Here is an 84,024-nt window from a genome sequence, read left to right as displayed (position 1 = left end):
CAATCTCAACTGTCCCTTGGTCACTCGGCACAGACGCCGAGTCAATACGTAATGTATCACCATCGATGTCAGTATCGCTTGGCAAGACATCAATCGTGACAGCGGTATCTTCTTGTGTTGTTGCCGTGTCATCTTTTGCCACTGGCGCATCGTTCACTGGCGTGACATCGACGTTCACCGTGGTGGACTCACTGACCCCACCCGACGTAACGATGTACGTGAAGCTGTCTGTACCATGGTAGTTGTCGTTCGGCGTGTAGGTCACGCTGCCGTCCGGGTTGACCGAGACCGTGCCGTTGGCTGGACCGTTATTGCTATCCAGCGACACCACTTTGTCGTCGCCTTCGAACGTGTCGTTATCTAAAACCTTAATGATGGTTGGCGTGTCTTCCACAACCGTCGCTTTATCTGCCACGATGTCCGCCACTGGCGCTACCGTGAAGTTCACCGTTTGGCTAACGCTTTCACCGCTTGGGTCGGTAGCCGTAAACGTCAACGCTTCTGAGCCGTTCCAGTCTGCGGTTGGAGTGAACGTAGCAATCCCATTGACGATCGCCACTTGAATGTTGCTGTTGCCAGAAACGCTGAAGCTCAGATCGCCATCCACGTTATCCACATCGCTGAAAGCGGTATTTAGATCGATGCTGTATGGCGTAAAGTCTTCCGCCAAGGCTTGGTCTGCAATGCTGCTTTCAACCACAGGCGCGTCGTTTACGGCATTTACGGTGACATTGACCGTCGCTTGGTCAGTCAGTGCACCATCGGTGATGGTGTAAGTGATTTCGGCGTCACCATGGAAGTTCTCAGCCGGTGTGAAGACCAGTTTGCCATCAATAATTTCGACTTTACCTTGGTCACTCGGCACAGACGCCGAGTCAATACGTAATGTATCACCATCGATGTCAGTATCGTTTGGCAGGACATCAATCGTTACAGCGGTATCTTCTTGTGTTGTTGCCGCGTCATCGTTTGCCACGGGCGCATCGTTCACTGGCGTCACATCGACGTTCACCGTGGTGAATTCCGATACCCCACCGGACGTAACGATGTAGGTAAAGCTGTCTGTACCGTGGTAGTTGTCGTTTGGCGTGTAAGTGACGCTGCCATCTGGGTTGACCGAGACCGTGCCGTTCGCTGGACCGTTATTGGTATCCAGCGACACCACTTTATCGTCGCCTTCAAACGTATCGTTATCTAAGACCTTGATGATGGTTGGCGTGTCTTCCATGACCGTTGCTTTATCTGCCACGATGTCCGCCACAGGCGCCACTGTGAAGTTCACCGTTTGGCTAACGCTCTCGCCGCTTGGATCGGTAGCCGTAAAGGTTAGGATTTCTGAGCCGTTCCAGTCAGCGGTTGGAGTGAACGTAGCAATGCCATTGACGATCGCCACTTGAATGTTGCTGTTGCCAGAGACACTGAAGCTCAGCTCGCCATCCACGTTATCCACATCACTGAAGGCGGTATTTAGATCGATGCTGTATGGCGTAAAGTCTTCCGCCAAGGTTTGGTCTGCAATGTTGCTCTCAACCACAGGCGTGTCGTTCACCGCATTCACGGTGACATTGACCGTCGCTTGGTCAGTCAGCGCACCATCGGTCACGGTGTAAGTGATTTCGGCGTCGCCATGGAAGTTCTCGGCCGGTGTGAACACCAGTTTGCCATCAACAATCTCAACTGTCCCTTGTGCTTCAGGTACAGACGCTGATTGGATAGACAGCGTATCACCATCAATATCGGTGTCGTTTGGCAGGACATCAATCGTTACAGCGGTATCTTCTTGTGTTGTTGCCGCGTCATCGTTTGCCACGGGCGCATCGTTCACTGGCGTCACATCGACGTTCACCGTGGTGGACTCCGATACCCCACCCGATGTAACGATGTAGGTGAAGCTGTCTGCCCCGTGGTAGTTGTCGTTTGGCGTGTAAGTGACGCTGCCATCAGGATTGACCGAGACCGTGCCGTTAGCTGGACCGTTATTTGTATCGATCGACACCACTTTGTCGTCGCCTTCGAACGTGTCGTTACCTAAAACCTTAATGATGGTCGGCGTGTCTTCCACAACCGTCGCTTTATCTGCCACGATGTCCGCCACAGGCGCTACTGTGAAGTTCACCGTTTGGCTAACGCTTTCACCGCTTGGATCAGTAGCCGTAAACGCTAGGGTTTCTGAGCCGTTCCAGTCCGCGGTTGGAGTGAACGTAGCAATACCATTGACGATCGCCACTTGAATGTTGCTATTACCAGAGACGCTAAACGTTAACTCACCATCCACATTATCCACATCGCTGAAAGCGGTATTTAGATCGATGCTGTATGGCGTAAAGTCTTCCGCCAAGGCTTGGTCTGCAATGCTGCTTTCAACCACAGGCGTGTCGTTCACCGCATTCACGGTGACGTTGACCGTCGCTTGGTCGGTCAGTGCACCATCGGTCACGGTGTAAGTAATTTCAGCATCGCCATGGAAGTTCTCAGCCGGTGTGAAGACCAGTTTGCCATCAACAATCTCGACTGTGCCTTGCGCTTCAGGTACGGACGCCGATTCAATCGACAGCGTATCGCCATCAATATCGGTATCGTTTGGCAGGACATCAATCGTTACTGAGCTATCTTCCTCTGTAATTGTTGTATCATTAGAGGCAATAGGCGCATCGTTAACTGAGTTTACTGTTACCGAAACTTGAGCTTCATCCTCTAACTCACCATCTGAGATGGTGTAGCTAATCGTTGCATTACCGTTGAAATTTTCAGCCGGAGTGAAAACAAGCTTACCATCGATAATCTCAACGATACCTTGCTCTTCTGGTACAGAAGCAGAGGTAATGATTAAATCATCACCTTCAATATCACTGTCGTTAGCGAGCACATCAATTACAACCTGGGAATCCTCGTCAGTTTGAATCGCATCATTAGTTGCTATTGGCGCGTCATTAACAGGCGTAATATCTAAGTTAGCAGTGCCATTAATAACACCGCCATCGTTATCAATAATGTCATAGGAGAATGACACTTCAGTGTCATCGTCAGCCTCTGGAATGTAAGTCCAAGATCCATCGCTGTTATCAATTAAGGTGCCATTCCCACTCTCAATAGTGACGTTTGTAATGACAAGAGTATCGGCATCATCAATATTGACGTTCGATAGTAATTCTTCAGTAGTTATCGTGATTGGATCGCTATCTTCCTCAACAGCGCTTAATGTCACTGGAGAATTAGTAAGTGGCTTACTTGAGCCATCCCCACTTGTCTCGATACCTGTTGTGAAGAAGTCATTTAAGGTCAACGCTTGAGTTTCAGATAAGCCGAGGGATTCTAAGCCAATAGTTTCAAAGTTTGTTGAGGCTAGCACTTCAGTACCATCTCGTACAATCGTGGCACTATTTTGCAAACTGGAGCCACTATTTTCACCCGCTGCAGGTGCGAGTTCTTCATCAATAGCAGAAGGGTCTTGACCTTGCTCAATAGCACTAATAATCTGTGCTACATCGTCTGAAATATCTTTTAAACCTTGCTCTTGAGCAAGCTGAATTTTCAGGTCTTGAGGCGCAGCATCTGTCATTGCCACTATCACTTCACCTGGTAGAGGCTGCTGTCCTTCTGCAAGGACTCTCAGCTGCCCATCCAAACCTATTACGACGACTTGATTACCGAGTGGCACTAATGCTGTACGATCCATATAAACCTTAACCCTAAATAACTGTCAAGTTTTTGACTAACAATACTAATTTGCTATATATTGCCCGAATATATAGTGCAATAACAGCAATTTGATGCTCAATAAAGTAATTATGTGTCATACATCAATAAGAATCCAGATGCATAAGTGTTTTATTTTATTAAAATCTGGACACACGTTCCTAGCTATTACCTTCATCTTTAATTTGAGATCTTAATTCAAGTTTCAGGCAGATTTAGTAGGTTGATTTATCAAAATTGAAACAAATGAACAGCGAATCAACAGGTTACTTCATCGCATATTAATGTTATTGTGCGCTAAATTATTGACGCCCTTATAAGTATTCCACTTATAAGCCCTATCACCTCGAGAATTTTTACTATTATCTAGGAGAATCACAGTGAAGTGGACTCGTGCCAACGCCTTTTGTATTGGTATGTTCACCGCTAGTCATGCTTTTGGGCAAACGCTAGAGCAAGCGGTTGAAAACACATTAAAAACCAATCCTGACATCAAAAGTGCGTTCAATGAATTCGTTAGCAAGCAGTATGTGAATGAAGCATCTGGTGGTGCTTACCTCCCATCCGTAGACTTAGATGCCGGTATCGGTTACGAAGGAATCAAACCTGCAGAGTCAGGGCGAGATTCAACCGATCTAACAAGAAAAGAAGCCACCGTGACACTAACCCAGCTAATATGGGATGGTTCAGCGACACTTAATGATATGGATCGAACAGCAGCTGATGCTGAATCGGTCCGTTATCAACTTCTAGCTGATGCCCAAGACACCGCTCTAGAGGTCGCGAAAGTTTATTTAGACTCAGTAAAAGCTTATGAAATTCTTACACTTTCCGAGAATAACTTGAAAGTGCATAAGAAGATCTATGAAGACATTAAAAAGCGAGTTAACTCAGGTATCGGTTCTACAGCAGACCTAACCCAGGTAGAGGCTCGTTTAGCAAAGGCTCATGGTAACTTGGTGGCAGCTCAGAACAACTTATATGACAGCCACACCACCTTTACACGCCTTGTCGGACAGTCACCACAAGGATTGATTTTCCCAAGAGCGGACCAAAACTTTATTCCCTACACCATCGATGAAGCGATTGACTTGGCATTCGAGTCACACCCAGTAATCAAAATCTCGGTAGCTGATGTGGACTCTGCAAAGTTCCAATACAAGCAATCTAAGGGAGCTTACTACCCAACGATATCGGTAGAAGCGGCTCAAACATGGCGTGATGATGCAAGCGGTATTGAAGGAAGCAGCGAAGAGACAACAGCGATGTTGCGCATGCGTTACAGCCTCTTTAACGGTGGTAGTGACGTAGCCAACGCTGAAAGTTTTGCCTACCAACTAAATAAAGCAAAAGACTTAAGAGAACGTGCATACCGCCAAGTCGAAGAAGGTCTTCGTCTATCTTGGAGTGCGTTAGATTTAACACTTCAACAAAAAGAGTTCCTAGCGGATCACGTAGATTCTGCCTCTGAAACTGTCATCGCCTACGAAAAGCAGTATCGCATTGGAAAACGCACTCTGCTGGACTTGTTAAATACTGAAAACGAACTTTTCGAAGCGAGAAAGAACTACTTGGATGCTCGATACTCAGAGCAGTACGCCAAGTACCGCGTTATGAACGCGACTGGCCAATTGTTAAATGCCTTGCGTGTCGATGTACCTACAGAATGGAATGAAAAGGTGGAGTACTGATCATGAAACCAGTGAAGATTCTATTTGCATTGGGTATGCTCGCCATCACTCAACACGTTGTTGCTGAAGACGAATATGAGTATCGTCCTGTACCAAATGCAGAACAAATAGCAGATTTGCAAGATGACGATAACGATGGTGTCATCAATGCTCGAGATATGTGCCCAGGTACACCTGAAGGCTCAGAGGTCGACAACGACGGTTGTGGAGAATACATTAAAGCATCAGATAACATGCAAGTGCGGATACTTTTTGCTAACGACTCTGATGAGATCAATCCAGTCTTCAGAAGACAAGTCCGAGAGCTTTCCGACTTTTTAAAAGAGTACCCTACTACTTCGATAGAGCTGCACGGCTATGCTAGTAAAGTTGGTGGTTCAAAGCATAACCAAGATCTTTCTGAAAGACGAGCACGCAATGTCCGTGAAGCCCTACTAAGCTACGACATCGAACCGAGTAGAGTCCGCATTGTTGGTTTTGGTGACACTCACTTAGCACAGCAAGGGACCGATGAAGTCAGCCATGCTTTAAATCGTCGAGTAACCGCATCAGTCGTTGGTTACAAAGGCGAGATAAAAAGAGAGTGGACAATATTCACAACTCTTCCAGAAAGGTAAAGTACCTGTTTTTGTTTGCTCTGCAAGCACAAAGCAAACAAAAACGAGTGAATACTTAACCTCAGAAAAGGAGCTTCGGCTCCTTTATTTTTACTCATTTCGACAACCGTATTATGCTTTAGGAATCGGCACTTTAGTGTTACTCTAGCCACGTCATAACAACGAGAGTTTTGAAATGAGCAAACTTACATCAGATATCCAAGCGAACCTTGACCTTTTTGTTGCAGAAACGAAAGAAAACCAATTGGTTTGGGGTTTACGCAATGAAGAAGGTTGGCTATCTTGCGATTCAACTGAATTCGAAAACAGCGAAGTCATGCCTTTCTGGTCTTCTAAAGAAGATGCAGAAGCACATAATGTTGAAGAATGGGCAGATTTTACTGTACTAGAAATCCCATTAGATATCTTTGTTGAAGATTGGCTTTTGACTCTTGCTGAAGATGGTGTTCTTGTTGGAACTAACTGGAACGATCAGTTAGAAGGCAAAGAAATGGAGCCTCAAGATCTAGCAAAGCTTTACATTGATTAAAGATTTCTGACCTCAACTTTATGTTGAGGTCTTTCTTTTTATGCCTCTTCTTTCAATATCTCGACCAAGTGCATAGTTTCACTACTCTTTTTCTTAGTACACCCAACTTAATCACAACGCTGATGCGTTAAAAGCGCTATGATAACTCAACTTTAAAGGCACCTTAAATTAAAGGCTCGTTTAAACATGCGCGTGCTCTATCCCTTGCTTGCGTCACTTTTGCTCACTCCAGTATATGCAAGCGACACTCAAGATATTGAACCAAACCAAAATATCACACAGTGGCACTCTGTCTACCAAACCACACTACGAAGCAACCCTGAGTCGGCATTGAGCATGCTTCAAGATCGCTACCATACAGCGAAATCGGACAGCGAAAAGCTCTACGTAAGTGGATTGATTTATGAATATATGTCAAACATAAATCAGCCTTACTACGGCAGCAGTCAAGTCTTAGACAACCATTTTTCTCAATTAGAATCAGAATATATTCTTGCCTTAAATGAACGTAAGCATGGTAGTTACGAGGCCTCAGTAGATAGCTTTTCTTCTTTGCGACAGACAATGAAGAAAATATCCGATTCCGAAGGCAAGGCTCTGATGAACTATCAACTTTGTTATACGCTGAATCAACAAGGTCGTTATCACAAAGCAAACTTTTATTGCTCATCCATAGAGAGCCACTTAAATCATAAGCATCAAGAAAACTTCCCTGTTGATCTTGCTTTGCGCGTGGTAGCAAATAACTACAATTACCGTGGTGACTATGAAAAAGCCTTAAGTTTGTATCGACAGTTGATGGCCAACATGTCGACGCAAAGCGATCCTTCAGGGATTTACAATGACGTCGGCAATTTACTTGCAGAGCTGGGGCAATTTGAACAATCAGAGCAATATCTCATTCAAGCCTTACTGGTTCGCCAAGATGAAGGGACACCTCTTGAAGTTGCGCAAGTCGAACATAGTCTAGGAGCGATGTACAGAAAATCCAAAGAACTCGATAAGTCCATCAGCCACTACAAAAATGCATTAACGATTCTCGAACAACTTCATTACCCATACGGGCAAGGGTTGACCTATTTAGGGTTATCTGCTGCTTTGGCCGATTCTGGGCAATTGGATACCGCGGTAGATTACATTGGAAGAGCATTAAACATTGCCCAAACTTATGAGAATACGCACCTTGAAACAGAGGGTCATTTGGCTGCTGGATTGGCATATTCAAAGAACCATACACCCGAAAAATCGATTGAACACGGTACAATTGCGTTAAGATTAGCGGTAAAAAACGCTAGGCCCTTATTGCAAGCGCAAGCCCAATTACTCCTCTCAAAAGCATACCAAGCTCAAAATGATTACAAAAAGGCGCTGGAGCATCACAAGGCCTACTCGACGATTGAACTAACGAACCGAGACGCGAGTAATATCAAGGCGTTAGAGGCACTAGATCTCACTAAAAAAGAGTATGAATATGATCTACAAGTCGCGCAGTTGAACAACGAAACTCTTCTAAGTCAGTACCAGTTTGAAAAACTCACAGACCAACAACGCACTTATAATTTTGTTGTTTTCTGTTTATTGATTCTCCTCGCTCTGGCATTGATGGTTCAGCGACAAACACGCTTAAAAGCCAAAATAGACAGCTTAACGTGTGCATTAAACAGAGCGGCAATTATAGAGACGATTAAAAGCCACACCTCCAAAGCGGAAGGAGACTTCCGCTACGTTCTAGCATTAATCGATCTAGATGACTTTAAGGCGATTAATGATCAGTATGGTCATCCGACTGGCGACTTAGTACTACAACAGGTATGCAAAGCGCTTAAAGCTAAACTTAATAAGGGAGAGTACTTGGGTCGTTTAGGTGGAGAAGAGTTTATCTTGCTATTGAAAAACGTCGATGAGATTGACGTTCCCTTTAGAATACAAAGTCTGCATAAAACAATTTCAGAAAAGAGTGTACATTCGCTTAATAACCATCAATTGAATATATCTGCGAGTCTGGCCTATCTATCAACCTCAATGCCACTCACCAACTTTGATGAGCTCTATTCGATATTAGACCAAGCGTTATACAATGCTAAGAAGCAAGGAAAAAACTCCCTTGTGGATGCATACAACGAGCCGATCAGTTTAAGTGCTGAGTATATTCTCTAATAAAACCAAACCACCAGCGTAGTGGTTTGTTATAGGTGGAAGCATCAGTAAGCCATTCAGATGCAACACCATCATCAAGGAGTCTTTGTGCCCAAGGCAAGAAAAAACATTCAGTCTCTAGAGCGAGGTTTTCTAATCCTCGAGTTGCTCTCGATGAGTGAGTCTCCCCTATCATTACAGACGATCAGTAATGCGATCCAGTTAAATAAGACGACTGTTCACGGGTTACTTGCGACTCTACACTCTCTTGGATATGTATCCAAACACAACCATAGCTACAGCCTAGGGTTTAGATGCTATGAACTGTCTAAGCCGATTGAACAAAAAAACGAAGCTATCCGACAACATTTTGTTCCATTGCTGAAAAAAATGGCCCAAATGACTAACAACACTGCTTACCTCGCTGTACAAAGTGGCGCTAAAGAGTACTTGTATATCGATGCTATAGAGCAGGATAACCCTCTTACTATCCGTAGCCCGAGAGGGAAACGAGAAGGACTCACAACATCTGCGATCGGCAAGGTTTTTCTTAGTTTTGATGATGAGCTTCGCCGAACATTGCGCCTTGAAAGCCAAATATCCCCCACGTTAGAAACTGAACTTAATCAGGTTGTATTATCAGGTTACGCACTCGATTTAGAAGAGGCAGAGCCAAACCTCAATTGCTTAGCGATCCCCCTTTACTTGGATGGTAAGGTCGTTGCTGTTGCAGGTGTCAGCGGTGCTGCCTCCGAACTGACGGTCACTAGGCTAAAACACTTTGCCAGCATCTTTCTCAAACTTTAAGATTTGACAATGTCGAATCCTAGGCCATTTTTATACTGTTTTGATTACATGCTTATACGTCGCCTCTAATATGGTCGTTGTTCAACTCAACAACGTAGGAGAAGCGATGTCTACTGTATTAATCACTGGCGCTAACCGTGGCTTAGGCTTGCAATTTGTCCGCCACTACCTTGGAAAAGGTTGGCAAGTTATCGCAACTTGTCGTTCACCAGAAAATGCTAAGCAGCTCAATGAACTAGTAACCCAATCTAATCAACTTCAACTGATGGCTCTAGACGTCACTAACCAACAAGATATCGATCAGTTAGCCACTCGATTAGCGGATCGTCCGCTCGATTATTTAATTCTGAATGCAGGTGTATTAGGCGAAGAGTGTGCAACGCTTGGCGAAATGACCCAGAAAAAATGGCTAGAAGTACTAAACATAAATACCGTCGCACCTGCCCTGCTAATTCAAGCCCTACAAGACAACGTTGCGAAAAGTCAGCACAAAACCATCGTGGGAATCTCAACCCGAGTTGCGAGTTTAAGCGATAACAGTTCAGGTAACATGTACAGTTATCGAGCATCTAAAGCAGCGCTTAATCAGGTTCTAGTATCAGCAGCACGCAATCTCGAATCGCAAGGAGTAAAAACTGTCGCAGTTCATCCCGGCTGGGTAAAAACCGATATGGGCGGTGAGGACGCAACCTTTTCTGCCGAGGAAAGTGTTGCAGGCATTGTTTCGGTCGCAGAACAGCTAACACTTGAGCAATCCGGAAGCTTCCGCGTATTTGATGGCTCTACAATCGAATGGTAACTGTTCTCTAAATGACGTCTCCCGGCCAAATTGAAGGCCGGGAGAATACAGTAAACTAATAGGCCAAAAAGATAAAAGCTCGCACTATCGTCAGACAAGCGAGCCGTTATCGTCTATGGTGTTGTACTACCGTCAAACGCTGAGGAAGTCAGCGATTGCAGAGGTGTCATTTAGGCAATGATTTCCTGTGAAACTCACTCAATCATCCCACTCAGGCGCTAGCCCTTCAGGGTTTACTTCGCGGCCATTTCTTTCCAACGCATCTATCTTTGCAATCGCCTCTTCACTCAGATTAAGTTCAAGTGCTTTCAGGTTACTTGCTAAATTCTCTCGTTTAGTTGAAGACGGGATCACCGCGTAACCTTTTGACAAAGCCCAAGCAAGCGCGACTTGAGCTGGCGTGGCCTGATAGTCCTCAGCAATACCTGCAATAGTTGGGTCCCCAAGTACTTTCCCATATGCCAAGGTCATGTAAGACGTTACCTGAATATCGTTTTCCTGCATGAAGCTGACCAACTTACGATTTTGCAAATAAGGGCTAAGCTCGATTTGGTTAGTAACAATATTCTCTTTACCGACCACTTCTATCGCTTGTTGCAACAAGTCAATATTAAAGTTGGATACGCCAATATTACGGGTTAACCCTTGCGATTTAGCTTCAAGTAATGAAGCCATGTATTCGTTCAAGTTATTGTTATTGCCAGGCCAGTGGATCAAGGTCAAATCCACATAATCTGTATTTAGCTTTTCTAAGCTCTCTTTTAGACTTGGAATGAGTTGTTCCGTGTTCATGTTATCAACCCAGATCTTGGTCGTAATGAATAGCTCATCACGTGCAATACCGGACTGTGTCAATACTTCACCGATTTCTGCCTCATTACCGTAAATCTGTGCAGTATCAATTACGCGGTAACCCACTTCTAACGCATTACGGACTGAATCCTTAACTACTTCACCCTCTAAACGAAACGTGCCGACGCCAAATGATGGTACTTTCATCTAAATCTCCTGAATTATCGATTTTATAGTTGATTCGAAGCAAAACTTTACGCCGCAAGAAACTTTCCGTAAAGTTAACAATACTCAAATCTAATTTGAAATATATTCAACAATGAAAGCTACTCTAGATGAAATGCGCACCTTTATGGCCGTGGTCGATACGGGTTCAATCAGCTCTGCGGCTGAACTGTTATCGATGACCGTCTCGGCGGTGAGTCGATCGGTATCTCGGCTAGAAGCCAAACTCGAAACGACTTTGTTAAATCGCACAACCCGTAAGTTAGATGTTACTAACGAAGGAACGATATATCTCGATAAAGTCAGACATATTGTAGAAGCAGTAGAGAATGCCGAAGCACAACTGAAAAGCCAGAAATATAAGCCCTCTGGCCTCCTACGAATAAACGCAGCTACCCCCTTCTTACTGCACGTACTAACGCCGCACATTGCTAAATATCAGAGCTTGTATCCGGAAGTCGAAATCGATCTCAATTCCAATGAGGAAAATATTAGCCTTTTGGGAACAAAAACCGATATTGCTTTTCGTATCGGTGAGCTACAAAACTCAACCATGCGCGCGATATTTCTTGGTAAAAGTCGGATTCGAATAGTCGCGAGTCCAGAGTATTTAAGACAACATGGTACTCCAACCTCAATAGATCAGTTACTCAATCACAAGCTACTTGGATTCAACAAGCCGGAGTATCTTAAGGAATGGCCGATCATGGATGATAAGAACAAACTTCTGCGTATTATGAGTAGCCTAAGATCTGATAATGGCGAGACGCTAAGATGTTTAGCCTTACATGGTGCGGGGATAGCTTGCCTGTCTGACTTTATGACCTACTCTGACCGACAAGCTGGTCGCTTAGTGGGCGTGCTTAGTGAACACACGCATAATGTCGAACAGCCCGTTCATGCGGTGTATTACAAAAATGCCAGTACCTCACGCCGGATCAGCTCTTTTATTGACTTCATCAAGCAAGAAATCAAGGTAGAGAACCACCAGTTCCTTTAAAGACCACCGCTGTTTGTGGCAAAACACTTTTGTCTTTTTGCCGCTTTTTCTCACAACAAAAATCTCATAGTGTCCTGAATATCAGGGAGGCACCTTGCCTCCTAGTACTCACAGTAATAGTCAGGCTTCATAATGCATAAAGATTTAAGTAACAGATTCACCATCGGGGTTGAGCTCCCCCTAGATAATGACTGGACCCAAGAAGGCCAGAAAAAACGCCTGCTCCAACGAAAACCGTTCGGCGTACCAGACATGAGTGTACATAAACAGCGTATTATGTTAGCCGATAAGTTAGGCTTTAACGTAGCGTGGGTGAGAGATGTCCCGTTGTACGACCCTAACTTTGGAGACGCGGCACAAATTTATGAACCGTTCAGTTATCTTGGCTATCTCTCTGCGTGCACCGACAACATTCTACTAGGGACAGCAGCGATAGTATTACCGTTAAGACAACCTTGGCTAGTGAAAAAAGCCGCTGCGACCATCAACGAGTTAAGTGGTGACCGCCTGATACTCGGTGTGGCTAGTGGAGACCGTCCTAGTGAATATCCCGTTTTTAACGCCAACTTTGACAGCCGTGGCTCAGCTTTTCGAGAAAGTGTAGAGATTTTGAAAGATACGCAAAATGATAAGCTGGGTAACGATCTACAGTTATTACCCGAGTTTGCTGATATTCCTATCTATGTCGCAGGGTTAGCGCAGCAAAGTCCACAATGGATAGGAGAAAACCTAGACGGCTGGCTCGCCTACCCAGGCACACCTGATGATCATGAACACCGCGTTGCACTTTGGCGCTCCGTAGCGGGAAACAAACCCTACGCCAGCTTTATTCATCTTGATTTAGTCGATAACCCAAATGCACCAGTCGTTCGGCATCATTTTGGTATCCAGGCCGGAGTCAATGGCTTGAGCGATGAGCTAGAAAAAATGCAAGAAGCAGGAGTCAATCACATCGGGTTGCATTTCCGTCGTAATAGCCAACCAATTGATAAATCAATGGAACAGATCGCTCAGTACGTGTTGCCACGCTTTAACTAAGAGCAAATAAAAATATGTGCCACCTTACTAAGGGGTGGCACGCTAGGCTTGGCAGTTGGAAAAACAAAAGCTGCAATAACGACAAAACTCTTTTGTTAAAACAACAATAATAGTGTTATTTTAAAGTAAGTCTTGGTTGAATAAAGTCGATGAACGCGGAAATACGCTTAGAGACTGAAGAAGATTTGTAGAACACAGCATTGACCTGTTCTCGTCCAGTATTTGTGATTTTTTCCGATTCAAACAATGCCACTAACCGTCCAGAATCAAGATCATCTTTCACCATAAAGCCAGATAAACATGCAATGCCGTTCCCTGCCAGCACTAACTGTCTAACCGTTTCACCACTGCTGGATAGGATATCAGGCTCTATCATCTCAAACCCTCGTAATGGCCACTGATTTAACACTTTAGCGCCAGAAAAACCGATCAAGTTATGACTGCGCAAATCGCTCACCGCTTCAGGGAAACCTCGTTTAGATAAATAACCAGGCGTGGCAACGATAAATAGTGGGCTTGTTCCTAAAGGTTTAGCATGCAGTGTTGAATCCGATAATCGTCCAATACGTATCGCCACATCGGTTCTTTTTTCCAATAGATCCACAAAACCCTCATTAGAGGTAAGATCGAGTTGAATATCAGGATAAGCCTCTTTAAATGGCTGAATTAACGGCACGAGTTGATGTAAAACAAATGGGCTAGCGGCATCAACTCTTAAGCGCCCCTTGGGTAATTCACCTCGTGTAATGATCTCTTCTTCAGCTTGCTGTATTTGTAGTAAACCTAAGCGAACCGCTTCAACAAACTGATGCCCTTCCTCAGTAACTTCGACTCTGCGCGTCGTGCGATTCAGCAACGTTACCCCCAACTGTGATTCAACTTTACTAACCGCACGAGATACCCTAGCGACTTGAATACCTAGTGCATCAGCAGCGGAAGAAAATCCGCCACTATCCACAACTGCCATCAGAATCTCTAATTCATCTGATCGGGTTAACATTTCACCCCCTTTCTTAACTGCGCATTTCCATCATTTATAGCAAAAGTATTTTGTAATAAACACCATTTTTCGCAACGAATAACTCTTTAATAATACACGACATGGAAACGGGCTATTCGTTTATCCATTCATATTCAATGATTATAAGAGAGAGTTGTTATGCCTTTAGCTTTACTTGCATTGACGCTGAGCGCCTTTGCTATTGGAACCACGGAGTTTGTAATTGTCGGTCTGATACCGACTATGGCCTCCGACCTCAACGTATCATTACCTTCAGCGGGTCTTTTAGTTAGCCTGTACGCACTTGGTGTTGCGGTTGGTGCTCCCGTTTTAACAGCGCTGACTGGTAACTGGAAAAGAAAGTACGTTCTGCTTTCTGTTATGGCACTGTTTGTTCTTGGCAATCTGTTAGCCTGGCAAGCACCTGGATACAACACACTAGTTACAGCAAGGATACTGACCGGGCTTGCACACGGTGTGTTCTTTTCGATCGGCTCGACTATCGCCACTGGCCTAGTGTCAAAAGAAAAAGCCGCTAGCGCAATTGCTATTATGTTTACCGGTCTCACCGTAGCTCTAGTGACGGGCGTGCCACTTGGCACCTGGATTGGCCAGACATTTGGTTGGCAGGCAACCTTCCTAATCGTCGCGATCCTTGGAATCATCGCACTGATAGGAAGCGCTCTGCTAGTGCCGAGTAATCTGAAACAACCACCAGCAACCAAGCTGTCATCGCAAGTAAAAGTCTTGACTCAACCTCGTCTACTTTTGGTGTACGCAATCACCGCGCTCGGTTACGGTGGTACGTTCACAGCCTTCACTTACTTGGCTCCTATTTTGGAAGAAGTTTCGGGGTTTGGCTCTAGCGCTATCAGCCTAATTATGTTGGTTTATGGTGTATCAGTCGCATTCGGCAACATCTGGGGCGGAAAGATGGCCGACTCTATGGGGCCAATCAAAGCTCTGACAGCGATTTTCTCGGGCCTAATTGTGGTATTGCTCGTGTTTAGTGTCACAGCATTTAATCCAATTTCTGCAGTAGTGACCATTCTTGTCTGGGGTGCCTTTGCCTTTGGTAACGTTCCAGGACTTCAAGTTTATGTTGTCAAACTAGCAGAGAAATATTCACCTGATGCAGTCGACGTCGCTTCCGGTCTCAACATTGCTGCATTTAACGTAGGTATTGCACTGGGTTCTTGGGGCGGTGGCCTTATCGTGGCCAATGCTGGGCTGATGCACACACCTTGGATTGGCGCGATCGTAGTATTAGGTGCTCTACTACTAACCCGTTTCAGCGGAATGCTAGACAAGCGTGGAGAGCAGCACGCAACGGCACACTGATTCACGTTCCGAATCTATAAAAATCACTTAAATTAGCCCGGCATTACGTCGGGCTTTCAATACAGAGTTTAAATACACCATTGACTGAGGTAGAAAGTTTATTCTACCCTTGGGTAAAACAAACGTTCTACCTGGTATGTCAAATAGTGAAAGAAAAAATCGCAGCAAGCCTAGAAAAAGCATTTAGTCAGTATGGCTTCGCCGAGCCGAGCGTACCCCAACTCAAAAACGCCTGCGAAGTCAGCCTGAGAACCCTGTACAAATACTACCCCTCCAAGGAAGCGATGATTGTTGCAGCTCTCGAGCATCGCCATCAAAGGTATTTGAGTTTTTTGCTCGAAGACGCCCCTGCCAATGGAACACCGGCTGTATTACACCTATTCACTCGCCTCGAGGATTGGATGAAGGAGTTTGCACCGAATGGCTGCATGTCCATCAATGCATTAGCAGCCTATCCAGAAAATCTATCGATTAATCAAGCAGTAAAACAACACAAATTGGCGGTCCGTCAGCTTATGGGCCAACTAAGTCAGCGAGAAGACCTCGCAACCACACTCTTCTTGTTACATGAAGGTCTATCCAACGCATGGCCGGTTCTCGGTCACGCTGCCTTTGCATCCGCTGAACACACTCTGCTAGAACTAATGAAGGAGAACAATCAATGACCACAATCCCGAAAGTCATGAAAGGCGTCCAACTTATCGGTCATGGTGGGCCAGATATGCTTCGTTACCGCGATGATCTACCTGTGCCAGTCCCCTCGCCTGATGATGTATTGATCCAAGTTGCCGCCGCCGGAGTCAATAACACCGACATCAATACCCGAACAGCATGGTATTCTAAAAACGACGCCAATAGCATGGATGCAAGTTGGTCAGGAGACGCGCTATCTCTCCCTCGAATCCAAGGTGCCGATGTATGCGGTACCATCGTCGCTGTTGGTGAGAATATCTGCCCATCACGAGTCGGCCAGCGCGTGCTCATCGAACCATGTATTACGCGCTTCAACAGTCAAGCACTTAGCTCGCCTTGGTACTTCGGTTCAGAATGTGATGGTGGCTTCGCTCAGTTCACTGTTGTTGACAGTAAACATGCATATGCAGTGAAGAGTAGTTTATCGGATATCGACTTGGCCTCCTTCCCTTGTTCTTATTCAACTGCCGAGAACATGCTTGTCCGCTCTAATGTCACAGCGAGCGATACCGTACTGATTTCAGGGGCATCCGGCGGTGTTGGCTCTGCCGCAATCCAACTGGCGAAGGCGCGTGGAGCATACGTCATTGCTATCGCCAGCCCAGAAAAGAAAGAACAGATCACGGCATTAGGAGCAAACCAAGTTATCCCTCGCGATGCAAATTTGCCGGCGACTCTCGGAGAAAACAGCGTTGACGTAGTGATTGATCTGGTCGCAGGAGAGCAGTGGCCACAATTTCTTCAGGTACTAAAACCAGGATCAAGATACGCTGTTTCCGGCGCCATAGGCGGCCCAATTGTCGAGCTGGATGTAAGAACTCTTTACCTTAAAGACCTAGCGTTATTTGGTTGTACCGTTTTGGCACCAGAAGTATTCGGTAACTTGGTTCGCTATATCGAACAGAACGCAATTCGTCCCTTAGTCGCGGAGTCATTTCCCTTAAACCAGATAGGTCAAGCGCAAGAAGTATTTTCACGCAAACAACATACTGGGAAACTGGTTTTGGAAATCACATAGCTTTTCGATTAACAGCGGCCTATATAAGTCGTTGTAATTTTAGAATACTTTAAGCGCTCGACAAAATGTTAAGTAATTAGGAGAACGCTACGGTTGGCTTAGCTTGTGACCCCTTTTCATCACGCTAAGCCAGCTTGTAAAAATATGTGGTGTTTGCTTCTGAGTTATAAATGTTTAATACCAACAGTATCTTACTTCTGGCGTTCATGAACAGAACCGAGATCTGAACGACTTCGGTGTTAAACCTACGATCCTATTAAATATTTTCCTGAACGCGCTCACATCTTGGTAACCCACTCTAAATGATATTGCGTCAAATGTTAGGGTTGTCGACTCAAGTAAATCACAAGCTTTTTGTACTCTTAAGCTTTGTATATATTGGTTAACATTGAAACCTGTCACCTTTTTAAAGCGTCGCTGCAATGTCCTTTCTGTTAAACAACTCAACTCTGCAAGCTCTTTATTGCTCAGTTTTCCTTGATAATGATCGTTTATATAGTGCTGTAGTTGAACAATTACCTCATCACCATGTTGGAAGTTTGGGGTAAACTGTTGATAAAAGCGTTGCTCTCTCGGACCAGTATCAATAACCAACATTTTTCCTAACAGGCGCATTACTGCCGGTGACGCAAATAAGGAAACCAACTCCAAACCTAAATCCACCCATGACATCATACCCCCAGCCGTAATGATCGTTCCTTCGTTAATAAGGATGGCTTCTTGTCTTACGTGGATATCGGGAAACTGACTCGCTAATGAAGGAGCCAAGCCCCAGTGTGTCGTACAAGACTTATTGGTCAACAACTGGGTTTGAGCAAGAATAAAAGTACCAGCGCAGGCGGAGGCTAAAATCGCACCTTTACTATATTGGACTTTTAACCAGTCGAGTAGCTCTGGCTCTGGTTCTAAGTAATATTGACCAGTGCCGCTAGGCGGAATCATTACCGCTGTTTTCACATCGAAGTGCGTGTTTGACCAGTGATCCAATATCTCTACTTCAAAGTGTACATCAACGCCCAATTTAGCCGCCGCACGGTTTGCCATCTCGAAGAGTTCGCTTAAACCATATACGGAGGCTTGCGAGCTATCTGGGTAATTAACGAGTGCTATTTTCATTTTCAATTATCTTCAAGTGTCGCTTTTTGACTCTTTTGTGTCATTTTAGACTCTAAAGAAGGTAGCTAAAAGTCTTTATATTATTCTTACCGCAATGATCCTCAATAAAAGGAAAAGAAAATGACTCAAAAAGCCCTACTTGTAATTGATTTGCAAAACGACTATTTCCCAGAAGGAAAGTTTCCTTTATGGAATACAGAATCGACTTTAGACAATGTTAAGAGAGCAATAACTAAAGCCAATGAGCAAAACATTCCTGTGATTCATATTCAGCATATTGCCGACCCTGCCATGGGTATTGCCCCATTCTTCAATGAAGGCAGCGACGGTGCCAATATTCACCCAGAAGTTCTTGCTTTAGCGCCGAATTCCGAAATCGTGGTAAAGCACTTCGCAGATAGCTTTGAAGGAACACGTTTAGAAGAAGTATTGGCAAGCAAAAATGTAACGGAGTTACTTGTATGCGGAATGATGACACAAAACTGCGTGACACATACTGCTATCTCAAAATCTGCGGACAAGTATGATGTTTCGATCTTAATGGATAGCTGTACCACGGTCGATGAAATGATTCACAACATTGCACTTCACGCTGTCTCAACGAGAGTTCCCCTCGTAACTATTGAAGATAAGCTGTAATACACGTAAAACCTTTCGCTCACACAATGCGGGCGAAAGGTCACACATATATGCACTTTCATTGATATTTGCTTACTTTGTGTTAAACATTGGTTTCCAAATAGTTACAAGGAAACGTTTATGAAATGGATAGTCGTATTGTTTATTAGCTTATTTTCAGTTTTCAGCCATGCGAAAGAGTGGAAACAAATTCGCTTCACTGTTGAAGGGGCTTACCCCCCATTTAGCTGGACGACAAAAGAGGGAAAGCTAGAAGGGTTTGAAGTCGACCTCGCTAACGCGTTATGCAAAGAGTTAGAAGTAAAGTGCGTTATCTCAAAAATGGATTGGGATGGCATCATCCCTTCTCTCCTTAGTCGCAAGAACGATGCGATTATTGCTGCAATGACAATCACAGAAGAACGAGAAAAGAAAGTCGATTTCACCGTCCCTTATGCAAAAGTACCGACTCGTTTTGTAATGAAAAATGATAGAGAAATCAACATGGATGACGGCAGCCTAAATCGTTTATCTATTGGAGTTCAAAGAGCCACAATTGGTGATAAGTACCTTTCTGCCTTGTATCCAGATATTGATATTCGTCGTTATGGTACGTTCGATGAGGCATTTACCGATCTACTCAATGGACGGTTAGATGCTGTATTTGGCGGCTCAATCGGTTTAAGTGCTGGTTTTCTTGAAACTGCACAAGGTGAAGGCTATCACTTTACTGGACCAGCGTTTACAGAGGAAAAGTGGTTCGGCCGTGGCATTGGCGTAGCAGTGAGAAAACAAGACAAAGAATTAAAAGCATTACTCGATAGCGGAATACAAAAATTGATCCAGAGCGGTAAGCATAAAACCATCGCCAGCAAATATTTCTCCTATAGTATTTACGAGTAACCTCGCTATTTTTTATAGCCTGCGCGGTATAGGAAACTTCCCTTTCCCTATATGGCGACAAAAACAGAGCCCTCGAGCAGTCGCCCGAGGGTTATTTTTATAAAAAAACCCACGTATATAAGTAACCCGCTCCCATGGCCATCGTTAAGATAACGATTAGGAAGGCAGCGATCATTTGGTTCTTAAAAATTGATTTCAACAAAATCACTTCTGTAAGACTTGCGCCAGCACTACCAATAATAAGCGCCATAACAGATCCAAGAGCCATACCTTTTTGTACTAGTGCCGCGCTAAGTGGAATGACCGCCTCTGCACGGATGTACAATGGAATACCAATGATTGCTGCGACCGGAATCGCGTACCACTTCGCTTCACCAGCGAACTCCGCAATGAACTCCGTCGGGATGAAGCCATAGATAAATGAACCAATCGCAATGCCCATCATGAGATAAGGGAACACTTGCTTAAAGTCTTTCCAAGTTGATTGCCAAATACGTACCCAGCGGCTAGGCTCTTTCTCTTCCACGACTGTCGCTGTTGCACTACCGTCTGATGAACAGCAGGACACTTCCACTTTAGGTTCAGGTTTTGGTGCATCACCACAGCAAGATGTTTTCGCCGCAACTGGCGTAGGTTCATTGCAGGCGCTGGTACCACAGATTGGTGCTGGTCTCACTTCTTCTTTTTTCTTGCTTGAATCGCCACAAGAAGTACCGCACGAAGAAGAACCTACCGCTTGATATGCTTCTGGTTTGACGTAACGTTCAAACCCTAGTTTTTCAAGTACATAGCCTGCTACCACTGATACTGACATCGCGATAGCAAAGTAAAATACCGCAACTTTCCAACCAAAAGTCACCACAAACAAGCCAATAATCACTGGGTTAAGCAACGGGCTTGCAAATAGGAACACCATCATAGGTCCAAAACCTGCTCTTGCACGCAACAAGCCTTTTAAGAAAGGAATGGTCGAACACGAACAGAAAGGCGTAATCGAACCTAGCAACGCAGCAATGAAGTAACCTTTACCCTTTTTCGAGCTGAGAATAGATTGAATTTTTTCTGGCGTTAGAAAATCTTGCAACACACCGACAATGTAGCTAATTGCCAGAAATAAGATGATAAGTTCGGTTGCTAGAAACGCAAACATATCCAGCGCTTCTTTAGCCATAATTATAATTTCTGTATTCACATTTACTCTCCTCGTCATTTTTCGCTAACAAGCTTACCTGATAGATAAGCCTTTATTTCGATATTTCTGGAATTATAGAATCACAAAACAAAAGATCAACAAAATATTTCCATAAAAATGGAATAATAAAACTAGTCATTACTTATCATAAAGTTACATGTCATTAGCTATGCAGACTGGTTGTCGATGATAATTTCAGAGCATCTCGAATCCTTTTTATCAAACATAACCTAAAATTATCAAAATAAGAAAAAACGATAATTATTACAGTACTACCCTCTGAGTTAGTATGACTTTCGACCATTCTTAATAATGAGGAAAACCTATGAGAGCGATAACTTACCAACGAGATAACGATACTTTCTCTTTATCCGAATTACCTACACCAAAACTAGAAACCCAATTTGATGTATTGGTTAAAGTTAACGCTGTTGGTTTGAACCCTGTCGATGCAAAAATTCATTATTGGTCAGACATGGTCACTAACATGGGTAACAATTTTGTTGGCGGGTTAGACGTATCAGGAGAAATAGTCTCTGTAGGCGATGCGGTCGTTGATTGGAAGGTTGGCGATAAAGTGTTGTATCACGGAAACATGAGACGCCATCACGGTGGATTCGCTGAATTTGCTATCCATGATTCAAGAACGCTCATAAAGCACCCTCAGGTTCCGGTTGAAGTGGCAGCATCTACACCTTGCGCAGCCTGGACCGCATATCGCGCTTTGGTAGACAAGCTCGATATTTCAAATCGAAGCAGCATTTTTATCGCCGGAGGTGCTGGCGGCGTTGGAAGCTTTGCTATTCAGTTAGCAAAGACATTTGGTGTTGAACAGATCATTGCTACTAGTTCAGAAGCTAATCACGCATATTTGTCCTCGTTAGGAGCAACCCATATGATTGATTATCATCATGAAGATGTAGTTCAGCGAGTAATGGACATTACCGGAAATCATGGCGTTGAGGTTGCACTCGATTGTGTAGGCGGTGATAACGACCGAATTGCAGCCTCGGTGTTAACCTTTGAGGGAGAAATGGTGGAGCTCGTCAAGACTGTCGACCCTTCTCAATATCCAGATGCCTTCTTAAAAGGCTTGGGCTTCCACCAAATAAGTTTGGGCTCTGGTCATGTCTTTGGCGAGAGAGGGTTTGCAAGTATCGTTAATGCCGGAAAGGAAGTGTCTGAGCTATTAGAAAATGGAGAATTGGAAGTACCGAAACTGAAGATCATCGGCTTAGAAGATGTAGGTAACGCACTCTTGGACATGCGAAATCAGAGAACAGTTGGAAAGATTGTCGTTAATCTGAACCAAAAATAATTAATAAAAATCTCGAGGCAAACTGGCAAGGTAATGAATGAGCAAGTTAAAGCATCTTGTTACTTTGCCAGATATGAAAGGCCTTTATTTTATCTATAACGATGAATAAAAAACAAAATCTCTTGTCATGCTTCCCTGCGCTTCACCAAAATTAGGCGTTTTCGAGAGTGTCTCTCCAAGTCGCTAGCAATTTAATATGACGTGGTTCAATCCCACAGCAACCACCAATAATGCTTGCTCCCTGCACATGCCACTTTTTAGCATACTCAAGATATTCAGTCGGAGAGAAATGACGAACTTCCTGAATGGTCTCGTTGGCTTGGTGCGCTTGCTTTATCGGAGCAAAGCTATTTGCGAAAACACCTATCGTCAATTCTCTACCTGACTCACTCAACACTGCTTGTGTATCAATGATCGCTTGCTCGACAACTTCAGGAATAGAGCAATTGAAAAAGATACCTGAAACATTTGTTTTCAACAGCGTATTGACCGCGGCTTTGAGAGATTCCCCTGAGCGAAGGCGAGGCAAAGAGTTAGGCTCATCCATTAAGGTGAAAGCAAGATAATTGGGCTTATCTGTTTTGGCTAAAATTATTGATAGAACTTCAACTTCAGCGAGGCTAGACACGGTCTCAGCTAACCAAATATCAACATATTGATCTTGAGCTTCAAATAACTCAGAAGCCACTTCCAGTGCCCTTTTCGGCTCGAATAATTCAGGCCTGTAAGACCCCATGACAGGAGGAAGAGACCCCGCAACGAGCACTCTATCGTTAGAGCTGGTGACTACATCTCTGGCAATTTTGGCTGCAGATTTTGCTAACTCAATCCCTCGCTTCGCATAGAGTTCCTCTCCTAAGTGAAATGGAACACATGCATAACTGTTAACAGTGATAATCTCAGCGCCAGCGTCTATGAAATTCTCATGGGCCATTTTTACATATTGTGGTGATTCAATTAGCGCTTGTGCACTCCAAAGCGGCTGAGAAAAAGGGGCGCCAATACGTTTTAACTCTCGCCCCATGCCACCATCTAAAATTGTTACTTTCTTCATTTAGACATCCATACCGCCAAACATCCATAAGCTCTATTCAAACACAATTTTTATCAATTCAAAATGAAATTGTTATGTTTAAAGTGAACAAAACTTAATGGCTGATTAAACACTCTAGTATTTACCAGACCTTTCATTCGGACCAAGATAATGTTATCGCCATTAACTTCGAGTAAAAAGCCCATTATCTATGTCTCTCGGCGAGGCGAGCGTTACGAGCCACAATAGTGCATGAAGTGATTGAGGGACTCGCCCTCAATCAAATTTTCTTTTTATTATAAGACTTTAGATAAAAACTTCTGCAATCTAGGGTTGGTGGGGTTATCAAAAAATCGCTCAGGAGAGTCAGAAACCAAAAGCTCACCATCTTCCATAAACAACACCCTATCAGCGACCTCTTTTGCGAAACCCATTTCATGAGTAACCACGACCATCGTCATTCCGTCCTTGGCCAAATCTTTCATCACATCAAGAACTTCTCCAACCATTTCAGGATCTAGTGCTGATGTGGGTTCATCAAACAACATAATGTTGGGCTTCATTGCTAACGCACGAGCGATTGCGACGCGCTGCTGCTGCCCACCTGATAAATGATTAGGATAATTATCCATTCTCTCCGACAGACCGACTTTATAAAGCAAATCTTTTGCTTCTTTCTTCACCGATTCAGGGTCACGTTTAGAAACCTTTAAAGGTGCCAACATGACATTCTCTATCGCCGTTTTATGTGGAAAAAGGTTGAAGCCTTGAAATACCATGCCCACATCAGCGCGTAGTTTATTGATATCCGTAGATTTGTGGTACATATCGATACCATCTACGATTATAGACCCACTATTTATTGTCTCTAATTGATTAATCGTCCGTAAGAATGTTGACTTACCAGAACCTGACGGTCCTACGATGACAATCACTTCCCCTTTTTCTACATTTACCGATACGTCCCTGAGCGCATGGCAGCCATTAGGGTAAATTTTATTAATTGTTTTTGCTGAAATAATGTATTCCATTAATGACTCCACCATTAATCACTTGCTGCCAATTTCTTTTCTAACGTTTGTATTGCCCAAGATAAGGTACTAGTTAGAAGCAAATAAAGGGCCGCAACGGTAAACCAAACTTCAAATGGGGCAAAACTACCACTTACGACTTCCCTGCCCGCTTTTGTCAGATCAGTAATCGAGATCACGGAGACGAGTGAGGAATCTTTTATCAGGTTGATAAACTGCCCGGCTAAGGGAGGTAATGTCTGCTTAAACGCTTGAGGTAAAATGACATAAATCATCGCTTTGGGATAATTCATTCCTAGTGAACGCGCCGCTTCCATTTGTCCTCTTGGGATTGACTGGATTCCTGACCGCACAATTTCTGCGACATAAGCAGCGGTAAACACGGAGAGCGCTATCACTCCCGCAGTAAAACGCTCAAGGTCAAGCACAGTACCAATAAAGAAGTAAACGATAAAAATCTGTACTAAAAGAGGCGTTCCACGAATAACCTCGACATACACAAGCGCCAGCTTTTTTAATGCCGGATTGCTGGATATACGCATTAGTCCGACAACTAAGCCCAACGCTAGAGCAATGATAAGTGACCAGAGTGAGATTTTAATGGTCGTCACAACACCATCTAAAATTGGGCCAGAGCGCCACTCTTTTATAGTTGCTAAGGTATCTCCTTCAAAAATAAGATCACCTTCATAGACGTCCACAGACTTATATTGGCTTAGTTCAAGAACAATATCACCATGAATACTCTCCAGAGCCAGTTGGTTATTCTCGTCGAGAATGATGTTCCCATCGACAGGCGCGGTAATGGATGAAGCAGCGTTAGTGGCAATATAAGGAAGGACACGCTCCCAATTCCAGCTGTAATCGATTCGCTTACCTGACAGATAGACAAGACCGCAAATTGATAGCAAAACAAGAACAAAAACAGCGTTCCACAATAGGGATTTAAAGTTATTTTGCATGTGATTCCGAGAATGACTTTGATTAAAGTTGGTTGGGTATTTGAATAAAGAAAAGCGTTAGCTTCACAGCGCGAACCGTTTGGTTGGCGATGAACCGAGCCAGAAGCTAGCCGCTCCTCTACAATAACAAAATGATTACTTAACTTGCTTTAACCATTTATCGTCGTTAAACCACTTATCGTAAATGCGATCGTAAGTTCCATCGCCCTTAATTTGACGTAAATAGTTGTTTAAGAAGTTAAGCGTATCTGGATTTCCTTGCGGCACAGCCCAACCCAAAGGCTCGTAAGTAAACGGTTTAGCCAAGTGCATTAACTGCCCTTTGTTTTCCGCCACATAAATAGAGTTGTAAGGAAAGTCATAAACAAACGCATCTACCTTTCCGTTGGCAACCTCAAGTACCGCTTCAGACTGAGTTTCGTATAGATTTATCTTAGCTTTCGGAAGGTATCGTTTTACCGCTTGCTCACCCGTTGTCCCAAGCTTAGTTGCAACAACATATTCTGGACTATTGAGATCTCGGTAACTAGACACTTTACCTTCATGTTTGAGATCTACGAGAATGGATTGGCCAATAACCACATAGGGATCAGCGAAATTCACCTGAGTATTTCGCATAGGTGTGATCGTCATCCCGCCCATAATCATGTGACACTTACCAGTCAACAGTGTTGGGATAATGCCATCCCATGAAGTGTTTACCGGCACAAACTTAACATCCATGGCACGCGCCATTTGTTTACCCAAATCGATATCAAACCCGATGTACTGCCCATTTTTTGCTGTCATTTCAAAAGGCATATACCCAGAATCAAAGCAGACTTTTAGCTCCCCTGTACTTTTGATGTCGTCTAAAATTGGGTCTGCATTAACCGTCGTCGAAACAGCTAACCCCAGTGCAGCAAAACACAATAACTTTTTCATGGATATTCCTTTATCATTTGTTGTAAAGTTTTTTTATACACGACAATAGAATAAAAAACCACAAATAATGACTTTTTAATCACTGGAATTTGTAGAATCGTCACTAAGACGGAAGATCTGAATGAAAATCTATACCAAGGCATTGCAATTGAATTGCATGCATTAAGTGATTAAGTTGTAGGCAGGTCACTATAACGACAACAAACATACGCTTTGACTGAATAGTCAGCGTTTCCGAAAGTGGTTTAATTATTAACGAAACCATACAGATATTCGCTTTTTCACATTGACCGTAATGTCAAAAGTGCTTGAGTTTTATTGTTGACAATTCTTCCATAGTCAATGGTCACAAATGTGATGTACAGCACATTTCTATAATGGCACTATCACCTTTGTCGAGAGATATTAACAAGGATTCGTTGGACATCTTGACTTTGTAATACAAATAAAAAGGTGACTATATGAAAAAACTAATGACGCTCTCATCACTATTATTATTCAGTTTATCTGCTACTGCTGGTATTCATGTCGAACACTCTACAAACAAAGTTGTTCTCAATGACTTTACGACAAAAGATGCCGCTTATAGCTCTGCGTTTGATCTTGTCGATGAATACCAAACGCTATCAAAACATGAACTTAGAAATCGTCTAAACATCATTGGAAGCGGTTTCCCTCGTGATATTGCAATCGATGATAGTAAGGTGAGAGTTGAAGAATACGCACTTAACCGTGATGAAGTTAAATATCGTGCAATCATAAACTTCGATTATCACTTCAGAACAAGTGACGGCGGTAAAAACTAAAAAATCATCTGCACCTTTACTTTCTTAGAGCCCTTCCTATTTTAAGAAAGTAAAGGTGTCTAATCACATTGAAACGACGGCTTTTCATAAATCGCTCTCTCCTTACATAAACAGTATCAATCCCTACCTCTATCGTTTACATAAAAATAATTTTTCCAATCTTCATTGAGATACATTTCGTCGTTTGGCGCTTTATCATTCACTTGGTTCGCCATATGGATTCCACATCACTTAAATGAAAAAGACCCTTGAAATTGAGTTCACTTTTTTATGAAGATTAACTCAACCTAAGATTGACAATTGTCGTTATATTTTTCTCGTTTATAGCAATATATAAAAAACTCTTTTTGTTTTAATTAACCATAAGACGTAAAAATAAAAAAAGGCAACAAGATACTTCTTGTTGCCAAAGAAAAAATCATCATTCAAAAAATATGAAAATGAAAACTAGCAGTGGACTAGCTAACAAAACCATTATATTCAAAACACTTAAACAAGTAACGATCAATATAATCCATTATATATGGATGAAAATCAGCACTTATGAAATTACACCGATAAATAAAAAAGCCTGAAAATAGTTTCAGGCTTTTTATATTTATTAATTTTTTAGAATGAATATCTCGCAGCTATTGCAAGAATATCGTCTTCATTGTCTACATCTGTAATTCTGTATTCTGCTAGTGCTTTAAAATTAGAAGTCAAATCGTACTCTGCACCTAGTGAGTAGTAATCGACGACGTCTTCATCATCACGCTCTAGATTGTTATAGCCAACAAGTGCCCAAAGCTTATCTGTTATTTCATAAGTGGCAACTGCTTCAATACCGGTGTAATCAATATTACTTTCAGAACCATCTTTAGCCCAGTTTTCACCATCACTGTATAAAACAGAGGCATAAAACTTGTCGTATTCAAATGCAATAGCACCCGTTAGCAGCTCTGCATCTTCTGCACCCGATTGCCCTTCACCTTCGTTGTAACCAAGCGCAACTTTGAAGCCATATGGCAACTTGTAGTCCGCCGCCGCACCATAAGAGGCTGCATCTGTTGACACTTCATCGTTTTCAGCCTGATAGCTAACATGAATATTCAAACCTTCGTAGCTTGTCGTTAGCTTAAATACTGAATCGGAGCGACCGGTACCATATAGATCCGCACTTACGCCAGCAGCTTCATTACCAAACTCCGGGAAAATATCCGTGTAGTCAGATACTAAAGTGACCGCACCGTATTGACGTCCATAACTTACTGTTCCGTAATCTGCACCAACTCCTACATAGCCTTTTCGGATATCAAATTCATCATCTTCAATCCCATCAGCATCTCTGCGATTAGACTTAAATTCCAACTCATATAAGCCGAATGCATAAAGATCTTCATTTATTTTAGACTCACCTGCAAGTCCTACACGAATGTAGCTATTATCTCCGTCTGCATTTTTATCATCAGAGAAATAATACATCCCTTGCGCTCGGCCATGAATATTTAATACTGATTCTTGATCTTCATAAACTACGGCTGAATTTGCAGCACTTGCAGAAAAAAGTGCAGCGATTGCGATCGACGTTCTTGTCATTTTCATTTAATTACCACTACTTGTGTTGTTTGAATCGAGTGAAATTATGAACAGTGGCAATTATTTTTAAAGTGCAAATTCAACCATATTCTATGGATAAATATAAACAAGCCCTCAATCTAAAACATTATGTCCTAGTACTCATATTAGTTGAGATAATCCATCCAAACAGGAGGCGTCCCTATTATTTTTTGAACAGTATCAATGAACAGTTTGGCTAATGGTTGTTGATTTCGGTGAGTATACATTGCATATATTTCCCCTATCGCGGGAAGATTATAATCAGGAAGCAACTGTACAAGATCTTGTTTACTCAAACTCTCCTGAAGAAAGAACTGCCCTATTAAAGCATACCCTAGATCAGATTTTACGGCATCGAGCATTAACTCAGTTTCATTCACGAAGTACTGCCCATTGATATTATACGTTCTAACGTCGCTTGATGACTGGCTTGGCGCTATACGTAGCTTATCTGCCTTAAAGTTAGCATTAGAGTATATTACTGCTGGCATTTTTATAAGCTCTTCTGGAGAGCTCGGGGTTCCATACTTGTCAATAAAACTCTTCGATGCAACCAGTGCCATATTATTGCTTGCCAACTTACGTACTATCATGTTGGACTCTCGGATTGGTCCGATACGAAACACAACATCAAAACCTTCGTGGATAACATCGACTCGATTATCATCGAGCAGCAGCTCTACAGTAATGTTTGGGTACTGTTTTATAAACTCTTTAACTGCCTGATTTAAGTATGCTCTGCCAAAGAAAGTGGAGCTTGATATTTTCAGATTACCTTTCGGTTCATCCTGAAATGTAGCAGCAATACTACGAGTTTCAGTTAGAACCTCTCTTACTTTCTTAGCTTGCGCCACCATCTCAACACCAGCATTGGTCAGGGATAGCGAACGCGTGGAACGGTTTAACAGCCGTAAGCCCAATTCATCCTCTAGCTTTTTGATCTGTTTTGACAAAGCTGAACGATCTATATGATTTCTGTCAGCAGCCTTAGCAAAAGTTCCGTATTCAGAGACATCCAGTAGTAATTCAAGTTGGCTTGCGAGATCCACTGCACAATTCCTTATTTAGTTTTTATTCTTTATGTGATGGGAAATGGATTTTACAAAATTAATTTCAATTTTTTATGGTTCAAATTGCATCAGTGAATTGCAAATAATGCACGAATTAAAAAAGCTTTAATTTTCGTCGCTATCTTTAGCTTCTGTTTAGTTATTCCTATCTATTATGGCTTATTACATTGAACAATACTCCACGTCTTTAAAACCCTAAACTGACCTTTTTCAAACCAAAAAGTGAGCATTTTGACCAATATTTAATCGTGCATTTTTATCACTACTCTATGTTCGCTGAGGGCCTATTTACCCATAGGTACAATGAATACAATGCCGTTCCTTTTAGTATGAACAGAATCATTTAGGGCGCGACAAATGTTAAAGAAAGTTTTCGGCATTGGCCTTTTATCCGTTTTAGCTGCTTGTGCAGACGAAGAGATAACCAAACAACCTAATACTCCCTTACCTACGATAGACGTCTCCAAAGTCATCTATGAGCCCGTTCAATCGTGGTTCACCTTTACAACAAGGCTTCAAGCACCAGAGAAAGTTTCTTTAATGCCACGCGTTTCCGGAGTTATTGAAACGGTAGAGTTCAAAGACGGACAGAGTGTCAACAAAGGCGACTTACTCGTCACTCTTGATGATCGAACCTTCAAAGCTCAGGTCTCACGACTTGAAGCGCAAGTTAAGAGTGCTCGAGCTGCGCTAGAGCAAGCAGCAAACGAACAAAAGAGAGCCGCTCAACTGGTTAAGCGAAAAGCCATCTCAGCGGAACAAGCAGAGGCCCGAGATACCGCAGTAAAGCAACGCTCTGCAGAACTAATGGCCTTGCGTGCTCAGTTAGAATCCGCAAAGTTAGATCTTGAGTTTACGAAGATATATGCCCCTATTAGCGGCACTATTTCAAGAGCATTCATTACTAAAGGAAACAATGTAAACGCAAATCAAAGCGTTATATCAAACATTGTCTCTAACGATCAGGTATATGCATACTTTGATGTCGATGAGCGAACTTGGAACCGTTACTTCTCGACAATCAATGCCGACTCTAACTTACCTACTCGTCTTGAACTATCTGGACAAAATGGGCAGGTGTTTTTTGGACGCGTTGACTTTGTCGACAACTCCATCAACGAAAACACCGGTACTTTGCAGGTTCGAGCGGTATTCGATGCAACAAAATCAAACTTAAAAGTGGGATCGTTTGGCCGAGTTCAGATATCAACAACCAAACCAGTTGAACGAGTTCTCGTTCCAGAGCGTTCTATTGGCACAGATCTAGAAAACCGCTTTGTATTAACACTCAATGAAGAGAATACGTTGCAATACAGCATCGTAACCTTAGGCGAACGTTACGGAACATTTCGTGCTATCGAGAATGGCTTGAACGCCGACTCAATTATTGCGGTAAATGGCCCAGCAAAAGTTGGCCCAAATAGCAAAGTCAAACCAAAAAATGTCACGCTAGATATTAGCAATACTTCATTGATTATGGCTTCAAACTCAACATCGTTGCCAAACAAACGTTTAGCTCAAGACTAAGAAGACAACCGAATGAAATTTGCACACTTTTTTATTCAAAGACCCATATTTGCCTCTATGTTATCGCTATTGATATTAATAGTAGGCGCAATTTCACTTTTGCAGTTGCCTGTGAGTGAATATCCAGAGGTTGTCCCTCCTACAGTCGTAGTTACAGCAAACTATCCTGGTGCGAACCCAAAAGTAATCGCAGAAACAGTTGCTACGCCTCTGGAGCAAGAAATTAATGGTACAGAAAACATGTTATATATGTTTTCACAGGCAACCAGTGACGGCAGAATGACATTGACCGTAACCTTTGCTTTAGGTACGGACTTGGACAAAGCTCAGGTTCAAATTCAAAATCGCGTCACTACAGCTTTGCCCCGGTTACCAGAAGCCGTCCAACGGTTAGGAGTTGTTGCCGAAAAAGCCTCTCCTGATCTCACCATGGTTGTGCATATATATTCTCCAGATTCTAGCCGTGAAGTCAGTTATTTAGCTAACTACGCTAATTTAAACTTGAAAGATGAGATAGCTCGGCTCGGAGGCGTTGGTGATGTGCGCCTTTTCGGTGGTGACGAGTACTCAATGCGCTTGTGGTTAAATCCAGATGAGCTCGCTTCTAGAAATCTAACCGTAATGGACGTTGTCTCCGCCGTCCGATCTCAAAACCAACAGGTGGCAGCAGGCTCATTAGGTGCGCAACCAGCCGCTAATGAAAACCAATTCCAAGTTTTGTTGAACGTAAAAGGCCGCTTGGAGAATATTGATGAATTCAACGACATTGTAGTAAAAGTTGACGAAACAGGGGCTTTGACACGTCTTAAAGACGTTGCACGCGTAGAGCTAGGTCAAAACTCTTATGCACTGCGCGCCTTGTTAAATGGTAAACCAGCGGTGGCGATGCCCGTATTCCAGCGCCCTGGTGCTAATGCTATTGAGCTATCTAATCAGGTTCGTTCAACCATGGACCGTTTACAAACAGCCTTTCCAGCTGGAGTTTCATATGAAATAGCCTACGACCCGACCGTCTTTGTTCGTGGTTCGATAGACGCGGTGGTTCATACTCTGCTAGAGGCAATTGTACTTGTTGTTGTCGTAGTCATTTTGTTTTTGCAAACATGGCGCGCGTCTATCATCCCTATCATTGCGGTGCCTGTTTCATTAATCGGTACGTTCGCTGTAATGCAAATGCTCGGAGTATCGATTAACACACTTTCGTTGTTTGGACTTGTTCTCGCCATAGGTATCGTCGTCGATGACGCCATTGTCGTCGTCGAAAACGTGGAACGGAACATCCATAATGGTCTTGCACCACTAGAAGCAACGAAACAAGCAATGACCGAAGTTACCGGGCCAATTATTGCAATTGCATTAGTGTTATGTGCGGTGTTTATCCCGACAACCTTTATTACAGGGTTATCCGGTCAGTTTTATAAGCAGTTCGCACTAACAATTACGATCTCGACGATTATTTCAGCAATTAACTCGTTGACGTTATCGCCTGCTTTATCAGCACTGCTATTACAAGATAAGAACGCAAAACCCGATCGGCTAACCAAACTCTTGGATGCGGTTTTTGGTAAGTATGTTTTTGCGCCATTCAATAGAATTTTTGAGTATAGCTCGAACCAATATCAAGCTCTGGTCAAGAAGCTGATTCGTTTTAGCCTTGTTGTTGTGGTGGTATACATTGCGTTACTCGGGGGAACGGTTTCTCTATTCAAAGCGGTTCCTGGAGGATTCATTCCTCAACAAGATAAGCAGTATTTAGTTGCGATCGCCCAACTTCCAGATGCAGCAAGTTTAGATAGAACAGAGTCCGTTATTAAAGAAATGGAAAACCTCGCGCTGGCAACACCTGGCGTAGCACAAACCATTTCTTTCCCAGGCTTATCGGTCAATGGTTTTACTAACAGTCCGAATAGTGGCATCGTTTTTGTTACGCTTGAGGACTTCGATAAACGAAATGATCCAACTCTCGGAGCAAATGCGATTGTTGCATCTTTGAATAAGAGCTTTTCAATCATTGATGAAGCCTTCGTTGCGATTTTTCCACCACCACCAATCCAAGGACTTGGCTCAACTGGCGGCTTTAAGCTTCAAATCGAAGACCGTGCGAACAAGGGGTTTGATGAGCTATTCAAGCAATTGAACTTGGTAATAAGTGAGGCATCAACAAGACCCGAGCTGATGGGATTATATTCTACATTTCGCATACAAGTGCCGCAGATGGACATCCAAATAGATCGTGAACAAGCGATGCTGCAAGGTGTTCCTCTAGAGCAGGTTTTTGATGCGCTTCAAGTTTATTTAGGATCATTATACGTCAATGACTTCAATATGTTTGGTAGAACATACAAAGTGAATGCCCAGGCAGACATGAACTATCGTCTCGAACCTGACCAAATACTTAATTACAAAGTAAGAAATGCTGCCGGAAAAATGGTTCCTCTCGGCGCTGTACTGGAGATCATACCCACGATTGGGCCTGACCGCGTGATGCACTATAACGGCTACCCTAGTGCAGAACTAAACGGCAGTCCTGCTTTTGGTTACAGCTCTGACCAAGCCCAAACGGCTATTGAGGAAGTACTGGATCAAAACCTAGCAGAGGGAATGGTTTATGAATGGACTGATGTAACCTACCAGCAGATTTTGGCTGGTAACACGATGGTGTATATATTCCCACTTGTTGTTTTGTTAGTTTTCATGGTGCTAGCTTCGCAGTACGAGAGTTTAAAACTGCCATTCGCTATCATTTTGATCGTTCCTATGACCATTTTTTCTGCACTAGCAGGTGTTTGGTTCATTGGTGGTGACAACAATATATTCACGCAAATTGCTTTGATTGTCCTTGTGGCTCTAGCGTGTAAAAATGCCATCTTGATGGTGGAGTTCGCTAAAGAACTTAAAGACAATGGCCAAGATACCTTATCAGCGATTTTGGAAGCATGTCGTTTACGTCTTCGACCGATTCTAATGACATCAATTGCATTTACCGCTGGTGTTATTCCATTAATGATTGGTACAGGGGCCGGAGCGGAAATGCGACAAGCAATGGGTATTGCCGTATTCTCGGGTATGGTAGGCGTAACGGTATTTGGATTACTACTCACACCTGTTTTTTACATGTTAGTGAGTCGAAACAAAAAACGTCAAACACTATAACCATAATATAAATACTCATTTATATTCATACTAAAGGGAGCTATTGCTCCCTTTTCTTTTGGTTATTAAGTATATTAATAATTTCTAGACAGAGCAGCAGTTATACATGAAACTAATACGCTAATATCTAACCTGGATAAACATTGTGGATTTAGCAAATAAACTACACCTGCTTTTAGAAGTCTCTAAAGCTGGATCTTTTGCAAAAGCAGCAGATGGGATGAATATCGACCGCTCTGTTTTATCTAAACACATCAAGCAGTTAGAAGAGCACTTAGGCGTTAGGCTATTAAACAGAACAACTCGCTCTCTTTCATTAACACAAGTCGGCAAGCAAATAGTTGAAAAAGCAGACCAAATATCTCAACTCCTTGATGATACTCAACAAATAGCGGAGAACTTTCAGACTGAGCCTTCAGGGAAAGTACGAATTTCAAGCTCAACATTATTTGGAAAACTCTATCTACAACCTTCGATAGAGAAGTTTTTACATAAGTACCCAAAAGCAAGTGTTGAACTAATGCTAGATGATCTTCATGTAGACGTGATTAGAAGTAATTTTGATATTGCTTTTCGAATCGGACCTATGAGGGATTCATCAATGGTAGCAAGAAAATTAGCAAAAAATACGACTGCAATCATTGCTTCTCGAAATTTAATTGAAAAACATGGTAACCCAGAAACGCCTGATGAGTTAGTTAAGCTACCTTTTATTATTTATTCAAATGGTAATTTTATTGTCGATAAGCTTAAATTCTACGACAAAGCAAACTCAGATGGTTTAGATACATACCCAATATCAGGGTCATACATGGTAAATGAAGCTGAGCTAATAATTGAAAGCGTAAAGTCAGGTCTGGGCGCAGCACTTATAGGTCAATTTATGCTCCCTAACAACCTAGAGTCTTCTAATTTAGTTCAACTTTTACCAGAATATGAAACTCAAGATTTTGGTGATATTTATGCCATGTACTCACACCGTCAGCAATCACCATTGGTTAGGGCATTCATTGATATCGTTCAAGAAGAAATTGGCATACCACCAATATGGGAAAAGCATTTCAATAAAAGCTAGGTGATTCTATTTAACCAAAATTAACAGATAATAAAACATCAAATAAAATCAATAATTTAAAACAGGAAAATTTAAGATTCATAGAAGTTTAATGTTAGGTGAATTAAGTTCCATTCTAAATGGCGCTTAATTCACTAAATATAAAACATTCTTGATTTATAATACTAACAAATCCATCACCTATACAAGTTACGATGTATATTAAAGAAAAACACACCTCGGTCACTAGTTTGTTAGTATATAAAATATCTTATCTTATTTTTTTGGTTATTTACACGTTAGCAACGATTTATTTTAGCGTACAAATGGACAAAAGCACATCGGAGAACTCTCTTATAGAAATGAATCAAATAGCATTTGTGCTTTTTTCATCGTTAATGTGTTTGTATAAATCTAAGGAATATCTTGAACTCAAACACATATTAGTAATAATGTCTTCATTTTTTATGGTTATATTCGTTAGAGAAATGGACTACCACATAGAGCAGTATTTCCCTCACGGTTCATGGAAGTATCCTGCTTGGATTATAATAGTCTCGGTCTGTTATTTTTGTTTTAATAACATAGTTAACATAAAAAATGAGGTAAAACTTTTCATTTCTCATTCTAGCTTCACGACATTAACGATTGGCTTTTTTATTGTTTTCTTATTCTCACGCTTTGCAGGGTATGGTGATTTTTGGGTCGAGTTCATGGGGAACTCATACAATAGAGACGTGAAAAACTTGGTCGAAGAAAGCTTAGAGTTACTAGGTTACGCGATACTTTTAAACGGTGTTTTACTTATTAAAGTAGAAAACCACTAAGTATAAACAAAAGTTCAGAGCTTGTAGTTCAAGATTTGAACTTTTTTTTGGTTAAAAAAAAGCAGCAAATATAATTTGCTGCAAATGATGAAAAAAACAATATGCGTAAGTTAACTTCCTAGCAATGGATGCGTTAACGAGTTAATAATAACGAACCGTAACAATTAAGTCTCGTTGAAAATAATCCATAAAGAATGGCATTTATTACACTGTTAATTATGTAACCTTATCTAATCTAGTTATCACACGCCGTCGTTTTTATATCTTATCTCTTTCTGTCAATAAATAGCTCTTCACATCAGATCTTATCTATCATCCAAAATTAGTCGACTGTAAAATAAAACACCAAAAATCAATTAATTAGAATCAACCACTTAAAAAATAAAAAGGAGTAAAAACGAAACTATGTCAGATAGAACATATTAAAGATCACCGACTCTGAGTAGAAAACCGTTCATACTCCTTACGCATACAATCAATAAAGACTTCCATCGCCGGCGTCACACACTTCCCAGCATGATAAGCGCAGAGTGGCTTGATCATCTGTGAAAATTCGGTGAACTCAAGCTCTTGTAAACTGCCCTCTTGCAACTCTTTTTCAACCGTAAAACGAGGTAAATAAGAGATACCAATATTACTCTCAACGCAGTTTTTGATCGTATTAATACTGCTAAGTTCGATCATGTTGTCGATGCTAATATCACGCTCCTGAATAATGCTCTCAAACATCTGTCGAAAAAGGCACTTAGGGCCATTGCTTATAAACCCTAAATCAATATGTTGCTCTCTCTTCTTTAAATCTAGCCCTTTTAAAAGCGGTGAAGCAACCAATACCAGTGGCTCCTGCTCAAACTCGTGGACCTTGAGCGTATCGTCATTACCTACTCGATAAAACACACCTAAATCAGCTTTATCCGCTATCAACTCATCTCGAATCTGATAGCAATTTTGTGATTGCAGAGAGAGTCGGACATTAGGCGCTCTGATCCTGAACTCTTTTAAAACATTAGCCATCTTATAAGCAAGTTGAGTCTCAGCAACCAGCACTTTCAATTCACCGGTCGGCTCCGAGTTTTCTTGCTGTGCTGTTCCCTCAATATTTTCCATCACTCGCGACAGTTCATAGACGTAAGGCAGTATCTTTTCTCCTGCTTGAGTCAAAACCATCTTACGCCCTATTTTTTCGAAAAGCTGCAGAGACAGATCTTGTTCCAACTGCTTGATTTGAAAGGTGACGGTTGATTGCGTGCAATAAAGCTTCTGTGACGCTTTAAGAAACGATCCTTCTTCAACAATAGCTTTAAAAGTAAGAAAGCGTTTTAGATTCATGACTAGACTCCACAACCAACAGTTCAATAAATTAAAAGTCTAAGTTTTAATTTATTCAATTTTTTAATCAATTGTAGCGAAGTATAGTGCAGTAAAAACAGGAGAGATAGAGATGACCGCCATCTACACCGCATTTTTTACTTACGTAATCATTACTTCAATTACACCAGGGCCAAACAACATTTTATCGCTCAGCATCGCGACGCAATATGGACTAAAACGCTCAACAAAAGTGATTTCGGGGATGTTTTGTGGCTATGTTGTTTTGATGCTACTTTGTGGCGCTTTCACGTATAACATGATCAGCCTCTTGCCCGTGATTACACCTTGGCTAACATGGATTGGAGCAGCTTATATTGTTTGGTTGGCTTGGGGGCTTGCTACGAGTGAGATCAAAACTTCATCGGATAATTCTAAAGGTATCAGTTTCTTAACAGGTTTCGGTTTGCAGTTCGTTAATGTGAAAATCATTCTTTATGGAATTACCTCTATTTCTACGTTCGTACTGCCCCACACTCAGAATATCTACTGGATCTTAGCGACTAGCCTCATTCTTGCTTTGATCGCACTTCTTAGCAACGTAGTTTGGGCCGTTGCAGGAAAGCTACTTCAATCGCAATTCCAGAGATATGGCAAAGTCATCAATATGAGCTTAGCAGCAGCTCTGATCTATTGTGCGACACAGTTATTTACTTAAGTATATAGTTGATCATCAAGAACAATATTGCTCTTCAACTTAGACGACTACGTTTATGTGAAGAGCAAATTCTGCTCTACAAATCGCTGCGGTTTCTCGTGCCCTTACTCGCTCCTCCCGCTCCTTCATACGGCAGTTTTTGAAGAAGTAGATTCAACGTCACTTAATCAACCTAAAGATACGAAATTTTTTTAGTTATACAGACACGGCCTTGGCGACCTCGGTAATAACTAAGCATTACTTAGTATACACAAATCAGAAAAACTAAGATAATCTTAGTCATCCAAGTCCTTCGTATGAACTTTAAGTGTTGTTTAATAACCCACTCCCAGCCCGCCTTAAGCATGCGCGTAAACAAGCGAATCTGTCCCAAAAAGCACTGGGCATCCGTATCGGCATGGATGATAGTTCTGCAAGTGCAAGGATGAATCAATACGAAAGGGAGCGCCATACTCCAGACGTAAAAACGCTCAAACTTATCGCAGATGAGCTAAACGTGCCTCTAAACTATTTTTTTTGTGAAGATGAAATCACCGCTGAACTTGCGGTGAATCTCCACAAGCTGTCAAATGATGACAAGCAAAGAGTGCTTGAGAGCACAGCCCAGCTGATTGCAGACGCAATCGCCACGAAGTCGAGTACGTAATTGGGATTAAACGCCTAAGAATACGTATCAATACCAAAGAATCAAAGAGCATAACTAAGGGTTCAACATGGCTACAACAAAAGCACTTGTGGTTTTTTCCGGTGGGCAGGACTCTACGACCTGCTTAATCGATGCATTAAATACATATGATGAAGTTCATGCTATAACGTTTGATTATGGCCAGCGTCATTCAGATGAAATAGATATCGCTATCGAATTAGGTAAGCAACTTAACATCAAAAGCCACAAAGTCCTGGATGTAAAATCAATTAATGAGTTAGCGATTAGCTCGCTGACAAGAGACAACATTCCGGTATCTAATGACTTAAGCGACGCTAACGTACCCAATACATTCGTTCCAGGGAGAAACATTCTCTTTCTTACTTACGCATGTATCCATGCTTACCAGCTTGGCATTCAAGACATCATTACGGGAGTCTGCGAAACAGACTTTAGTGGTTACCCTGACTGCCGAGACAACTTTATTCGCTCTCTAAATCTCTCTTGCAATTTAGGTATGGATAAAGCCTTCAATATCAAGACTCCTTTAATGTGGCTTACTAAAGCCGAGACCTGGGCTTTAGCTGATAAGCACAATATGTTGGAGTTTGTCCAAAACAATACTTTAACATGTTACAACGGAATCGTTGGTACAGGCTGTGGTGAATGCCCAGCGTGCCTACTGCGACAAAGCGGCTTAGAAGAATACTTAGCGAGCAAATAGTCTTTGTTAGCGGTAATAGCGGTGGGTAAAACCTTTTGCGTTAGCTTCTAAACGTTTTATCTCATCGTGAAACTCCAGCCAACAGAGCTTCATTTTGATGCCGCCAGATTGGTGGCATCAATTAAATGCGAAACGATTGTCGAACCAAAGATAGCACCACACCACACCACACCACAGCAGCCAACACTTCTTAGCTTTTACAACGCTATAAATTGTTTAGATATATCGACAATGTTTCGATAGCAAAGCTACCAACGGCATTACTCGCGAAACCGGAATTAGATAGAAAAGCTACCTCGAATGATGACGAGTCTCTCGTCTAAGCAATACTCAAATATTTATGAGTTTGAACAGACAAACGCCAATTGCGGGCAATGCACGTATCAATACACAATTGCGTAGCACGAGGCTTCTGGCTAATTGGTTGTAGTGCAATGATAGTCTCAGCCGCTACGTTCGCATTTGCTAAAAGATCATCAAGGTGGTCGATGTCTTTCTGGGTGCCGACTGGATGCTTAATCTCATTTGCCCGCTCTAACGCGCTATTAAGCACTGGTAATTTACCTTTCATTGCCACTTTTGGTGACACTGTCACCCACGTATTTTCTGAAGTAATCACTTCTGATGTGCCACTGGTTTCAATTTGGCATTGGCACCCCATATCTTCAAACGCCTTTGTTAAAGGGCGCAGATCATAAATACAAGGCTCTCCACCAGTAATCACGATATGCTTAGCATTAAAGCCTTGCTGTTGATATTGCTCTACGACGTTCTCGGCAGATGCAACACACCACGTCGGAGAGTCTTCCGTTTTCACAAGAATATCGCCTATTTGACGTTGATCATTCTCATCTGCATACCACGTTTGTTTGGTATCGCACCATGAGCAACCAACCGGACACTCTTGAAGCCGAACAAAAACAGCAGGGACTCCAGTGAAAACCCCTTCCCCTTGGATGGTTTCAAACATCTCATTTAGCTTATACAACGCAGAACTCACTCAACTCATAACATTTCGAGGCGAAGACCATAATGGACACGCGTGTCTAGGTCAATTTAAACCAAAAATTAATTGTTAAAATAGACCATTTTGTAGTTTCATAGCGTAATGAATATAGGTTTCTGGTTAACGTTAAACCAAGCCTTATTCACTGACAGCTCCCAAAAAACTTTAAGGTAAGAAATGATGTATAAACTGATCGCACTAGATATGGATGGCACGCTACTCAATAGTGATAAAGCCATTTCTGAAGAAAACAAACAAGCGATCGCAAAAGCTCGAGAAGCAGGCGTTACTGTCGTTCTCGCTTCTGGTCGCCCATTAGAAGGAATCCAAGACAAGCTCGACGAACTGAATATCCATTCCGATCGAGATTTTGTTCTTTACTACAACGGTTCGATGGTCAAGAACGTAGGCACAAACGACATCATCCACCAGCAAATCATAGATGGTAAAGCTGCAAAATTGGTGGCGCGAAAAGCCGAAGAGCTAGGTGCGTACGTCCATGCTTTTAGTCAAGTTCATGGTTTAATCACCAACGAACACAACCATTACACCGATATTGAAGCAAAGATAAATGGCTTAAATGTCACCGAGATGAACTTCGAATCACTAGAAGACGATCATCCAATCATCAAAGCTATGATGGTTGCAGAGCCAAGCAAACTAACAGAAGTTATAGCAGCACTACCAGCTGAAATGCGCGAAGCGTTTACGGTAGTTCAAAGCGCTCCGTTTTTCCTTGAGTTTCTTAACCCTGCGAGCAACAAAGGTATTGGTGTTGCCGCAATTGCCGAGTATCTGGGAATTAAACCGGAAGAAGTTATCTGTATGGGTGACGCAGAAAATGACCACCACATGCTGAAATACGCTGGCCTTGGTATCGCGATGGCAAATGCAATGGAAGAAACCAAGCAAATCGCTGACTACATTACGGAAAGTAATGATGAGCACGGTGTCGCTAAAGCTATAGAAAAGTTCGTGCTCAATGCATAGCCCTTTCCGCCATCTCTGTTGCGTTAAGCTTCTTACGTTTAACACCCCTAGCCGTCCAAGATAGGCAAGCGGCGTTGTTCGTGGACTAAACGTGTAAAAGCCTTGCTGTAATGCAAGGCTTTGTTTTTACTCAAATACTAACAGATAACAAATACAGCCATCAATCTAGCAACGTTTTGCTCGGTTGGTTTTCACAAGTCAGCTTCCTTGCAAGCAGCATAAATAACAACATTAATAATGGATAATGTAACGTCGACAAGACTAATGACCACAGACCGCTAAACGATACGATATTAGCCGAGTACAAATAGAGTTGATCAACAAGCAACAATGCCAGCGTCACAAAGATCATCTGCCGAGTATCTAAATGTGCTTTCGACTCTTTAAATGTCATGACCAACGCTGATGCAGTGATTAAAATTGCTAGCCAGCGACCAAACACAGGTAATGGCCAGATGACGGAGATGACCGCTGTTGCCGCAGTCATAACGAACCAGACGCCTTTTGAGCTTAGAACTTGATCAACGTTCACATCTTGATTTGTCTCCAGTCGAAGAACATGCCAAGCCACCAAGCTGCCTAACAGCGCGCCAAATAACATATCTAAAATAAAGGCACTGCCGAGGAAAAACTTACCTAACACCACAGTAAGAGTGATGAACACGAAGACTGCCGTTGTTCCATTCAAACCAAAATACTGGGTTCTATGAAACAAGAACGTCAGCACACAAAACCACACAGCGATAGGCAAGCTAGGAAAACTAAAGCCAAAGCTGTGCGTTAACTCCATCATTGGTATATAGACATGTGGGCGCGGTAGCGAAAAGCCTTGTTGAGCGACAAGCACCATAAGCGACGTTGCACTAATTGCGAAAAAGAGTCGGTACACAAACCGGCTACCAAAGCGCATCATGGCAAAAGGAAATAGAAAGAGTAGTACCGTCGGTTCTGTCAGATCTATAACGAGTTTCGAGATCTGACTAGCTACCTCGTAACTCGTTTCTGACAACGCCCCTACCCAACTCTGTAAATCTATCAGCCACGCCAATTCAACCTGACGAAATGAAGGCGCGGATTCGATCAACTGAGTCACATAAGATACTGATTGCTTGGTAGCTTGATCAAAAAACTGAGTGGCTTGTGGCCATTGCTCAGGATAACGATATAAAGATGATGGTAATTCAGATGGGCTAAGCAACATCGCTGACGCAACTTCTACTCCATAATGAGGGGCAAACCAAATAGGCAGTTCATTTCCACCTAAAGAATTATTCATAGAAAAAGCGATAATGTCAGAGTCTGATATACAGTCGTAAAAAACCGCAGTGTCCGTTCTGCCAAGCTCCTCTCCAACCGTAACCACTATACCGGTTTCTTCCCACGTTTCTCGTTGAGCAGCAACTTGTGGAGACTCACCATCAATAATGGTTCCGCCAGGTAGAGAAATCTTATCCGTTAAAACTTCATGAACTAACACTAACTTGTCATCAGCGCGAACAATACAGAGCGCTCCTTTAACTTCGCTCGCAGTGGCTTTAGCCGTAGAGATCGGTGAAACAGGTAACAAAATAAAACAAAGGATGAGTAATAACAGCTGTCTCAACACAAAATATGACCTTAAATAAACATAATGATAACCAATGAATCATGGCAGTTAATCTTATCTTTTTCGACAAAAATTAAGTAACGAGTTATGCCAAACTGAGTTGATCGCGTAAAACCTGATCTCAACGCTCACTGGAGAATAATTTAATGCAAACCTGACAAAAATCAGACAAAACATAAAATGTTGATCGCAATTCTGCCAGTTATATAAAGATAACGTCAGGACAAAGTCATACACATTTTGTGGGTTCTCATAGTTGACACAATAAAAAAGGGCTTATTATTCGCAAACAATAAACCCTAGTTATGATAACTATGTACTGATCGTTGAAACCAAGAATGAATCTTATCTCATGGTCAACGAATCAAGTTCACTGGCCCGATAGTTAGTTAGACTTGCAATTCGCATCGCCTACTTTTTGCCAAACACCCCAAGGCCCTGAGTCTGCTGGATTATCACCTTGAGTCCACCACTGCGCTTGCCAAACTTTACCATTCCAAGTAACCGTATCTCCTTTGAGATACACTAAGCTGGCTTGCCATACAGTTGTACAGCTATCTGTGGGAGGCGTTGTCACCGTTTTCGCTTGAGCGGATACTAACGCTTGGTATTGTGTGCTGGTCTTATCAACGTTGAAGTTCAAAGCCACTCTTGCTTCTCCGCTCTGAGTAGCACCAAATTCAACATCAACACGACAACTTGCATTCATTGCTAACGTCGCCTGAGAGCACTGATCATTGGCAATAACAGCTGCATCAGTAACACCCGAAGCAAACGCGCGAACATTTTCCACAGTGAAGGTGGTGCTCCCTGAATTCTGGATAACAAAGCTATGTTGCTGTAACTCCCCAACATTAAATGATGCCAGTGTCTGTTCGGTGGTGTATCCAACAGAAACATTTTCTTTTGGTGGTGTTGCTGTTCCGATAACACCATCGACAAAATTGCGCATAGCAGCGATATCGCTATAAACCCCATACATACCAGGACGAGCACAACCTATTCCCCAACTGACCACACCAAGTTGAGTGATTACACCACTGCGATTAATAACGATTGGACCACCACTATCTCCCTGACAAGAATCTATCCCACCTTGAGGAATACCCGCACAGAATGACACTTCTCCAACCGTTGTGTAGTTGCCACCGGCTTGACGGCAAGTCATATCCGACACAAGTGGGACGTCAACCTCTTGCAATCGAGACGGAGAGCTTCCTCCTTCAGAAGTTCGCCCTAAGCCAGCAACACTAAGCCAATCTCCGATGCTCGCGTATTGCGTTAGACTGCCATTCGCAATCTCAACTGAAGAAACACCTTGAGGCACAGAGTCGAGCTTCAATACCGCGAGGTCATGAGAAAGCGTCGCGCGGCGATATGCCGGGTGCATATGGATCTCACTGACGTTTGCACGAACACCGTCACTACCGTTATAAACAACGCCACCGATTTTAACCGCTATCTGATTCGGAGAATCACCCTCAACACAATGCGCAGCAGTCAGGACGTAACCATTCCCGATATAACTGGCCCCACAATATGATCGGTTACCATAACGACTAACAATTTGGGTGTAGAATTTCCAGTCACGTGGGTCGGCAGTTACTCCGCCTACGATCTGGGGTTGGATAGTATGATTTTGCGTCTGTGACAAATCATCAGCACTTGCGAACATTGGCAAAACGGCTAAAGCAAGTAACGATTTTGTTAGTTTCAAAATATTGTCCTCTTGTTTTTGTAAGCACGATCCTCGTGCTACTAATAAACAAGCAGACAAAAACGCCGATACCAATGTGGGTGCATATCAATTTGTTAACATTGCGAGCAACTTATAGAGAAAAGTCTATTGACGAACTGAATGATTTCAATTCGATAGAACCTAAATCACAATATTAAAGTTAAATACGATTATTCGTTCAGCGGTTTTCTTAAATAGTGGATATGATGTGCAAATCCTTGTTTTTCATACAAAGATATTGCGCCCTGGTTAAAATGCCATACTTCAACAAACATCTGTTTTGCACCGTAATCAGAGAACGTTGACTCAATTTTATTAATCAATGCCTGCGCCGTACCTTGTTTTCGATATTCAGGCAGCACATAGAGCTCATCCACACTTCCCATCATAACTGGCTGGCTGACGGTAGAAATAAGTTCACAGAAGTGACCAGAGATAAAGCCAATAATTTCATCTCCTTGTTTTGCTACGTAAACAAGGCACTCAGGGTCGTCAATATATCGAGCAATGCTTTTTTCTTGTTCTATCTCCTCTGCCGTTTTGAAAAGCTCAGGAGATTGAAGATGATGCTCATCATGAAGCTCGAACATAAGATCGTTGAGCAACTCTAGGTCGCTAAAACACGCAGGTTTAATCGCAAACGTGGTCATACAAAGGGTCACTAAAAATGGAATGGCTGTAGTTTGTGAGGAAAACGTCGTATTGGCAAGTCACAAATGCTTTCACGATACGTTTGTACTGTTTGAACAACAAAAAGGCCCCTGCACTTAATAAACGTACAGAGGCAGAACCAACCAACAGAGTTCGAGGATCAGGGGTTAGTTAGAATTGAGTTTTTCTCAGCGTCGTAGCACTCGCTCAATTTCGTTCAAGCTACTTGGGTCATCAATCGTTGACGGAACGGTGTATTTTTCACCATCAGCTATTTGACGTATAGTTCGACGCAAAATTTTACCTGAACGTGTTTTCGGTAAACGGTCTACAACCAACGCATGCTTGAAGCAAGCAACTGCACCTATCTCACTACGCACTTTGCCAACAAGCTCACCTTCAAGGTCTAGCTCATCCACTTTAACACCGTCTTTTAGTACCACAAAACCAAGTGGAAGCTGACCTTTTAGATCATCGTGAATACCAACCACCGCACATTCTGCAATCGCTGGGTGGCCTCCTACTATTTCTTCCATTTCACCTGTCGACAATCGGTGTCCCGCGACATTAATCACGTCATCAATACGTCCCATAATAAACAGGTAACCGTCTTCATCCAGATAGCCACCATCACCTGACACGTAGTAGCCTGGGAATTGGCTAAGATAACCAGTTTCAAAACGGTCATGATTACGCCAAACCGTTGGCAGACAACTTGGTGGTAGCGGACGTTTTAATGCGACAAAGCCTTGTTGGTTAGGCCCGACAGCCTCTCCAAGTTCATTCAGAATCTCGACCTGATAACCCGGAATGGGCTTCGTCGAAGAACCAGCTTTAACTGGCATCATTTCGACACCTGTCGGGTTGCCCGCGATGGCCCAGCCCGTCTCGGTTTGCCACCAGTGGTCAATAACGGGCTTGTCCGCTTTGCTCTGAACCCACTCCAGTGTCGGAGGGTCGAGGCGTTCTCCCGCCATAAAGATGGTTTTCAGATTCGACAAGTCGTACTGTTTTAAGTGCTCACCTTCCGGGTCCTCTTTCTTAATCGCACGAAACGCCGTTGGTGCAGAGAACAACGCATCTACTTTATATTCATCACACACTCGCCAAAATGCGCCAGGATCCGGTGTTCGAACAGGCTTGCCTTCGAATAGGATAGTAGTGCAACCGTGAATCAGTGGAGCGTAAACAATGTAAGAGTGCCCTACTACCCAGCCCACATCAGATGCCGCCCAAAAGACGCCATCTTGAGGAATGTTATAGATTGCGCTCATGGAGTACTTCATCGCGACAGCATGACCACCGTTATCACGCACAACGCCTTTCGGCTTACCTGTCGTACCCGATGTATAAAGTATGTAGAGCGGATCGGTTGCTAACACCGGAACACAACCATGTGGCAGCGCTTGGTTGTACTCTCGCTGCCAATCTAAGTCTCTTTCTTGGTTTAGCTCAGCGTCGCACTCTGGACGTTGGAAAACAAACACTTTCTCAGGCTTCCAACGGCTGTCCATAATGGCTTTGTCTACCATTGGTTTGTATGGAATGACTTTGTTGATCTCAATCCCGCACGACGCCGTCATGATCACTTTCGGCTCTGCATCTTCAATTCGTACAGCAAGCTCATTAGGTGCAAAACCACCGAATACTACAGAATGAATCGCCCCCAAACGCGCGCAGGCAAGCATCGCCATTGCGGCTTCTGGGATCATCGGCATATAAATAACGACTCGGTCGCCTTTTTCAACACCTTGAGCAGACAGCATGCCAGCAATTTTTGCTACTTGGTCACGTAGATCGCTATAGGTGTACGTGGCTTTACGACCTGTCACTGGCGAGTCATAAATGAGTGCAGTATTATCACCGCGTCCTTGCTCGCAATGGTAATCTAATGCTAACCAGCACGTATTCATTACACCATCTGGAAACCAACGTTCTATGCCGTTTTCATCAGATTTCAAGATAGTTTTAGGAGATTCGAACCAATCGATATTCTCCGCTTGAGCGCGCCAAAAACTCTCCGGTTCGTTTTTCGCCCATAAATATTCTTTTTCGTATGAAGACATATTGCTTCCTCCAGTATGTCCTGACATTGCTCTCGTTCTACTCAAAGATCGCTCTTTTAATCCAAAGATCGTCTCTTTTAATCGAAGACATAGAAGGGTACACGCACAAATCCCTCCATCAGTATTCTCGCACTTCGGCTCATAATGGCTTTTTGCACCACCCAGCCCTGCTCAGTTTGCTTCGCTTGTGCCCCAACTTTTAACGTTCCTGACGGGTGACCAAAAGTCACGGACTCTTTTTCACCGCCACCAGCGGCTAAATTCACTAACGTTCCGGGCACACACGCAGCAGAAGCGATAGCAACGGCTGCTGTTCCCATCATTGCATGATGTAGCTTGCCCATCGACAGCGCGCGAACGAGCACATCAATATCCGACTCATTAACGGCTTTACCACTTGAAGACAGGTAACTTTTCGGTTTAGAAACAAACGCTATTTTCGGCGTATGTTGGCGTGTTTGAGCTTCTTCTAAATCAGAAATCAGGCCCATTTTTAACGCGCCATATGCACGGATGGATTCGAACATCGCTAATGCTGTGTCATCGTTGTTGATATCGTCTTGCAGCTCGGTGCCCTGATATCCTATCGATTCAGCATCAATAAAAATGGTTGGTATGCCCGCGTTAATAAAGGTCGCGTTGAACGTACCCACATCCGGCACCACCAAATCATCAACTAAGTTACCCGTTGGGAACATACTTCCTTCGCCATCGGAAGGGTCAACAAAATCCACTTGAATCTCTGCAGCTGGAAACGTGACACCATCGAGTTCAAACTCTCCAGTTTCTTGGACGAAACCATTGACGATTGGCACGTGAATCAAAATCGTTTTGCTTATGTTCACTTGCCAAACACGCACCGTCACAATGCCATTTTCTGGAATACGGTCTTGTGGGACCAGACCAGCATGAATGGCGAAAGGACCGACAGCGGCAGACAAGTTGCCGCAGTTACCACTCCAATCGACGAATGGTTTGTCGATCGACACTTGGCCAAATAAGTAGTCAACATCGTGATCGGCTCTGCTGCTGCGCGAAACAATCACTGTTTTACTGGTGCTTGACGTCGCGCCCCCCATGCCATCAATTTGCTTCGCGTAAGGATCAGGGCTGCCAATAACGCGTAGCAACAGTTTGTCACGTGCGGCTCCAGCCACTTGCGCTTCTTGAGGTAAATCCTCTAGGTTGAAAAAGACACCTTTACTCGTGCCGCCACGCATGTACGTCGCGGGCACTTTTATTTGGCTTGTTTGATTCGGAGTATTATTTGACATACGCACTCCTTATTGTGCCAAGAAATCTTGCGCGAAACGCTGCAAAACACCACCTGCGTTGTACACGTGAACTTCGTCAGCGGTATCTAAGCGACAAGTAACCGGAACATCGACTCTATCGCCGTTGCTGCGTGTGATAACCAGCGCTAAATCAGCGCCCGGCTTGATTTCTCCAACCACGTCGTAAAGTTCCGTACCATCCAGCGATAGCGTATTGCGGTTAACGCCTGGCTTAAATTGCAGTGGTAGTACGCCCATGCCAACCAAGTTAGTACGGTGAATACGCTCAAAGCCTTCAGCAACAATGGCTTCTACGCCTGCCAGTCGAACGCCTTTTGCTGCCCAGTCACGGGATGACCCCTGACCGTAATCCGCGCCAGCCACCACGATCAATGGTTGTTTACGATTCATGTAGGTTTCAATCGCTTCCCACATACGAACCACCTGCCCTTCTGGCTCTATACGCGCCAGAGATCCCTGCACGACTTCGCCGTTTTCCTTCACCATTTCATTGAACAACTTTGGGTTAGCGAAGGTCGCGCGTTGCGCCGTTAAGTGGTCACCACGGTGAGTCGCGTAAGAGTTGAAATCTTCTTCTGGCACACCCATTTTCGCTAAGTATTCACCTGCTGCGCTGCTTGCGAGAATCGCGTTGGATGGTGATAAGTGATCAGTGGTGATGTTGTCGCCCAGAATCGCCAATGGACGCATGCCAGACAATGTTCTTTCTCCCGCTAGCGCACCTTCCCAGTACGGTGGTCGGCGGATATAGGTACTCATCGGACGCCAGTCGTACAGCGGGTTAGGATTTTGCTCTTGATCATTCAGCTTAAACATCTGAATGTAAACTTGCTTAAACTGCTCAGGTTTAACATGAGTACCGACAACTGCATCGATCTCTTCATCGCTTGGCCACAAATCATTTAAGTAAATTGGTTTGCCATGTTGGTCAGTGCCCAGTGCATCGCGCTCGATATCAAAACGAATGGTACCGGCCAGCGCATAAGCGACAACCAATGGTGGTGAAGCCAAAAAAGCTTGTTTGGCGTACGGATGGATTCGACCATCAAAGTTACGGTTACCAGAAAGCACCGCTGTCGCATATAAATCACGGTCGATGATCTCTTGTTGGATTTTTGGATCCAGCGCACCACTCATACCGTTACAAGTTGTACATGCGTAACCAACAATGCCAAAGCCAAGCTTCTCTAGCTCTGGTAATAAGCCCGCTTCTTCCAGATACAAGCGTGCAACTTTAGAACCCGGAGCAAAAGACGATTTCACCCAAGGTTTACGTACAAGACCAAGTTCGTTGGCTTTCTTCGCCACAAGGCCAGCAGCAACCACGTTTCTTGGGTTACTGGTATTCGTACATGAGGTAATAGCAGCGATGATCACTGCACCATCTGGCAACTCGCCTTCTTTCTCTTCCCACGCTCCAGAAATGCCGCGCTGTGCCAACTCAGAAGTTGGTAAACGACGATGAGGGTTTGACGGACCAGCCAAGTTACGGCTAACTGATGATAAATCGAACTCAAGTACGCGCTCGTAAACTGCGCTATCAAGATCGTCTGCCCAAAGACCGGTTTGTTTTGCGTAATTTTCTACTAAAGCAACTTGTTCTTCATCTCGACCAGTTAGTTTCAAGTAATTGATGGTCTGCTCATCAATATAAAACATGCCAGCTGTTGCGCCGTATTCTGGTGTCATGTTTGAAATCGTTGCGCGGTCTCCGATCGTTAGATCACGTGCGCCTTCTCCGAAGAATTCAAGATATGAAGATACCACACGCTCATTACGCAGAAACTCAGTAATCGCGAGGACAATATCCGTTGCGGTAATGCCCGGTTGACGTTTACCCGTCAGTTTGACACCGACAATATCTGGTAGACGCATCATTGATGGTCGGCCAAGCATGACGGTTTCTGCTTCCAGACCACCGACACCTATCGCAATAACACCAAGAGCGTCTACGTGAGGTGTGTGACTGTCCGTACCCACACAGGTGTCTGGGTAGGCAATGCCCTGCTTTGCTTGTACCACAGGAGACATTTTTTCCAAGTTGATTTGGTGCATGATGCCATTCCCAGCTGGAATCACGCTGACGTTTTCAAACGCTGTTTTACACCACTCAATAAAGTGGAATCGGTCTTCATTACGGCGCTCTTCAATCGCGCGGTTTTTGTCGAAGGCATCAGGGTCAAAGCCCGCATGTTCAACCGCTAAAGAGTGGTCAACGATCAATTGTGTCTCAACCACTGGGTTCACTTTTGCAGGATCACCGCCCTGATCTGAAATGGCATCGCGCAGACCCGCTAAATCGACTAGAGCGGTCTGACCAAGAATGTCATGACAAACAACGCGTGCTGGATACCAAGGAAAATCAAGATCGCGTTTGCGTTCAATTAACTGTTTCAGGCTATCTGTCAATGTGTTCGGGTCACAGCGGCGGACCAGTTGCTCAGCTAGCACGCGAGAGGTATAAGGGAGTGTTTCATAGGCTCCAGGAGAAATGGCATTGACGGCTTCGCGTGCATCAAAATAATCCAGTTGAGTTCCCGGAAGCGGCTTACGATATTGAGTATTAATATTTGTGTTCATGGTTTGCTTCCATTCAGTCTTTACATCTTGCCTTCATCAAGGTTTTCCATTGCTCCAGAAACACAGTGATGAGAGGATCTCCTTCCTCTGTTAGAGAGAATGACAAAGGAAGGAGGTGGTCAACCAAAGCATATAATGCCCTCGTTGACCTTCGCGCTAGCGATTCTCGATAGGCACCCATTCTTGATGATCTGGGCCCGTATAATCGGCACTTGGGCGAATAATACGGTTATTGGCACGCTGTTCATAAACGTGTGCAGCCCAGCCCGTTAAACGACTCATCACAAAGATTGGGGTAAATAGTTTGGTTGGAATGTCCATGAAGTGGTAAGCCGATGCATGGAAGAAGTCCGCATTACAGAACAGACCTTTCTCTCGCTTCATCACTGATTCAACACGCTCAGAAACCGCATATAGATGAGTATCACCAACTTGTTTCGATAGCTCTTTGGACCATCGTTTTATTAAGGCGTTGCGAGGGTCACTTTCACGATAAATCGCGTGACCGAAGCCCATGATCTTGTCTTTATTGGCTAGCATTTTCATGATGTTCGCTTCCGCCTCGTCGGGCGTTTGCCAATCTTCAATCATTTCCATCGCCGCTTCGTTCGCACCACCGTGAAGTGGCCCACGAAGCGTACCGATTGCTGCCGTGATACAAGAATGGATGTCTGACAACGTTGATGCACAAACGCGTGCTGCGAATGTAGAAGCATTAAACTCATGTTCAGCATAAAGAATGAGCGAGCAATGCATCACTTGTTTGTGCAGCGCAGATGGCGCTTTGTCTGTAAGTAATCGTAAGAAGTAACCACCGATGCAATCTTCAGTCTGATCCTCGGTGTTGATACGCACGCCATCATGACTAAAGCGGTACCAGTAACAGATGATGGCAGGGAACAAGGCTAGCATACGTTCGGTTGCTTTCAGTTGCTCCTCGAAGCTCATTTCCTGCTCTAGGTTACCCAATACAGAACAACCCGTGCGCATTACGTCCATTGGGTGTGCGCTTGCAGGAATTAACTCTAAAGCTTGTTTTAGCTCGGCTGGCAAACCTCTAAGGCTGAGTAGGTGTGTCTTGTATGCATCGAGTTCTTGTTGATTCGGCAAGTGACCGCGTAACAGAAGGTGAGCCACTTCTTCAAACTGTGCGTTGTTCGCAAGATCAGTAATATCGTATCCACGATAAGTTAAACCAGTTCCCGTTTTTCCGACAGTACATAAAGCTGTGCTTCCTGCGCTTTGACCACGAAGGCCTGCGCCACCTAATTCTGCTTTCTTTTCTGCAGTTTGAGACATTGTTTGAACTCCTTTTCTGTCTGACTTTTCCCTCTCTGGGGTGTTTTTAGCCAAACGAATTTCACGTTATTAGATGAGATAAATTCCGATTATCTTTTTCTTGGGCTTCCGTTTATTTTTGCTTTTCCCCCGCTATTTCCCTTCAGAGAATAACTGGTCAAGTTTGTCTTCGTAGTCGTGGTAATTCAGGTGCTGATACAACTCTTTACGTGTTTGCATCGAATCAACCAGTGCTTCCTGATTACCCACTTCTAGCAAATGTTTGTAGACCGTTTCAGCAGCTTTGTTCATGGCACGGAACGCACTTAATGGATAAAGCACCATGTCCACTTTTGCTTTCGCTAGCTCATCGCAGCCATACAGCGGTGTCGCGCCAAATTCTGTAATATTCGCCAGAATAGGAACGTGCTTTCCGGTCGCTTGCTCAAGCGCATTTGAAAACTGAAGGTACTGGTCCAGCTTGTTCATCGCTTCTGGGAAGATCATGTCTGCGCCAGCTTCCACACACGCAATCGCGCGCTCGATTGCGCTGTCCATGCCTTCAACAGCTAACGCGTCAGTACGAGCCATAATCACGAAACTTTCATCATTGCGTGCATCAACCGCGGCTTTTACACGATCAACCATCTCTTGCTGGCTGACTATTGCTTTGTTCGGACGATGACCACAACGTTTCTGTGCGACTTGGTCTTCCATGTGCACCGCTGCCGCGCCCGCTTTTTCCATCGCTTTGATCGTGCGAGCAATGTTAAATGCTCCGCCAAAACCCGTGTCGATATCAACCAAAAGAGGCAAATCACATGCGTTAGTAATACGGTCAACATCAACCAAAACGTCGTTTAATGTTGTGATACCGAGATCCGGCAATCCGTATGACGCATTTGCGATACCGCCACCAGACAAGTAGATCGCTTGGTGACCCAAGTTTTTTGCCATCATGGCGCAATACGGGTTTATAGTGCCGACAATTTGTAGTGGATTATTTTGTTCAATGGCGAGTCTGAATTTCGCTCCCGGTGTTAAGCTCATGACGAATTCCTTCTAGTCTTTGTCTAAACTTTCTGTATGTATAATTTGAGATTGGATGAGCTTTCGACTTCCTGATATGTGTCTTCTCATCAACATTTCTGCAAGCTCTTCATCGCGATTGCGAATGGCTTCCAAAATGAATTTGTGTTCGGTGAGCGCCTCATTCGGGCGAGATTGCGCACGTGGCGACTGGTAACGATACATCCGTAATAAGTGATAGAGTTCATCACACAGCAGAGATATTAACTTACTGTTTCTGCTCGCTTGGATGATGCGATAGTGAAAATCAAAGTCACCATGTTGATGGAAGTAAGACGCGCCTTCCATTTGGTCTATATGCTTGGAATGTGTCGACAATAGCATTTCCAAGCTTAAGAGCTCTTCTTGCGTAATGTGTCGCGCAGCTAACCTTGCTGCCATGCCTTCCAATGCTTCTCGAACGGCATAAAGTTCTATCAGCTTTTCCGGAGAAAAAGTGGTCACTCTGGCCCCAACATGAGGAATTCGCTCGATGAGCCCTAGCCCCTCTAAGCGCATCAATGCTTCACGCAAAGGCCCACGACTGACTTGATATTTCTTTGCTAGCTCAGGCTCTGATATCTTATGGCCAGGCTTCACATCGCCATTAACAATGACTTCAATCAGTGTTTCGGTCAGCGTTTCGGATTTGGTGTGTTCTTTCTCAGAACCCAGCACTTTATAACGAGCTTTCAACTCAGAGTTCATATTCAGATACTCTTGTTACCGACATCGAAATGTCTACAATTTCTTAACCTGAATATAAAGTAGTCGATCAAAGTGTCGACAATCAAGTAAATTGTCGACAATTTAGACTAAGGTCGTAATTTAAATGGGCCTAAAATGCCTGTTAAGTGCCATTTTTAGCAGAAATAAAGAATGGGGAACTCATATTGTCGACAACTTATAAAACTTTAAGCTTATGATCTAAAAACTAAAAGCTCAGTTGTCGAACAATAATCGGATAAAAAACTATTCTTTAGGTGCAAATTGATCAAAGACTTGTTGCGAAGTCATCTTTTGTGAAGCGGAATTGAGGTCATAATAAGCTGGCTTTTCATCGGTAAAAATCTCTAAAGTGAGTTTGAAATCTGGGTTATCGAACAAACCAGCGGAAAGAATGTACTCACCTGTCGGCAACAAATGGTAGAAAAGGTTTGTGCCACACTCACCGCAAAACCCCCTCACTCCCCAGTCTGACGACTGATAACGTTTAGGTTCGCCACCTTTAAACGTCACGTTAGGCCCACAATGCACCGCATGAAGTGCGCCACTCGACCATTTTCGACACATAGAGCAATGGCACAGGCTAACCTCATTTTTAACCTCAGCGATGACTTCAATTGCGCCGCACAAACACGTCCCTTTCATTCTCTTTTCCTCGTTCATTTTCCGTCATTTTATTATGGCCTACCAAAGCGTAAAGCCGCGTGACCTAACACCAACTTCTCGCCGTGAACTTTATGAACAAAATAACCGAAATGCTCAATATTCTCTTTATATCTCTTTTACAGACAGATATTTAACACTTAATTAACCTTTACACCAAGTTCAGCTTTAACGCTTACAAGGCATGACAACTGAGCAAAAACAATAAGGCTCAACTAAATAGAGTCGCTAACATAAGGAACGTGAACATGTTAAAGGTACTCAAACCAACGCTCGCCGCTTCAATCATCGCAGCTTCATTTTCATTCAACGCTCTTGCTGCAGATATTGAAAAAATGCACTTTCTTATCCCTGGAGGTGCCGGTGGCGGTTGGGACATGACCGCCCGAGGTACTGGTGATGTATTAATAAAATCAGACATCGTCGAAACCGTATCATTTCAAAACCTATCTGGTGGTGGCGGTGGCAAAGCAATCGCACATTTGATTGAAACGGCTGATCGTCAAGAAGATACACTCATGGTGAACTCAACACCGATCGTCGTTCGCTCGCTCAGTGGGATCTTTCCACAATCTTTCCGCGACTTGACTCCTGTTGCCGCAACGGTTGCCGATTATGGCGCCATTGTTACATCAGCCGATTCTCCTTATAGCTCTTGGGAAGATGTCGTTAAAGCTTTTAAAGAAAACCCACGTAAGGTGAAGGTTGCTGGTGGCTCTGCTCGTGGTTCTATGGATCATTTGGTTATAGCAGCAGCTTTCAAAGGTGAAGGTTTTGATGCGCGTAAAGTTCGTTACATTGCCTATGATGCAGGTGGAAAAGCCATGGCAGCCCTACTTTCAGGCGAAACACAACTGCTCTCTACAGGGCTAGGTGAAGTACTCGAAATGTCTAAGTCTGGGCAAGTGAAAGTGTTAGCGATTACAGCACCAAAACGTTTAGAAGCTGCGCCTAATATTCCAACTCTCACCGAATATGGTAATGAAACTGTCTTTGCTAACTGGCGTGGATTCTTTGCAGCACCAGGCACAAGCCAAGAAAAGCTAGATGAATGGAATGCCGCATTTACTAAAATGTATAACACCGACGAATGGCAAGTCGTTCGAGACCGCAATGGTTGGATCGACAACTATAAAGCGGATAAAGCATTCTTCGCGTTTCTTGAAGATCAAGAGCAACAGATGGGTGACTTAATGCGCGAGTTAGGCTTCCTGAAGTAACAATCGAATTGGGGTCCCTCAGATACCAACCTCAATGAATAACGTAGGTTGGTATTTCCCCATTGTATTTGCACTCTAAGTTTCACCGCATATGGACATTGTCGACAATCGGCATGCACACTCCTTTGTTTATATACCCAAAGCGGCTCGACTAGCAGCGAAATGCTTAATTGTTAATGGTTTAGTTTATTCATTGACGTCCATATGCGGTCTTTTTTACTTTTGTTAGGAGTTGAATATGCCTCGTTCAACCAACTTTTTCACCAAAGAGTATTTGCTCTGTCGTGACCGCGTCGGCGCAATGATCTTTCTACTCTTCTGTCTTTGCTACGGTTATCAAACCTCGCAGATTCCATTGTTTCCAGGTGATGAGTATGAACCATTCACCGCACGTACTCTGCCAACCATCCTGACTTACGTTGGTGTCGGCCTTTCTTTGCTATTGCTGGTGACAGGACAACCAGATAAACAAAGTGGCGCAGTGCTGACCTTCAATTGGAAGTTACTGATTGCCTTTTTAATTTTAATGGCGCTCTACGGCGTGGGCCTGACTTATCTAGGTTTTGTGATAGCTACTGGCTTCTTTTTATTGGCTGGCTTTTATCTGCTCGGGGAAAGACGTAAACCTGTTCTGTTTGGCGCGTCGTTTCCATTCGTGATCGCGTTCTACTTATTACTCACTCAAGGTTTGGACATCTATCTCGAACCGGGTTTGATTTTCACCATCTGGTAGTCAAAGAAAGGACTGAATTATGTTAGATGGAATTCTACAAGGTTTATCCACCGCAGTAATGCCAATGAACATTATGATGGTGATCGTTGGTTGCTTCGTCGGTACATTTATCGGCATGTTACCTGGACTTGGGCCGATCTCAGCCATTGCTTTGATGATCCCAATTACTTATGGCCTAGAGCCCTCCTCTGGCCTTATTTTAATGGCGGGTGTTTATTACGGTGCGGTATTTGGTGGCTCTACATCGTCGATTTTAATTAACGCGCCGGGTTGTTCTTCAACCGTGGTCACAGCATTCGACGGCTACCCAATGGCTCAAAAAGGCCAGGCAGGTAAAGCATTAGCTTTGGCAGCTTATTCGTCTTTCACTGGCGGTACGCTATCTGCCATTATGTTGCTTGTTGCCGCACCAGCATTGGCTAGCGTCTCCCTTAGCTTCCAATCGTCGGACTATTTTGCGTTGATGCTACTTGGGTTATCAGCAGTCGCGGCTTTTGCGGGGAAAGGTCAGGTAATCAAAGCGTGGATGATGACCATTCTTGGTTTGATGCTATCTACAGTTGGAATCGATAAAGGCGTAGGCGTTGAACGCTTTACCTTCGGTTTAACGGATTTAATGGATGGCTTTAGCTTCTTGTTGCTTGCAATGGCGACATTCGCACTGGGTGAGACACTGATGGGCATCCTTAAACCATCAAAAGACACCAGCGATGAAGAACAAGAAAAGCTGAGCAACATTGGCTCAATGAAAGTGACCAAGGAAGAAATCAAAGATGTTGCGCCTGTTTCAATTCGCTCTTCAATATTAGGTTTCTTCACTGGCGTTCTTCCTGGCGCAGGGGCAACCATTGCTGCTTTTTTAAGCTATGGTATGGAGCGCAACCTCGCACCTAAAGAGAAAAAGGATGAGTTCGGTAAAGGCAGTATCCGTGGTTTGGTTGCGCCAGAGTCTGCGAACAATGCAGCATCTAGTGGTTCATTTGTACCGCTATTAACGCTTGGTATTCCGGGCTCTGGTACAACAGCAATAATGCTCGGTGCGCTGATCGCTTATGGTATTCAACCTGGCCCTCGCCTATTTGTTGAACACCCAGATGTGTTCTGGTCAGTGATCATTTCCATGTACTTCGGCAACATCGTACTTGTGATCCTGAACTTACCGTTGATTCCGTACATTTCAAAGCTTTTGGCGGTTCCAAGAACGGTGCTTCTACCGATGATTTTATTCTTCTCAATCACCGGGGTTTATTTGGTCTCCTTTAACACTATGGATGTGTTCGTGATGCTGATTGTTGCTATGGCTGCCATTGCACTTCGGCTCGCTAACTTCCCGCTCGCACCTTTATTGCTGGGCTTCATCCTTGGAGGATTAATGGAAGAGAACTTACGCCGCGCATTAATGATTTCAGATGGAGAACTGAGTTTCCTATGGGAGCGTCCTATTACCCTTACCTTTACTGTTTTAGCTGTATTGGTATTGGCAAGTCCACTAATCGTAAAGCTGATTCAAAAGTTTAAAGCACAGCCAGTCAGCGTTGAGCAGTAATCGCTGTCTCTTTCAACCTAGATAAAGCCATCCATCGTGATGGCTTTATCTTCCGCCCTCCAAATCGTTCGCTTATTGTGCAGATGGTATTGACAAATCACTGTCGTTATATAAAGGTGATTGTATGAACACACACTTAGCGCAACTTAACCAACGAATTATCATCATTCCATAGGAATGGTGGGATTTTTTGATGCGCTCAGTATTTATCGAACCCACCCATAGCGGTGGGTTTTCTGTCTCTACCGTATGGGAAAAGCTCTCTTGGAGGCGGTCACAATGCAAAAAATAGCAGTTTTTGGTAAACCCGGCAGTGGAAAATCGACGGTAAGTAAAGCAATCGCGTCTGCTACCGGTCTTCCTCTTCATCAATTAGATTCAATAGTCTATAAACCAAACGGTGATCCCGTTGAGCGTAACGTTTTTGATGAAGCCCATAGCAATATACTAAGCTCAGATCGTTGGATTATAGATGGCCTTGGACCGATCAGCTCTTTCAACGCTCGTTTAGATGCAGCCGATACTCTCATTTATATTGATCTACCATACTCCGTAAGCTATTGGTTTGTGACGAAACGTCTCCTTAAAGGACTATTCATAAAACCTGAAGGTTGGCCTGATGGTAGTTCGGTACTGAAAGGAACGTTACAAAGCTGCAAAGTTCTTCAGCAATGCCCCGCATTCTGGAATGATGACTTTATGTATCGCCTCGAAGGGTACTCTCAAAGTAAAGCCGTTCATGTCATCAAAAACGTTACAGAACTGAACAATTTTGTTTTAGAGCGGGTAAAGTAAACCTCATATCAGAACATTAGAGCATGTAGGTTAGAGCATCTGAAGCTCTAACAATGAAAAAGAACATAACAAGGATTGTTTATGCTTTTAGAACTCTCACTTTTATTCTTTGCTGGCGTAATTGGTGGGATCATTAACTCCATAGCGGGAGGCGGAAGCTTTATTACTTTTCCGGCTCTATTGGCAGTTGGTGTTCCTCCTATTATGGCTAACGCAACAAACACATATGCTTCATGTGCGGGTTACATTAGTGGAGCCGTCGGGTTCAGAGAAGAGATCATGAAGAACAAGCATGAACTGCTGTTCACAGTCTCATTCAGTTTAGTCGGCGGCGCTGTCGGAGCATATCTGTTGCTCAACACGCCAGAGTCGCTATTTATGGAAGCCATCCCTTGGTTACTCTTATTTGCCACCGTGCTTTTTCTCACCGGTTCTCGTTTAACAATGCTAATCAAAACTGTCGCGAAAGAGCACAAACATGCTGGCATACTCGGAGCAATCGCGTTGGGTTTACTACTTGTTGGTGTCTCTGCTTACGGTGGTTTTTTCAACGCAGGTTTAGGGGTTATTGTTCTGAGTTATCTGGTAGTAGCTGGTCACCAAGACATTAATTTAATGAACGGTTTGAAATTGCTCGTATCTACGTGTGTTTCACTCATTGCTATCGTGATTTTTGTTGCCAATGGCTCCATTGATTGGCACACAGGTAGTGTTGTTTTGGTCGGTACGTTGGTAGGTGGGTATCTTGCAGCTCGTGTATCTCGTCAACTGAATCCCAATCATGTTAAAGGGTTTGTTGCTCTTTCTTCTATTCTCATCACTATCTACTTTTTCATTGATGTTTATGTTTAAGCAAAACTTGTACAAGTGGATAACACTCCTACAAAAACACCAGCGCGAAAGATTAATGCAGATAGCTTAACGATTTTTTGTGTCACTCCAGCGAGGTTAGGAATCTAATAGCACTACACTGAGCGGCTAATGAAACCATTTTGATCACAAAGTGCTCGGATGGAAGATCCTGTATCACGCTCCTTCGTCGCTGTACAGGATGACGAGAGATAGAAATATGCCACTCGCAGTTAAACGAGTGGCATTGATCGAGAAAGATGGCGTTTTACATCAATAATAAGAGAAGGTAACGCTTACTTAATCAGCCCTACTTCTTTGTAGTATTTGAGCGCACCTGGGTGAAGAGGCGCAGATAAACCGTCTTTTACCATTTCCTCTTTCTTCAAGTTTGCAAACGCTGGGTGGAGACGGCGGAAATCATCGAAGTTTTCAAATACCGCTTTAACCACGTTATAAACCACATCTTCTGGTACCGCAGTAGAAGAAACAAACGTCGCGCCCACACCAAAGGTTTGAACATCACTATCTGTGCCACGATACATACCACCCGGGACATTTGCGACACGATAGAAGCTGTTGTCTGCAACCAGTTTTTCTACATTAGGTCCAGCTACCGTTACGATATTACTATCACACGACGTAGTGGCTTCTTTAATCGCTCCACTTGGGTGACCAACGGTATAAATCATCGCATCAATTTTGTTATCACAAAGTGCTTTTGATTGCTCTGCTGCTTTTAACTCAGAGACAAGCTTAAAGTCGTCGTTACTCCAACCATACTGGTTCATTAGCACTTCCATAGTACCTCGCTGACCAGAACCAGGATTACCAATGTTAACGCGCTTACCTTTCAAATCATCAAAAGTTTTGATGTTCGCGTCTTTACGTGCAACGACAGTAAACGGTTCTGGATGAACGGAGAATACGGCGCGTAGCTCTTTAAAAGGCCCGCTTTCTTCAAACTTACTGGTTCCTTTGTAAGCATGATACTGCCAGTCTGATTGCGCGATACCGAGGTCCAATTCACCAGCACGAATAGTGTTGATGTTATAAATCGACCCCCCAGTACTTTCTACCGAACAACGGATACCGTGATCTTCTCGCGATTTGTTAACCAAGCGACAAATAGCGCCACCAGTCGGATAATAAACCCCTGTTACGCCACCGGTACCAATAGTGACAAACGTTTCCTCCGCAGACGCAGAAAAGCCTGTTGTGAGTGCCGCTAAAGAAGCAGCAAGTGCGATTTGCTTAAACTTAAACATTGAACATCCCTTTTACCTGTGTTGATGACCGTTTAAGTATAGCAACCGTTAACAATTTGATAACGTTTGAGTTCTCATCCTTGGAGGTTGATTTATAGATATATACTTTTTTATCAACTTAACCTGCTGATAAATAGCGTTTATACTTTTATCCCATAAAAAAAGCGTTGTATAAACAACGCCTTGTAGTTAGTGAAACGGATGGTTACACCGTTGGGACTGACGCTCGCCACGCTTGGTTCTGGCTATCTGAGATAGATCGGAACAAGTCACGTAGCTCTTTCAATAAGCCTTCTTGGAAACCAATGTTTTCATCGGCTTTCTGTTTGGCTGCTTGTGCGCGAGTCGCTTGTACTTCATCATCTTTGCTGCGCGCTTGCGCTTTGGTTTGCTCTACATTCGATGCTGAGTTTGCCATCTGGCCCAAAGCTTGAAGAATCGCGTTCTTTGCTTGGTTTGAGCTCATCAACTTATCGAACTTACGGCCACCACTTGTCAGCTGCGCTGTCGTGTCTGCGATATTGTCTTTCGCTAGTGAGTGCGCACGCTTAACCTGATCTTGCTGAGTTTTAGACAAGCTATTGTTATTTAATAACTCTTCTGCTTGATCGAAGCCAGCTTTTTGCGTTTTCAGTACATTATTGCTCGCCATTTCATTCTTGATTTCTTTCCCTGCTTTGAAAGAACCAAGGGCACCAATAATTGCGGTAGCACCCGCTAATACACCCGAAACGACTGCCATCGCGATCATTGCGCTTGCCGAGTTGTTGAGTTCTGCCGCTTGGCTTTCTAAACTCGCGACGTTTGCTTCAACAGCAATTTCACGTTGTAGCACTTGCTGCTCACGGCTCAGCTTTGATACTTGATACAACAATGTTAATAGCGTCAACGATTGTGATACCGCATCTGATGGTGACTTGATCACCTCCTCACCGTTAAGTGCTTTCATCGTTGTGCTCATTAATGAGCTCACCGTCGGCGCAAGAGCACTCATTAAGTTTGCAACAACTTGAGCTTGATTACTCACTGTAGGAGCTTTAGGTGTCTCTAACTGGTAGCGTGCTGCACCAGAAACACCTGACTCACTTTGGCTTTTAACGGCGCCCGCTTCAAGCTTTGTTTCCGGCGCTTTTTCTGCTTTGTTGGTTTTAATGGTGTCGCCTAAACCGTATAGTTCACCACGACCCGTTCCGCCTACTTTATCTAGCATAATAAACTCCTTATACCGTTGCAGGACGGCTTAACACCGTTTGCATAGTTTCACTTTTCGCTTGAATCATTTGCATGATGAGGCTCATCAGCTCTTGGAAGTCTTCCATCAACTTACCAATCTCTTCTTTGAGCTTATCAATGACAGCCTGGCTTAACGTCATTTTGGCTCGAAGGTCTGTGATATCAGCCTGAATCTCTGTCACGTGAGCATTGTTAGCAGCGTGGACACTGTCCGTTGCGCCTTTACCCACGTTGACGGCAAGATCGACGGTTTCTGCGCCATAACGAATCGCTTTCGCTGTTGTTGTCGCAGCTTTTGTGCCCATATCCGCCACTTTCGCCATGTTTGCAGCGGCTTTCGTAGCGATTTCCGTGACCTTTTGAGCTACCTTACCAGCACCTTTCGCTGCAAGTTTCGCGATACCGCCAGCTGCTGCACCACCAAACGTCACAACAGCTCCGATAACCGCGACGGCGATTTCTAATGCCATTACGACTTTGTTTAGCACATCGACATTTATGCCCGCTTCTTTTAGCGCATCTTGAACGGCTGGCTCTTGCAGCGCCATGCTCACTGCTCCCATAACGCCACCAGCGATCATAAGTGCACCGGCTGCTGCACCAACACCCGTTGCCACCATTACGGCACCAACAACAATAGAAACCACCGCACTGATCCAACCAAAGATCTTCGCTGCTAAGCCTGATTTTTGGGCTTCTTTTGCAGCGGCTTCCGATTCTTTGATTTTGTCTTGGTTTTCCACCATCTCTTTTTCGTGCTTAGCTTTTGCGACCTTCACTTCCTGAATTTTCAGCTCGTTTTGAGCACTTTTCAGTTTATCCGTGATAGCAGCAAGCTCTACTTCAAAATCATCAGCAGATCCTGCGATGATTTTGACGGCAATCGAACCTGTTTGGTCTGCAACTGCATGGAGAGATTTTGCAATGGTATCGACGATCTTTTGCAGCTGTGCCATGGCTTTTAGCGTCAAATCATTCACTTTGTCACTAACAGCTGCGTTAGGTGCATCTAACTGAACTTTTACTTTTCCGGTGTTCAGTACATCTGCATCTTTACTCTTCACGTTTTCTACCGTCACAGAAGGCGTCGCTGTAGACGCCGTTTTCTGCACGTTATCTAACGTGGCTTGGCCAGATTCAGGGCTATAAACCTGTGTCTGGATGCGGTCAAGTGCAATAGAACTCATAGTCTAATTACTCCTTTTTATTTCTCACCGCTTCTAACATGATGCCTGCACGCTCATGCAAATCTGCATATTGTGATTTTCCGGCAGACATCTCCTTCGCGCTGTAAAACCCACTCTCTGCTTCTGTCAGTTGTTCCAGTTTCAGGTGACATTCAGCAGAGTGAAAAGGTGGGCGTGGATCATTTACGTCCACTAGCGCTGCGTAGCTGTAGGCGTCTATTGCCTGCAGATACTCACCCAACTCCTGACGAGCCGCGCCAAGGCCAATGAAAAATCGCGCCTGATAATGATCAAGCATGCTGAGTAATTGAAATACTTTCGCTGCTTGCTCAATCTTTCCCGATTGGAAAAAGTTGTAACCTACGGCATAAATATGTTCGATGGTGTCCTGAGACACATCGTGCAACATTTTTAGTGTGCCTCCCTCTTCCAGAAAAGACAGCAGCTCTTCTGCTTGCATTTGGGATGGATCGGTCGCGTTTGTTTTAGTCATGGTTGGTTATCCTTAAATGGCTCGTAGGATTTCTTGTAAAATACTGTGGTACTTCTGAACAAACTTGTTCATCGCTTCAACGGTCGAGTTGTATTGAGAACTGGTGTCGTTCAGCTCAGTGGTTTTGATTTGCACTTCATCGTTAAGCAACTTGGATTTAGCACTGACAGAACTAGAAAAATTAGACAGTTTTTTCGACTTCTCTTCGTCTTGGTACGACGCACCATCACCGATAGTAATACCTTGTGTTTGAAGGAAGTCTCGATGGTTTGTTATCTTATTATCCGTCAAATACTTGTACTCAAGTGAAGCTTCAAAATCCGTTTGATTACTATAGTTAAAGTCACTCGCTTTGAAGTTACTTTCTGGATATCCCGGCTTATAAACCCCATCAACACTTTGCGTAGAGTGAATTTTTGATTGCACAACACCAAAAACTTTAAGCTGTATTGTGAGATCCTCTAATGCCTCTTTCTGGTCATTACGTTTCTCTAAACGGTTAACACGACGCTCATTTAGTGCAAGCAGCACTTGCTCATCAAAACGGTCTCCAATGCTGGACTCAACAACGGCCAACAAATCACGAGCCGTTAGAGAGTGCTCTGCTCTCACCTCGCGATCCGCTTTCTCTTTGTCGGTGATATTGAGTAGACGCTCTTTCAATGCCCCTAAGTTTTTGCGCAATGCCTCGTATCGCTCAGTAAATGAAGCCCCGGTAGATTCACCTTTTACTATTTTTTCAAACTGTAATCGGATATCTCGTTCGGTGTTTTCTTTGATCAAATTAACTTGAGCTGCCGTTATTTGTGTCTTTTGGACATCGGCTATCGCGCTGTCCTGGTAAAAGTCATCGATTTCTATATTTGTTAAACTCACCGCGAAGTTGGCGAACAGACTAGAAAGGGTCAAAGGCTCAGTTCCACCAATGACAGTATTAAGTGCTGCTTTTAGATTGTTCGTTCCACTCGCCTCACCATAAGCTGCGCTATATTGGCCTTTCACTTGAGCGGCCATTTCATCTAACGCTTCTTTAAGCTGCTGTTTAGAAATACCAGGAGTCCAGGTAATTCTGCTAGCTAGCGCACTTGCGTCATCGGTGCTTAAAGTAATACCAATGCCTTGAAAACTACTTTTTAATTGAGCTGAGACTTGAAGGGCGAAACTCTCTTTAGTCAACAGAAAGTCCGAGCTCTTCAGTTGCGCGAGATTAACGGAACCTAAGCTACTAAAGGCATTGCGAAGAAAAGAAATAGAAGCATCTCTCACTTCACGGGAGCCCATTTGATTAGCAAGCTCTGCAACAAAAAGAGAAATTTCTTTGGTGGCATTAGCCAGTTCTGTCTCAGAGAGGTTGGCGATCTGCTCCGCTTGGTTACTCTGAGTGCCCAAATTAAATTGACTAACAAACTCAGTAGATAACGAGCTATCTACGTTTTCCGTCAGTAACTTACTAAACCAAGCCTGAAACTGATTTGATAGCGTTTGGTTTGTTTGAGCATTAAACTCGGCTGCGGTTAATTCGCCATCTGAGTTAGCACTTTGTAGCGACTTTATCCAAACAGATGCGGTGTCGGTCAATGATATACCAGCAAACGCGTTATTTTTCGCTTTTAGGTTTTCAAGCGTATCAACATAAAGCGCGATGCTTTGTGATTCCGTTTGTCCCGAGATAGTTGGCAATGAAGAGATTAGAGAGGCAAGTTGCTGAGTCTCAGCTTCACCCAGTACAGGGGTAAATGCCTCTATCAAGTTTTGTTGGAAAGTGGGTAATGGTGCACTACTCGCAGCTGTGTCTGTTGCTCCTGTCGTAGAGCCAGTCGTTTTCATATTCGTCATTTCCAAACCTCTAAATCATCATGCCGCGCATCACTGTGGGACGCTTTCTGCGTTTACCTGACGTACCTTGTAGCTGAGTTTGTTGTTGCCGGCGGCGCTGGACTTCGTCTATTAGCTCTTGCTCTGCACGTTTCATGGTATCTACTGGCGCTTTTATGCCGCCAAGTAAAACATCCCCCGCAACAGGACCAACACCTAAGCCTTCCAATAGCTCGTTAAAAATATCGGTTCTGTCTTCAGCTTTTCTAATGGCAAGCTCAGCGTTCTCAATCGCATCGGTAAACGGTTGCTTCATCTTGATTCCTATCTTAAAGCGGGTCATCTCATCGGTGCTGTCAGTAACAGTCGTGAGTTTTTACTTTTTCAACTTTTTCAAAGGTCTATAATCTGCTAGGCGTAAACAGTACCAGTCGTCTAGCTCATCATGGCTTGCACCGCATGCTTTTAGATAGAACTGTGCCAATCGCTGGCTGCTCATGTTGCTACCACGTAACACATCGACATTGCCGCGAATGACCCAATCGGAGGGATAAAGTTGAATGGCATGTTCAGCCAAGAGAAATAAGCCGGCAAAGGGGTTACTCAACCCCAATTTTGGACGAACGCGTTTCAGAAGAACGATGATGATTTCACCGTCCTCCACCCGAAAAACGAGCTCTAAGCCTTCAACTTCAATTCGATAACCAAGTTGAATTTCACTTTGTTGCCAAAAGTATGGCGTCACTTCGATCCCCGCTTGCGCCAGCGAGAGTATTAGTTTTGTTTTCATTACATCCCCACCCTTCCAAGTGGCTGAATATTGATTTGCTGGGTTAGTTCTTGAAATGACAAAACGGGCAGATCGTAGTATTCCGATTCAATAAGCTTTCGCACATATCGGCGTACATCCATAGACACAACTAGCACAGGTTTGTTCGGCATGCGGCTTAAGTCACCAATGGTCTGTTTCACATCACTGACAAATTGTTGCGTTACTGACGGATCTAACGCCAAGTAACTCCCTGCTGAGGTTTGACGAATACCGCTGCGTATTGTGTCTTCGAGATTTTGATCCAATAAGTAAGCGGGCAACATGTTTTGTCCGCTCGCGTATTTGTAGCAAATGTAACGTTTTAAGCTAGAACGAATGTACTCCGTCAGCTGTACAACATCTTTCTCTTTTTGGCCCCACTCAACCATCGCTTCCAAGATCACGCGAAGGTTTCGGATAGAAATGTCTTCAGAAACCAAGCGTTGCAAGATTTCCGTCATTTTTTGCAACGGAACAATACGCTGGGCCTCTTTGACTAGCTCCGAATAACTGCCTTCCATCTGCTCCAACAGATAACGCGTCTCCTGAATACCAATAAAGTCTTGTGCGTACTCCTTGAGAACATGAGACAAGTGGTACGTTAAAATCCTGTCGGGTGTGAGAAAACCGACATGACTGGCTACGAGTTTTTGCTCATAACTCTGTGCCACCCAAATGCTAGAAATACCGGGTAGAAAATCTTCATCTTGCTCATAAGGCACGCCTAATAAGTCGATCTGCTCATTCCCTTCTGTCACCAAGAGTTGGTCTTTTACAATTCGTCCTCGTGCAACCGGAACTTCTTGTAACTGAATTAAATATTCGCCATTTTGCATCCCCTCGTTAAAACGCAGGTGGATACCCGGGAAAGGCACGCCGAGGTCGAGATATAGTGCGCGCCTCACCCTTGCTAGCTCTTCATTTAATGCGACCGCTTCCAAGCTTTCCTGAAGGCTCGCGTCAAGATCAATCAACAACGGGACCGTCATGGCGAACTCTTCTTGCTCACCTAACTTACCTTTGCTGTTTCTAGAAGGCGTGGGTTTGCTTGGCTTCGCTGCTGGCGAACCGGCCCCTTGCGAAACAAAGCTTGATAAGTCGGTGCTATCTGATTCAGCTTGTTTTTTCTGTTGATAGAAAAGGAAGAAACCACCACCACCAACCACGGCGGCCAAGACCAGAAAAGTGATTTTTGGAAACCCAGGGATGAGTGCGAACAGCACCAAAAGCACACCACCAATAAGAAGCGCACGTGGCTGAGCAATCACCTGCCCACCAATATCCGATCCAAGATCAGAAGAGTCTTCATGAGAAACACGCGTCACGATAATACCGGCGGTAATCGCGATAAAGAGTGCCGGGATCTGCGATACCAAACCATCGCCAACGGTCAAAATCGCAAACAACTCAAGTGCTTCAGAAGCACTCATGCCTTTTTGCGTTACCCCGATCGTGACACCACCTAAGATGTTGACCACAATGATGACCAGACCCGCAATGGAGTCGCCTTTAACGAACTTCATCGCGCCATCCATCGAGCCATACATTTGGCTTTCTTTTTCAATCAGTGATCGTCGGTGCCTAGCTTCGTGTACGTCAATTACTCCGGCACGCATGTCACCGTCAATACTCATCTGCTTACCAGGCATCGCATCGAGTGAGAAGCGCGCACTAACTTCTGCTACCCTCTCTGAGCCTTTGGTGATCACCATAAACTGAACAATGGTAATGATCAGGAACACAACGATACCGACCACTAAGTTACCGCCCACAACGAAGTTACCGAATGTATAAACGATTTGACCAGCATCGCCTTGTAGCAAGATCAAGCGGGTTGTCGTGATAGATAAAGACAGACGAAACAATGTCGTGATCAATAGCACCGCAGGAAATGCAGAGAACTCAAGTGGCGTGGTGATGTAAATCGCTAACATAAGCAGCACCACCGCAATGCTCATGTTGGTGCCAATCAGCACATCCACCAGTGCGGTAGGAAGTGGCAATATCATCATAAAGACGATCGCGAGTAACATCACCGCAAGCATGATGTCTTTGCGTTGCCCTACTTTGTTTAGAATATCGATCAACTTATTCATGTGATTCACTATTTAAAGATTGCAGATAGCGTCGGTGCGCTTGGCGTGCCCCATCGACGTCATTTTGTTTCCAACGCGCTTGGCTTAAACAAAACCAGAGTCCTGCCGAGTCAGGATGAAGGTCGGATTTTAATAAGTGCTCACACACCTCAATCGCCCGGGTATATCGACCACTTTGTAAACACGCCACAGCAAGTGTTTGCATCGCCTCTTTGTGCTGCGGTTCTACTTCTAGAACCGCATCGAGAATAGAAATGGCATGCTCTGGCTTTTGGTATTGAACTTGTAGCGCAGCGTGAACAAGTAAGAGTTCAATGTCTTTGGATCTCAACATGTTGGTTAGACCTGAATAAGGAGATTGAGCGCCATAGTGAGGTAACGCTGATCAAGTTGTGTACTTTGTAGCGTTTCAGATGCTTTGATAAAAGAAGCGGAGCCTGAGTCCTGTGCAAGAACTTGCAGCTGAGCCAACGTTTCATCAAATTGTTGACGGTATTTTTCTGGACGCAACAACTCTGAATGCAGCAGCTTGGGCTTAGTTAACGCGATGAGATATTGGTCTGAAGGCCGGAGGTCATAGAGCTTCTCTAAATGTGTAGCGACCGCCTGCCCATCAGGAAGCAATTGAAATCGTTCTGGGAAATCGGCCTTAACTTCACTATGAGTAACATGCGTAAAGGCTTCGATGCCTACGTTTAAAGTGCTGACTCGAGTCATGAGCCTGCCACATCGTTATGCAGACGAGCCAAAAGCGTAAACGCTTGCTCTAAGGTCGGAAGTGTTACTTCTTCTCCTTTTAGCCTTGCTGAAAAAACCAGAGTTTGTTCATCTAACAAGCCGGTTTTAATTTCGAAAGGCCAGCCTTGATCGGCATGACACAAACACAGTGCACTTTGAATCATGTCACTGGTTTGATGCCAAGATAACGCTCGAGACAACATCAAGAATAACTGCTCACCCTGTCGCTCAATATGCAGCGTACCACTTTGCTCAAAATCCAGCTGCACCCGTCCAGCTGATGAGAAATCGACGGCATCGAGCCCCATTCCTCGGCAAAATTCATCGACGGATGCATCAATCCAACTCATCTTCCCACGCTTTCTCTTCTTCTATATCAATGGCTTCGTCTAGCGCCTTTTGTACCGCTTGGATTAAATTCTGTCGTTGTTCTTCATCGGCGAATACGTCAATTGGGATTGCGCGAACTAACTTATGGAACTCTCGAAAAAAATCGATTTTTTGTTCTACCGCCGTCAATTCCATTGCGTTGGCGACTTTCCATATCTCATCACTGCTTACCCATCGCTGCTCTACCAACGCAATCACATCAGCCATCAAATTAGAAACTTGATAAGCCATAATTCGTCCTTTCCGGTTTAAACATTTGGAACAGCTGACTCACACGATCTTGCAACGTATTTAGAGTTTTGAGTTTTTGCATATCGGACATCAACCACTTCAACTTAACCGAATCGATACTGCTACCTTGAACACTAAGATCTGCACTCATGCCTTGCAGCATAAAGTCAACAGCGGTCGATACCTCCTGCTCACCAAAGCGCGCCACAACATCTTGATAAGCCGCGCCGAGCCCTTGATAACTATGAACGGTATCGCGGTAGAAGCCGCGCAGCTGATGCAAAGAGCTAAACTCTTGCTCTTGGCTGTATTCATCAGCAAAATTTGAGACACGGATTTCCGTATCAATTTGAGACCATGTATCTGGGTTTTGCTCGATTCTTAGAAGTGCTTGGTCAATCAGCGCTAGTAGGTGTTTACTTTCTGGACTCGCACTCAAAAACTTTTTAACGGCTTTTAGGGCGAGGTATTGATGGCTTTTCTCCTCGGAAAACCCATTCAAGTAGGCTTGTAATTGCGCGATGGTCGAGATATTTCCTCCCGCCATTTTTGTAGCCAAATCTTTGATCTTTTGATTCTTTTCAAGATCAGGGACTTTTCTTAAATAGTCCGAAACGAGTTCATGTGCTTCATTAACTCGAACACCACTGTCTTTCACTTTGCGCTTGGTCAGATCTTTCTCTGCTTTTTCGGAACCGAGTGAAGTGAGTTCTTCCATCGCATCAAAAAGTGATTGTGTGGCATTGTGAACACGGACGGTTTCACCGCGATAATTGCCTTTTTGTGAAACGTCGGGGCGAGACGATTCCAACCCGTTTTGGATAGACGCATCAAACTTTGGATTTGTTGCGATATGATTGTTGATAATACTCATTCACTTGCACTCCTTCCGCACAATACAGGCGAATTATAGGAAGTGCGCTTTGTTGAAGCTGTCAAAATCAGACGTGTTTTTTTAGTGCACTTTCAGTTTTCTAAAAACTCCCGACTGATATTCACTATAAATTGATTCTTATACTTTCTATCCTCTCAGCATCAATCATTGCGCATATTTTTACCTTGAACGATTTCTCATACATCACTGATATCCAACAATCTGCGATTAAACACACGCGTTTGATCCAAATTCGCGGGCGCGTTACACAAGTCACCGGCACCATTATTAAAGCTGTCGTCCCTGGCGTTCGTGTAGGTGAACTGTGTGAGTTGCGTAATCCCGATCAAACTCTGTCTTTGTTAGCGGAAGTGGTTGGCTTCCAGCAGCATCACGCTTTGCTCACTCCGTTAGGAAATATGTTTGGGATTTCCTCAAATACAGAAGTAAGCCCAATGGGTAAAATGCACGAAGTGGGTGTTGGCGACCACCTGTTAGGTACAACGCTTGACGGGCTTGGACGTCCTTTCGACGGTACGCAGAGTCAGGAACCAAGTGCTTGGTATCCTGTTTATCGCGATGCGCCACCACCAATGCAACGTAAACTAATTGAAAAGCCAATCTCTCTTGGCGTTCGATCCATTGATGGGCTACTGACCTGTGGTGAAGGTCAGCGCATGGGTATTTTTGCAGCGGCCGGCGGGGGTAAAAGTACCCTACTGGCAAAACTGATTCGCTCCGCAGAAGTTGACGTGACCGTTCTCGCCTTAATTGGTGAACGCGGACGCGAAGTGCGCGAGTTTATTGAGCATGACCTAGGCGAAGAAGGAATGGCCAAATCGGTTTTAGTGGTCGCTACCTCTGATCGTCCAGCAATGGAGCGCGCCAAAGCCGCTTTTGTTGCCACTTCTATCGCAGAATATTTTCGTGACCAAGGTAAACGCGTGCTACTGCTGATGGATTCTGTAACGCGTTTCGCCCGCGCACAGAGGGAGATTGGACTAGCCGCAGGCGAGCCACCAACACGACGTGGCTATCCGCCTTCCGTTTTCGCCGCTTTGCCAAAGCTGATGGAACGAGCTGGACAATCAGACAAAGGATCAATTACAGCACTGTACACCGTGTTGGTGGAAGGTGACGACATGACAGAGCCTGTCGCGGATGAAACTCGCTCCATTTTAGATGGGCACATCATTCTCTCGCGTAAACTTGCCGCAATGAACCATTACCCTGCGATTGATGTACTTCGGTCAGCAAGCCGAGTGATGAATCAAATCGTTGAATCCGATCATCAGGCGTCTGCTGCTCATATTCGCGAAATGTTAGCTAAGTATGAAGAAGTTGAACTGCTAATCAAAATTGGCGAATACCAACATGGCGCAGATAGTCGAGCGGATTTGGCCATTGCACAAAGTGATGATATACGCGCCTTTTTACGCCAAGGCACTCATGAACCAAGCGATCTTGATGGCGCTATCGCTCAACTTAAAGGGATGGCGAAACAATGATAGAACGCTTATTAGAAATCAAAAAAATTCGCGCTGAACGTGCGGATAAAGCCGTCAAGCGTCAAGAATACCGAGTGTCAAACGCCGCAGCACAGGTTCAAAAGGCCGAACGTTCTGTCGCGGACTATCACGTTTGGCGCCAGGAAGAAGAAGAGCGACGTTTTGCTAAAGCAAAACAACAAACGCTCGTTCTCAAAGAGCTAGAAACATTAAGACAAGAAGTCGCGTTGTTAAGAGAGAGAGAAGCCGAACTTAAACAACGTGTGGCCGAGTCAAAAAAAGCGCTTGAAATCGAACGCTCGGCACTTAAAGAAAAGCAAAAAGAGGCGCGACAAGCCCATAAAACCAAAGAAAAATTCGTTCAGTTGCAGCAACAAGAAGTCGCGGAAAAATCGCGAGAAAGGCAATACCAAGAAGAACTCGAACAGGAAGAGTTTCGCACTGTCGACATTATCTAAAGGTTCACTATGCGCATTACCCCAACAACTGAAACATCGAATACGCTGCACAAATCAACGCCAGAACAAGCACCTCTCGAGAAGGAGGCCGAGCTTCAATCACAATTCGAGCATGCAATGACGAAGAAGCCTAGCAAGGGAAAGGAGTCTATCGTTGCGAATCCCCAAAAGAATCATACTGGCGAAGAAGACATACCGCTAAGGCATAAGACATCTCAAGGTCTAGATAAGAAACATAACCTATCGAACCAAGAAGCCAACGCTGACAAAAACATCTCCACTTTAAAAGGTAAAAGTGACGTCGTCACTAAGAGAGACGTAGAGAAATCGAAAGACGACGCAGCAAATAGCGAAGAAATAATTAGTGAAAACAATAAATTGCTTAAACATGATGGAAAAAGCGATGGCGACACAGTTCTAAGCTCCCCTTCTACCGAGCGTGTTGATTCTCACTTTCAAGCTCAAGCTCATTTGAAAGATGATAAACCGACGCCGATGGATAAACATACCTCACCGGATTGTCTCTCTACGCTTGAATCTGGCTTGCTCCCCCAAAGTGCGACAGCGACAGAGCTCGCCCAAGATGGGATTAACATTGTTGGCTTAACGAAAAAGCAAACTGAAACAGCGCACAATAAGCGTGCAACTCCGCCGCTACAGAATACAGGCAAACGATCAGACCAAACTGATGGCCTGCCTGAAACCAAGCCCCTTGAAAAAATCGAGACGAAAAGCGCACTAGTCGCCGTGAAAACGGATGAAGAAAAAGTACCTTCTCAACCCTTTGCAAGTGCGGTAACACAAGGCGATGTCATCCTAAAAAGTGTTGCTTCGCAGGCTCAACCAAGCCCAACGCGAGACGTAAACCAATTACTCCAGCAATTGGTGGACAAAATCTATGTTGCTCTGCCAACCGCATCGGACAACAAAGAGGTTCGGCTGTTTCTAAGTGAAGGACAATTAAAAGGTGGCGAAATCCACATCAAGTTGGACGCTCAAGGGTATAGCGTGACGATTCGACAAGAGCATGCCCTTTCCATTATTAGCCAGCAAGCTAGACAAGATCTTGCTGAACGGCTAAACCGATTCTGCGGTGAGCAGCCACTTCGCTTAGCGATCAGCGAGCAAACTCAACAGCTCGATCAACAACAACATGAACAACAACACTCACGCCAACAACGCAGCGTGTATGAAGAATGGCAAGCGGAGAATGACCTATGACGCCGTTAATAATACCCAAAGTGGATGCAGAAAGTATCGCGCTTAGCAATCAACTTTGTGCAAAACAGTGCCACTTCCAAGGGACTGATGGTCAGAGCGTATCGATTACTGTTGCTCAAATCCCTTCATTTGAAGGGTTCCGTTTAACCACGTTGATCGGAGGGCAAACCCTACAAGTAGACTTTTCTCGTGCGCAGCTCCAACATTGGCTGAAATCGACCTTAAATGCTACTGCGTTTGAGTCCCTACCTAACTCCCTCCAGTTAGCACTTTTGAGCTCACAGATAGAACCGCATAGTGAGGCAATCAAAGCGCTATTTGGTCAGTTACCCATTCTTAGTCAACTACAGCCGTTAGAGGCGAGCCTGGCCCAAGAGCATACTTTAATGTTAACCCTCAATAAGCCTAACGGCTCTCTTTGTTTGTGGGTTAGCGAAGGATCAAACGTGTTGTTGGATGCGCTACCAAACAGCGCTGCTCTACAAGCTCGACACCTCGCTTTACCTGTGTGGTTAAGTCTTGGAAGGACCCATTTAACGTTAAGCGAATTTAATTCGCTCGAGCTGGGAGATGTCATCTTTTTTGACGATGGTTACATCGCCAAGCAACAAGCCATTTTTCAAGTATCTAACCAGAATCTCTGGCGCTGCCAGCTAGATGACCAAACTCTTCACATTATTGAAAAAGAAACCAATATGAATGACGTAAACACTTCAGAAATGTTAACCGACCACCAGCAACTGCCTGTGGAACTCACGTTTGATATCGGCCATCAAACCATCACGCTAGAGCAGCTTAACCAGCTTCAGCCAGGGTACGTATTCGAGCTAAACCAGCCTGTATCTAAGCCGGTAACATTGCGTGCCAACGGCAAAATCATTGGTGAGTGTGAACTGGTTAATGTTAACGAACATTTAGGTGTGCGCGTAGTGGAGCTGTTCGGTGGCACGCAGGAGCCAGCATGATCCAGTTACCTGACGAGCTCAATCTCATTGTCAGCTTAGCACTGCTGGCACTGATCCCATTTATTGCGATGATGGCGACGTCGTTTGTAAAACTCGCCGTTGTATTCTCACTGCTGCGTAACGCTCTCGGTGTACAGCAAATTCCGCCGAATATGGCGCTTTACGGATTGGCTATCATTCTGTCAATTTTCATCATGGCTCCCGTCGGGTTTGAAACCTACGACTACGTAAAGCAGCATGATATCTCCCTTGAAGATTCTGCAAGTGTAGAAGGCCTCATTGAAAGCGGTTTACAGCCTTATCGAGAATTTTTGAAAAAGCATATTCGGGAAACCGAAGCCATATTCTTCACTGATGCTGCACGCACATTGTGGCCACAGAAGTACGTAGACCGTTTAGAGTCGGACAGTTTATTGCTCTTACTGCCCGCATTTACCGTCAGCGAGCTTACTCGCGCTTTTGAAATTGGCTTTCTGTTGTACTTACCGTTCATCGCTATTGACCTAATTGTGTCGAATATCCTACTCGCGATGGGGATGATGATGGTATCGCCAATGACGATTTCCCTCCCCTTCAAATTGTTGCTTTTTGTCTTGCTTGACGGCTGGACAAAGCTCACCCACGGCTTAGTGTTGAGTTACGGTTAATCACGGAGAAAGTATGCATTCTGCTGAAATCATTCATTTCACGACTCAAGCATTAACCCTAGTGTTGTACTTGTCATTACCGCCGATTTTAGTCGCAGCATTGGTTGGTACATTGGTGTCGCTTATTCAGGCGTTAACTCAGGTCCAAGAACAAACGTTAGGCTTTGTGGTCAAGCTTATCGCGGTCATTATTACGCTGTTCGTCACAACGCAATGGCTAGGGGCAGAGCTCCACGCCTTCGCCTCGCTTGCTATGGATAAAATTCCTCAAATACGATGAGTTATCACGACTTACACCAGACTTTATTTTTGTACAGCCTGACGTTACCTCGGTTAATGGCGTGCTTCATCTTTTTGCCTATTTTGAGCAAGCAAATGCTAGGCGGCACCATGGTGAGAAATGGTGTGCTTTGCTCACTCGCGCTGTTTATATTTCCGATGATTAATCAGCAAAGCTTGCCCGCAGAAACCGACGGCATTTGGCTGATAATGATTTTGGGTAAGGAGGTATTAATTGGGCTATTGATAGGGTTTGTTGCTGCTATCCCTTTTTGGGCGATAGAAGCGGCCGGTTTTCTGGTCGACAACCAACGTGGGGCTGCCATGGCAAGTATGTTTAACCCAACGCTAGGCTCACAATCCACACCAACAGCGGTATTACTGACCCAAACGTTGATTACCCTGTTCTTCTCTGGCGGGGGCTTTGTCACTTTTATCTATGCGTTATTCAAAAGCTATACATCTTGGCCGATCGTGGACTTTTTCCCAACCGTTAGCGACGCATGGGTGAGCTTCTTCTACGCGCAATTTGAACAGCTTATGTGGCTTGGTGTGTTGATGTCCGCTCCACTAGTGTTGGCAATGTTTCTTGCTGAGTTTGGTCTGGCGCTTATCAGTCGTTTTGCACCGCAATTGAATGTTTTTTTCCTTGCCATGCCAATAAAAAGTGCCATCGCGAGTGTTTTACTGATCGTGTATCTCGGAATTATGATGGATCACTTTGAAGTACAGTTTTACGGCATTACCCGATTCGCAGAACAACTCAATACCATTTGGCAATAACGCTTAGGATTCTTTATGAGTGCAGAAAAAACAGAGCAACCCACCGCAAAAAAGTTACGCGATGCTCGACAGAAAGGTCAGGTTGCCAAAAGCCAAGAAATCGTATCGTCTGCATTAATTTTGGCGCTCATAATTGTACTGTTTGCGTTCGCCGATTATTACATGTCGCACATCTCAGCGCTTATTCTCCTACCAAGTAAGCTTGCTTATCAGGGTTTCCAAGATGCGCTAGTCGATGTCGCTATCGCCATCGCAAAAGAAATTGCCTATCTACTCGCTCCGATTATTCTGGTTGCTGCACTCGTCGCCATCTTTTCCAATATGGGGCAGTTCGGATTCCTATTTAGTGGTGAATCCGTTAAACCCGACATCAAAAAGATCAATCCCGTCGAAGGGGCCAAACGCATTTTTTCCCTTAAGAGTGTGATTGAGTTTATCAAGTCGATCCTTAAAGTCTCTCTTCTTTCCTGCATTATCTGGGTGACATTACGCGGTAACATCAACGCTTTAATGCAAATTCCAACTTGTGGGCTAGAATGTGTCCCGACCATTACTGGCGTCATGATTAAACAATTAATGATTATCTCTTCGGTAGGCTTCATCGTCATCGCTGCCGCAGATTTTGCGTACCAGAAATTTGATCACACGAAAAAGCTCAAAATGAGCAAGGACGAAGTGAAACGCGAATACAAAGAGATGGAAGGCAGTCCAGAAATAAAAAGCAAACGTCGTCAGTTGCACCAAGAGCTACAAGCCTCCAATCAACGCGAAAACGTTAAACGTTCTAATGTATTAGTTACAAACCCAACACATATCGCGGTTGGCCTTTATTACAAGAAAGGCGAAACGCCCCTGCCCGTCATCACTTTGATGGAAACCGATGCGGTAGCCAAACGTATGGTCGCAATCGCTAAAGAGGAAGGCGTGCCTGTGATGCAAAAAGTCCCTCTTGCTCGTGCACTATACGCCGACGGTAACGTCGACCAGTACATCCCAAGCGATCTTATTGAGGCAACTGCGGAAGTGCTTCGTTGGTTGGCTTCGTTAGAGTCCGAGGCGGACTAACAAACCACATCCCATTCAAGATCTGGGCTTACAACTGCCCAGCTTTCAACCTCGATACTTTCAACGCTATAATGCGGTATCCTTTAACTGTATGTTGTTTTTATGAAATCTAGCTTAAGCATTCGCTCCTACACGAAACGTATGAGCCGACATACTCATAGTGATTATCATCAACTCGTGCTTCCTCTCCAGGGCAACATACAGATTGATATGGATAGTTATGTCGGAAAGGTGGCGGTTGGCGACTGCATAGTCATCCCCAAAAGTTGTGCTCACGGTTTTAATGCCGAAGAGTCATCACGCTTTATTGTTGCGGATATGACCACTTTGCCCACTCATTTGATGGATAGTAGTGTGGCTGTGTTTTCGATTAGCCCGCCTCTACTGAGCTTTATCCAGTTTGTCGAAAAGCAACTTGAGTATCAGGTTAATGATGAAATTGAAAACTCAATGGTTGCAACCTTCTATCTGTTGCTGGAGCAGCAAAAGCGGTCTCGCTCCGTGGATTCGCGTATTCGAGATGTACAGGCTGTGATCGCCGAGCAGCTTGATCAGCCACTCACCATTGCCTCATTAGCGAATGCCGCTTGCTTGAGTCCGACGCAGTTTAAAAAGCTTTTTAAAGAGCAATTAAAAGTAAGCGTCCATAAGTACATTACACTACAACGTATGGAAAAAGCCAAAGCACTATTGACTCATACAGACCTTCCAGTTCAGTTGATAGCTGAACGAGTTGGCTATAGTGACCTTTCCGCGTTTAGTCGACGGTTTTCAATGCATTTTGGCATGTCTCCTAGAGAGTTTTCCCGATAGTCACTAAAATAGTCTTCTGGAACAAGTATTCCGTCTTTTCAGCACAAAAACCTCTATCGCTTTCTTTTATTCTTTCTACCCTAAAACAGCCATTCACTAGGTAGAAATTACAGTGTTAAAAAAACATTTCACCGACTATCAATTAGGAACTTTATCCATACTTTTTGCTTCAACCCTGTGGGGAACGACGGGCACCGCTGCCAGCTTGGCACCGGATGTCAGTGCTCTCGCCATTGGCGCATTTTCTATGGGTATTGGTGGATTTATGCAAGCATGTCTGTCTGCGAAGTCACTGAAGAGAGATTTTCGAAAAGTCGTACATAAGAAGAAAACGTTACTGGTTAGTATTATCGCCTTAGCCACCTACCCACTGGCTTTTTATTCATCAATGCGATTCGCCGGTGTGGCTATTGGTACGGTTGTTTCTATCTCCACTGCACCTTTCTTTTCTGCTTTGTTAGAGTGTCTCTTTAGCCGAAATCAGACCATAACCAAGCGCTGGATGATGAGTTTCGCAATCGGGGTCATTGGCATTACCTTGTTGCTGGCTTCTGAGTCATCCGCAAATAGCTTATTTGATCAGGATATGAAGCATTGGGGTGTATTACTTGGCCTATTGGCAGGTCTGACGTACGCCATTTACTCATGGGGAGTAAAGGCTATGATTGACCACGGCATTGAATCGCAAACGGCCATGGGAAGTGTTTTTGGTATTGGTGGAGTTTTGCTTCTACCAACACTTTTCATCACGGGTGATAATCTATTTGCATCGTCAACTAATACGACGGTCATGCTCTACATGGCCTTGATTCCAATGGGGTTAGGTTACGTCGCTTTTGGGTTTGGGTTACGATTTGTTACAGCCAGTGGAGCTAGCATACTCACGCTATTTGAACCTGTTATCGCAGCAGCACTAGCAGTTGCGATTGTTGGGGAAGAAATTTCTTTCATTGGTTGGGTTGGTATAACGTTGACACTTGTGTGTTTGTTTCTTCAGTCGAAAAGTTAAATTCAACCGATATTAGCCAGCCCCAAAAAGGAACGCTGACGGTAGATAAAGTAAGGAGCAGCACCTACTCCCTACTTTACCATTTGAAATTACACCCAGCCTTCTGCCAAGTACATCAATCGCAATTGACTTGGTGAGCCTAATTTTTCTAGCGCATCTAACTGGACGTCACTCAGGTTTGGGCATTTATCAAGATAAACCCGTCCGTTTGCTGCATCTAGGGGGAGCTTGTAGGTGAGCTTTTCGTTGATTTTACTTGCTTCCCCTTTATCAATCGCTCGAACAGCTGGCATGAGCCAATCCCAATCTTCTCCTAACAGTTTTTTAAATGCCCCGTTAGCAATAGACTCGGTTTTACTTGGTGCATCCTCTGGGCTTAGCTTCAAGATAGAGTCTACGTCAGGGACCAAGTGCTCACTTGGTTCTGAACCCAACATCTTTTTCAGTGTTAATCGAGCGGCTTCCATCTCTTGTGCCTCTTTAGGCGCTTGAGGAGAAGTCATTGCAGTATCCTCCTTAGGGCCAAGGTACGCCATTAATGCGCGGACAGAAGCCGGATCTTGCATACTGAAGGTAAAGTCTCCTTTTGCATTGGAAACTTCAAGTCTAGGTAAAACACCAGACATTTCGCCTTGCATAAGTTGCTCTTTTACTTCCGTATTTAACCCGTATGCCCCAGCTTGGTTCGCCACAAAGCCACCGCCGCTCATGATAGCAGTCGTTGCCGCAGAACCGATTGCCTCTTTTGCTATCGGTGTGACGCCCACCGTTGCTACAGAGCTAACACCGAACGTGCCCAGGCTCCCCGTCGCCATACCTAACGTAGCTCCAATGCCACCTTCAGCCGACAGTATCGCATGACCTTGAGCCAAGGTTTGCTGCATCGGCATAGAAAGACGTTGATCTCGCCCTGGCAGCTGTGAAATTTGTTCTAACTGATGATGGTAAGCCTCAGCATCACCATTTACGGCCGCTTTGTGCAGCTCTCGACCTGTAGAAATCAATAAGCCAACGCCAGGTAATGCCAAGTTAATAACGGCGTTCACACCAGAACCTTTTAGCTTTTCTTTGCCCATCTGTAACAGTTCAGCAGCGAAGCCATCCATTTTTCCTGGATACTGGGCTTCTAAACTCACCTGCATACGCGGATCTTTGCTGATCGCATCAAACGTATTTTTAAGCTGCTGGTACGTATCGCTGCTCACTTTTATTTCATCCAATAGGCTGACAACTTCTAAGACTTTACGCTCAGTAAGTGGCTCACCGCGATAGCCTGAAGGACTCACTAGGGAGTAAGCCAACAGCGCAACCTCAGGTTTTTCTTGCTTAAGTAGCGCCTGCTTTAAATCAAGGTGAGTTTTGATGTTTTCTTGGAAAAACTTAGTGTATTTGCTTCTCAATACGCCTTCGTGAATAGAAGCAAACTTATGACCTTTGTGGAATGTGGAAGGTTCTTTTACTTCACCTCTTTTACTGATCACTCGGTCATCTTTTTGCGCAGCAACTGCACGAAACTGTTCTAGATCAGGTACTGGGCTTTGGCTGATTTTTTGTGTTGTATTAACCATTTTTCTCTCCTACACACGAAGTGATTGAACATGAGCTTGTTCATGATTAGAGGTGGTTGGAATCGCTTGTTCCAACATTGCGAAACGCGCTTGCCACAGCTCGGCCTGTTCAATAACTTCGTGAAACCAAGCGGTAAGGTTCGTCGTATTTAGATGCTCAACGGGTTTACGTCCTGCTAAGACAAGCTGTCGACCGTTTGGAGCCAAAGCAAGTGCGAGGCTGCCACTACCAATTCCTTGATAGTTAGCATGAGCAAGAAGCTCTAAACCTTTTAGTCGTTGTTCACCGGATTTTTCTAACCCTCCGAACGTTACAGACAACATCAAATCATCCGTATCTGTCGCGATGAAATACAACATGTAGCGATCATCGACCAGTAGCTGACAACGTTCATTTTCTTCAAAATTCAGTTCGGGCAACTCATTGAGTTGGCAAAACTCCAAGAGCAGTTGTTGAATCGTGTTCATAACTTTTTCCTTTTGTTTCAATAACTCTATTGAACAACGATTGCAGATTGAACGATGTCGGTAATGGCTTTATTTTTGTCACTTTTTCGCCTTCATTGTGAGGTTTTCCGCAGAAATCTCGCTCTAAAATCGAGTTGCCAGAGTAATAAAAAAGAGCAGCTCAGAGCTGCTCTTTCAATAAAGGTTAGATGCTTAGCATGGTGTATTTGCTCACTTCTTTTGCAGAGTGACTAACCCAGTTTATGGCTATCAAAAATGACTTCTGTTGGCGGGAACATATTCGAAACAGGTGGTCGTTGTGCATCTCCAAACATTGGTGCACCGAATGCAGATGTCGCCCACGGGTCAACAATTTTCACATCCTTACTCCACGTTGATGGATCTTTTATGTCGCTCCCCTCTTGTCGACCAACCAGTACATAAAGGTGTGTACCTGAATGACCCTTTTTAAACGCAACCACTTCTACTTTGGGTTCACTTTCAGGTGTTCCTGACATGCCTTGAATCATCTCAGCGGCGGCAGCAAAGGCAAATGTAGTACAGCAGCCGGCTTTCGCGGTTTGTACTGCCTTAGCAATGTTCTGTAGAGTGCTTAATTGCGGTGCGGTTCCTCTTTGTGCTGCAGCTTGAACTCCGTTTGCGGACATCGTCGCTCTGTGATCTTGCATGATTCGCGCTTGATCCGCGTGAAGCTCTTTTAGTCGTGGCTTTCCTTTTGTTTCATAAAACTGTGACCCCTTAACACCGAACGTATTTAAGTCCGTACAGGCAAAATCACCAAGCTTTTGAAGGTTGGCTTTATGTTCGTTGATAAGCGCGACACTCGATGAGGCTTTATTGGTTTTGGAAGAAGAGGCTGCCGTTTGTGCCGTTGGCCAATTTGAGCTAGGGCCAGACGACAATCTCTCAAGATTTTTCAGGCTCCCAAGCGTTAACTTGTTCTCACCGTTCAACACATTTTTCAGCATGAGCTTCGCAACATCTTTAGGAATACCCTGCTTAGTAAGCAGGTTCACTACAATATCTTTCGCTTTATTCTGGTGGCTAATACGCGCGCTGATACTTTTATTTTTTGGTGCACCCTCTTTAACAAAAATATCTTTGCCGTTGTGTGCTCGAACCTCTTTGTCGTCAGCCTGATTTTGTGTCGCCAAATGTGACGTTAACTGACTCAACGAGTGCATGTGCGATGTATTAATATTGACCATGTGTGATGCCTTAAACTTGAATAAATGCGTGTACGTCTGTTTGGCTAAAATCTACAACCGTGTTGTTTTGAAATAACTGTCCCCAAGTATCAACTAATTCATTCAACTGAATGATTAAGTTAGCAATGTTGGTGAGTTCACTTCCAGCCGCGATAGCAACTTGAAGAACAACGTC

At 44.0% G+C, this 84,024-nt stretch carries 77 protein-coding genes (1 of these 77 cut by a window edge); 37 read left to right on the top strand and 40 right to left on the bottom strand.

Going from position 1 to position 84,024, the window contains the following annotated elements; all coding sequences use genetic code 11:
- On the bottom strand, positions 1-3,676 hold a 3,676-nt coding region (locus R7Q46_RS18035), incomplete at its 3' end, for a tandem-95 repeat protein (protein WP_318077670.1).
- A gap of 400 nt (positions 3,677-4,076) precedes the next feature.
- On the opposite strand from R7Q46_RS18035, the gene R7Q46_RS18030 reads away from it, so the two are divergent.
- The 6 genes from R7Q46_RS18030 to R7Q46_RS18005 all read left to right on the top strand — a co-directional run bounded on the left by R7Q46_RS18030 (position 4,077) and on the right by R7Q46_RS18005 (position 10,275).
- Positions 4,077-5,387: a TolC family outer membrane protein gene (locus R7Q46_RS18030; RefSeq protein WP_005389010.1), complete on the top strand. Its 1,311-nt coding sequence runs from the start codon at positions 4,077-4,079 to the stop codon at positions 5,385-5,387.
- A gap of 2 nt (positions 5,388-5,389) precedes the next feature.
- Entirely contained in the window at positions 5,390-6,004 is a 615-nt protein-coding gene (locus tag R7Q46_RS18025; RefSeq protein ID WP_005377354.1) for an OmpA family protein, read from the top strand.
- Positions 6,005-6,179: 175 nt separating this feature from the next.
- Positions 6,180-6,533: a DUF2750 domain-containing protein gene (locus R7Q46_RS18020; RefSeq protein ID WP_005377352.1), complete on the top strand. Its 354-nt coding sequence runs from the start codon at positions 6,180-6,182 to the stop codon at positions 6,531-6,533.
- A gap of 186 nt (positions 6,534-6,719) precedes the next feature.
- Positions 6,720-8,690 (top strand): diguanylate cyclase, encoded by a 1,971-nt coding sequence (locus R7Q46_RS18015; protein WP_262647574.1) that lies wholly within the window; start codon positions 6,720-6,722, stop codon positions 8,688-8,690.
- An 87-nt stretch (positions 8,691-8,777) separates the two neighbouring features.
- Positions 8,778-9,476: an IclR family transcriptional regulator gene (locus R7Q46_RS18010; RefSeq protein ID WP_017635969.1), complete on the top strand. Its 699-nt coding sequence runs from the start codon at positions 8,778-8,780 to the stop codon at positions 9,474-9,476.
- Between the two features lie 106 nt (positions 9,477-9,582).
- Complete coding sequence (locus R7Q46_RS18005) at positions 9,583-10,275, top strand: SDR family oxidoreductase (RefSeq protein ID WP_213894461.1); 693 nt, start codon at positions 9,583-9,585, stop codon at positions 10,273-10,275.
- 198 nt (positions 10,276-10,473) lie between these two features.
- Here R7Q46_RS18005 and dkgB read toward each other — a convergent pair whose 3' ends face one another.
- Entirely contained in the window at positions 10,474-11,274 is an 801-nt protein-coding gene (gene dkgB / locus R7Q46_RS18000) for a 2,5-didehydrogluconate reductase DkgB (RefSeq protein ID WP_053304418.1), read from the bottom strand.
- Between the two features lie 112 nt (positions 11,275-11,386).
- Between dkgB and R7Q46_RS17995 the strand changes: the two genes are divergently transcribed.
- Both R7Q46_RS17995 and R7Q46_RS17990 read left to right on the top strand, forming a co-directional pair.
- A complete protein-coding gene (locus R7Q46_RS17995; RefSeq protein WP_005377343.1) occupies positions 11,387-12,292 on the top strand; it encodes a LysR family transcriptional regulator in 906 nt (301 codons plus the stop codon).
- A 132-nt stretch (positions 12,293-12,424) separates the two neighbouring features.
- Complete coding sequence (locus R7Q46_RS17990; RefSeq protein ID WP_170890255.1) at positions 12,425-13,330, top strand: TIGR03571 family LLM class oxidoreductase; 906 nt, start codon at positions 12,425-12,427, stop codon at positions 13,328-13,330.
- Positions 13,331-13,445: 115 nt separating this feature from the next.
- Here the strand turns inward: R7Q46_RS17990 and R7Q46_RS17985 are convergent, their stop codons facing one another.
- Positions 13,446-14,330 carry a LysR family transcriptional regulator gene (locus R7Q46_RS17985; protein ID WP_005377338.1) on the bottom strand — a complete coding sequence of 295 codons (885 nt, stop codon included), beginning with the start codon at positions 14,328-14,330 and terminating at the stop codon, positions 13,446-13,448.
- A gap of 159 nt (positions 14,331-14,489) precedes the next feature.
- On the opposite strand from R7Q46_RS17985, the gene R7Q46_RS17980 reads away from it, so the two are divergent.
- The 3 genes from R7Q46_RS17980 to R7Q46_RS17970 all read left to right on the top strand — a co-directional run bounded on the left by R7Q46_RS17980 (position 14,490) and on the right by R7Q46_RS17970 (position 17,382).
- Positions 14,490-15,671, top strand: a complete 1,182-nt coding sequence (locus R7Q46_RS17980; RefSeq protein WP_017635963.1) for an MFS transporter — start codon at positions 14,490-14,492, stop codon at positions 15,669-15,671.
- A 143-nt stretch (positions 15,672-15,814) separates the two neighbouring features.
- A complete protein-coding gene (locus R7Q46_RS17975; RefSeq protein WP_064376743.1) occupies positions 15,815-16,336 on the top strand; it encodes a TetR/AcrR family transcriptional regulator in 522 nt (173 codons plus the stop codon).
- Entirely contained in the window at positions 16,333-17,382 is a 1,050-nt protein-coding gene (locus tag R7Q46_RS17970) for an alcohol dehydrogenase family protein (RefSeq protein WP_213877677.1), read from the top strand. The genes R7Q46_RS17975 and R7Q46_RS17970 overlap by 4 nt, the downstream gene beginning before the upstream one ends.
- Before the next feature lie 204 nt (positions 17,383-17,586).
- Here R7Q46_RS17970 and R7Q46_RS17965 read toward each other — a convergent pair whose 3' ends face one another.
- Positions 17,587-18,498, bottom strand: a complete 912-nt coding sequence (locus R7Q46_RS17965) for a GlxA family transcriptional regulator (protein ID WP_170890258.1) — start codon at positions 18,496-18,498, stop codon at positions 17,587-17,589.
- 120 nt (positions 18,499-18,618) lie between these two features.
- Between R7Q46_RS17965 and R7Q46_RS17960 the strand changes: the two genes are divergently transcribed.
- Complete coding sequence (locus tag R7Q46_RS17960; protein WP_005377333.1) at positions 18,619-19,137, top strand: cysteine hydrolase family protein; 519 nt, start codon at positions 18,619-18,621, stop codon at positions 19,135-19,137.
- A gap of 120 nt (positions 19,138-19,257) precedes the next feature.
- A complete protein-coding gene (locus tag R7Q46_RS17955) occupies positions 19,258-20,019 on the top strand; it encodes a transporter substrate-binding domain-containing protein (RefSeq protein ID WP_005388903.1) in 762 nt (253 codons plus the stop codon).
- 97 nt (positions 20,020-20,116) lie between these two features.
- Here the strand turns inward: R7Q46_RS17955 and R7Q46_RS17950 are convergent, their stop codons facing one another.
- The gene (locus R7Q46_RS17950; protein WP_249372649.1) at positions 20,117-21,190 is read right to left on the bottom strand and encodes a permease; all 1,074 of its coding nucleotides are present in this window, start codon (positions 21,188-21,190) and stop codon (positions 20,117-20,119) included.
- Between the two features lie 346 nt (positions 21,191-21,536).
- Here R7Q46_RS17950 and R7Q46_RS17945 point away from each other — a divergent pair, with 346 nt between their 5' ends.
- Positions 21,537-22,529, top strand: coding sequence for a zinc-binding dehydrogenase (locus R7Q46_RS17945; protein WP_170890260.1), 993 nt, complete (start codon positions 21,537-21,539; stop codon positions 22,527-22,529).
- A 151-nt stretch (positions 22,530-22,680) separates the two neighbouring features.
- Here R7Q46_RS17945 and R7Q46_RS17940 read toward each other — a convergent pair whose 3' ends face one another.
- The 4 genes from R7Q46_RS17940 to R7Q46_RS17925 all read right to left on the bottom strand — a co-directional run bounded on the left by R7Q46_RS17940 (position 22,681) and on the right by R7Q46_RS17925 (position 26,479).
- Complete coding sequence (locus tag R7Q46_RS17940; RefSeq protein ID WP_017635219.1) at positions 22,681-23,583, bottom strand: homocysteine S-methyltransferase family protein; 903 nt, start codon at positions 23,581-23,583, stop codon at positions 22,681-22,683.
- Positions 23,584-23,858: 275 nt separating this feature from the next.
- The gene (locus tag R7Q46_RS17935; RefSeq protein WP_017635218.1) at positions 23,859-24,593 is read right to left on the bottom strand and encodes an amino acid ABC transporter ATP-binding protein; all 735 of its coding nucleotides are present in this window, start codon (positions 24,591-24,593) and stop codon (positions 23,859-23,861) included.
- Positions 24,594-24,607: 14 nt separating this feature from the next.
- Positions 24,608-25,555, bottom strand: a complete 948-nt coding sequence (locus R7Q46_RS17930; protein ID WP_005377325.1) for an amino acid ABC transporter permease — start codon at positions 25,553-25,555, stop codon at positions 24,608-24,610.
- A 135-nt stretch (positions 25,556-25,690) separates the two neighbouring features.
- Complete coding sequence (locus R7Q46_RS17925) at positions 25,691-26,479, bottom strand: transporter substrate-binding domain-containing protein (RefSeq protein ID WP_005377324.1); 789 nt, start codon at positions 26,477-26,479, stop codon at positions 25,691-25,693.
- A gap of 461 nt (positions 26,480-26,940) precedes the next feature.
- Between R7Q46_RS17925 and R7Q46_RS17920 the strand changes: the two genes are divergently transcribed.
- A complete protein-coding gene (locus R7Q46_RS17920) occupies positions 26,941-27,285 on the top strand; it encodes a DUF3316 domain-containing protein (RefSeq protein ID WP_005377323.1) in 345 nt (114 codons plus the stop codon).
- Between the two features lie 609 nt (positions 27,286-27,894).
- Here the strand turns inward: R7Q46_RS17920 and R7Q46_RS17915 are convergent.
- Both R7Q46_RS17915 and R7Q46_RS17910 read right to left on the bottom strand, forming a co-directional pair.
- Positions 27,895-28,869: a porin gene (locus R7Q46_RS17915; protein WP_025768142.1), complete on the bottom strand. Its 975-nt coding sequence runs from the start codon at positions 28,867-28,869 to the stop codon at positions 27,895-27,897.
- Positions 28,870-29,009: 140 nt separating this feature from the next.
- Complete coding sequence (locus R7Q46_RS17910) at positions 29,010-29,933, bottom strand: LysR family transcriptional regulator (RefSeq protein WP_005377321.1); 924 nt, start codon at positions 29,931-29,933, stop codon at positions 29,010-29,012.
- A gap of 378 nt (positions 29,934-30,311) precedes the next feature.
- Between R7Q46_RS17910 and R7Q46_RS17905 the strand changes: the two genes are divergently transcribed.
- The 3 genes from R7Q46_RS17905 to R7Q46_RS17895 all read left to right on the top strand — a co-directional run bounded on the left by R7Q46_RS17905 (position 30,312) and on the right by R7Q46_RS17895 (position 35,709).
- A complete protein-coding gene (locus tag R7Q46_RS17905) occupies positions 30,312-31,481 on the top strand; it encodes an efflux RND transporter periplasmic adaptor subunit (RefSeq protein ID WP_005377315.1) in 1,170 nt (389 codons plus the stop codon).
- Between the two features lie 12 nt (positions 31,482-31,493).
- Positions 31,494-34,634, top strand: coding sequence for an efflux RND transporter permease subunit (locus R7Q46_RS17900; protein WP_213916759.1), 3,141 nt, complete (start codon positions 31,494-31,496; stop codon positions 34,632-34,634).
- A 145-nt stretch (positions 34,635-34,779) separates the two neighbouring features.
- Entirely contained in the window at positions 34,780-35,709 is a 930-nt protein-coding gene (locus R7Q46_RS17895; protein WP_064353962.1) for a LysR family transcriptional regulator, read from the top strand.
- Between the two features lie 1,235 nt (positions 35,710-36,944).
- Here R7Q46_RS17895 and R7Q46_RS17890 read toward each other — a convergent pair.
- The gene (locus R7Q46_RS17890; protein WP_064353964.1) at positions 36,945-37,844 is read right to left on the bottom strand and encodes a LysR family transcriptional regulator; all 900 of its coding nucleotides are present in this window, start codon (positions 37,842-37,844) and stop codon (positions 36,945-36,947) included.
- A 112-nt stretch (positions 37,845-37,956) separates the two neighbouring features.
- Between R7Q46_RS17890 and eamB the strand changes: the two genes are divergently transcribed.
- The 3 genes from eamB (at position 37,957) to queC (ending at position 39,911) form a co-directional block, all read left to right on the top strand.
- On the top strand, positions 37,957-38,541 hold the full coding sequence (eamB, locus tag R7Q46_RS17885; RefSeq protein WP_005388201.1) for a cysteine/O-acetylserine transporter: 585 nt from the start codon (positions 37,957-37,959) through the stop codon (positions 38,539-38,541).
- Between the two features lie 307 nt (positions 38,542-38,848).
- The gene (locus tag R7Q46_RS17880) at positions 38,849-39,187 is read left to right on the top strand and encodes a helix-turn-helix domain-containing protein (RefSeq protein ID WP_005388200.1); all 339 of its coding nucleotides are present in this window, start codon (positions 38,849-38,851) and stop codon (positions 39,185-39,187) included.
- 67 nt (positions 39,188-39,254) lie between these two features.
- Entirely contained in the window at positions 39,255-39,911 is a 657-nt protein-coding gene (gene queC, locus R7Q46_RS17875) for a 7-cyano-7-deazaguanine synthase QueC (protein WP_213968889.1), read from the top strand.
- A 319-nt stretch (positions 39,912-40,230) separates the two neighbouring features.
- Here queC and queE read toward each other — a convergent pair whose 3' ends face one another.
- Entirely contained in the window at positions 40,231-40,881 is a 651-nt protein-coding gene (queE, locus tag R7Q46_RS17870) for a 7-carboxy-7-deazaguanine synthase QueE (protein ID WP_167415223.1), read from the bottom strand.
- 216 nt (positions 40,882-41,097) lie between these two features.
- On the opposite strand from queE, the gene R7Q46_RS17865 reads away from it, so the two are divergent.
- Positions 41,098-41,907, top strand: a complete 810-nt coding sequence (locus tag R7Q46_RS17865) for a Cof-type HAD-IIB family hydrolase (RefSeq protein WP_167415684.1) — start codon at positions 41,098-41,100, stop codon at positions 41,905-41,907.
- Positions 41,908-42,067: 160 nt separating this feature from the next.
- Here the strand turns inward: R7Q46_RS17865 and R7Q46_RS17860 are convergent, their stop codons facing one another.
- The 10 genes from R7Q46_RS17860 to R7Q46_RS17815 form a co-directional block, all read right to left on the bottom strand.
- On the bottom strand, positions 42,068-43,513 hold the full coding sequence (locus R7Q46_RS17860) for a bifunctional NUDIX hydrolase/phosphatase PAP2 family protein (protein WP_318077669.1): 1,446 nt from the start codon (positions 43,511-43,513) through the stop codon (positions 42,068-42,070).
- A 385-nt stretch (positions 43,514-43,898) separates the two neighbouring features.
- Positions 43,899-45,230, bottom strand: coding sequence for a trypsin-like serine protease (locus R7Q46_RS17855; RefSeq protein WP_031781180.1), 1,332 nt, complete (start codon positions 45,228-45,230; stop codon positions 43,899-43,901).
- 191 nt (positions 45,231-45,421) lie between these two features.
- Positions 45,422-45,901 carry a GNAT family N-acetyltransferase gene (locus R7Q46_RS17850; RefSeq protein WP_005377290.1) on the bottom strand — a complete coding sequence of 160 codons (480 nt, stop codon included), beginning with the start codon at positions 45,899-45,901 and terminating at the stop codon, positions 45,422-45,424.
- A 189-nt stretch (positions 45,902-46,090) separates the two neighbouring features.
- Positions 46,091-47,968, bottom strand: a complete 1,878-nt coding sequence (locus R7Q46_RS17845) for a propionyl-CoA synthetase (protein WP_213967051.1) — start codon at positions 47,966-47,968, stop codon at positions 46,091-46,093.
- 77 nt (positions 47,969-48,045) lie between these two features.
- Entirely contained in the window at positions 48,046-49,242 is a 1,197-nt protein-coding gene (gene prpF / locus R7Q46_RS17840) for a 2-methylaconitate cis-trans isomerase PrpF (protein ID WP_213968886.1), read from the bottom strand.
- 9 nt (positions 49,243-49,251) lie between these two features.
- Positions 49,252-51,843, bottom strand: a complete 2,592-nt coding sequence (acnD, locus tag R7Q46_RS17835; RefSeq protein ID WP_213968885.1) for a Fe/S-dependent 2-methylisocitrate dehydratase AcnD — start codon at positions 51,841-51,843, stop codon at positions 49,252-49,254.
- Between the two features lie 156 nt (positions 51,844-51,999).
- A complete protein-coding gene (gene prpC / locus R7Q46_RS17830; protein ID WP_005377283.1) occupies positions 52,000-53,142 on the bottom strand; it encodes a 2-methylcitrate synthase in 1,143 nt (380 codons plus the stop codon).
- Between the two features lie 132 nt (positions 53,143-53,274).
- The gene (gene prpB / locus R7Q46_RS17825) at positions 53,275-54,171 is read right to left on the bottom strand and encodes a methylisocitrate lyase (RefSeq protein ID WP_005388185.1); all 897 of its coding nucleotides are present in this window, start codon (positions 54,169-54,171) and stop codon (positions 53,275-53,277) included.
- 12 nt (positions 54,172-54,183) lie between these two features.
- Positions 54,184-54,897 (bottom strand): GntR family transcriptional regulator, encoded by a 714-nt coding sequence (locus tag R7Q46_RS17820; RefSeq protein ID WP_005377279.1) that lies wholly within the window; start codon positions 54,895-54,897, stop codon positions 54,184-54,186.
- A gap of 264 nt (positions 54,898-55,161) precedes the next feature.
- The gene (locus R7Q46_RS17815) at positions 55,162-55,560 is read right to left on the bottom strand and encodes a GFA family protein (RefSeq protein WP_167415227.1); all 399 of its coding nucleotides are present in this window, start codon (positions 55,558-55,560) and stop codon (positions 55,162-55,164) included.
- Positions 55,561-55,826: 266 nt separating this feature from the next.
- Here R7Q46_RS17815 and R7Q46_RS17810 point away from each other — a divergent pair, with 266 nt between their 5' ends.
- From R7Q46_RS17810 to R7Q46_RS17790, 5 genes are all read left to right on the top strand, one after another.
- Positions 55,827-56,798 (top strand): tripartite tricarboxylate transporter substrate binding protein, encoded by a 972-nt coding sequence (locus R7Q46_RS17810; protein WP_005388181.1) that lies wholly within the window; start codon positions 55,827-55,829, stop codon positions 56,796-56,798.
- A 238-nt stretch (positions 56,799-57,036) separates the two neighbouring features.
- Positions 57,037-57,531: a tripartite tricarboxylate transporter TctB family protein gene (locus tag R7Q46_RS17805; protein WP_005388179.1), complete on the top strand. Its 495-nt coding sequence runs from the start codon at positions 57,037-57,039 to the stop codon at positions 57,529-57,531.
- Between the two features lie 19 nt (positions 57,532-57,550).
- Complete coding sequence (locus R7Q46_RS17800) at positions 57,551-59,077, top strand: tripartite tricarboxylate transporter permease (protein WP_005388177.1); 1,527 nt, start codon at positions 57,551-57,553, stop codon at positions 59,075-59,077.
- A 279-nt stretch (positions 59,078-59,356) separates the two neighbouring features.
- On the top strand, positions 59,357-59,872 hold the full coding sequence (locus R7Q46_RS17795; RefSeq protein ID WP_258474115.1) for an adenylate kinase: 516 nt from the start codon (positions 59,357-59,359) through the stop codon (positions 59,870-59,872).
- A gap of 81 nt (positions 59,873-59,953) precedes the next feature.
- Entirely contained in the window at positions 59,954-60,724 is a 771-nt protein-coding gene (locus R7Q46_RS17790) for a sulfite exporter TauE/SafE family protein (protein WP_318077667.1), read from the top strand.
- Positions 60,725-61,017: 293 nt separating this feature from the next.
- On the opposite strand, the gene R7Q46_RS17785 is transcribed toward R7Q46_RS17790, so the two are convergent.
- The 13 genes from R7Q46_RS17785 to sctW form a co-directional block, all read right to left on the bottom strand.
- Positions 61,018-61,989: a TAXI family TRAP transporter solute-binding subunit gene (locus R7Q46_RS17785; protein ID WP_005388171.1), complete on the bottom strand. Its 972-nt coding sequence runs from the start codon at positions 61,987-61,989 to the stop codon at positions 61,018-61,020.
- Positions 61,990-62,194: 205 nt separating this feature from the next.
- Positions 62,195-63,199, bottom strand: a complete 1,005-nt coding sequence (gene vopD / locus R7Q46_RS17780; RefSeq protein WP_005377262.1) for a type III secretion system translocon subunit VopD — start codon at positions 63,197-63,199, stop codon at positions 62,195-62,197.
- A gap of 10 nt (positions 63,200-63,209) precedes the next feature.
- Complete coding sequence (gene vopB / locus R7Q46_RS17775) at positions 63,210-64,409, bottom strand: type III secretion system translocon subunit VopB (RefSeq protein WP_054866172.1); 1,200 nt, start codon at positions 64,407-64,409, stop codon at positions 63,210-63,212.
- A 7-nt stretch (positions 64,410-64,416) separates the two neighbouring features.
- Positions 64,417-64,902 carry a SycD/LcrH family type III secretion system chaperone VcrH gene (gene vcrH / locus R7Q46_RS17770; protein WP_005377258.1) on the bottom strand — a complete coding sequence of 162 codons (486 nt, stop codon included), beginning with the start codon at positions 64,900-64,902 and terminating at the stop codon, positions 64,417-64,419.
- A gap of 12 nt (positions 64,903-64,914) precedes the next feature.
- Positions 64,915-66,738, bottom strand: a complete 1,824-nt coding sequence (locus R7Q46_RS17765; protein ID WP_318077666.1) for a virulence-associated V antigen — start codon at positions 66,736-66,738, stop codon at positions 64,915-64,917.
- Positions 66,739-66,748: 10 nt separating this feature from the next.
- Positions 66,749-67,033, bottom strand: a complete 285-nt coding sequence (locus R7Q46_RS17760; protein ID WP_005377254.1) for an LcrG family type III secretion system chaperone — start codon at positions 67,031-67,033, stop codon at positions 66,749-66,751.
- Positions 67,034-67,093: 60 nt separating this feature from the next.
- Positions 67,094-67,507 (bottom strand): LcrR family type III secretion system chaperone, encoded by a 414-nt coding sequence (locus R7Q46_RS17755; protein ID WP_053304394.1) that lies wholly within the window; start codon positions 67,505-67,507, stop codon positions 67,094-67,096.
- Positions 67,507-69,633 (bottom strand): SctV family type III secretion system export apparatus subunit VcrD, encoded by a 2,127-nt coding sequence (gene vcrD, locus R7Q46_RS17750; RefSeq protein WP_086013006.1) that lies wholly within the window; start codon positions 69,631-69,633, stop codon positions 67,507-67,509. Before vcrD ends, R7Q46_RS17755 begins: the two co-directional genes overlap by 1 nt.
- The gene (gene vscY, locus R7Q46_RS17745) at positions 69,617-69,958 is read right to left on the bottom strand and encodes a type III secretion system chaperone VscY (RefSeq protein ID WP_171343278.1); all 342 of its coding nucleotides are present in this window, start codon (positions 69,956-69,958) and stop codon (positions 69,617-69,619) included. Before vscY ends, vcrD begins: the two co-directional genes overlap by 17 nt.
- Before the next feature lie 5 nt (positions 69,959-69,963).
- Positions 69,964-70,341 carry a type III secretion system protein VscX gene (gene vscX / locus R7Q46_RS17740; protein ID WP_005377246.1) on the bottom strand — a complete coding sequence of 126 codons (378 nt, stop codon included), beginning with the start codon at positions 70,339-70,341 and terminating at the stop codon, positions 69,964-69,966.
- Complete coding sequence (gene sycN / locus R7Q46_RS17735; RefSeq protein WP_005388159.1) at positions 70,338-70,712, bottom strand: type III secretion chaperone SycN; 375 nt, start codon at positions 70,710-70,712, stop codon at positions 70,338-70,340. Before sycN ends, vscX begins: the two co-directional genes overlap by 4 nt.
- Positions 70,699-70,983 carry a TyeA family type III secretion system gatekeeper subunit gene (locus tag R7Q46_RS17730; RefSeq protein ID WP_318077664.1) on the bottom strand — a complete coding sequence of 95 codons (285 nt, stop codon included), beginning with the start codon at positions 70,981-70,983 and terminating at the stop codon, positions 70,699-70,701. The genes sycN and R7Q46_RS17730 overlap by 14 nt, the downstream gene beginning before the upstream one ends.
- Positions 70,964-71,857, bottom strand: a complete 894-nt coding sequence (sctW, locus tag R7Q46_RS17725) for a type III secretion system gatekeeper subunit SctW (RefSeq protein ID WP_064376729.1) — start codon at positions 71,855-71,857, stop codon at positions 70,964-70,966. The genes R7Q46_RS17730 and sctW overlap by 20 nt, the downstream gene beginning before the upstream one ends.
- Before the next feature lie 185 nt (positions 71,858-72,042).
- Here sctW and vscN point away from each other — a divergent pair, with 185 nt between their 5' ends.
- The 10 genes from vscN (at position 72,043) to R7Q46_RS17675 (ending at position 80,605) form a co-directional block, all read left to right on the top strand.
- On the top strand, positions 72,043-73,365 hold the full coding sequence (vscN, locus tag R7Q46_RS17720; protein ID WP_047102695.1) for a SctN family type III secretion system ATPase VscN: 1,323 nt from the start codon (positions 72,043-72,045) through the stop codon (positions 73,363-73,365).
- Positions 73,362-73,823, top strand: coding sequence for a type III secretion protein (locus R7Q46_RS17715; RefSeq protein ID WP_047102696.1), 462 nt, complete (start codon positions 73,362-73,364; stop codon positions 73,821-73,823). The genes vscN and R7Q46_RS17715 overlap by 4 nt, the downstream gene beginning before the upstream one ends.
- 9 nt (positions 73,824-73,832) lie before the next feature.
- Positions 73,833-75,044, top strand: a complete 1,212-nt coding sequence (locus R7Q46_RS17710) for a type III secretion system needle length determinant (RefSeq protein ID WP_262657830.1) — start codon at positions 73,833-73,835, stop codon at positions 75,042-75,044.
- A complete protein-coding gene (gene vscQ / locus R7Q46_RS17705; protein ID WP_262657828.1) occupies positions 75,041-76,009 on the top strand; it encodes a SctQ family type III secretion system cytoplasmic ring protein VscQ in 969 nt (322 codons plus the stop codon). Before R7Q46_RS17710 ends, vscQ begins: the two co-directional genes overlap by 4 nt.
- Positions 76,006-76,656 (top strand): SctR family type III secretion system export apparatus subunit VscR, encoded by a 651-nt coding sequence (vscR, locus tag R7Q46_RS17700; protein ID WP_005377232.1) that lies wholly within the window; start codon positions 76,006-76,008, stop codon positions 76,654-76,656. The genes vscQ and vscR overlap by 4 nt, the downstream gene beginning before the upstream one ends.
- Before the next feature lie 13 nt (positions 76,657-76,669).
- On the top strand, positions 76,670-76,936 hold the full coding sequence (gene vscS, locus R7Q46_RS17695) for a SctS family type III secretion system export apparatus subunit VscS (RefSeq protein WP_005377227.1): 267 nt from the start codon (positions 76,670-76,672) through the stop codon (positions 76,934-76,936).
- Positions 76,933-77,718, top strand: coding sequence for a type III secretion system export apparatus subunit SctT (gene sctT / locus R7Q46_RS17690; protein ID WP_248486633.1), 786 nt, complete (start codon positions 76,933-76,935; stop codon positions 77,716-77,718). Before vscS ends, sctT begins: the two co-directional genes overlap by 4 nt.
- 15 nt (positions 77,719-77,733) lie before the next feature.
- Positions 77,734-78,783, top strand: a complete 1,050-nt coding sequence (vscU, locus tag R7Q46_RS17685; RefSeq protein WP_005387129.1) for a SctU family type III secretion system export apparatus subunit VscU — start codon at positions 77,734-77,736, stop codon at positions 78,781-78,783.
- A 102-nt stretch (positions 78,784-78,885) separates the two neighbouring features.
- Positions 78,886-79,596, top strand: a complete 711-nt coding sequence (locus tag R7Q46_RS17680; protein ID WP_213967044.1) for a helix-turn-helix domain-containing protein — start codon at positions 78,886-78,888, stop codon at positions 79,594-79,596.
- A 106-nt stretch (positions 79,597-79,702) separates the two neighbouring features.
- Positions 79,703-80,605: a DMT family transporter gene (locus R7Q46_RS17675; protein WP_373920823.1), complete on the top strand. Its 903-nt coding sequence runs from the start codon at positions 79,703-79,705 to the stop codon at positions 80,603-80,605.
- 89 nt (positions 80,606-80,694) lie between these two features.
- On the opposite strand, the gene R7Q46_RS17670 is transcribed toward R7Q46_RS17675, so the two are convergent.
- The 4 genes from R7Q46_RS17670 to R7Q46_RS17655 form a co-directional block, all read right to left on the bottom strand.
- Positions 80,695-82,173: a CesT family type III secretion system chaperone gene (locus tag R7Q46_RS17670; protein ID WP_318077663.1), complete on the bottom strand. Its 1,479-nt coding sequence runs from the start codon at positions 82,171-82,173 to the stop codon at positions 80,695-80,697.
- A 9-nt stretch (positions 82,174-82,182) separates the two neighbouring features.
- Positions 82,183-82,641: a CesT family type III secretion system chaperone gene (locus R7Q46_RS17665; protein WP_172563231.1), complete on the bottom strand. Its 459-nt coding sequence runs from the start codon at positions 82,639-82,641 to the stop codon at positions 82,183-82,185.
- Between the two features lie 230 nt (positions 82,642-82,871).
- Positions 82,872-83,849 (bottom strand): type III secretion system effector VopR, encoded by a 978-nt coding sequence (gene vopR, locus R7Q46_RS17660; protein WP_054579503.1) that lies wholly within the window; start codon positions 83,847-83,849, stop codon positions 82,872-82,874.
- A 10-nt stretch (positions 83,850-83,859) separates the two neighbouring features.
- Positions 83,860-84,024: the 3' portion of a type III secretion system chaperone gene (locus R7Q46_RS17655; RefSeq protein WP_033906168.1), read on the bottom strand. It continues 282 nt past the right edge of the window; 165 of the gene's 447 nt are visible here — the last part of the coding sequence; its start codon lies off the right edge, out of view; its stop codon occupies positions 83,860-83,862.

It is taken from the genome of Vibrio sp. 811, from assembly GCF_033339195.1.
The sequence above is the reverse complement of the archived record's forward strand: the minus strand, read 5'-3'. Positions and strand labels throughout refer to the sequence as shown.

What these genes read in the sequence shown, in the direction of transcription:
- R7Q46_RS18025 (WP_005377354.1), top strand. Translation starts at nt 5,390, where the DNA reads ATGAAACCAGTGAAGATTCTATTTGCATTGGGTATGCTCGCCATCACT.
- R7Q46_RS18020 (WP_005377352.1), top strand. Translation starts at nt 6,180, where the DNA reads ATGAGCAAACTTACATCAGATATCCAAGCGAACCTTGACCTTTTTGTT.
- R7Q46_RS18015 (WP_262647574.1), top strand. Translation starts at nt 6,720, where the DNA reads ATGCGCGTGCTCTATCCCTTGCTTGCGTCACTTTTGCTCACTCCAGTA.
- R7Q46_RS18005 (WP_213894461.1), top strand. Translation starts at nt 9,583, where the DNA reads ATGTCTACTGTATTAATCACTGGCGCTAACCGTGGCTTAGGCTTGCAA.
- dkgB (WP_053304418.1), bottom strand. Translation starts at nt 11,274, where the DNA reads ATGAAAGTACCATCATTTGGCGTCGGCACGTTTCGTTTAGAGGGTGAA.
- R7Q46_RS17995 (WP_005377343.1), top strand. Translation starts at nt 11,387, where the DNA reads ATGAAAGCTACTCTAGATGAAATGCGCACCTTTATGGCCGTGGTCGAT.
- R7Q46_RS17990 (WP_170890255.1), top strand. Translation starts at nt 12,425, where the DNA reads ATGCATAAAGATTTAAGTAACAGATTCACCATCGGGGTTGAGCTCCCC.
- R7Q46_RS17985 (WP_005377338.1), bottom strand. Translation starts at nt 14,330, where the DNA reads ATGTTAACCCGATCAGATGAATTAGAGATTCTGATGGCAGTTGTGGAT.
- R7Q46_RS17980 (WP_017635963.1), top strand. Translation starts at nt 14,490, where the DNA reads ATGCCTTTAGCTTTACTTGCATTGACGCTGAGCGCCTTTGCTATTGGA.
- R7Q46_RS17970 (WP_213877677.1), top strand. Translation starts at nt 16,333, where the DNA reads ATGACCACAATCCCGAAAGTCATGAAAGGCGTCCAACTTATCGGTCAT.
- R7Q46_RS17965 (WP_170890258.1), bottom strand. Translation starts at nt 18,498, where the DNA reads ATGAAAATAGCACTCGTTAATTACCCAGATAGCTCGCAAGCCTCCGTA.
- R7Q46_RS17960 (WP_005377333.1), top strand. Translation starts at nt 18,619, where the DNA reads ATGACTCAAAAAGCCCTACTTGTAATTGATTTGCAAAACGACTATTTC.
- R7Q46_RS17955 (WP_005388903.1), top strand. Translation starts at nt 19,258, where the DNA reads ATGAAATGGATAGTCGTATTGTTTATTAGCTTATTTTCAGTTTTCAGC.
- R7Q46_RS17950 (WP_249372649.1), bottom strand. Translation starts at nt 21,190, where the DNA reads ATGGCTAAAGAAGCGCTGGATATGTTTGCGTTTCTAGCAACCGAACTT.
- R7Q46_RS17945 (WP_170890260.1), top strand. Translation starts at nt 21,537, where the DNA reads ATGAGAGCGATAACTTACCAACGAGATAACGATACTTTCTCTTTATCC.
- R7Q46_RS17940 (WP_017635219.1), bottom strand. Translation starts at nt 23,583, where the DNA reads ATGAAGAAAGTAACAATTTTAGATGGTGGCATGGGGCGAGAGTTAAAA.
- R7Q46_RS17935 (WP_017635218.1), bottom strand. Translation starts at nt 24,593, where the DNA reads ATGGAATACATTATTTCAGCAAAAACAATTAATAAAATTTACCCTAAT.
- R7Q46_RS17930 (WP_005377325.1), bottom strand. Translation starts at nt 25,555, where the DNA reads ATGCAAAATAACTTTAAATCCCTATTGTGGAACGCTGTTTTTGTTCTT.
- R7Q46_RS17925 (WP_005377324.1), bottom strand. Translation starts at nt 26,479, where the DNA reads ATGAAAAAGTTATTGTGTTTTGCTGCACTGGGGTTAGCTGTTTCGACG.
- R7Q46_RS17920 (WP_005377323.1), top strand. Translation starts at nt 26,941, where the DNA reads ATGAAAAAACTAATGACGCTCTCATCACTATTATTATTCAGTTTATCT.
- R7Q46_RS17915 (WP_025768142.1), bottom strand. Translation starts at nt 28,869, where the DNA reads ATGAAAATGACAAGAACGTCGATCGCAATCGCTGCACTTTTTTCTGCA.
- R7Q46_RS17905 (WP_005377315.1), top strand. Translation starts at nt 30,312, where the DNA reads ATGTTAAAGAAAGTTTTCGGCATTGGCCTTTTATCCGTTTTAGCTGCT.
- R7Q46_RS17900 (WP_213916759.1), top strand. Translation starts at nt 31,494, where the DNA reads ATGAAATTTGCACACTTTTTTATTCAAAGACCCATATTTGCCTCTATG.
- R7Q46_RS17890 (WP_064353964.1), bottom strand. Translation starts at nt 37,844, where the DNA reads ATGAATCTAAAACGCTTTCTTACTTTTAAAGCTATTGTTGAAGAAGGA.
- eamB (WP_005388201.1), top strand. Translation starts at nt 37,957, where the DNA reads ATGACCGCCATCTACACCGCATTTTTTACTTACGTAATCATTACTTCA.
- queC (WP_213968889.1), top strand. Translation starts at nt 39,255, where the DNA reads ATGGCTACAACAAAAGCACTTGTGGTTTTTTCCGGTGGGCAGGACTCT.
- queE (WP_167415223.1), bottom strand. Translation starts at nt 40,881, where the DNA reads ATGTTTGAAACCATCCAAGGGGAAGGGGTTTTCACTGGAGTCCCTGCT.
- R7Q46_RS17865 (WP_167415684.1), top strand. Translation starts at nt 41,098, where the DNA reads ATGTATAAACTGATCGCACTAGATATGGATGGCACGCTACTCAATAGT.
- R7Q46_RS17850 (WP_005377290.1), bottom strand. Translation starts at nt 45,901, where the DNA reads ATGACCACGTTTGCGATTAAACCTGCGTGTTTTAGCGACCTAGAGTTG.
- R7Q46_RS17845 (WP_213967051.1), bottom strand. Translation starts at nt 47,968, where the DNA reads ATGTCTTCATACGAAAAAGAATATTTATGGGCGAAAAACGAACCGGAG.
- prpF (WP_213968886.1), bottom strand. Translation starts at nt 49,242, where the DNA reads ATGTCAAATAATACTCCGAATCAAACAAGCCAAATAAAAGTGCCCGCG.
- acnD (WP_213968885.1), bottom strand. Translation starts at nt 51,843, where the DNA reads ATGAACACAAATATTAATACTCAATATCGTAAGCCGCTTCCGGGAACT.
- prpC (WP_005377283.1), bottom strand. Translation starts at nt 53,142, where the DNA reads ATGTCTCAAACTGCAGAAAAGAAAGCAGAATTAGGTGGCGCAGGCCTT.
- prpB (WP_005388185.1), bottom strand. Translation starts at nt 54,171, where the DNA reads ATGAGCTTAACACCGGGAGCGAAATTCAGACTCGCCATTGAACAAAAT.
- R7Q46_RS17820 (WP_005377279.1), bottom strand. Translation starts at nt 54,897, where the DNA reads ATGAACTCTGAGTTGAAAGCTCGTTATAAAGTGCTGGGTTCTGAGAAA.
- R7Q46_RS17815 (WP_167415227.1), bottom strand. Translation starts at nt 55,560, where the DNA reads ATGAAAGGGACGTGTTTGTGCGGCGCAATTGAAGTCATCGCTGAGGTT.
- R7Q46_RS17810 (WP_005388181.1), top strand. Translation starts at nt 55,827, where the DNA reads ATGTTAAAGGTACTCAAACCAACGCTCGCCGCTTCAATCATCGCAGCT.
- R7Q46_RS17805 (WP_005388179.1), top strand. Translation starts at nt 57,037, where the DNA reads ATGCCTCGTTCAACCAACTTTTTCACCAAAGAGTATTTGCTCTGTCGT.
- R7Q46_RS17800 (WP_005388177.1), top strand. Translation starts at nt 57,551, where the DNA reads ATGTTAGATGGAATTCTACAAGGTTTATCCACCGCAGTAATGCCAATG.
- R7Q46_RS17795 (WP_258474115.1), top strand. Translation starts at nt 59,357, where the DNA reads ATGCAAAAAATAGCAGTTTTTGGTAAACCCGGCAGTGGAAAATCGACG.
- R7Q46_RS17790 (WP_318077667.1), top strand. Translation starts at nt 59,954, where the DNA reads ATGCTTTTAGAACTCTCACTTTTATTCTTTGCTGGCGTAATTGGTGGG.
- R7Q46_RS17785 (WP_005388171.1), bottom strand. Translation starts at nt 61,989, where the DNA reads ATGTTTAAGTTTAAGCAAATCGCACTTGCTGCTTCTTTAGCGGCACTC.
- vopD (WP_005377262.1), bottom strand. Translation starts at nt 63,199, where the DNA reads ATGCTAGATAAAGTAGGCGGAACGGGTCGTGGTGAACTATACGGTTTA.
- vopB (WP_054866172.1), bottom strand. Translation starts at nt 64,409, where the DNA reads ATGAGTTCTATTGCACTTGACCGCATCCAGACACAGGTTTATAGCCCT.
- vcrH (WP_005377258.1), bottom strand. Translation starts at nt 64,902, where the DNA reads ATGACTAAAACAAACGCGACCGATCCATCCCAAATGCAAGCAGAAGAG.
- R7Q46_RS17765 (WP_318077666.1), bottom strand. Translation starts at nt 66,738, where the DNA reads ATGACGAATATGAAAACGACTGGCTCTACGACAGGAGCAACAGACACA.
- R7Q46_RS17760 (WP_005377254.1), bottom strand. Translation starts at nt 67,033, where the DNA reads ATGAAGCAACCGTTTACCGATGCGATTGAGAACGCTGAGCTTGCCATT.
- R7Q46_RS17755 (WP_053304394.1), bottom strand. Translation starts at nt 67,507, where the DNA reads ATGAAAACAAAACTAATACTCTCGCTGGCGCAAGCGGGGATCGAAGTG.
- vscY (WP_171343278.1), bottom strand. Translation starts at nt 69,958, where the DNA reads ATGTTGAGATCCAAAGACATTGAACTCTTACTTGTTCACGCTGCGCTA.
- vscX (WP_005377246.1), bottom strand. Translation starts at nt 70,341, where the DNA reads ATGACTCGAGTCAGCACTTTAAACGTAGGCATCGAAGCCTTTACGCAT.
- sycN (WP_005388159.1), bottom strand. Translation starts at nt 70,712, where the DNA reads ATGAGTTGGATTGATGCATCCGTCGATGAATTTTGCCGAGGAATGGGG.
- R7Q46_RS17730 (WP_318077664.1), bottom strand. Translation starts at nt 70,983, where the DNA reads ATGGCTTATCAAGTTTCTAATTTGATGGCTGATGTGATTGCGTTGGTA.
- sctW (WP_064376729.1), bottom strand. Translation starts at nt 71,857, where the DNA reads ATGAGTATTATCAACAATCATATCGCAACAAATCCAAAGTTTGATGCG.
- R7Q46_RS17715 (WP_047102696.1), top strand. Translation starts at nt 73,362, where the DNA reads ATGATAGAACGCTTATTAGAAATCAAAAAAATTCGCGCTGAACGTGCG.
- R7Q46_RS17710 (WP_262657830.1), top strand. Translation starts at nt 73,833, where the DNA reads ATGCGCATTACCCCAACAACTGAAACATCGAATACGCTGCACAAATCA.
- vscQ (WP_262657828.1), top strand. Translation starts at nt 75,041, where the DNA reads ATGACGCCGTTAATAATACCCAAAGTGGATGCAGAAAGTATCGCGCTT.
- vscR (WP_005377232.1), top strand. Translation starts at nt 76,006, where the DNA reads ATGATCCAGTTACCTGACGAGCTCAATCTCATTGTCAGCTTAGCACTG.
- vscS (WP_005377227.1), top strand. Translation starts at nt 76,670, where the DNA reads ATGCATTCTGCTGAAATCATTCATTTCACGACTCAAGCATTAACCCTA.
- sctT (WP_248486633.1), top strand. Translation starts at nt 76,933, where the DNA reads ATGAGTTATCACGACTTACACCAGACTTTATTTTTGTACAGCCTGACG.
- vscU (WP_005387129.1), top strand. Translation starts at nt 77,734, where the DNA reads ATGAGTGCAGAAAAAACAGAGCAACCCACCGCAAAAAAGTTACGCGAT.
- R7Q46_RS17680 (WP_213967044.1), top strand. Translation starts at nt 78,886, where the DNA reads ATGAAATCTAGCTTAAGCATTCGCTCCTACACGAAACGTATGAGCCGA.
- R7Q46_RS17670 (WP_318077663.1), bottom strand. Translation starts at nt 82,173, where the DNA reads ATGGTTAATACAACACAAAAAATCAGCCAAAGCCCAGTACCTGATCTA.
- R7Q46_RS17665 (WP_172563231.1), bottom strand. Translation starts at nt 82,641, where the DNA reads ATGAACACGATTCAACAACTGCTCTTGGAGTTTTGCCAACTCAATGAG.
- vopR (WP_054579503.1), bottom strand. Translation starts at nt 83,849, where the DNA reads ATGGTCAATATTAATACATCGCACATGCACTCGTTGAGTCAGTTAACG.